Here is a 111816-nt window from a genome sequence, read left to right on the forward strand (position 1 = left end):
AGCGGGCGAAGCGCCAGCGTCGGTCGGAGTTGCCATCCCGTATCGATCTTCTTTTTTGCCATCCTGGCCGCCATCAATGCGTCTCCCGGGCCGGGAAACTCATGACTACGGACAATCCGGGATTGGCGGGCAGAAGATCAAGCCTGCCGTTATGGAAAGTCATGATCGCCTTGGCGAGGCTAAGGCCCAGACCCGATCCCGGCTGCGAACGGCTCTTCTCCAGCCGCACGAAACGCTCGGTGACCCTGGCGCGGTCGGCATCGTCGGGAATGCCAAGGCCATTGTCGGAAACGGCGAGCTTGACCTCGCCGCCGATGCGCTCCAGCGTGACGCGCACTTTCGGGCTCTCGGCGGCGCCGGTCGAGTATTTGATGGCGTTGTCGACGATGTTCGACAGTGCCTGGCCGATCAGCTCGCGATTGCCGTTGATGGTAACCGCCTCCGGCACCGAGGTTTCCAGCACGACGCCCGCCTCTTCCGCCACCGGCTCGTAGAGCTCGACGACATCGCTCACCGTGGCGGCGAGGTCGACCGGGCCGGTTGTTTCGGAGGAATAGCCGGCCTCCAGCCGCGAGATCATCAGGATGGCGTTGAAGGTCTTGATGAGCTGGTCGGACTCGGCGATCGTTCCCTCCAGCGCCTGACGGTAGTCCGTCGTCTTGCGCTTGCCGGCAAGGGTGGCTTCGGCGCGGTTGCGCAGCCTGGTCAGCGGCGTCTTCAGATCGTGAGCGATGTTGTCGGAGACCTGCTTCAGCCCCTCGTTCAGCATGGCGATACGGGCAAGCATCGTGTTGAGGTTTTCGGACAGGCGGTCGAATTCGTCACCGGCGCCGGTCACCGGCAGCCGTCCGCTGAGGTCGCCGCCCATGATGCGGCGACTTGCGTCGGAGACGCTGTCGATGCGTTTCAGCGCGGCGCGCCCGACGAAGAACCAGATCAAGAGGCCGCCGAGCCCCATCATGCCCAGCGCCAGCATCAGCGCGCGGCGGATGACGGCGCGGAAGCGCTCGGGCTCGCCAAGATCGCGGCCGACCAGCAAGATCATCTGATTGGGCAGTCGCAGCACCAGCGCGATAGCGTTGTGGCCTTCTTCGCCTTCCGACCGAGCGCTGCTGTCGCCCGGGGACGGCGCGCTCTGATCGGTGCCACCACCACGCAACCGGTCGAGTTCGCCCTCACCGAAGCGATGGTACGAAAAGGGCTCCGTCGTCCAGCCCTCGGTTTCGATGATTCCCGGCTCCAGGCTCTGCACATTGCCGGTCAGGATCTGGCCGTTGGCGTCGGCGATCAGATAGAGGTTGGCGCCAGGCTGGCGCGAGCGGGCTTCAACCACGCGCACCAGCAACGGCAGGCCGCCATTTTTGTATGCGCGAGCCAAGCCGAGGATCTCGTCATTGATCGTGTCCTGGGTCTGCGCCGTCAGCATGCGCGCCGAGAGCGACGTCATGTAAAAGACGAGCAGCACGGCGCAGATCGCGAAAAGCAGAAGGTAAAGCGCCGAGAGCCGGGCCGCCGTCGTCTTCATGATGGCCGGCAGGGAAAGAGCCATGTGCGCCTAGATCAGGATGACGATTGGCTGCATGGTAACCCCTTGTCGTAGCATAATCTTTTCCAAAACCGGTTTCCCCTTTTTGCGTTGGCTCTTCGGTTCGGGATCATGCTCTAGCCGCCTTTCAGCATGTAGCCGGCGCCGCGGATGGTGTGCAGGATCGGTTTGTCGAAACCCTTTTCGATCTTGCCGCGCAGGCGCGAGACATGAACGTCGATGACGTTGGTCTGCGGATCGAAATGATAGTCCCAGACATTTTCCAGCAGCATGGTGCGCGTCACCACCTGGCCGGCGTGGCGCATCAGATATTCCAGCAGGCGGAACTCGCGCGGCTGCAGCGTGATCTCGCGGCCGGCGCGCTTCACCGAATGCGACAGACGGTCGAGCTCGAGATCGCCGACGCGGTAGACGGTCTCGGTTTCCCGGGCGCCGGCGCGACGGTTCAACACCTCGACGCGGGCAAGCAATTCGGAAAAAGCGTAGGGTTTGGTGAGATAATCGTCGCCGCCGGCGCGCAGCCCGGTGACGCGGTCGTCGACCTCGCCCAGCGCCGACAGGATCAGCACCGGCGTGGTGTTGCCGCGCGAGCGGAGCGCTGCGATCACCGACAGCCCGTCGCGGCGCGGCATCATGCGGTCGACCACCATCACGTCATAGTCGCCGGCGTCGGCAAGCGCGAAGCCGGTCTCGCCGTCCCCGGCGACATGGGCGGTGTGGCCCGCCTCGGCGAAGGCTTTCTGCAGGTAGTCCGCAGCCTCGCGGTCGTCTTCCATGACGAGAATCTTCATGGAGCCGTTATACGCGATTTCACTGGAAGGTTGAGGGGCAGCCATGACTCAGCGCCTTTGCGTTCGCCAGCCGCATGTCGTGATCCCAGACCGGTACCCACTTGCGGGCACCGTGCTTGGCAAGCGGCAGCGGGTGATGGGAAACCCGCTGCCGCAGGAGCGAAACACGGTGACTGACTGACGTGCTCGGCCCCATGTTTTCCCGGCGGCGGCTCGGGGGTGTTGAAACCGCCGCAAGGAAAAGTCGCTGAGCAATTCCAGGAAAGGCGTGAAGCGGGTTTCCGTCCGGAATTGCGTCAAACAGAGAGTTAGAGCGGTTCTGCGTTCTCGAGGAGCGATTGAACCGCTCTCTCAGATCAGCCCTTTCCGACCGGCAGCGCGACGAAGCGGTTGCTATCGTCGCGGGTGATCTGCATCAGCACGGCCTTGCGGCCCGACTTGGAGGCATCGGTCATGGCCTTGGAAACGTCGTCGGTAGTGTTCACCTCGTTCGAATTGATCGAGGTGATGACGTCGCCGGGCTGGATGCCGCGGTCGGCCGCATCGCTGTCCGGATCGACATCGGTGACCACCAGGCCCTTGCCGTTTTCCGACTTGGTGACGGTGAGGCCGAGATCGGCAAGCGTATCGGCCTTGGCGGGAGCCGCCTGCTTGTTGCCGCCTTCGTTCGAGGCCTGCTTGTCGCTCGAAGGCAGTGTGCCGAGGTCCACCTTGACCGTCTCGTTCTTGCCGTTGCGCCAGACAGTGACATCAACCGACTTGCCCGGCGCATAAGCGCCGATCATGCGGGCGAGTTCCTTCGGCGAGGCGACGTCCTTGCCGTCGACCTGGGTGATGACATCGCCGGCGACGATGCCTGCCTTCTTGCCGGGACCAGCGTCCTGCGCGCTCGAAACCAGCGCGCCCTTGTCCGACTTCAGGCCGAGCGACTCGGCGATGTCGGAGGTGACCGGCTGGATCTCGACGCCGAGCCAGCCGCGCTGGACGGAGCCGTTCTTCATCAGGTCTTCGACCACCTGCTTGGCGGTCGAGGCCGGGATGTCGAAGGCGATGCCGACGCTGCCGCCCGACGGCGAGAAGATGGCGGTGTTGATGCCGATCACCTGGCCGTTGAGGTTGAAGGTCGGACCGCCCGAATTGCCGCGGTTGACCGAGGCGTCGATCTGGATGAAGTCGTCATAGGGGCCGGCGCCGATGTCGCGGCCGCGGGCCGAAACGATGCCTGCGGTGACGGTGCCGCCGAGGCCGAACGGGTTACCGACCGCCACGACCCAATCGCCGATGCGGATCTTGGAGTCGTCGGCGAAGTCGACATAGGTGAACTTGCCGCCGCCATCGACCTTCAGCACGGCGAGGTCGGTGCGCGGATCGGTGCCGATCAGCTTGGCGTCGAGCTCCTTGCCGTCATTGGTGACGACGGTGAAGTCGGAGCCTTCCGAAACCACGTGATTGTTGGTGACGAGGTAGCCGTCCTCGGAAATGAAGAAGCCCGAACCTTGAGCGACAGGGCGCGGCTCGCCATTGCCGTGGTTGCGGTGGTTGAACCGGGGCATGCCGAACTGGCCGCCCTGATCGCCGAAGCCGCGGAACTCCCTGAAGAAGCGGCGCAGCTGCGGATTGTCCGGCAGGTTGTCGAAGCCGTTCTGATCGTCGGAGCCGTCATCGGCCGTCGGCTGGATCTTGGCCTTCACCTTGACGCTGACCACCGCCGGCGAGACGCGCTCGACGACGTCGGCGAAGCTCGGAACCTGTGGAGCCTCGACACGCACAGCATCGGCCAGCACGGGCGCAGTGCCGGTGGCAAGCGCGCCTGCGCCGACCGCACCAATCACGGCCAGGGACGCGACAGCCGCTATCAGGCGCTTGCGGGTGCTTGAATATGAATCGGGGGCAATATTCATGGGTCTCGTTTCCTCTTTCGAAGTGGATGCGCTCAGGAGAGCATCCTCGGAAAGAGACTTAGTGAGGCGCACATTACGGCGCCATTTCCGATATATGAAAATTTTGTAATGTTGGCGCTTTAATCGCGCAGCAGCTTGTCCAGCGCCGCCTGTTCCTCGGCGCTGAGCGTGCTGTCCGGCGCCGGGCGGCGCGAACGGGTGCTGAGCACGATGAAGATGCCGCCGGCCAGAAGCAGAAGCGCCGGGGTGCCCCACAAAAGCGCGTTGCGCAGGCTGAAGCGCGGCTTCAAGAGCACGAACTCGCCGTAGCGTGAGACGATGTAATCCATCACCTGCTGGTCGGTATCGCCGGCGACGAGGCGCTGGCGCACGAGGATGCGCAGGTCGCGGGCCAGATCGGCGTCGGATTCGTCGATCGACTGGTTCTGGCAGACCATGCAGCGCAAGCCTTCGGAAAGCGCGCGTGCGCGAGCCTCCAGCGCCGGATCGGGCAGCACCTCATCGGGCTTCACCGCCTGTACCGCGCCGGCGAAGACCAACGCCAGCAGGAGGATCAGCGAGGCGAGCGAAAACTTCGCTTTCATGTCGGGCTCGCGGGTAAGGCAGCGGCAGCCGGCTTGCGGCGCCTCGCGGGCGCGCCAACGCGCAGGCGGCGGTCGAGCAGCGACATGGCGGCGCCCGCCATCATCACCAGTCCGCCGCCCCAGATCAGCGTCACCAACGGCTTCCACCACAGGCGCACGACGACCGAGCCGTCCTTGCCCTCATCGCCGAGCGACAGATAGAGCTGGCTCACACCCAGCGTCCTGATGCCGGACTCGGTCGTTACCGTCTGCCGCACCGGATAGAAGCGTTTTGCAGAGGTGATCTCGCCATCGGCATTGTCATCGGCGCCAATCAGCAGGAAGCGGCCGCGCTCCTCGGTGAAGTTTGGGCCTTTCTGGGGAAACAGTCCTTCGAAGCGCAGCGTGTGGCCGGAAAGTTCCACCGTCTCGCCGACGCGCATGGTGAGAATCTTCTCCGTGCCGAACGAAAGCGTGCCGACGATGCCGAGCAAGGTGAGCCCGAGGCCGAGATGGGCAAGCGCGGTGCCGAAGACCGAGCGCGGCAGGCCGGCAAAGCGTCTCAGCATGTCGGCCGGCGCCACCGAGCCGATGCCCGACTTGACGGCAAGGTCGGTCAGCGCGCCGGCGACAAGCCAGACGGCGAGGCCGACGCCAAGCGCAGCGAAGACCGAGGCGCCATCGATGAACAGGCCGGTGACCAGCATCGCGGCGATCGCCAGCCCGAAGGCCGCCATCAGGCGCTGCGAGGCGGCAAGGACGTCGCCGCGCTTCCAGGCAAGCAGCGGACCAAACGGCACGATGGCGAGCAGCGGCAGCATCAGCGGGCCGAAGGTCAGGTCGAAGAAGGGCGCGCCGACCGAGATCTTGCCGCCGGTGATGGCCTCAAGCGCCAGCGGGTAGAGCGTGCCGACGAGCACCGTCGCGGTCGCCGTGGTCAGGAACAGATTGTTGAGCACGAGCGCGCCTTCGCGCGAGATCGGCTGGAACAGGCCACCTGCGGTCAGGGTGGAAGCGCGCAGCGCAAACAGCGCCAGCGAGCCGCCGATGAACAGCGTCAGGATGCAGAGGATAAAGACGCCGCGCGCCGGATCGGTGGCGAAGGCATGCACGGAAGTCAGCACGCCAGAGCGGACAAGAAAGGTGCCGAGCAGCGACAGCGAGAAGGTGAGGATGGCAAGCAGCAGCGTCCAGATCTTCAGCGCCGAGCGCTTTTCCATGACGATTGCCGAATGGAGGAGCGCCGTGCCGGCGAGCCAGGGCATGAAGGAAGCGTTCTCGACCGGGTCCCAGAACCAGAAGCCGCCCCAGCCAAGCTCGTAATAGGCCCAATAGGAGCCCATGGCGATGCCGCCGGTCAAAAACATCCAGGCGACCAGCGTCCAGGGCCGCACCCAGCGCGCCCAGGAGGCGTCGATGCGGCCTTCGATCAGGGCTGCGACCGAGAAGGAGAAGCAGATCGAGAAACCGACATAGCCGAGATAGAGCAGCGGCGGATGGATGGCGAGGCCGAGGTCCTGCAGGATCGGGTTGAGATCGCGGCCCTCGATCGGCGCCGGGTTCAGCCGGATGAAGGGATTGGACGTCGCCAGGATAAACAGGAAGAAGGCGGCGCCGATCATGCCCTGCACGGCCAGAACATTGGCTTTGAGCGTCGCTGGCAAGTTGGAACCGAAGACAGCGACGAGCGCGCCGAAGAAGGTCAGGATCAGCACCCAGAGCAGCATCGAGCCTTCGTGGTTTCCCCAGGTGCCGGTGATCTTGTAGATCATCGGCTGCAGCGAATGGGAGTTTTCCCAGACGCTCGCCACCGAGAAATCGGAGCCGGCATAGGCGGTGGCAAGAGCGGTGAAGGACAGCGCGGTCAGCGCAAAGCCGGTGACCGAGACCGGGCCGCCGACCGCCATCAGCCGCTGGTTGCCGGTGCGGGCGCCGACCAACGGCACCAGCATCTGCACCAGCGACAGCGCGAAGGCGAGGACGAGCGCGAAATGTCCGGTCTCAACCATTATTGGCTCTTGCTCTCCTGCCACACGCCCTTGGCTTTCAAGCGGTCGGCGACTTCCTTGGGCATATAGCGCTCGTCGTGCTTGGCTAAAACGCTATCGGCAACGAAGACGCCGTCCGGGCCGAAAGCGCCTTCGGTGATGACCCCCTGCTCCTCGCGGAAGAGGTCGGGCAGGATGCCGGTATAAGTGACCTTGACCGATTTCTGCATGTCGGTGACCGAAAAGGCGACGGTCGCGCCCTGACCGCGAACGATGGTGCCTTTTTCGACGAGCCCGCCAAGGCGAATGCGCTGTCCGGGCTGGACGGTTGCGGCGGCGAGGTCGGCGGGCATGTAGAAATACGAAGCCTTCTGGCCGAGCGCGTAGAAGGTAAGACCGGCAGCAGCGCCGAGGAAGGCCAACCCTGCGAGGATCACCGACAATCGCTTCTGCTTGCGCGTCATGGCCTACTCCGTCGCCGTCACGCCGAGGGAGGCGGCAAAGGCGGTGAATTTCTTGGCCTGCTCGCTGTCGGCGCCGAAGACGGCAACCGCGCGGCCGAGCGCGTCGCGCGCCCGGTCGGCCTTGCCGAGCACGACATAGGAACGAATGAGCCGCATCCACCCTTCCTCGTCGCGCGGATTTTGTTTCAGCCGGTCGTCGAGGCTGGCGACCATGGTCTCGATCATTGCCTGCCGGTCCTGCGGCGCCATCTGCCGCGCCGCCTCGACCTGCCCGGCATCCGGGCCGGTCGCCGGCTTGCCTGCCGCCGCCGGCGGCTCGGCCGTTTCGGCGAGCGCCTGCTGGACGGCGCTGCGCCAGGGCGAATCGGGCGCAAGCTGACCGAGCATCTTTTGCCAAGCGGCGGCGGCTTCCGCCTTCCTGCCTTCCTGGGCCAGGCCCATCGCCAGATAGAAATTGGCCTTGGCGTTGGCGGGATCGAGCTTCAAGGCCGCGTCGAAGGCGCCCTGAGCCTCGGCCGTGACGATCCCGCCGGCAGCGTTGGCGATCGCCTCGCCAAGGCCGGCCTGGCGCACGGCGCTGTCGCCGTCGAGGCGGATGGCGTTGCGATAGGCGGTCACCGCGTCGGCGTAGCGCTGCAGGCGCAGATAAACCGGCGCCAGCACGTCCCAGCCCTTGCCGTCCGACGGATTGGCGGCGAGATGCGCCTCGGCGCGGGCAACCAGCTCGTCGACCGAGGACTCGGCAGGGTTCTTGGCCAGCCGCTCGGCCAGCGGCTGCGAGGGCAGATCCGGCGAGCCGAGTGAGCCGTAAAGTCCCCAGCTAACCAGCGGCACCGCCAGCACGGCGGCGGTGGCGACCAGCTTCGCGGCGCGCGCAGGGCGCGGCGCTCGCGCGCTTGCCTGGCTGTGCGAGCCGAGACGCAGAATGCGGCGGCCGATCTCGGCGCGCGCTTCCTCCGCCTCGCCCGGCTGGATGAGACCGCGCGCCATGTCGCGGTCGAGTTCCGAAAGCTGGTCGCGATAGACTTCGAGATCGTGATCGCCGGCGGTCGATGCGGCTTTCGTGCCGCCGGCCAGCGGCAAAAGCACCGCCAGGCTGGCGCCCAGCGTAAGGATTGCAGCTATGACCCAGAACAGCATGGCTATTCCAATAAAGGCAGAGCCCTGCCCTGCCAACACGGACGCCCTGCGACGCTTTGGCGGCAGACGCGCCGGCCGTCCTTGATCAATGTCAAATTGCGCCGATCGTTGCTAATTCAGGTCAGCGGCGTCCAGCTGCCGTCGGCATTGCGGCAGGCGGTGCCGCGCGCCGTGACGCCCGAACCGCTCGTGTAAACGGTGTGGGTGTATTGGCGGCAGTCCTGCGAGCCGACCCGGTAGGGCTGGGCGGCAACGACCTCGCCATAATGGGTCGAGCTGTCGCCCTTCCACGTCACCTTCTGGCCGCTGGCGTTGTATTCCAGCGCCTTGTACTCGGCCTCGAGGCCTTTGCGCTTTTCAGCATCGCTCAGACCCGAACCGATCGAGCCGCCGATGAGCCCGCCATTCATGGCCGCGACGATGCCGGCTCCCACCTTACCGGCGGCCGGCGGCGTGGCGACGGGCGTGACCGGAGAGGTCGGGCCGGTCCTGCCCAGCGTGGTGCAGCCCGACACGGCCATCAGGGCGGAAACGAGCGCAACGCGAATCTTCATACCAGCAACCGGTTCTCTTGAGCGGGATGGGCTTCTTGGGCGAAAAGCACTTCTGGAGCGAGATGGATCGGGAACCGCGCCAGCGGGAAGGATAGCGAGCCCATAGTATTGATATTTGTCGGAAATTTGGCCGCAAGCGGCCGCACGGAAATCGATAAAAACATTATTGAAGGCTCCGCAATCTTACCACTGCCCTCAAGCCGCCCATGCTGGACCGTTCCAGCGCAAGGGCGCCTCCATACTCGTTGACGAGGTCGGCGACAATGGCCAATCCAAGCCCCGTTCCCGGCTTCGTCTCGTCGAGTCTCTTGCCGCGTTTCAACACTTCCCGCGCGCTGTCCTCGGGAATGCCGGGGCCGTCGTCCTCTATAACGATTTCAAAAAGGTTGGGGCTTCCCGCAACGGTGGCGACCGAGACGGCAACGGCGCTTTTCGCCCATTTCATGGCATTGTCGAGGAGATTGCCGAGCAATTCCTCAAGATCCTCGCGCTCGCCGGCAAAGACGATCCCGGCGGCAGGCTGCGACAGCGAAAGCTGTGTCTGCGGGTTGAGCTTGCGCAGCACGCGCACCATGCGCTCGACCAGCGGCGCCACCGGCGTGCGGAAGACGACGCTGTCGCGCTGGGCGGCGACGCGGGCGCGCTGCAGATAATGGTCGACCTGCTTTTGCATCGAGGCAGCCTGCTCGGCGATGAGCTCGCCCTTGGCGCCGCCGAGCGCGCGGCCCTCGTTGATCAGCACGGCAAGCGGCGTCTTCAGGGAATGGGCGAGGTTGCCGACCTGGGTGCGCGAACGCTCGACGATGCGCCTGTTGTTCTCGATCAGCGCATTGGTCTCGCTGGCCAGAGGCTCGATCTCGGCCGGGAAGCGCCCGTCGAGCCGCTGCGCCGTGCCCTCGCGCACCATCGCCAAAGCATTGCGCACGCGGCGCAAAGGCTGCAAGCCGAAAAGGATGGCGATGGCGTTGATGGCGATCATGCCGACGCCGAACAGCGACAGATAGGTGAGCAGCCGGCGCTGGAAGCTCGCGATCTCCTGCTCGAGCTCGCTGTGATTGCCCATGACGCGGAAGCGCGCGGCGCGGTTCTTGGCATCGAGCACGAACTCGCTCTCGAAAACCTCTAACTCCTCGCCCTTGATGCCCTCGGTCGAATAGCTGCGCTGGAAGTTCGCGTTGAACGGCACCTCGGCGACGCTCGGCGACAGGATCGAGGAGGTCATCGAGGAGGAATGGAGTTCGCCGTGAACGTCTTCGGAGGCCGGCTCGACCGACCAGTACCAGCCGGAATTCGGCTCCGAGAAGCGCAGATCGCCAAGGTCGGGCGAGCCGATGAGCGCGCCATTGTCGGAAATGCCGACGGAGCCGATCAGGTTGAACAGATGCGCCGAAAGCAGACTGTCGAAGCCGCGCTCGCTGGCCTGGCGGTAGAGCGTGGTTATGAGCGTGAAGATGACGACGAGCGTCAGGATCGCCCAAATCGTGGAAAAGGCGATGACGCGGAAGGTCAGCGAGCGCGGCCAGAGCCGCAGCTTTGAAAGCCACGTTCTCATCGTCGGCTTCAGCGGTTCCGCGTCACGCCTCCGGCTCTCGCATGCGATAGCCCATGCCTCGCACGGTTTCGATCATGTCGATGCCCATCTTCTTGCGAAGCCGTCCGACGAACACCTCGATGGTGTTGGAGTCGCGGTCGAAGTCCTGGTCGTAGAGATGTTCGACCAATTCGGTGCGCGATACCACCTCGCCCATATGATGCATCAGATAGGCAAGCAGCCGAAACTCGTGGGAAGTGAGCTTCAGCGGCACGCCGTTGACGTCGGCCTTGGAGGCCTTGGTGTCGAGCCTCAGCGGCCCGCAGGTGAGCTCGGACGAGGCATGGCCGGCGGCGCGGCGGATCAGCGCCCTCACTCTGGCCAGCACCTCCTCGATGTGAAAAGGCTTGGTGACGTAGTCGTCGGCGCCCGCGTCGATGCCGGCAACCTTGTCGCTCCAGCGGTCGCGGGCGGTCAGGATCAGCACAGGCATCTTGCGCCCGCCGCGGCGCCAGCGCTCGACGACGCTGATGCCGTCCATCTGCGGCAGGCCGATGTCGAGGACGACGGCGTCGTAAGGCTCGGTGTCGCCGAGGAAATGCCCCTCTTCGCCGTCATAGGCGCGGTCGACCACATAGCCGGCATCTACCAGCGCATCCGTAAGCTGCCGGTTGAGATCCTTGTCATCCTCGACGACGAGCACGCGCATGGTTCGTAGCCTGTTGAAGGGTGGAGGTATAGGCCGATTCCGCCGGCCAGGAAACTTAAGCCTGTTAAAGGGAATTGGGCGTCAGTCCAGCGGCACCACGATCTCGGTACGGCGCGGCCGCTGGCCCTCCTTGCCCGGGACCAGTACCACGATCACGCAGACCTGCTGTCCGCCGCGCGTGGCCTGCGAGGCCTTGGCGAGCGTGCCGCCGTTCTGCGCGGCGATCTGCTGGCCGATTGCATAGCAGTCGCTGGCAGCAAGCACGAGCGGCTGATCGACCGATGGCTCGACGGGCGGCATCGCCGTCGCCTGCGACGCAAAAATCCCGGCTGCGGCAAGCGCCAGCGTCGCGGCGCGAGTAAGGGAGCGGAACGTTTTCATGATCACGGTACTAACGCATTTGTGCTGAACATGAAATGAACGGTGAACGGCCGAAAATCCATGCCCGCCATACCCCCTGCCCGCGAGACGAACAAATGCGAGTCCAACTGCCTGGGCCCATCAGGACCAGCATGGATTGATAGCCGGAAAATCACGGGCGCGGCTACGGTTTTCGCGGCTAGCATATGCTCTAATTTGCGCCGTGAAGCAGTTGAGGACGGGGAGAATGCCATGAGCCATGACGACCTTGCCAGTCTTTACAAGGGCTACATTGCCTGCCTCAACGAACAGGATTGGGACAATCTCGGCCAGTTTGTCGGCGAGGAGGTGCAGTATAATGGCGAGACGGTGGGGCTTTCGGGCTATCGCCGCATGCTGGAAGGCGATTTTCAGGCCATTCCCGATCTGCGTTTCAACATCGAGCTTCTGGTTTCAGAGCCACCACGCGTGGCGGCCCGTCTGCATTTCGACTGCAGGCCCAAGGGCATGCTGTTCGGCCTGGCGGTGAACGGCAGGCGAGTCACCTTCGCGGAGAACGTCTTTTATGAAATCCAGGACGGGCGGATACGCGAGGTCTGGTCCGTCATCGACAAGGCCGCCATCCAGGCCCAGCTCTAGAGAAGTCCATCGTTTCAAGGAAACGCGGAATTGCTCTAACTCCTTTTTTTGTACTTCCGGACGGAAAACCGCTGCGCACCTTTCCTGGAATTGCTGAAGGAAAAGCTGGTCTCTCAGGCACTTTCTTGCGTCAGCGCGCGGAAGCGCAGCAGCCCGTGGTGCACCGCGAGGTCGTCGTCATAGCGCGCCTCGGCGAATTCCAGCGACAGCCGCGTCTGGCCACGCGGGCCGATCGAGAGGGCCGCGCCGTCGAGGCGCGCCTTGATGCTGTCCATGATGAGCCGCGTCTCGGCCTCGCCCTGCGCCTTCGACCAGATGTGGAGCGTGATGAGTTGGTCGTCGTTGTCGTCGGCGCCGGTGTCCAGGTCGAAGGCGCTGGTGCGGCCGTAGGTGACGTGCGGAAATGCGGCTTTGGCGTCGGCGCGCTCGAGCAGGCCGGCGCCGCCCAGCAGCGCCGACAGCGACGCATCGGTCTTCAATCGCAGGAACAAGGCCTGCATCAAATCGCCAGGCGCCGTCATATGTGGTTCCTCTCGCCTGCCTTGTCCTCATCGCAGCGTAGCCGCCTTGCACCCGTTTCGCCAGATCGTCGGACGGCGTCTTGAGGCAATGCCATCAAGCCTTGCCGCTGATCACCGTTGCCTGATCCCTGATCACCACAGTTACGAAACGGATGACGGCGCACAGGCGCCTCATCACCGATCTCGCGGCGATAGACAAGCAAAACCGGGCGGCTGCCGAGAGTTTCGGGGGCGAGCCGCACCATGCGCGGTTCCGGTTCGGCGGGCATGCAGGGCATCACGCGTGTCACGATGTGGGGCGACACGGTTTTTGAGGGAGGCGCCGCGCAGGGTCTGGTGGAGCAATGCGACTACGTCTACACAAGGCTGCTGCCCGGCTGGGGCGCCGGTCGCTTTCGCCGCAGGGCGCAAGCCTGGCTGACGAGCGGGGCAGACTGGCCAGGGAGGCCGGAGATGAAACTTCTGATCTTTGGCGCCTCGGGCGCGACCGGCCGCGCCCTCGTCTCGGCGGCGCTGGCGGAAGGCCATCTGGTCACCGCCTTCGTCCGCACCCCGCGCAAGCTCGCCATCAGCCACGACCGTCTGAGCGTGATCGTCGGAGACGTCGCCGACTGCAAGGCGGTGGAGGGCGCGATTGCCGGTCACGACGCGGTGTTGAGCTGCCTCGGTGTCGGCGTGCCACTGAAGCACGACGCGGCGGTGATTGCCGGTATCGGCTTCATCGTCGAGGCGATGCAACGGAGCGGGCCAACCCGGCTCATTTATCAGTCCTTCCTCGGCGTCCGCGACAGCCGGCGGCAATTGGGGCCACTGCTCGGCGGCATCGTCGTGCCGCTCGTGCTGCGCCATGAAGCGGCGGATCACGAAGCGAAGGAAAGGCTCATCGCGCAGTCCGGCCTCGACTGGACGATCGTGCGACCGCCAAAGCTCGGCAACGGTCCAGCCATCGGCCGGTTCCGCCACGGCCACGGCATCCGGGCCAGGTCCTTGTTGCCGACGCTGGCGCGCGCCGACGTGGCGGCCTTCATGCTCGATCAAGTCAGCGACAAAACCTATTCGCGTACAGCGGTTGCCCTGCTGCCTTGACCTCACGACACCGGTGCCGCGCCGCCCTCTTCGGTGCGGCGTGCGATGAAATCGTCGAGCACGCCGGCGGTGGCGGCAGCGGATGCGGGCGGCTGGAAATCGGAAAGAATCCGCTTCCAGATGCCGGTGGCGCGCTCCGTCGCGGTCTTGCCGCCGGATTGCGTCCAGTTGCCGAAATTCGACCAGTCGGCCACCAACGGTTCGTAAAAGGCGGTACGGTAGCGGGCCATGGTGTGGGCGGCCGAGAAGAAATGGCCGCCGGGCTGCACCTCGGCAACAGCGTCGAAACCGATGGCGTCGGCATCACCCGGTGTCGTGGCGCAAAGCTCGGCGACCGTCTGCAGCGCCTCGATGTCGGTAATCAGCTTTTCGAACGAGACGCTCAAGCCGCCCTCCAGCCAGCCTGCCGCATGGATGCAGACGGTGGCGCCGGCAAGCACCGAGCCCCATAGCGCGAACTGCGTCTCATGCGCCGCCTGCGCGTCGGAGACATTGGCGGCGCTGCCGCCGCCGGAACGCCAAGGCAAGCCGGTGAAGCGCGCGAGCTGGCCGGCGCCCAAGGTCGCCTTGATGTGCTCCGGCGTGCCGAAGGCCGGCGCGCCCGACTTCATGTCGACATTGGAGGAAAACGAGCCATAGACCACCGGAGCGCCGGGGCGCACGATCTGGGCGAGCGTCAGCCCCGCCAGCGCCTCCGCATGCTGCAGGGTCAGCGCGCCGGCGACCGTGATCGGCGCCATGGCGCCCGCCAGGCAGAAGGGCGTGATGATCGACACCTGGCCGAACCTGGCGAAGTCGATGATGCCTTGCGCCATCGGGATATCGAGCTGGCGCGGCGAATTGGTGTTGATGACGGTGTAGCAGAAGGCGCCGTTGCGAAATTCGTCCTCCGAGAGGCCGCGCGCCAGCCGGACCATCTCAAAACTGTCCTCGACCTGCGGCGTGCCGCGCGCGAAGACGAAGGGAAACTTGTCGGACAAGGTGAGCTGCGCGCGGCCGGTGGCAAAGTGGCGAAAGCGCGTGTCGACGTCCTGCGGCTCGATGCAAGGGCCGAGCATATGCAGCACGTCGAAATGCTGCAGGAGCTTCATGAATTCCTCGAAGGCGGCGAGCGTGCCCGGCCGCCTTCCGCGCTCGAGATCGGTGACGTTGGGCGCGCCGGAGCCGGCGAGGAATGTCATGGACCCAAGCTCGAGGATAAGGTCACGGGAGCGGGCGCCGCTATAGGCGGGGATCGAGCGCGGCGCGGACGCCAAGGCTGCCTCGACCATGTCGCGGCCGATCCGCACCATCTGGCTGTCCTCGTCGACCAGGGCGCCGGCCTTGGCAAGAATGGCGCGCGCCTCCGGCAGCAGCACCTTGATGCCGAGTTCTTCCAGCACGCGCAGCGCCGTGTCGTGGATTGCGGCGACCTGATCGTCGGAAAAGACCGGCTGCGGCAGGAAGGGGTTCTTCAGCGAACGATAGTTCGGGCGGCGGCTGGACTCGCTGCCGGCCTCGCCGGTGCGTCCGCGCCGGCGTTCGCGCCTCTGATCGCGTGCGGCCTCATCAATCATGCCCAATCCTCCCTATTGCCGCATTGCCTCGCCCTTGGGGTCATAGGGCGAGGCCGCGATGACGCGCGCCGGCCGTTCGACGCCGACAATGTGTACGGAAAGTTGCGTCCCCTCCCCGGCGAAATCGTCATCGAGCAACGCCAGGGCGACGCTCTTGCCAACCGTGTAGCCGTAGCCGCCGGAAGTGACGAAGCCGACGCGCCGGCCCTTGTGCCAGACAGGCTCGAAACCGCTGGCGTCGGCGTCGACGGCATCGACTTCCAGGGTCACGATCCGCCGGGCGACGCCCGCCTTGCGCTCCTTGAGAGCTGCTTCGCGGCCGACAAAATCGCCCTTGTCGAAGGCGACGAACCGGTCAAGGCCGGTCAGGCCGGGCGTGTAGCCCTGCGTGAACTCGCGCGACCAGATGCCGAAACTCTTCTCCAGCCGCAGCGCGTTGAGCGCGTAGTAGCCGATCTCGGCGAGACCAAGATCTTCGCCGGCGACGAGCAGCGTCTCGCGCAGCGTCCCGTGCAGGGTGGCCGGGCAATTGATTTCGAAGCCGAGCTCGCCGGCGATCGACAGCCGGGCGACCCGGGCGCGAACCATGCCGATGTCGAACTCGGCGCAGGCCATGAACGGCAGGGTTTTGGCGGAGACGTCCTGGTGCGTGGTGCGTTCGACGACCTTCCTTGCATTCGGCCCGGTCACCAGGAAGCCGGACATCGCGTCCGAGATGTCGTTAACCGAGACGCCGTCCGCCATGTGCGCCTCGAACCAGCGCATGTGGAATTCGCGCAGGTAATAGGAGCCCATGATCCAGTAGTCGCCGCCGCCCCAGTTGAGCACGGTAAGGTCGCCCTTCAGCCTGCCGTCATGGCCGAGCATCGGGGCAAGCTTCGCGCGCCGAGGCTTCGGCAGTTTGCAGGCAAGCAGCCGGTCGAGCCAGGCCTCGGCGCCGGGACCGGACACGGCGTAGCGCGAGAAGGCCGTGGTGTCGACGAGGCCGGCGGCGCGGCGCACCTGCAGCACCTCATCGCCAACGATGTCGAAGGCGTTGGAGCGCTTCAGCGTCGTCTCCTCGCGAAAACCCATCGGAGCGAAATAGGCCGGGATTTCCAGCCCCCATGAGGCCATCCACTCGGCGCCGGCCGCGCTCATGCCGTCATAGGCGCCGGGCCGCTTCAGCGGCCGGCCCGCCGGCAGCCGCTCGTTGGGGAAGGTCATGACGAAGCGACGGGCGTAGAACTGGCGCGTGGTTTGCCTGAGATACTCGCGGTTGGCGGCGAAGGCGCCGTAGCGGGCGATGTCCATGCCGAAGATGTCGGCCTGCGGCTCGCCGTAGATCATCCATTCGGCCAGCGACTTGCCGACGCCGCCACCCTGGCTGAAGCCGGCCATGACGCCGCAGGCGACCCAGTAGTTCTTCAAGCCACGCACCGGGCCAACCAGTGGATTGCCGTCGGGGGTGAAGGTGAAGGCGCCATTGACCCATTTGCGGATGCCCGCCTTGGCCAGGCAGGGGAAGCGCTGATACGCCTTCGAAAGCTCCGGGCTGATGCGGTCGATGTCCTCGGGGATCAGCTCGATGCCGTAGTCCCAGGGCGCACCGTCCATGTTCCAATGTTTTGGGTTCTGCTCGTAGACACCGAGCAGCACGCCTTTGCGCTCCTGCCGAAGATAGGAGAAGCCGTCGAGATCGACGGCAAGGCCGAGCTCGTTGTCCAGGGCAGTGACCTCCGGAATGTCCTCGGTGACGAAATAATGGTGTTCCATCGGCGTCACCGGCAGGTCGACGCCTGCCATGAGGCCGACCTGCTTGGCCCACAGGCCGCCGGCGTTGACGACATGCTCGGCGACAATCGCGCCCTTCTCTGTAACCACATCCCAGCCGCCGTCCGCGCGCTGCCTGAGCTCGATTACGCGGTTGCGCAGGATCACATCGGCGCCGCGCTTCTTTGCGGCGCCCGCATAGGCGTGCGTCGTGCCGTAAGGGTCGAGATGGCCTTCGTTGGAATCGTAAAGGCCACCCAGCACATCGCTGACATCGACGATCGGGCAGATCTCCTTGATCTCCTCGGGCGTCACCAGGCGGGCCGTCTCGATGCCCACCGACTGGAACACCGCCCAGGCCGATTTCAGCCATTCCCAGCGCTGCGGATCGCTTGCCATGTTGACGCCACCGGTCATGTGCAACCCGGCATCCTGGCCGGACTCGGCCTCGATCTCGCGGTAGAGCTTGATCGTGTAGTCCTGCAGCGCCGCGACATTGGGATCGGCGTTCAGCGCATGGAAGCCGGCCGCCGCGTGCCAGGTCGATCCGGCCGTCAACTCGGCGCGCTCGATAAGCGCCACGTCGCTCCAGCCGAAGCGCGTCAGGTGATAGAGCACCGAGGCGCCGACCACGCCTCCCCCGATGACGACTGCCCGGTAATGCGATTTCACGAGCCTCTCCCTCTCGTTGGAGAGCCTTACGATACACGTCCTGTACAGGAGTGTCTAGACACAAGTGTACAGATCGCTTGCGCGCCGCTTCCCGCCATGCCTATTGTGCGGCCATGATCATGACCGCCCCGCAGGCCGAACCGGTTCTCGGCAACATCAAGGTCACGCGCTCGGACTGGATCAATCTGGCGCTTGAGACGCTGGTTTCAGACGGTATCGAGAGCGTGCGCGTGCTCACCCTCGGCCAGAAGCTCGGCGTGTCGCGCTCAAGCTTCTACTGGTATTTCGAAAGCCGGCAGGATCTGCTCGACCAGTTGCTCAAGCATTGGCACGACACCAACACCACTGCGATCGTCGAGCGCGCCCGGCGCCCCGCCGAAACCATCATCATGGGCGTGATGAACGTATTCGAATGCTGGGCCGACGAGCGCCTCTTCGACCCGAGGCTCGATTTCGCCGTGCGCGAATGGGCGAGGCGCTCGGCAGACGTGCGGCAGATGATCGACCAGGCCGACGACGAGCGCCTCAGCGCCATCCGCGACATGTACCGCCGGCACGGCTACGACGACGAGGACGCCTTCATCCGAGCGCGTGTGCTCTACTACATGCAGATCGGCTATTACGTGCTCGACCTCAAGGAACCGGTCGAGGCCCGCGTCAGCCATCTCGCCCCCTATCTGCGCTCCTTCACCGGCCAGGAGCCGACCGAAGCGGATGTGGCGCATTTCATGCGCTTCATCGCGGCGCGCTGATGACTACCCGCCGTTCACGGCCGATTGACCTCCATTCAACAAAGCTTGTGCTGTGGCTTCGCTGCCCTTGTGAGCAGTGATAAAATGGTCGAATAGTTTGGCAGGGTGCCACCTGAAACTGCCCGCATGCTGTTTTCGGGCGAAAGCGCATTGGGGCGGAAGTCTGGAATGCCAACTCCTTCGAAACCACGCAAGAGAAGAGGCCGGATCGCCTCGGCGGCTCTTGCCGTCGATGCGTGGCTCGATTCCTCGCTCTACGAGATCAGCTTCAAAGCGCGCGAATTCTGGGAGGCCGCAACCATCTTTTCCCGCCGCTTCCGCCTGCATGGCTGGCGGCGCGCCATCATCGAGGTGCTGAGTGAAGGGTTCACCATGGGAGCCGGCGGCTTCGTGGTGCTGTTGGCGCTGGCCATGCCGGCGTTTGAGATCACCGCCGGCGATTGGCGCAACCAGGGCGATTTCGCCGTCACCTTCCTCGACCGCTACGGCAACGAGATCGGCCAGCGCGGCATCATTCAGCGCGATTCCGTGCCGGTCGACGAGATGCCGGATATCGTCATCAAGGCGGTGCTGGCGACCGAGGACCGCCGCTTCTTCGATCACTACGGCATCGACGTTCTCGGCCTGTCGCGCGCGATCTTCGAGAATGTGCGCGCCAATTCGGTGGTCCAGGGCGGCTCCAGCATCACCCAGCAGCTGGCCAAGAACCTGTTCCTGTCCAACGAGCGCACCTTGGAGCGCAAGATCAAGGAAGCTTTCCTGTCGCTCTGGCTGGAGGCCAATCTCTCCAAGAAGGAGATCCTCCAGCTCTATCTCGACCGCGCCTATATGGGCGGCGGCACGTTCGGCATCGAGGCGGCGGCGGATTTCTATTTCGGCAAGAGCGTCAAGGACCTGAACCTCGCCGAGGCGGCAATGCTGGCCGGCCTGTTCAAGGCGCCCACCAAATACGCCCCGCACATCAACCTGCCGGCCGCCCGTGCGCGCGCCAATGTGGTGCTCTCCAACCTTGTCGACGCCGGCTTCATGACCGAGGGCCAGGTGCTGCAGGCGCGGCTGCATCCGGCAGATGTCGTCGACCGCGGCGAGCAGAAGAGCCCCGACTATTTCCTCGACTGGGCCTTCGACGAGGTCAAGAAGATCGCCAAGCCCGGCCAACACTCGCTGGTCGCCCATACGACCTTCGACGCCAATATCCAGAAAGCGGCCGAAGAGTCGGTCGAATTCCATCTCCGCCAGTTCGGCAAGGAATACAACGTTACCGAGGGCGCGGTGGTGGTGATCGAGACCAACGGCGCGGTGCGCGCCATTGTCGGCGGCCGCGATTATGGCGCCAGCCAGTTCAACCGCGCCACCAAGGCGCTGCGGCAGACCGGGTCGTCGTTCAAGCCTTATGTCTATGCCACCGCGATGGAGCACGGCTTCACGCCGGACTCGGTGGTTTCCGGCGGCGCCGTCAGTTGGGGCAGTTGGTCGCCACACAATTACAATGGCGGCTCGGCCGGCAACGTCACGCTGCTCACGGCTATCGCCAAGTCGATCAACACCGTGCCGGTGCGGCTCGCCAAGGACTATCTCGGTATCGGGCCGATCAAGGCGATGGCCGAATCCATGGGTGTCGAATCGCCGCTGGAATCGCACAAGACCATGGTGCTCGGCACGTCCCTCATGACGGTGATGGACCAGGCGACAGGCTACAGCGTCTTCGCGCAGAACGGCTTCGTCGGTTCCCGGCACGGCATCACGCAGCTCGTTACCCGCACCGGCGACGTCGTCTATGACTGGGCCAAGGACGCGCCGCCGCCGCACCGTGTGCTGTCGGAAAAAGCTCTGAAATACATGAACACCATGCTGGCCGCGGTGCCGGCGATCGGCACGGCGCGGCGCGCGCAGCTTCCCAACATCGTCGTCGCGGGCAAGACCGGCACCACGCAGTCCTACCGAGACGCCTGGTTCGTCGGTTTCACCGGCAACTACACGGCCGCCGTCTGGCTCGGCAATGACGATTTCACGCCGACCAACAACATGACCGGCGGGTCGCTGCCGGCGATGGTCTGGCAGCGGCTGATGGCCTATGCACACCAGAACATCGATCTGAAGCCGATCCCTGGCCTCGATCATCCCTGGGTCGACCCGGAGGTCGCGGCCAAGGCCGAGGAAGAGGCGAAGAAGGAGGCCGCTGATGCCGCGGCGCAGGCAGAGGCCGAGCGCCCGCCAGTGCTTTCCAGCCGCACCACGCAGACGCTGAGGGCAATGACCAAAGCCTTCCAGGCGGCGCCGGTTCTCAACGCACCTACCCTGCCGGAGACGCTGTCCGCGCTTTGAACCTTCGTTCGACGCATGCGCTTGCCCCGAAACCGGTCCCACTTTCGAGTGAAATACTTAGCGGAGACTAGGCAATCTCAGCCCGGCCCATTCGCCGGGTGGGATCTCAGCCCCGACACGGAAGTTGAACGACAAGACCCTTGTCGCATCGGCGTCGACCTCGCACCGGAAGCTTAGGCGGTACCATGTGGTTGCCGTGCTGAAGGCGGCCACCGGAGGGTTAAGAACATTGCCCACCTTCAGCGGAATGGATGGCAGCCATTTGGGAGAATAGGAGGCGCCCTGCAATTCCTCGTTCAAAACGCTGCCGCAAAGGTTGGCAACCCGCTGGTCGCGAGGCACCTCGCTCATAGAGCTTGTGGCCAGCGCATCGCCGGTAGCGCCCTGCGAATAGAGCTTTCGAACACCCGGAAGGCCGGAATAGATCGGCGACGCAGCAACGGCGGCGTTGGTGGAACCTGGCGTCCCGGCGCTCTTGCTTCGGGACTTCGAGACCTTTGCGGGCCTGAACTTCAGCGCATTTGCTTGCTTGGGCTTTTGCTTTTCGGCCGGCGCCGGAAGATCGACTTTACCACCCCTCTTGGCATCCAACGGCGCCGGCGCCACTCCTGCTTGCTTTTCGGCGGTTGGCGCTCCTGCCTCTTGCTTGGCTGCCTGCTGTTTATCCGTGTCCTGGGCTGCCTTCTCGTCACTTTGGGCGGGCTCGGTGTCCGTCGCGGCGATTACCGGCTTCTCGTCAGCCGTGCTGTGATCTGCCGGCTGATCGGCATCGGCCGGCGCGGCAGTTTGCTTCTGTGCAGGCTTCGCCACGGCGGGCGGCTTCGTATCGTTATCCTTCGCCGGCGACGGCGTGTTGTCCCGGTTGCTGGCTCCACCCAGGGATGTCCTGGGGCCGGTGTCCTTGTTGCCGTACTGGAAAACGGGCTTTAGCACCGCGATCGGCGGTGGCTTCGGCGGCTGCTTTTCCGGCACTGGAGGCTTTTCGACTTTCTGCTCGGGCGGCTTTTCAGCCTTGGGTTCCGGGGGCTTCTCGGCCTTGAGTTGCTTCGGCTGCGGTGCGGGCGGAGGCTTCGGCTTAGGTTGCTCGGGTGGAGGCACAAGCGCGACATTGACCGGCTGCTCCTGATCCGGCTGTTGGGCGCGCTTGGGCAAGGTATAGACCAGAAACGCTGCGATCAGCGCATGCAGCATCAGCGATGCGGGCAAAGCCCACGCCAAATTCCGACGCCGCTCTTCTGTCTCGCCCTTCATCCCGACCGATGTGGAACGAAATGGCGGCGGCTTCAAGCACAGGCATCGGATCGGCGCCTGACAAGTCAGTGATTGGATGGCCACGTGCAGCGCCGCCGAGAATCAGAAGGGGCGCAGTCCGGACTTGTCCGTGACAGGCGTTCGCTGACATGGGAACGTCATGCTGCTTGCAGGCCGGACCACCTGAATATCGCCACGCCCGGGGCAAGCCGGCTTGCCACGAGGCCCCACGCCGCGATATCCCGGGCAACCTCCTCAGTTCCGGCCTTCCATGCTCAAGACCGTCTCCCTCACGCTGCTTTCGCTTGTCATGGCCATCGGCCTTGGCGGCGGCAGCGTCTGGTACGCGCTCAACGCGCAGGACGGCGTCGGCGCGATCCGCATCGGCCAATGGACAGCTTTTCCTGAAATCGGCACGGAAGGCTCCGACCCCTACTCCAAGGCGCGCGTGGCGCGTGAGGGCGTGCTGGCGCTCGGCCGGGCGGAAGGGTTGTCCTTCGTCGCCGAGCGCGATGAAGCTGGCCAACCGCTGAAGCGGGAATGCGCCTATACAATCGAAGGCGGTTACCCGACGGCCCGGTTCTGGACGCTTTATGCCGCCGACCAGTCGCTCGGCGTCATTGACACCGGCAAAGCGAGACAGGCGGCCCTGCAATCCTACGAAGTGCTGCGCCGGCCCGACAATTCGGTCGTCATCTCCGTCGGCGACCGCCCTGCCCCGGGCAACTGGCTCCTGACGGCTGGCTTCGGCAAGATGTATTTCGTGCTGACCTTCTACGACACGCCGATCGCGAGCAGCACTGGGCTTTCCGACGTGGCGCTGCCGCGCATTTTGAAGGCGGGCTGCCATGCGTAGCCTGCTGCACGCCCTGGTCCTCGGCCTGCTCGGCGCCGGCATCGTGCATATCGCGGTGCTGTTTCTGGTGCCGGAATTTTCCGAGCGCGATGCCTGGTCGCGGCTGGCAATGGCCTCCGACCTCTATAAGATGACGCGCCTCGACGCGGAGGCCGGCGGTGCGCCTGTGGTGAAGTCGGTCGACCCCATGTTCTACGCGGCCGCCTGCCGCTTCAATCTCGCCGACGGGCTGGTACGGATCCGGGCGCCGGGCGACGTGCCGTTCTGGTCGGCCTCGGTCTATGACCGCAGCGGCCATAACATCTATTCCTTCAACGACCACAATGCGAACAGCGAAAAGCTCGATGCCGTGGTGCTGACACCGGCGCAGATGATCGACGTGCGGCGCGATCTTCCCGAGGACTTGCAGGGCGCGATCTTTGTCGAGGCGCCGATCGAAGAGGGAATCTTTGTCGTCCGCGCCTTCGTGCCGGACGATAGCTGGAAGCCGATCGTGTCGCGCTTTCTCGAACAGAGTGCCTGCGAGCTGCAGGAATACTGAAGAGTCAGCTCAGTGATGCGGCACCAGTGGCCGTGGCGACCCAGGCTTGTCCGGGCCGTCCGGACGCGCCGCGCCGACCTGCGGCTGTGGCTCATAGCGGACGCCGGGGAAGATGATGACAGCCGCTGCCGTGTCGGTGTCGTGGGTTACTCGATTGACGGATGCCGCTCGCGGCACGAAAGACAAGACCATGCCCATGGTTCGCGTATTCCTCTCGGTTTGACCGGAGCACAACGCAACGCCTCCAAAGTCGATTAAGGCGGGCAGAGGGTTAACGGAGCGCTAACGGATCGCGGCTAATTTGATGTTTGTTCCCTGGAGACGCGAAACCGGCCCGGCCGGAGGCGCGGGGCCGGGTCTGTGTCGAGTATCGGGCGTATCCTCCGTGTCTTCTTCGGATTTCAGGCACATCGCTATCCGGACCGAAGCGGGAAAAGCCGAAAGGCTGTTCCGCGCCGCCGTGTCGGCCTTCTGCTCGCTGACGCGCCCGTCGCGGCGCGAAATCGCCCAACTCGAGGATCTGACGCTGCCGCTGTTCGACGAAGTGTCGGTCGAATCGCGCCGCTATGTCGCCGCCGCCCTTTCCGAATGCGAATATGCGCCGGCCGCGTTGGTGCGGCGGCTGGCCGAGGAGCCGGTCGAGATCGCGGCGCCGCTGCTTACCCGCTCGAACGCGCTGAGCGACATCGACCTCATCGCGCTGATCGGCCGCCATGGCCTGCCGCACGCGCGCGCAATCGCTCGCCGCAAGGAACTCAACGCAACCATCGCCCACCTGATCCGCGCGCTGGAGAAGCCGACGCTGGTCAACACGCGGCCGCCGGAGACGGTCACGAAGATCGCGCCGGTGAAACCGGCCGCTTCCGCAACAGAAGACAACCGCCCGGATCCCGGCGTGCCTGAGGAAAACGCGCGGCGACGCCTGCGCTCGATGATGCGGCCCGCCGGCGAAAGTGCCGCTGTCAACCTGTTCCTCGGACAGCCGACTTATCTGAAGCTGCGCGAGACGGCGCTGACGGGCAACCTTGCTTTCTTCCAGACAGCGCTTGCCGATGCGCTCGACATCGATTTTGCCACAGCCCGCTCGATCACAGAGCAATCGGGCTACGCAGCGCTGCTTGCGGCGCTCAAGGCGCTCGACCTAAGCGAAGACAGGGCCTTCCTGATCGCGGTCGCGGTCCATCCCGGCGAGTTTCCGCATCCCCAGGCAATCCGTCTGTTCCTCGACCGCTATCGGCTGCTGCATCGCGAGGCAGCGCTCGACAAGGTGCGGGCCTGGAAAGCCGAAACGCTGTCTCGGGCGATCCGCGGCAATGCCATCGAGACAGGGCGCCACGCATCGAACAGCGATGACAAGGCCGCCGGCCGCAAAGCGTCCTGAACCAATTCCAGGGAAGGTGCTCAGCGGTTTTCCGTGGCTGGACGCGACGCTGGGCCGCCGCCTCTATTCCGCCTTCACGGAAACAAGCTCCTCGACCGGAACGGAGCCGGCCTCGATCTCGACCACCCAGATGTCGGGATCGAATCTCTTTTCCTTTTCCAGCCTTGCATCGAATGCCGAGCTATCGTCGCCAGAATCGAGCAAGGTGAAGAAGCGCTCGTCGGGCTTGGCCGAATCGTAGCTCGTTTGCGGCGCCGGTCCGTACAGAGCCACTTCGCCGAGCCGGTCGCGCGACAACACGAAGACGGCGCCGGCCTCGGTCGCGCCGCGCTTGACCACGGCAGCAAAACCGCCGGCGGTGAAGACACGGCGCAGAAGGGCCGATACCCACAGATCGGTAGTCACGCGCATGGCAGGGTTCCGGATGGCATGCCGACCTTTTTAGCGAGATTCCCGCGTGTTCGCGAGCGGCCAGGATGTCAAGAACGGAACATCCGCTTCTAACAAATCTTGTTGAAATTTATTAGAGGCGTTAAAAACAATAACCATGAAAACTCAAGCCATGCGTACTCTCACCATATCCCTCACACCGAAGCAGGCCGCGCGTCTGCAGGACGCGGTGGACAGCGGCAGCTATGCTTCGAATAGCGAAATCGTCAGGGAAGCCCTCAGGCTGTGGGAACACCGCGAGGAACTTCGCGCCCTGGAACTGGCACAGCTAAAGCAAGCTTATGAAGAAGGCATGGCGAGCGGTAAGGGCCAAGAGGTTGACCGCGCCGCCTTTCTGCGTGCTCTGAAGGCCGAGCGCGCCGGACGTGGCTAACTATCGACTTACTCCTCGCGCGCAACGGGATCTAAGCGAGATTTGGGAACATATCGCGGCTGACAGCGAAAGAGCTGCTGACAGGCTCGTAGGACGCATTTTCGACAAGCTGGAACTCGCTTGCAGCCATGCCAGTATAGGTGTCGCTCGGCCCGAGTTGAGCGACACAGCCCGTGTTCTGGTGGAAGGCCGATATATCGTTATTTACGAACCGACGAGCTACGGCATTCTAGTTGTGGCAATAGTCCACGGGATGCGAAACCCCGAACATTGGCTCGAATGAACCGACGCCCGATGCCGCCGCTCCCTCAGTTTGTCAGGCCGATCTCGCGCATCTTGGCATAGACCACTTCGTCCGGCTCACCGGTTTCGGGCAGGCCGAACAGCGCCTGGAACTCCTTGATCGCAGACTTGGTCCGGGCGCCTACGACGCCGTCGAGCTGCATATCGTCATTGCCGAAGGCCTTCAGGCCAGCCTGGATCTTGACGATGCGGGCGTCGGGGGCCTGCGCTGCGCCGTTGGCCGGAGAGGAGACCGGAATGGCCGCCGGTCCGGCGGCCTGGGCCGCAGCCCTGTCGGCCGGTCTCGGGGCCGGACGCGGAATGGCCGCAGTCGTTTGCCTGGCGCCAAGCTGATCGAGCAGCGCGCCGTCGACATCGCCGGAGGCGGGCAGCCCGACCTTGAGCTGATAGGCCTGGATAGCCTTGCGCGTGGCTGGGCCCGTGAGGCCGTCGACGGTGCCGTCGTAGAAATTGAGGTCCTTCAATATGCCTTGCACCTGCTGGACGACCGGATCGGGCTTGGGAGCGGGCTGCGCCTGCCGCACGATGTTGATGGTGGTCTCCGGCTCATCCGAGACGGCATGCGGGAAATTCTCGATGCTCCTGGTGGCGAAGAAGGCGCCCGTGTGCGGAAAAGGCTGGTACCAGAGCGCGTTGGCCGAAACGTAGAAGAGCGTCACCAGGAAGGCGGTCGAGCCGCCGACCAGAACCGGATTGCGCGAGATCATCTGGCCGACCGCCGCAGCGCTCTCGGCAAGCAAGCCGCGCTCGGGTTCGACCACTTTAGGCCGTCTTGCGGAGCGAGCCATTGCTGTCCCCATTTGCATCCCCCTTCGGCTTTGCAATCGGCACGGGCAGCACGTCGGCCGGCGCGCCCGAGCGCCGCTTCGGTCCGTTCACCGGCAGGCTGATCGTGACCGTCGTGCCTTCGCCCGGGGCGCTCTCGATCGACATCGTGCCCTCATGCAGCGCCACCAGCCCCTTGACCAGCGACAGGCCGAGCCCGGTTCCCTCGAAGCGGCGCGTATAGTCGTTCTGGATCTGCATGAACGGCTTGCCGAGGTTGGCCATATCCTCGTCCGCGATGCCGATGCCGGTGTCACTCACCCAGAAATGCAGCCGCGAGCCGACCCGCTTGGCGCCGATCACCACGCTGCCGCCGTCAGGTGTGAACTTCACGGCGTTCGAAACGAGATTGATCAGAATCTGCTGCACGGCGCGGCGATCGGCATTGATCTCGCCGGCGTCAGGCGCGATCTGCGCGCCGAGCGCGATGCTCTTGGCCTCCGCCAGCGGCCGCATCATCGAGCGGCACATGTCGGCGGCATCGGCGAAGCGGAACGGCTCGAGCTCGGTGGCATAGGCGCCTGCCTCTACGCGCGAGACATCGAGGATCGAGGTGACGACGGACAAAAGATGCTGGCCGGACTCCCTGACCAGGGCGACATATTCCTTCTGGCGCGGATCGCGGAAGGCGCCGAACATCTCGTGCAGCAGCATGTCGGAGAAGCCGATGATGGCATTGAGCGGCGTGCGCAACTCGTGGCTGACCACCGCCAGGAAACGCCCCTTAGCCACTTCGGCGGCAGCCGCAGCCTCCCTCGCCGTGGCAAGCTCTTCGCGGAGCGCAGCGACCTCGTCGTTCTCACGAAGGACGAAGGTCAAGATGTCCTGCTCCCGCGCGCCGCGCAGCAATTCAAGGCGGAACGGGCGGAAATTGTCGGCCGAGCAGCCACCGTCGCGCGGCAAGCGGATGCGCAGGTCGAGCCGGCGCTTCGGCGCGCCCTCGCGCATGTCCGCGAGCGCGGTGAGATAGGCGACGCGATCGGAAAGATGGACGCGCTCGAACAAGCCAGTACCGAGCAGGAGCTCCGGCGCAAGCTTCAGAATGGAACGCGCCTTGGCCGAAGCGTCGAGCACCTCGCCCTGGCGGCCGACGCGCAGCACGACGGCATCGATCGTCTCTTCGAGACGGTCCACCGCAGGCTCCGCCTGACGCGCATCGGCGGGATTGGCGAAGGCCGCCGCGCGCGGCAGGAGCGTAAGCGCCCAGGCAAGCGGCAGCAGCCAGTGCCAACCGGCGATCGCAGCCTCGCCGAGCGGCAGGAACTGGTTTGCGAAAGGCTGCAGCAGGATGGCGCCGAATGCCGCCAGCGCGCCCGAAATTGCTGCGCGGCGCGACCCGGCGATCCAGCAAGACTCGACCGGCAAAGCCACTGCAAGCAGCGCGACCGGCGACGCCAGACCACCCGCCGCGGCAATTGCGCCGGCAAGCGCGAGGCCACCCGTCGCCACCGAGGCACGGCCGGCGAGCGTCATGCGGCCGGTGGCGGCAACCAGAAGCGCTGCGAACCAGCACAGACCGAAAGCGCCGAAGATCGCAGCCACTGTAACGGCGGCGCCCAGGCTTGAGGTGACCAGCGTCACCGCCGCACCCGCGGCGAGGAAGGGAGCGGCGAGCATGACGCCGATGAAGCGGCGCTGGCGCTGGCGCTCAGCCTCGTCCGTGACGGTCGGATGAACCATGCGTTCGCAGCCGGCGGCAACCGCGCCAGGCAGAGGAACGTATCTGGCCGTAATCGAACTCAACGCACTCGGACCCGGTCGTGAATTGCCCTGCTTCTGCAGGTGACTCTTGATTGGACTGAAAGTCGCATCCAGCGTTTAAGGAATGGATAAGGCAGGGAAGGCGAGCGCCCCGCCCGCGGCAAATATCGGGACGCCGGCACCCCAAAGCCCGTCGATCTGCCGCCATGGTAAATGGAGCGTTAGCCACAGCGCGGCTCGCCTGGCCTCCCGAAAACCCAGTGCCGATGCTCGCCCCTTCCAAAATTTTTCTTTTGAAACAGCCACATAGATGGTTGTTCTGAAGTTAATTACAGTCGATGAGATTTGAGTTAAATCGGTTGCGAAAATCAATCCTTTCGAATTTATCTAAAATTTGAAGAAAATTCGCGGCTTCGGCGCAAGCCACGCTTCGCGCCTTCGTGCCATTGTCATGTCCATAAAAAGAGATCATGCCGATGGATGCATGATCCGATCACGACGAGGCATCGAGATGGGCTTTCTGATCAGGATGGCTTTCTGGTTTTCGCTGGTGCTCTTGGCGCTGCCGCTCAGCGTCGGCCCCGACGAGGATGGCCGCGAGGCGGTCGGGCCGATCCAGGCGTTGTTTGCGGCGCGCGAGGCGGTCGGCGACATTGCCGGCATCTGCGAGCGCAAGCCGGATGTTTGCGAGACCGGCAAATCGGCCATGCACACCATCACCGTGCGCGCCAAGGAGACAGCCAAGATCGCCGCCGCCATGCTTGATGACCAGCAGTCGGAAAAGACGGCCGCGCCCGCTGCGAAGGTAGCGCAGACGTCTGGCGAGACCACCGGCAGCGTCGCCGAGGGCATCGTGCTGCCCGCCAAGGTCAACATTCCGGCGATGCTGACGGCGAAGAACTGAGATTGCTTTTTCTGGAAATGCTCTAACGCCGCGGGCCCGCCCGACCTCTCGACGCCCGCGGCGTCTTTCTTTTTCCGTGACGTGGCGGCGCCGGGTCACTATATGCGGGCAATGACGACCTCGATCGAAACGATCCGCGACGATTTCTCCCTGCTCGACGAGTGGGAGGACCGCTACCGCTATGTCATCGAGCTCGGCGAGGCGCTGCCTCCGTTTCCCGAGGCGGAACGCACACCGGCCAACAAGGTGCCGGGCTGCGTCAGCCAGGTGTGGCTGACCACCGAGCAGGGAGAAGGCGTCGATCCGGTGGTCAGCTTTCGCGGCGATTCCGACGCCCACATCGTGCGCGGCCTTGTCGCCATCATGCTGGCGCTGTTCTCGGGCCGGCCGGCCAGTGAAATCCAGAACACCGATGCGGAAGTGACGCTGAAAGAGCTCGGCCTCGACGAGCATCTGTCGCCGCAGCGCGCCAACGGCCTTCGCTCGATGGTCAAGCGCATCAAGCGCGACGCCGAAGCCGCCTTGAAGCAAACCGCCTGACTCTGCCCCAAGCCCGGCAACAAGCCGCACTGCGGCGGGTTCACCCGTTCGCAGCAAGACATCCCTGAAATACCTCAAAAGCAAAACGGCGCCCCGCGGGCGCCGTCGCTTTTGCCGACTTGCGGAAGCTGCTACCGGCGACCCTTGGGCTTGCGGCCGAGGCCCATCTTCTTGGCCAACTGCGAACGGGCGGCTGCGTAGTTGGGAGCAACCATCGGATAGTTGGCGTCCAGGCCCCACTTCTCGCGGTATTCTTCCGGGGTGAGATTGTAATGTGTCATAAGGTGGCGCTTCAGCGACTTGAACTTCTTGCCGTCTTCGAGACAGACGATGTAGTCGTCATGGACGGAGCGCTTCGGGTTGACGGCCGGCTTCTGCTTCTCGGCCGAAGGCTGCTCCGTCGTGCCGCCGACGCGGCCGAGCGCGGCATGAACGTCGGCAATTAGGTTCGGCAGTTCGCCGACCGGCACCGGGTTGTTGCTGACATAGGCCGCGACGACATCGGCAGTCAGCTCGATTAGCGCGTCCCCATTCCTTGAAGGTGTTTCGACGATATCCATTGTGCTCAGGCCCCAACGAGAGTTTGTTTTCTAGACTGCGCCCTTTTTCTGGATCGGGCATCGCGCGAAATTCATGCAGGCAAGCCCTGCGATTCGCGTCGCGTCATCTTAATGACCCTGTGCTGCAAGTAAGTCAATTCACCTACTGAATTATATTCGGCGATATTCATCAAATATTGCCGATTCAGCTTCAAAAATTCGTGTGCCGTGTAACTTAGCGAGATTTTTCTGGCCGGACCAGTGCAGCCTGACGTGGCGCCAAGCACGCTTTTACACCTCTGGTCGCGTCAAAACAGGTTCTTTATGCTTGGCTAAACTAATGTTTGGCCGCCCGGTGAGCGAAGAATCCTATGGATCATGGCGCGGACATTCATCCTCGCGTCGAACAGCCAAGTCGCCTCGACGAACCTCTCAGTGGGGTTTGATGTACTTGCCGTAGACCCAGCTGGTAACAAAATGACCGTTCTGCGCTGGATCGTGCCAGACCTCGCACCAGCGGTAGCGGATCGCCTGCCGCTGCTTCCAGTGCGGTTGGCCGGCAATGTCGAGCAGATCTATCCCGCCCGTGCAACGGCCGGTCATCTGCAAGACGGTGCCATTCGGATAGGCCGCCTGTCTTTGCGATGTGTTTGACGGATACTTGCGCGCGTTGAGCGTGTCGCCGAACGGCACGCCAGCCACTTGCCAGGCCGCGAACACGGTTGCATGAGACTGGCCGGAAAAGGCCAGGACCGCCGAAGCGACAGCGAAAGCCACGGCGGCTCGAACATAGGATTTCATCTTTTCCCCTTTCGACTTACTTTGTGTAGACCACCTTGAACCCCGCCCTTTGAACCGCTGCTGAGCGACACGTTCATTCGCCATTCAAGCAGATTTCAGGCAATTCCACAGCGAGACGCAATGACCAGAACCTCCGTCTTCCCGACCGCCATCCCGCCGCGGCCCGAGAAACGCCCCATCTTCGACGTTCATCACGGCATCACCCGCACCGACGACTACGCCTGGATGCGGGCCGCCAACTGGCAGGCGATGTTCAGGGACCCTGCACTGCTCGACGGCGCGATCCGCGCTCATCTCGAGGCCGAGAATGCCTACCAGGCAACGCTGATGGCCGACACGGCCGAGCTGCGCCGCAAGCTGTTCGCCGAGATGAAGGGGCGCATCAAGGAGGACGACTCCACCGTGCCGATGAAGGACGGTCCCTACGCCTATGGCTCGTCGTTCAAGCTCGGCGGCGAGCAACCGCGCTACTTCCGCACGCCGCGTGATGGCGGCATTGAGGAGATCCTGCTCGACGGCGATGCGGAAGCCGAAGGCAAGCCCTATTTCCGTCTTGGCGGATTCGACCATTCGGCCGACCATCGCAAGCTGCTCTGGGCTTTCGACGACAAGGGCTCGGAGTTCTTCGCGCTGCGCGTGCGGGACATCGCCAGCGGCAAGGAACTCACCGATCAGATCCCGGACACAGGTGGCGGCGGCGTGTGGAATGCCGGAGACGACGGCTTTTTTTACACCCGCCTCGACGACAGCCACCGCCCGTCAAAAGTGTTCTTCCACGCGCTTGGCGACAATCCGGAGAACGATCGGCTGATTTACGAAGAGACGGATGCCGGCTTCTTCATGGACGTCAGCGGCACGCGTTCCAACGACTGGATCATGATCGGCATCAACGATCATGAAACCTCCGAATACCGGCTTCTGCGCGCCGACGAGCCGTTCGCCGAGCCGAAGCTGGTGGCGGCGCGCGAGACCGGCCTGCAATATGACCTGGAGGAAGGTGGTGACGTCTTTTTCATCCTCACCAATGCCGACGGCGCCAAGGACTTCAAGATCATGACCGCGCCGGTCGAAGATCCGGTGCAGGCCAACTGGAAGGAACTGGTGCCGCACGAGCCCGGCCGGCTGATCCTGTCGGTGCTCGGCTTCAGGCACCACATGGTCAGGCTGGAACGCAAGGAGGGCCTGCCGCGCATCGTGGTGCGCGATCGGGCAAACGGCGAGGAGCACCTCATTGCCTTCGACGAGGAGGCCTTCTCGCTCGGCCTTTCCGGCTCCTACGAATACGACACCGAAGTCATGCGCTTCACCTATTCGTCGATGACGACACCGGCACAGGTGTTCGACTACAACATGCGCAGCCGCGAGCGCGTTCTCTTGAAGACGCAGGAGGTGCCATCGGGTCACGATCCGGAGCATTATGTCACGCGCCGGCTGATGGCGCCGGCTGCCGAGGGCGAGTTGGTGCCGATCTCGCTGATCCACCATCGCGACACGCCGCTTGATGGCTCGGCGCCCTGCCTGCTCTACGGCTACGGCTCCTATGGCATCACGGTTCCCGCCGCCTTCAACACCAATTGCCTGTCGCTGGTCGACCGCGGCTTCGTCTACGCCATTGCCCATGTGCGCGGCGGCAAGGACAAGGGCTATGGCTGGTATGACGACGGCAAGCGTCGGCACAAGATGAACACCTTCACCGATTTCATCGCCTCAGCGCGCCATCTCGTGACCGAGCGCTACACGTCGCACGATCGCATCGTCGCGCAGGGCGGCTCGGCCGGCGGCATGCTGATGGGGGCGATCGCCAACATGGCACCCGAAAGCTTCGGCGGCATCGTCGCCGAGGTGCCGTTCGTCGACGTGCTCACCACCATGCTCGACGCCAGCCTGCCGCTGACGCCGCCGGAATGGCCCGAATGGGGCAATCCGATCGCCTCGGCCGAGGACTACACGACGATCGCAGCCTATTCGCCCTACGATAATGTCGCGGCGCTCGACTATCCGCCGATCCTGGCGCTGGCAGGTCTGACCGACCCACGCGTCACCTATTGGGAGCCGGCCAAATGGGTGGCGCGGCTGCGCGACCGCAAGGCGGGCGACAATCCGGTGCTGTTCAAGATCAACATGGAGTCCGGCCATGCCGGCGCCTCGGGCCGGTTCTCGCGCCTGGAGGAGATCGCGTATATCTACGCCTTTGCGTTGAAAGTGACCAGCAAGGCCTGATTTTTCCCTCGCAATCGCGAGCACCTCGCGCTACGCAATGCGCCTCGTTTTTGGTCGCGGCCGGTTCGGGCCGCGCCAGCCGTCATTCGCAGGGTTCGTCATGCTGCTCGTCGACGTCTATCTCGACAAATCGCCCATCCAGGGCATCGGTGTCTTCGCCAAACACCGCATTCCAAAGGGCACGTTGATCTGGAAGCTCGATCCAAGATTCGACCGCCGCATTTCGGTCGACACTTATGAGAACGAAAGCGGCCCGGTGAAGTCCTACCTCGATCGGTACTCCTATCCGGACAGGCGCGACCGGAATTATATCGTCTTCGAGGCGGACGATGCGCGCTACATGAACCATGCCGACGAGCCGAACTGCGACGTCTCCTCGCCGGAGGAAACCTACGCGCTGCGCGACATCGCGCCCGGCGAGGAACTGACCTGCGACTACAACCACTTCTTCGAAAACGGCTTCGATTTTTTGGGCGACCGCCACGCGTAGTGGGAGCGACCGCGGTCGAAGCGTCTCACGCCGAGAGCAATTCCGGCAAGCGCTCCATGGCCAATCTGCCGCGCAGGTGTCGGATGGCGACCAAGGCTTTGCCGGCGATGACGCCTAAAGCGACGCCGCCGGCGATCGCAAGCAGTTGGAAGCCTGGAGCCGGGAGCCAGCCTGCGACAGGTGCCATCAAAAGCTCAGGGACGAAGCGATGGACCAAGTAGATCGGGAAAGCCGCGACGGCGACCTGCGTAACCGCCCGCCCCACCCCAGCAGGCAGGCGAACACGCGGCAGGTAAAGAAGAGCCGAGAGCGCCGCGAAGATCGTCAAATACTTGACCGTCGTCCCCAGCCAGACCGACTCCCAAAAGGCTAGATACCCCAATACGGCAGTGGCAAATGCGGTCACGAGGAGTTTTCTGGCGGGAGTGTCGGCCAAACCGGCGCACCAGCCGAAGACCGCAAGGTGGAAGACCCAGTAGATCGCGAAGATCTGGCGGCTGCCTAAGTCCACGAACAATGGGACTGCAAAGCGCGCAGCGGCGGCAAACGCCAATAGTCCGATCGAGAAGGCAAAGGGTCGAGCCTGGGCGAGCTTGCGTAGAACCGGAACGGCAAAGGCGAGGGCGAAGACCAACAGCGTCTGCGCATAGGCCTCGATGAACCAGTAGAGATACGGGATCATCTCGTGACGTTCCGGTTCGGCATAGCCGAAGTTGCCGGTAAGGGTCATCGAGGCCCAAGGGATCGCCTGCCAGGCGAGGGAGTAAGCGGCGACTATGAGAAAATAAGGGATCAGGACGCTAATCGCAGGTTTCAGCGCGTGCCGGATCCGACCGGCAAGCAAATGGACCGACTGAAAACGCGCAAGGCTGTAGCCGACAAGCAGCATCATGATGCCGGAGCCGCCCGGGATAGGCCACAGCGTCTCGTGATGCACGACCACCAGCAGGATGGCGAAGGCCCTCAGCACGATATCGACAGGCGTCTCGTTTGCCTGGTCCCGCATGAAAGACCGTTTCGCCGAATAAAGATTTGTCAGGTCTCCAACGCTTAGTCGTTCCCAGCCGTGCGGCAGTTCCAAGCCGAGCCGTTCGAGTTCCAGAGCCAATTGCAAAAAGCGAAGAGAATCTCCGCCGAGCGACACAAAGCTGTCAGCGCGGCCGACCGGAAGCGGATAGAACACGCGGGCATAGGCTCCGGGCACGCCGCCACGTTCGCGGATTTCCGCCCGTCCCAGCAACATCTCGCGTTGCAGGCAGCCATAGTCGATCTTGCCCGAGGCTAGCCTGGGAAGGTCGACACGCGTCGAAACTCGAACCAGATTGGCGGGCAAGCGGCTGACTTCGGCCAGGATACGCTGTGCCCGGCCTGCCGAGCCGGCGCCGGTCACATAGGCTTCTAGGCCTCGATCGTCGCCGAGCACCGCGGCCGCAATGCCCGCCCGCTCCAGGGCCCGCTCCATGATATCGAAGCCGATCCTGAGGCCGGCAATCTTGGCAAAGCGGCTCTTGCGCCCGACGATGCGGAAGAAACCTTGCTCGTCCTGGACGGCAATATCGCCGGTGTTCAGGATCTCGACCTCAGCCCCGCGCGCCAGATCACAACGCTGCTCGGCGTAACCCATCATGACGTTCGGGCCGCGATAGACAAGTTCTCCCGGGATGCCCGAGCGGTTGACCGGCTCCCCCTTGTCGTCGACAAGGCCGAGGCTGCCGCCTGGGATGGCGACGCCGATCCGCTCCTCCCAGTCGGACAGGCTCTCCGGCGGCACGAAGGCGATACGCGCTGTCGCCTCGGTTTGACCATACATGACGAAGAAACGCCCACCCGCGGCGCGCAAATGATCCCTGTACAGGCGGATGACGTCGGGGCTGAGCTGTCCACCCGCCACCGTCATCATGCGCAAACCCTTGAGCTTATTGTCGCGGAAACGCATCCGTTCCAGGAGTTCGTAGGAATACGGGACGCCGGACAGATTGGTGCAGCCACCGTCGGCGATTATCTGCAGGAAATCGCCGTCCATGGCCGAAACACCGGGGAAGAGGATGCTGCCGCCGGCAATCAGATGCGAATTGAGAACCGACAGTCCGTAGGAATAATGCAGCGGCAGCATGAGAGCGGCCCTGTCGGCGGACGAGAGTTCGAGATAGGTCGTTATCGCGCGCGCATTGGCTTCGAGATTGGCATAGGAGAGCCTGACCGCCTTGGCGGCGCCCGAGCTGCCGGACGTCATCAGCAGCAGCGCGAGATCGGGATGCAGCGGCTCAATGTCCCTCGCGGGCCAGGCTTCCTTCACGAGACGCCAGCGGCCATCGGCTCGGCGATAGGTGAAATCCGGCTGGAAGGCCGCCAGGAAATCGTCCCAGACCCTTTTGTCGCAAGGCGGCAGCATGGCCACCGCATGACCCACCCGCAGGGCTCCAAGATAGGCGACGACCGCATGCTCGGAGGGTTCCGCTGAGATAGCGACGAGCTGCTTTCCCTTATCCCCCAGCCGCGTGGCGAAGTGCTGCGCAAGGTCGTCAAGCTCCGCATAAGACAGGCTGCGCCCGTCGGCGAAGAGAAGTGCTGCGCGCTGCTCGCCACAGGCGAATTCAGACACAAGGTCGAGAGAGGGCATGTGCAAGGCTTCGGTCCGCCTGGAAACTGGCCGAAGCGCGTATGATACATGACTATTAGAGTCAACTAATATGGACTTGAGACATCACAGGCAGATCGCATCGATGGTGTCGCGCAGCCGATATGCATCGGTCAGCTCGCCGGCTTGCGCGCCGGATAGCTGTTGCGATGCGGCGGGACGGCCTTCAGATAGGCCGCGATCGCGGCGCGGTCATCGGCCGTCAACTGAGCTATGTTGCGCTGCACGTCGACCATGGCACCGCCGACGGAATCGAAATCCGGCGTGAAGCCGGTTTCGAGATAGTTGGCGATGTCGGCCTCCGACCAGTCCTTCGTGCCGCCCTGCGGGGTGATATTGGGCACCACGCCCGAGCCCTCGGCGGCCACGGCTCCCGCCAGCCATTCGGCCTTCTTGACGCCGCCGGCAAAGTCGCGCGGCGTGTGGCATTCGCCGCAATGCCCGGGGCCCTCGACCAGATAGCGGCCGGCCAGCACCTTGTCGGGCGCGCCCCCGGGCAAGGCAATGACCGGTTCAGGGCTGACATAGAGCCGCTTCCAAAGACCAATGCCGCGACGGATGTTGAAGGGGAAGGAGAGTTTGTGGCCGGGCGCCTTGCCGGCGACCGCCGGCAGCGTCTTCATAAAAGCATAGAGGTCGGCGATATCGGCCGGCTTCATGCGAGCATAAGAGGCATAAGGGAAGGCCGGATAAAAATGCTCGCCGGAGGGCGAAACGCCTTTCAGCATCGCATTGGCGAAGTCCTCCTCGCTCCAGGCGCCGATGCCGTCCTTTTGATCCTGCGAGATGTTGGGCGGTACGAAGGTGCCGAACGGCGTCTTCAGCTCCAGCCCGCCGGCAAGCTCCAGGCGGGCATCACCCTTGGATCCCGGTTTGGCGTGGCAGGATGTGCAGCCGCCAGCAAAGAAGATGCGCTTGCCTTTCGCAGCATCACCGGGGCCAAGCTGCGCGACCGTCGCGGCATCAAGCCTGACGGGCGCTGACAACGCCCAGCCGGCGACCGCGCCGGCGCCGCCCAGCACGATGACAGCGCCGACGAGCTTCTTCAGCCACGCCATATCAGGCGATCAGCCCTTCTTGATCCTGTAGGTCTCATGACAGGTGCCGCAGTCGCCGCCGATGGTGTTGAGCTGCGCCTTGAGCGCATCGACATCGGCCGGCGGCGAAGCCACTGCCGCCTTGACGTCGGCCAGGAACTTGTCCCCGGCCGCCTTGAAGCCTGGCATGTCTTCCCAGATCTTCGGCGCCGCCGTGGTGTCGCCCTTGTCGCTGCCGGCCGGGAAAAGTTTCTCGGCATCGAATTTTTCGGCGTTCGCCTCCAGCGCCTTTAGCGCCGTCAGCACAGCGGCGGCGTCGAAAGCCTCCTCGCCTTTGACGACCTTGGACAACTGGCCGGCGAGCTTGCCGCGTTCCTTCATCAGGGCCTGGCGATCCTTGATCGGGTCGGCATAAGCGGCCGAGCCGGCAAAAGCGAGCAAAGAGATGGCGATGACAAGCTTTCTCATTCAATTGGCTCCATGGTGAAGAGAGTTCGCGACTAGACGTTAACGGGCGATGCAGTGGAATTATTCCCTCCGCGCCGCAACGATTTTCTTGACTGGAATTGCCCTCCTGCGCCGGCAAAAGAAAAGCCCCGGTCATGCCGGGGCTTTTCGGAAGGGTCGATCAAGCTTTCGCCTTCTCGTAGAGTTCCAGGACATAATCCCAGTTGATCAGGCTGTCGACGAAGGCTTCGAGATATTTCGGCCGCGCGTTGCGGTAGTCGATGTAATAGGAGTGCTCCCACACGTCGACGCCGAGGATCGGCGAAGCGCCATGAACCAGCGGGTTCTCGCCATTGGGGGTCTTCGAGATCGCGAGCTTGCCGTCCTTGACCGAAAGCCATGCCCAGCCGGAGCCGAACTGGGTGGTGCCGGCGGCGACGAAGTCCGCCTTGAACTTGTCGTAGCCGCCGAGATCGGCATCGACGGCCTTCTGCAGCGCGCCCGGCAGCTTGTTGCCGCCGCCGCCCTTCTTCATCCATTTCCAGAAATGGATATGGTTGTAGTGCTGGGCGGCATTGTTGAAGAGCCCGGCATTCTTGCCGAAGGACTGTTTCACGACCTCTTCGACCGACAGGTCGCCCATTCCGGCCTCGGCGGCCAGCTTGTTGCCGTTGTCGACATAGGCCTTGTGGTGCTTGTCGTGGTGGTACTCCAGCGTCTCCTTCGACATGTAAGGCTGCAAGGCCTCGTAGTCGTAGGGCAAAGCGGGCAACTCAAAAGCCATGGATGGTACTCCCTCAGGAAAAGTCCGGTGAAACTACCGGACTAAGATAGGTCTGGAATGGGTTGGGACAACTCCGGAACGAAGCGCCGAACGACTTTTTATCCGCTCAGGCGGCGGAAGTCGAATGCGCCCAATCCCAATAGAGCTCGCGCGCCTTCTTGGCGACCGGTCCAGGCTGAATGCTACGGTCCTCGATGCGCGTGATCGGCACCACCTTCGAATGGTTGCCGGTCGAGAAGATCTCGTCCGCCTCGAGGAAATCGCGGATCGACAGCGTCTTCTCGGTGGTCCTGAAACCATAGTCGCCGAGCAGGTTGATCGTGCGCGAGCGGGTGATGCCGGAGAGGAAGGTGCCGTTCGCGGCGGGCGTCATCACATGGCCGTCCTTGACCAGGAAGATGTTGGAGGTGCCGGTCTCGGCGACATTGCCCAGCATATCGAGCACCAGCGCGTTGTCGAAGCCGCGCATCTTGGCCTCGAGGATGGCGCGGCCATTGTTGGGATAGAGGCAGCCGGCCTTGGCGTTGGTCGGCATGGTCTCGATGGTCGGCCGCCGGAACGGCGAGACGCCGATCGAAAAGCCCGAAGGCGGAATCATCGGCGCTTCGTAGAGGCAGAGACAGAAGCGGGTCGAGGACGGGTCGGCCGGCACGCCCATATAGCCGCCATGCTCGGCCCAGTACATCGGCCTGATATAGACGGCGGTCTTGCCGTCGAATTTCTTCAGGCCGTCCCATGTTAGCCCGACGATCTGCTCCGTCGTCATGGAAGGCTTCAGGCCGAGCGCAATCGCCGAGGCGTTGACGCGCGCGGCGTGACGGTCGAGATCGGGCGCCACGCCTTCGAACCAGCGGGCGCCGTCGAAGACGCTGGTGCCCAGCCACATGGCGTGGCTGCGCGGTCCCAGAATGGCAACATTGCCCTCGTACCAGTCGCCGTCCACATAGGTCCATGTCGCGGACTGCGCCGCCGCCGCCAGTGTCATCGTTTGCCGTCCGTATGGATGAGTTCCGGCCTCCATAGGACGACGCTTTGACGGCCGGCGTCAACCGACATCGGAAAAAATCCTTGAGGCCAGAGGCACTTAAAGCACGGCGCACGGAAAGGGATGGGCCATGTGTGTTGGGTTTTTGTGTTATGCGATCCTTTCCGAAAACCGCTGCCCACTTTTGGGCGACATGCATTAACCGCAATCAGCGCTTGCGCGGCAGGGCCGGGCGCCGCAAAACTCTTCCTATGCACCATGCAGCCTATGTCTTCGACGCCTATGGCACGTTGTTCGACGTGCACGCCGCGGTGCGCCGCCATGCGGGCGAGATCGGGCCGGACGGCCAGCTTCTCTCCGAAATCTGGCGCGCCAAGCAGCTCGAATATTCCTGGGTGCGGACGCTGATGGGCGCCTATGCCGATTTCTGGCAACTGACCGAGCAGGCGCTGGACTTCGCGCTGCGCAAGGTGCCGTCGGCCGATCCGGCGCTCAGGGCAAGGCTGCTGGAAGCCTATTGGCGGCTCGACTGCTATCCGGAAGTGCCGGCGGTATTGAAGGCACTGAAAGCAGCGGGAGCGAAGCTCGCGATCCTGTCCAACGGCTCGCCGGAAATGCTGCGGGCGGCGGTGAAATCGGCCGCCCTCGACCAGATCCTGGACGACGTCTTCTCGGTCGACGAGATCAAGCGCTTCAAGACCGATCCTTCGGTCTACGACATGGTGGTCACTGGCTGGCGGCTCTATCCGGGGGCGGTGTCGTTCCAGTCCTCCAACCGCTGGGACGTCGCGGGCGCCGCCAGGTTCGGCTTCCGCACCGTCTGGATCAATCGCGCCAATCAGCCCGACGAATACCGGGATTTTCCGCCGGGGCTGATCCTGCCCTCGCTCGAAGGCCTTCTGGCAGGCGTTTGAGGGTGCTGTTGCTGCAGCGCAACAGATGTGTCGCGGTCACAGCTTCGCCTTTGTTTGTCCACCCTGAGGCCAGAATTGGAACCGCCTATCACCGCCGACTGTTATTGCAGCTGTCGGCGCCGGCCAGCGGATTCATGCATTCTTGCGAATTCAAGACCTAGAAAAGGCAACCATGTCAGACGCTTCCTTCCGCATCAGCCGCCGTGGCTTCCTCAATCTCACGGCCCTTGGCGCTGCTTCGGCGATTTCCGCCTGCTCCACCACCGGTCCTCGCCCGGCAGCCGTGCAGCCGCCACCGCCGGCCTCCGTCGAGCCGCCGCTCGGCGACTACGCCACCATGTATGGGCCGATGTCCGACAACGGCTTCGACCTGCCGGCCATCCCGGTAAACAAGATCGATCACAGATATTTGCGCCAGATCGTTCCAGATCCGACCGGACAGCGCCCGGGCACCATCGTCGTCGATACCACCAACCACTTCCTCTATCTGGTGCGTGAGGGTGGCCAGGCGATCCGCTACGGCGTCGGTCTCGGCCGCGCCGGCTTCGAATGGTCGGGCGATGCGGTGGTGCAATGGAAGCAGAAGTGGCCGAAATGGACGCCGCCGGACGAGATGGTCGCGCGCCAGCCGGAACTGACGGAATACAGCGCCAAGAACGGCGGTATGCCCGGCGGGCTCAAGAACCCGCTCGGGGCGCGTGCGCTCTACCTCTTCAAAGGCAACCAGGATACGCTCTATCGTCTGCACGGGTCGCCGGAGTGGTGGTCGATCGGCAAGTCGGTCTCGTCGGGCTGCGTGCGCCTGATCAATCAGGACATCATCGACCTCTATGACCGCGTGCCCAACAAGACGCCGGTCGTGGTCACAGCAGATGTTGGCCAGCCGATGGCCGATATGCCCGAGCGCCGGGCCATTCCGATCGACAACGGCGTGCCGGACGACTCTGTCCTGCTGGGGCCGGTGCCGCAGGAGAGTGACGAGATCTTTTGATCCGGCGTTCGTCAGCGGTGCTTGGCGAGGATGTCCGCCAGCACCGCAACGCCGCGGCGCAACGCCTCCGCGTCGAGACCAGCATATCCCATGATGAAGCCCGCCGTTTCGGGCCGCGGCTCGGCCGGATCATAGAGCGGCGATACCGGATAGAGGCCGATCCCCGCAGCACGTGCGTCGGCGATGATCGCCGGCTCGCATCCAGAATCGATGCCGTTCAACCAGGCCACGACGTGCAGGCCCGTGTCGGCCCCAGCAACAGTCACCTTTGGCCCGATATGATCGGCGAGCGCCCGCAGCAGGACTTTTCGGCGCTCGGCATTTTTCCTGCGGATGCTGCGGACGTGGCGCTCGTAAGCGCCGCTCGTCAGCAGGTCGGCCAACACGTCCTGCTCCAGCATCGGAGCATGCCGGTCGGTCAGGCGCTTTGCCTCGCTGAAGGCCCGACGCAGGCCGGCGGGGACGACCAGATAACCGAGCCGCAAGGTGGGCGAGAGCGTTTTGGACAGCGTACCGACATAAATGACGGAGCCTGGATCGAGCGTCTGCAGAGGCGGGATGGGGGCGATGTCGTGGCGGTATTCGCCGTCGTAATCGTCTTCGACGACATAGGCGCCTGATGCCGTGGCCCAGGCCAGGAGGGAATGCCGCCGCGTCGCCGAAAGCACGCCGCCGAGCGGAAACTGGTGCGATGGCGTGACGTAAGCCAGACGGGCCGGCGGCAGCGCATCCGTCCTCAACCCGTCAGCGTCGACTGCAACTGGCACGGCGACGCCGCCCGCGGCCGTGAAGGCATGGCGGGCCAGCATATAGCCCGGATTCTCGATCACGAACGGATCGCCGGGGTCGAGGAGCAGCCGCGCGCAGAGGTCGAGCCCTTGCTGGGAGCCGTTGACGATGGCGATCTGGTCCGGCGCGCAGTTGATGCCGCGTGCGCGCCAGAGATAGGTTTGAAGGGCGCTGCGAAGAACAAGCGATCCCTGCGGGTCGCCATAGCGCAACCGTGCGCCGCGCCGCAGAATGGCTTTGTTCGAGGCCCGTCGCCAAGCCAGGACCGGGAAGTCCGCCCCGGACAGGTCGCCATAGCGGAAATCCGCAACCTTGGCCGGCTGCTGTTCCACCGGCGAAGGCAGAGCCAGCAGCCTGCGCGCGAACGTCGAGAGGTTGCGTGGCGAGGCAGCCGCGATGGAAGCCGCCCCTGACGGCCTCTCCAGTCCCGGAGCCACGATGGCACGCGCGCCCTGCCGGATGATCAGATAGCCTTCGGCGTCGAGCTGGTTGTAGGCCGCCGTCACCGTGGTTCGCGACGCGCCCCATTCGGCGGCAAAGGCCCGCGACGACGGCAGCCGATCGCCGGGCCGGTAAACGCCGCTATGGATCTGCGCCTTGATCGCCGCGATGATCCGGCGCGCCACGCCTTCCTGTTCCAACTGGACCACCGAAAACCTTCAAAACTGGATGTTCCAAGCAAACCAGCTTGCCGGCATCTTTAAATGCAATGCAAGGAGTTTTCGCCATGTACATTCCGCCCGCCTTCCGCGATGACGACAGGGAGAGCCTCATGGCGACGATCCGCGCGGCACGGCTGGCGACGCTGGTCACCGCCACGGCGGAAGGACCGCAGGCGACGCCATTGCCGCTCTTGCTCAACGAGAGCGAGGGCGAGCATGGCACGATCTACGGCCATGTCGCGAAGGCAAATCCGCAGTGGCGCGCACCGGTGCTGGGCGATGGCCTGGCGATCTTCATGGGCCCCGACGCCTACGTGACGCCGGCCTGGTACCAGACCAAGCAGGAGACCGGAAAGGTAGTGCCGACTTGGAACTACCTGGCCGTTCATGCCTATGGGCCGATCGACTTCTTCGAGGACGCCGACAGGCTGCTCGAGATCGTCACGCGCCTGACCAATCTCCATGAAGGCGGACGCCCCTCGCCTTGGTCCGTATCGGATGCGCCGCCGGATTTCATCCAGGCGCAACTCAAAGGCATTGTCGGCTTGCGCATGCCGATCACGCGTCTCCAAGGCAAGCGCAAGATGAGCCAGAACCGCAACGCGGCCGATCGCGCCGGTGTCGCCACTGGTCTAGCAGCGAGCGACCGGCCTTCGGATCGCGACGTCGCCCAACTGATCCCGTCTTGACATCCGACCCAGTCCAATTGCCAGCGAGCCGATCATGCCGGACCTGACACAATTCGCCTTGTACTTCGCCGCGGCGCTGCTGCTCGCCATCACGCCCGGACCGGGCATCTTCTATGTCGCCGCGCGCACCCTGGCCGGAGGCCGCGCTGAAGGCATCGCCTCCAGTTTCGGGACAGGCCTGGGCGGCATGGTTCATGTGCTTGCCGGAAGCCTGGGCGTTTCCGCCCTCGTGCTCGCGAGCGCCGAACTCTTTACGGCGCTGAAGCTGATCGGCGCCGTCTACCTCGTCTGGCTCGGCTTGCGCACCTTCCAGTCCGCCCGCCGCGAGGCAAAGACAATGCTGGAAGGTGGCGCGCCGACGCCTGCGGTCGGCGCTGGCCGAGCGTTTCGCGAAGGGGTGCTGGTCGAGGCGTTGAACCCGAAGACGGCCGCCTTCTTCCTGGCCTTCATTCCGCAATTCCTGGATCTCGGCGCCGGCCACGTCGCCTTGCAGTTCATGGTGCTCGGCTTCGTGTCGGTGACGCTCAACACGCTGGCCGATATCGTGGTCGCCTTCGCGGCCGGCCGCATCAGGGATGGAGCGGCAGGCCGGTCCGGCATGATACGTCGGCTCCGGGAGGCGTCCGGCGGCGCGATGATCGCGCTGGGCATCGGCCTTGCCGTAGCCAAGCGCCCTGCCCTCTGATTGCCGCGCCTCAGTTGGGCGCTACCGCCCGCGCGCCAGGCTGCCTAGTATCCCGCGCACTATCGCGCGGCCGACGGAAGAGCCCACCGAACGCACCACCGACTTGATCGCGGCTTCGGCCACTGTCTGACGGTTGGAGGACCGGCGGCCCGACCCTCCCAACACATCGTCGAAGCCCGGAATTGTCCAGCGCGAGCCGCCGGTGCCCGCCTGCTGCGCCTGCGCTTCGGCTTCCTGCGCCTCCCTGGTCTTCTTCTGCAGTATCTCGAAGGCCGAGTCGCGATCGACCGCTTGATCGTACTGCCCGGCGACCGGGCTCTCGGCAAGGACCTTGCGGCGCTCGTCGGGTGTGATCGGCCCGAGCCGCGACGACGGCGGGCGAATCAATGTGCGCTGTACCATGGCCGGCACGCCCTTATCCTCCAGCATCGAGACCAGCGCCTCGCCGGTGGCGAGCTGGGTAATCGCGGTGGCGCAGTCGAAATCCGGGTTGGGCCGGAAGGTGTCGGCCGCCGTCCGCACCGCCTGCTTCTCGCGCGGCGTATAGGCGCGCAACGCGTGCTGCACGCGGTTGCCGAGCTGGGCCAAAACCTTTTCCGGAATGTCGAGCGGGTTCTGGGTGACGAAATAGACGCCGACACCCTTGGAGCGGATCAGCCGCACCACCTGCTCGACGCGATCAACCAGCACCTTCGGCGCGTCCTCGAACAAAAGATGCGCCTCGTCGAAGAAGAAGACCAGCTTCGGCCGCTCGAGATCGCCGACCTCGGGCAGTTCCTCAAACAGCTCCGACATCAGCCAGAGCAGGAAAGTGGCGTAGAGCCTGGGATTCATCATCAGCTTGTCGGCGGCCAGAACACTGATCGCGCCGCGGCCGTCGCGGGTGGTGCGCATCAAATCGGCGATGCGCAGCGCCGGCTCGCCGAAGAAGTTCGCGGCGCCCTGCTGCTCAAGCACCAGAAGCGTGCGCTGGATGGCGCCGACGGAAGGCTTGGTGACATTGCCGTAGCGTGCGCTGAGCTCGTCGGCTCGCTCGGCGATGTTGGCGAGCAGCGCCTGCAGGTCTTTGAGATCAAGCAGCAGCAGGCCCTCTTCGTCAGCGATGCGGAAGGCGATGTTCATGACACCTTCCTGCGCTTCGGTGAGGTTCATCAGCCGCGACAAAAGCAGCGGCCCCATTTCCGAGATGGTGGCACGGATTGGGTGACCCTGCTCGCCGAACAGATCCCAGAAGATGACCGGGTATTCCTGAAACTGATAGGGATCGAGCTTCACCTGCTCTGCACGCTTGACCAGGAAATCCTTGGCCTCGCCCATCATGGCGATGCCGGAAAGGTCGCCCTTGATGTCGGCGCAGAAGACCGGGACGCCGGCATTTGAAAAGCCCTCGGCCAAGACCTGCAGGCTGACCGTCTTGCCGGTGCCTGTGGCGCCGGTAATCAGGCCGTGGCGGTTGCCGTAGCGCAGCAGGAGTTCCTCGGCGCGCTGGTAGGAATCATCAGGCTTGCGGCTGGCGCCGATGAAGATGCTGGTGTGGTCAGCCATATGTCCGGTCTCCGCAATCTCTTCCGCCAAAAACGCCCGGTCTCATGGAGGATAATAACGCGATCGGCGGGCGACAATGCCCACCATCAAATTTGGCGCTATTCGAATTTGACCCTGGCAGCGAAACCACCTTACTTAGCTTGCGGATTTTGCGCATGTTTGGCAATCGGTTAGCGGCTGCCGGAACAACCGCGACGGATGTCGCATTGTGATATGCGGCGGGGGACCATAGACTGGTGGCTGATGCGGCCGATAGACGAGGAGTGCGATGGGCGCCGGCGCCTTGACTAGGGATGTCGACCTTCCAGACCCGGACGCCAAGCGCTGGCTGGCGCTGGCGGAAAAAGCGCTTGCCGGCGGCTCTTTCGAACAGAAGCTTGTTTCGCACACCGATGACGGCATCCGCATCGAGCCACTCAGCGAGCGTTCGACGACAGCCGAGCCGCTGGTGCGCACCAATCCGAAGTCGCCATGGATCGTCAGCCAGCGCATCGACGATCCCGATATCGCCCGCGCCAGCGCCCAGGCGCTGCAGGACATCGCTGAGGGCGCGACCGGCCTGTCGCTGGTTTTCGAGGGTGCGCCGAATGCCTTCGGCTTTGGCCTGCCGCGAACCGCGGAGGCGCTGGAAACGGTGCTCGACGGCGTGCCGCTCAACCGGGTCCAGGTGCGCATCGATGCGCATCCGTGGAGCCGCGCCGTGGCGGATTGGCTGCTCGCCTTCCTGACCCGGCGCCGCTCCGATCCGGCGAAGCTCAACCTTTCCTTCGGCATCGACCCGGCGGCGATCTTCGCCGGTACCGGACGGCTGCGCACCTCGATCGAGGCGCTGCAGGAGTCAATGCCGCAATCGCTGGCGCATTTCTTCTCGATGGGCGTGCCCGGCGTGCTGCTCGAAGCGGACGGCCGCGTCCTCCACAATGCCGGCGCCACCGAGGCGCAGGAGCTCGGCACGATGATGGCTTCCGCCGTGTCCTATCTCAGGATGTTCGAGAAGGCGCGCCAGCCGCTGGTCTATGCCGCGCCCTATATCGGCTTTGCCCTCAGCGTCGACCAGGACCAGTTCCTGTCGATGGCCAAGGTGCGGGCGTTGCGCAAGCTCTGGGCGCGGATCCAGGAAGCCTGCTCGATCCCGGCCTCGACGGCGAACGTCCACGCCGAGACCTCCTATCGCATGATGGCGATGGCGGATCCGGAAACCAACATCCTGCGCACCACGATTGCCGCTTTTGCCGCGGCGACCGGCGGGGCTGATTCCGTCTCGATCCTGCCGCACACCATCGCGCATGGACTGCCGGCCGGTTTTGCGCGCCGCGTCGCCCGCAACGCGCAGCTGATCCTGGCGCATGAGAGCCATCTCCATCACGTGGCCGATCCGGCCAGCGGCTCCGGAGCGGTCGAGGCGCTGACCGACGGTCTTTGCGCGGCGGCCTGGGAAGAATTTCAGCGCATCGAGGCCGAGGGCGGCGTGCTCAACAGCCTGCAGCAGGGCTCTATCCAGAGCCGTGTGCAGACGGCCGCCGCGAAGCGCAATGCCGCCTATCGGGCCGGCGAACGCGGCATCATCGGCACCACCTTGTTCCGCACCGGCAGCGAGCGCCCCGTCGAGACATTGAAAGCCGAACGCCGGCCCGCGCTGACAGAAGGCGTGGCGACCTGCGAGCCGCTGTTTCCAGTGCGCATCGATCAGTCGATCGGAGCCGGCTCATGATCCCGGATTTCAGCCAGATCGGCTGGTCGGCGCCGCGCCGCCCGCCGGTCGAGCTCAAGGGCCAGCGGATGACGCCGGAAGGCATCGCCGTGAAACACCTCTACACGCAGGGCGACCTCAAGGGCCTGGCCAATCTCGACAGCTACCCGGGCCTGCCGCCCTTCGTGCGCGGCCCCTACCCGACCATGTATGTCCAGCAGCCCTGGACGATCCGGCAATATGCCGGCTTCTCGACGGCGGAGGAATCCAACGCTTTCTACCGGCGCAACCTCGCGGCCGGCCAGAAGGGCCTGTCGGTTGCCTTCGACCTTGCGACCCATCGCGGCTATGACAGCGACCATCCGCGCGTCGCCGGCGATGTCGGCATGGCGGGCGTGGCGATCGATTCCATCCTCGACATGCGCCAGTTGTTCGACGGCATTCCGCTCAACGAGATGACGGTGTCGATGACCATGAACGGCGCCGTGCTGCCGATCATGGCGCTCTATATCGTGGCGGCGGAGGAACAGGGTGTCGCGCAGAAGGACCTCGCCGGGACCATTCAGAACGACATTCTGAAGGAGTTCATGGTCCGCAACACCTACATCTATCCGCCGAAGCCTTCGATGCGGATCGTGTCGGACATCTTCGCCTATACCTCGCGGCACATGCCGAAATTCAATTCGATCTCGATCTCCGGCTATCATATGCAGGAGGCGGGCGCGACGGCCGACCTCGAACTCGCCTATACGATTGCCGACGGCATCGAATATGCGCGCGCCGGCGTCGCCGCGGGTCTCGACATCGACCGGTTCGCGCCGCGCCTTTCCTTCTTCTGGGCGATCGGTATGAACTTCTTCATGGAGGTCGCCAAGCTCAGGGCCGCGCGGCTGCTCTGGTCGAGCCTGATGAAGAAGAATTTTGCGCCGAAGGACGAGCGCTCGCTGTCGCTGCGCACCCATTGCCAGACATCGGGCTGGTCGCTGACGGCGCAGGATCCCTACAACAACATCACCCGCACGATGATCGAGGCGATGGCGGCAACGCAGGGACATACCCAGTCGCTGCACACCAATTCCTTCGACGAGGCGATGGCGCTGCCGACCGACCATTCGGCCCGCATTGCCCGCAACACGCAGCTCATCCTGCAACAGGAATCCGGCACCACGCGCATGATCGATCCGTGGGGCGGCTCGGCCTATGTCGAGCGGCTGACGCATGATCTGGCGGCCCGCGCGCTCGCTCATATCGAAGAGGTCGAAAACCTCGGCGGCATGGCGGCGGCGATCGAGAAAGGCATTCCGAAGCTGCGCATCGAGGAAGCGGCGGCGCGCACCCAGGCACGCATCGATTCCGGCGAGCAGGTGCTGGTCGGCGTCAATGCGCATCGCCCGGAAGCCGACATCGAGGTCGATGTGCTGAAGATCGATAATGCCGAGGTCAAGGCCCGGCAATTGGCGAAGCTGCAGCGGCTCAAAGGCACGCGCGACGTCGCGGCCCTGGAGGATGCGCTAACCGCCCTCACCCGCGCGGCTGAAAGCGGCGAGAACCTGCTCGAATTCGCGATCCGCGCGGCGCGGGCCAATGCGACCGTCGGCGAGATCTCGCTGGCGCTGGAGAAGGTGTTCGGGCGCCATGCAGCCACCGTGCAGACCATCTCCGGCGTCTATCGCGACGCGCTCGGCGACAATCCGGCGGTCGATCGGCTCAAGGACAAGCTCGAAGCCTTCGAAAAGAAGTCCGGTGCAAAGCCGCGCATCCTGGTCGCCAAGATGGGCCAGGACGGCCATGATCGCGGCCAGAAAGTGATCGCCAGCGCCTTTGCCGATCTCGGCTTCGAGGTCACCGTCGGACCGATGTTCCAGACGCCGGAGGAGATCGCAAAGCTGGCGGTGCAGCATGATGTCGACATCATCGGCGCGTCCTCGCTCGCGGCCGGACATCTGACGCTGATCCCCGAGCTCAAGGAGGCGCTGAGGAAGCTCGGCCATGGCGACATGCTGATCGTCGCCGGCGGCGTCATCCCGCCACAGGACTACGATGCGGTGCTGAAGGCGGGAGCGGCCGAAATCTTCCCGCCGGGCACCGTCATCCCGCAAGCGGCGGACAGGCTGATGGACAGGCTGCTGTCGGTCGAGTGAATAGCCTGTGTCGGGAACTGGTCAAACGCAACTCGTTGCTAAGGCTTATCGGCACAGCTAATGCGCCAATCGAGAGAGGAAGAGGATCCCGTCCTCAACCCGCTTCTTGCTGGCGACCATGTCAGTAGTTCCCAATCGGTTGTTATAATTTCCGTTGCAACAACAGGCCCTCCAGTTATAATTGCCGTTGCAGCAGGACGACCTACCATGAACATCACCATTCGAAAGATTGGCAACTCCGAAGGTCTGATTTTGCCGAAAGAGCTTCTCGACCGACTAAACCTGAAGGCGGGCGACAACGTCATCGTCGTTCAGGAGGGCCAGGAGCTGCGCTTGCGCCGCCTTGAAGACTCTGCCGAAGAATTCGAGCGTAAGATGAAGATCGCGCGCGAACGGATGAAGAAATACGAGGTTGCCTACCGCGCGCTCGCTAAATGACCGAGCATCATTCGCGAGAATTCGTGGAGGCGATGCACGCTGAGCAGTTGCGCCTCCACGGCGGAGCCTCCGGTATACGCGACCAGGGCATGCTGGAATCTGCCCTCGCCCGCCCCCAACAGAAGGAAGCGTGCGGTGAGCCCGATCTTTGTGAACTCGCGGCGGCCTACCTCTTCGGCAGTGCGAAGAACCACCCCTTCGTTGACGGGAACAAGCGCACGGCTTTTGCCGCGGCCGATTTGTTTCTCTATTTCAACGGGTTAAGCGTAGAAGCCGAACAGCAGGATGTTATCCAGTTGGTGATGATGGTCGCCGCAGGTGAAATCGATGAGATCGGAGCCGCGGCGTTTTTCCGCGACCATACGGTCAAGCCTAAGGCCTAGTTCTCGGCCTTGTCCGAAAGCTTGACGATCTCCCACTCCTTGCCGTTGACGGCAACGACCTCGCCGACCTTCTTGCCGAACAGGGCCATCGCCATCGGCGAGACATGGGAGATGCTGCCTTTCGAGGGGTTGGCCTCGTCCTCGCCGACGATGCGCCAGTGGACCTTCTTGCCGTCGCCGTTTTCCAGCGTGACGCCCATGCCGAAGCGGACCACATTGCTGCCGGACTCCGGCACCGAAAGCTCCGCGCTCTCGCGCCGCGCGGTCCAGTAGCGCAGGTCGCGGGACACTATTGCGAGGCGCTCGCGATCGCCGCGTCTTTCGGCCTTGGCCATCTGATCTCGCAATTCGGAGAGATTCTCTTCGATCATCGCGAGTCCCCGCTCCGTTACCAGATTGCGGTGCGGACTGATCGGCCGTTCGCCGACACCGGCAATGGCGTTTTCGCTGTCTTCCTCGCGGGTGAAAGCTCTACTCATAACATGAACTTAAGCTTGGTGAGGCAACTGCACAAGCTGTTTGCCTGCGAGCCTGCCTTGGCACGAATCCTGCGATGGAGCGGTTGAAACGCCAGGATCTGTGCCGATGTTGAACAGACGAACGCTGCTTGCCCGCACCACCGGCCTCGCCGCTGCCGGCCTCCTTGCCGGCAAGGCGTCGGCGAAGATGCTGCCCGGCATCGAGAAGGCCACGATGCGCGGCTCGATCAACGCCATCGAAATCGGCGTGCAGCCGGGCGCGCTGGACGACCAGAGCAAGGCCTTCGCCAAGATGCTCAGCGACGCCAGCGACCGCGATGCGCCGGTGTTTCTGCCGCCCGGCACCTATCTTGTCTCCAACCTGAAACTGCCTGCCCGCGTGCGCCTTTCGGGCGTCCCGGGGGCGACCCGCATCGTCTATGGCGGCAACGGCCACCTGATGATGGCGGAACAGGCCGAGCATATCGAACTCAGCGGGCTGGTGCTGGACGGCAGCAACCGCTGGCTGGCCGACTATACGCAAGGGCTGCTCGATCTGCGCCGCGTCGCGCATCTCGCCATCGACAATTGCCAGGTCACAGGCAGCGGCAAGAACGGGCTGGCGCTGGAACATGTTTCAGGCCGCATCGGGCGCTGCGATTTTTCGGGTGCGGCAGACGCCGGCATCTATTCGGTCGAGGCCGGCGGGCTGGAGATCTCGGGCAATACCATCTCAGATTGCGCCAATGGCGGCATTCTGGTGCATCGCTGGCAACAGGCGGAGGACGGCACCATCGTCAGCGGCAACCGCGTGCAGCGCATCGGCGCGAGGAGCGGCGGCACCGGCCAGAACGGCAACGGTATCAACGCCTTCCGCGCCGGCAATGTCATTATCTCCGCCAACGTCGTGTCGGACTGCGCCTTCTCGGCGATCCGCGCCAACAGCTCCAGCAATTTGCAGATCACCGGCAACACCTGCTCGCGCTCGGGCGAGACGGGGATTTATTCGGAATTCTCCTTCGAGGGCGCGATCCTCAGCAACAATCTGGTCGACGGTGCCGCCAACGGCATCTCGATCGTAAACTTCAACGAAGGCGGCCGCATGGCCGTGTGCTCGAACAATATCGTGCGCAACCTCTCGACGGTCGGCCCCTACACCGCCGACCCGCCGGGCTTCGGCGTCGGCATCAGCGCCGAGGCCGAAACCTCCGTCTGCGGCAATGTCGTGGAGAACGCGCCCCTCTACGGCATGCAGCTCGGCTGGGGACCTTATCTGCGCAATGTGGTTGCAACGGGCAACATCATCCGCAAGTCCGGCACGGGCATCGTCGTCAGCGTCGTCGAGGGTTCCGGCAGCGCCGTCATTTCGGACAATATCATCGACGCCGCGCAGAACGGCGCCATCATCGGCCAGCGCTGGGCCAATCCGGTGACGGGCGATCTGGCAAGATCAACCTTTACCGGCTACGCGCATCTGACCGTCGAGCGGAACAAGGTCAGTTAGGCCAGCGCCGCCGTCGGCCGCAGCAAGCCCACCTTGGCGCCGATACGGCTTTCGACCGGCGGATTGGCGAGTTCGGCAAGCTTTGCCGCGAGCGCTTCGTCGCTGCGAAGCAGCTTGGCCAGCACGGCGGCGATCATCACCTCGGAGGCGCGGCTGGCGCCGTCATCGCATTTCAAGGCGATGCCGAGACCGAGCTCGGGCAAGGCCGCGCAATAGACGCCCTCGGCGCCGGTCTTGGCGAAGATGCGGCCGGGCGCGGCCCGCATCAGCGCGAGGTCCGCCTTACCGGTGCCGGCCACCAGGAACGGTTCGGCCATGCAGGCCGAGAGCAGGCGCTTCGCCGCCTTGGCGCGTTCGGGCGCAAAGCCCCTGCCCGTCGCCATACGCGCAAAGCCCAGCGCAAAGCTCTTCAGCGGCACGGCATAGGTCGGGATCGAGCAGCCGTCGGTGCCGCAATGGTCGACATCATGCGCGGCGCCGGTCACCGATTGCATCGCGTCGCGCACCATCTCCTGCAGCGCATGGCCGGCCTTGACGTAGCCGCCATGGGCAATGCCGGAATGCACGCAGGTACAGAGGAAACCGGCATGCTTGCCGGAGCAATTGTTGTGGAGCGGGTTGGGCGCGCTGCCGGCGCGGGCCAGCGCGATCGTCGCAACGTGGCTCGACGGCCAGTGCGCGCCGCATTCGAGCGCCGTCTTATCGAGACCGGCCTTGGCGAGCATTGCTTGCGCCAGTTCGACATGCGCCGGCTCGCCTGAATGCGAGGCGCAGGCCAGCGCCAATTCGCGATCGCCGAAGCCGTAGGCGTCGGCAGCACCGGATTCGAGCAGCGGCAGCGCCTGGATCGCCTTCAACGCCGAGCGTGGAAACACCGGTCGCGCCGTATCGCCGATCTCCCAGACAGGCTTGCCGTCGGCGTCGAAGACAGAAACCGCGCCGCGATGAGCGCTTTCGACCACCGCGCCCCGCGTGACTTCGACCAGAACCGGATTTGCCATGCTGCCTCCCGCACGCGCGCGCCGGGCGCCGCTTCAATGCGGGCCGCTTCTACCTGATCCGATCGAGGATGGAAACGTAGTTGGCCACCGCAGCACCGCCCATGTTGAAGATGCCGCCGAGTTTTGCCCCAGGCACCTGAATGCCGCCGGCCTCGCCGGTCAGCTGCATGGCGGTGAGCACATGCATGGAGACGCCGGTGGCTCCGATCGGATGGCCCTTGGCCTTCAGCCCGCCGGACGGATTGACCGGCAGCCGGCCGTCCTTGGCCGTGACGCCCTCCAGGGCGAGCTTCGCGCCCTCGCCGGGCTCCGCCAGGCCCATCGCCTCGTATTCGATAAGCTCGGCGATGGTGAAGCAGTCATGCGTCTCGACGAAGGAGAGGTCGTCGAGCGTGACGCCGGCCTTCTTCAGCGCCTGGCCCCAAGCCCGCTCGCAGCCCTCGAAGGAAAGGATGTCGCGCTTCGACATCGGCAGGAAATCCTGGACGTGCTCATTGGCGCGGAAGGTCACGGCGCGGCGCATCTTCAGCGCCGTCGCGGTGTCGGTGAGCACGAGCGCGGCGGCGCCATCCGAGACCAGCGAGCAGTCGGTGCGCTTCAGCGGACCGGCGACGAAGGGATTCTTCTCACTTTCCTGACGGCAGAACTCGTAGCCGAAATCCTTGCGCATTTGGGCATAGGGATTGTCGACGCCGTTTTTGTGGTTCTTGGCGGCAATCATGGCGAGCGCATCCGACTGGTCCCCATAGCGCTGAAAATAGGCCTGCGCGATCTTGCCGAAGACGCCGGCAAAGCCGGCCGGCGTTTCGCCATCCTCGGGCAGATAGGAGGCTTTCAGCAGGTTCTTGCCGATCTCGGGCCCAGGCGTGGTGGTCATCTGCTCGGCGCCGACCACCAAAACGACGCGGGCGGCGTTGGAATCGATGGCGCGGACGCCTTGTCTCACCGCAGCCGAACCGGTGGCGCAGGCATTCTCCACGCGCGTCGCCGGCTTGAAGCGCAGCCGGTCGTCGGCCTGCAGCACCAGGCTCGCGGTGAAATCCTGCGGTGAGAAGCCGGCGTTGAAATGGCCGAGCACGATCTCGTCGACATCGTCAGGGCCGATGCCGGCATGATCGAGCGCGTCCACGGCGACCTTGGTGATCAAGCCCTCCAGCGTCTCGCCTTCGAGCTTGCCGAAACGCGAATGCGCCCAGCCGACGATGCATGCGGTCATGACAGCCTCCATCTGCCGCGCAGCCTAGCACGTCCGGTCGCGGCATGACATTCAATATTGTTCAATAGTGAACCGTTTTCCAGCCGAAGGGATGGGGCCAGAGCGATACGATCGATTGATCCGATGCCGATTTTTTATTGATTGATGCGTCAATAAAAAATAATCTCGCTTCGAACCGGACCCCTCGCATGCCGAAAATCGGAATGGAACCGCTGCGCCGCAAGGCGCTGATCGACGCGACGATCTCGGCAATCGGCGAGCGCGGTTCGCTGGACGTCACCATGTCGGAGATCGCCGGCCGCGCCGGCGTGTCGTCGGCGCTCGCCCATCACTATTTCGGCGCCAAGGACGAGCTGCTCTTCGCCACGATGCGGCACATCCTTGCCGAGCTCAACATCGATACAAGACGAGCGCTTCGCGTCGCCGCGACACCGCGCCAGCGCGTCTCGGCGGTCGTTGCGGTCAGTTTCTCCGACGAGCAGTTCCAGCCGGAGATCATCGCGGCCTGGCTCGCCTTCTATGTCGAGGCGCAGAAATCGACCGAGTTGCGGCGGCTGCTTCGTATCTATGCGCGGCGGCTCAATTCCAACCTGATGAGCGGGCTGACCGGCATTCTGCCGAGGGCCGAAGCGGACCGCGCTGCGGAAGCGACGGCGGCGCTGATCGACGGACTCTACATTCGGCGCGCGCTGAAGGACGGCGTGCCCGATGCGCAGACAGCGATCGCGCTCGTCGAAGATTATCTCGAAACCAAGCTCAGCGGACGGAGCCTGCCTTGACCACCGAACGACCCAATTTCCTGATCGTCATGGTCGATCAGCTCAACGGCACGCTCTTCCCCGACGGCCCGGCGGATTTCCTGCACGTGCCGCATCTCAAGGCGCTCGCCGCTCGCTCGGCGCGTTTCGCCAACAACTACACCGCCTCGCCGCTTTGCGCGCCCGGCCGGGCCTCGTTCATGAGCGGCCAGCTGCCGTCGCGCACCGGGGTCTATGACAACGCCGCCGAATTCTCCTCCTCGATCCCGACCTTCGCGCATCATCTGCGCTCCGCCGGCTATTACACCTGCCTGTCCGGCAAGATGCATTTCGTCGGACCGGACCAGTTGCACGGCTTCGAGGAGCGGCTGACCACCGATATCTATCCGGCCGATTTCGGCTGGACGCCGGATTACCGCAAGCCCGGCGAGCGCATCGACTGGTGGTATCACAATCTCGGCTCGGTCACCGGCGCCGGCGTTGCCGAGACCACCAACCAGATGGAGTATGACGACGAGGTGGTGTTTCTGGCCGAGCAAAAGCTGTACCAGCTTTCGCGCGAGCAGGACGATGCGGGACATCGGCCCTGGTGTCTCACCGTTTCGCTATCGCACCCGCACGATCCCTATGTCGCGCGCAGGCAGTACTGGGATCTTTACGAGAACTGCCAGACGCTCGATCCCGAAACGCCGTTCATCCCGCATGACGAACAGGACACGCATTCGCAGCGCCTTTACCGGGCAAGCGACTATCAGTCCTTCGAAATCACGCTCGAGCAGGTGCGCCGTTCCCGGCGCGGCTATTTCGCCAACATTTCCTATGTCGACGATAAGCTCGGCGAGCTTCTGGACGTCCTCAAGCGCACTCGCATGCTTGACGACACCATCATCCTGTTCTGCTCGGATCACGGCGACATGCTGGGCGAGCGCGGCCTGTGGTTCAAAATGAGCTTCTTCGAGGGCTCGGCGCGCGTGCCGCTGATGATCGCCGGCAACGGCGTGCCAGCCGGCCTCATCGAGGCGCCCGTCTCCAATCTCGACGTCACGCCGACGCTCTGTGACCTCGCCGGCATTGATATCGCTGCAATCGCGCCGTGGACCGACGGCCAGTCGCTGCTGCCGCTGCTCGGCGGCAAGCCGCGCACCGCACCCGTTCTCATGGAATATGCCGCCGAAGGCTCCTATGCGCCGCTGGCCGCGATCCGCGACGGCAAATACAAATTCGTCCATTGCGAGCTCGACGCGCCGCAGCTGTTCGACCTGGAGGCCGACCCGCTCGAACGGAACAACCTCGCTGACGAGCCGGCGAACGCTGCCCTGGTGGCGGCGTTCATGGAAAAGGTCCGGGCGCGCTGGGACATGGCCGCGTTCGATGCCGCGGTGCGCGAAAGCCAGGCACGCCGCTGGGTCGTCTACCCGGCGCTGCGCAACGGCGCCTATTACCCCTGGGATTTCCAGCCGCTGCAGAAAGCCTCGGAGCGCTACATGCGCAATCACATGAATCTCGACAACCTCGAAGAGAGCAAACGGTATCCGCGAGGCGAATGATGGAAGACGTTCTGGTTCCCACCCTCGACCGCCTGAAGCAGGCCTATGCGGTGACCTCGACGGCGACGCAAGTCACGCCGCTGTTGGACTCGGCCGCACTTGCCCGGGAAGCCGGCGCCGCGCGGGTGTTCGTCAAGCCGGAATCGCTGCAATGGGCGGGGTCCTTCAAGGTGCGCGGCGCCTATTGGCGCCTTAAGCGGCTGTCACCGGACGAAGCGAGGAAGGGCGTGGTCGCCTATTCCTCCGGCAATTTCGCGCAAGGGCTTGCGGCTGCCGGCCAGGCGCTCGGCATTCCCGTCACCATCGTCATGCCGATCGACGCGCCTGCCGCCAAGCGCGACGCGACCGCCGGCTATGGCGCGCGCGTGGTGCTGACCGATCATGGCGAGCGTGCCCGCGAGGAAGTCGCCGCCGCCAAGGCGCGCGAGATCGCCGAGACCGAGCAGCTCACCTTGCTGCATCCCTTCGACGATCCCGAGATCGTCGCCGGCCAGGCAGGGGCCGGGCTGGAAGCGCTCGACCAGTTGGCGGCGAAGAAGGCCCACGCCGATCTGGTGTTCTGCTCGGTTGGCGGCGGCGGGCTGATCGGCGGCGTTTCGCTCGCCTTCCATTATCTGTCACCGAACACCGAGATCATCGCCGTCGAACCGGAAGGCTTCAACGGCATGGGAGCGTCGCTGGCGCATGGCGCGATCGAGACGATGCCGATCGGGCCGAGATCGATCTGCGACGGGCTGATGGCGCGCAAGCCAGGCGAGGCGCCCTTCGCGGCGGTGAGTGCTGCCGGGGTTCGCGGCGTCACCGTCGAGGATGCCGCGGTGAGGGGTGCAATGAAGATCGCGTTCGAGCGGCTGAAGCTGGTGCTGGAGCCTTCGGGCGCGGCCTCGCTTGCCGCGCTGCTCGGCGGCAAGGTGGATGTGGCGGGCAAAACCGTCCTTGTGGTGGCTACCGGCGGCAATGTCTCGCTCGCCGACTTTATGGCGCATATGAACAATGCTTGAAGCGGATTTCGTCATCATCGGATCCGGCTCCGCCGGCTCGGCCATGGCCTACCGGCTGTCGGAAGACGGCAAGCATTCGGTGATCGTCATCGAGTTCGGCGGCACCGATATGGGGCCGCTGATCCAGATGCCGTCGGCGCTGTCGATCCCGCTCAATATGAGCCTTTACGACTGGGGCTTCGCCAGCGAGCCGGAGCCGCATCTCGGCGGCCGCGTGCTCGCCACCCCGCGCGGCAAGGTGATCGGCGGTTCGTCCTCCATCAACGGCATGGTCTATGTTCGCGGCCATGCGCGCGACTTCGACCATTGGGCCGAACAGGGTGCTGCCGGATGGGGCTTCGCCGACGTGCTTCCCTATTTCAAGCGCATGGAGGATTCCGACGGCGGCGAGGACGGCTGGCGCGGTCAGGGCGGCCCGCTGCATGTGCAGCGCGGCACGCGCAAGAACCCGCTTTACGGCGCCTTCCTCGAGGCGGGCCGGCAGGCCGGCTTCGAGCTCACCGACGACTACAACGGATCGAAGCAGGAAGGCTTCGGGGCGATGGAGCAGACCATCTGGCGCGGCCGCCGCTGGTCCGCGGCCAATGCCTATCTGAAGCCGGCGCTCAAACGAAAAAATGTTAGCCTGCTCAAAGGTTTCGCGCGGCGCGTGGTGATCGAGAATCAACGTGCCGTCGGCGTCGAGATCGAAGCTCACAAACAGATTCAGGTCGTTAAGGCGCGACGTGAGGTGATTGTGGCGGCGTCGTCGATCAATTCGCCGAAGATCCTTATGCTGTCCGGCATCGGTCCGGGCGCACATCTGCAGGAAAACGGCATAGAGGTCATTGCCGACCGGCAGGGCGTCGGCCGCAATCTGCAGGACCATCTGGAGCTTTATATCCAGCAGGAAGCGACCAGACCGATCACGCTGAATTCGGTGCTCAACCCGTTCTCAAAGGCAATGATCGGCGTGCAGTGGCTGTTCTTCAAGACCGGCCTCGGCGCCACCAACCATTTCGAGGCGGCGGCCTTCGTGCGTTCGCAGGCCGGTGTCGACTACCCCGATATCCAGTATCACTTCATCCCAGCGGCGGTGCGCTATGACGGCAAGGCGGCGGCGAAGTCGCATGGCTTCCAGGCGCATGTCGGGCCGATGCGGTCGAAGTCGCGCGGCTCGGTGAGCCTGCGCTCCCCCGATCCGAAAGCGAAACCGGTGATCCGCTTCAACTACATGTCGCATCCCGACGACTGGAGCGAGTTCCGCCACTGCATCCGGCTGACGCGCGAGATTTTTGGCCAGAAGGCCTTCGACGGCTTCCGCGGCAAGGAGATTTCGCCGGGCGCCCATGTGCGGACCGACGACGAGCTCGACGCCTTCATCCGCGATCACGCCGAGAGCGCCTATCACCCTTGCGGCACCTGCAGGATGGGCCGCGCCGACGACCTGACCAGCGTCGTCGATCCGGAATGCCGGGTGATCGGCGTCGAGGGGCTGCGCGTTGCCGATTCCTCGATCTTCCCGCGGGTGACCAACGGCAACCTGAACGCGCCGTCGATCATGACCGGCGAGAAGGCGTCCGACCACATCCTTGGCCGCACGCCGCTCGCGCCATCCAACCAGGAACCCTGGATCAATCCGCGCTGGCAGGTGGCAGACAGATAGCGCATGATCCGGCGGGCGCCCTCCCCCGCCCCGGCGATTACGAACGGAGAACACCATGCGCGCCCAGCCAACGGCATCGCAGTACGTCAACGGCCGCTACATCGAGGACGAAGGCGGCGCGCCACTGCCGGTGATCTATCCGGCGACGGGCGAGACCATCGCCACGCTGCATTCGGCGACGCCGAACGTGCTGGAGTTGGCGATCGAGGCCGCGCGCGCGGCGCAGCCGGCCTGGGCACGGATGAAGCCGGTCGAGCGCGGCCGCGTCCTGCGCCGCGCCGCTGATATCCTGCGCGCCCGCAATGCCGACCTGGCGCGCATCGAGACCCTGGACACCGGCAAGGCGATCCAGGAGACGCTGGTGGCGGACGCGCCTTCGGCCGCCGATTGCCTCGAATATTTCGCCGGCGCAGTGTCGGCCTTCAACGGCGAGATGATCGATCTCGGCGGACCGTTTGCTTACACAAGGCGCGAGCCACTTGGTGTGTGCGTCGGCATCGGCGCCTGGAACTATCCGATCCAGATCGCCGGCTGGAAGTCGGCGCCGGCTTTAGCCATGGGCAACGCCATGGTGTTCAAGCCGTCGGAGAACACGCCGCTCTCGGCACTGGCGCTGGCCGAAATCTACAGCGAGGCGGGCCTGCCCGACGGGCTGTTCAACGTCGTGCAGGGCTATGGCGATGTCGGCGCCGGCCTCGTCGGCCATGATGTCGTGGCAAAGGTTTCGGTGACCGGCTCGGTACCGACCGGCCGCAAGGTGCTGTCGCTTGCCGGCTCGAAGATGAAGCACGCCACGATGGAGCTCGGCGGCAAGTCGCCGCTGATCGTCTTCGACGATGCCGATCTCGAAAATGCCATCGGCGGCGCCATGCTCGGGAATTTCTATTCGACCGGCCAGATCTGCTCCAACGGCACGCGCGTCTTCGTGCAGAGGGGCCTGCATGACCGCTTCGTCGAGCGGCTGGTCGAGCGCACCAAAAAGATCCGCATCGGCGATCCGCTCGATCCGGAAACGCAGATGGGGCCGCTGGTCAACAAGGCGCAGCAGGACAAGGTCGTTTCCTACATCGCCGCCGGCAGAGAGGAAGGGGCGACGCTCGCCAGCGGCGGCAATGTGCCCTCGCTGCAAGGCTTCGAAGGCGGCTTCTTCATCGAGCCGACGGTGTTCACCGGCGTGACCGACGGCATGCGGATCGCGCGCGAGGAGATCTTCGGGCCGGTGATGAGCGTGCTCAAATTCGACAGCGAGGACGAGGTGATCGAACGCGCCAACGACACCGACCTCGGCCTGGCGGCGGGCGTGTTCACCCGCGACCTGCCGCGCGCGCATCGTGTGATCGCCGAGCTGCAAGCCGGCACCTGCTGGATCAACGCCTACAATCTGACGCCGGTGGAAATGCCCTTCGGCGGCGTCAAGCAGTCCGGCATCGGCCGCGAGAACTCGCTGGCGGCGCTGGCGCACTATTCGCAGCTGAAGGCGGTCTATGTCGAGACGGGGGATGTGGCGAGCCCGTATTGACTTGGCGATTGGCCAAAAGCCCGCAGTGACAGCAATCTCCTCCGCAAGGGTAGAGATTGGCAGCTTCTGCGTTGCCGCCAGTTGCCCCCTCACCCCTTCTCCGCCGTTCCGTCCAGATACTGCGTCAGCGCGCAAACCAGATGGTAGAAGATGCTGGCCGGCACGTCGCTCGCCAATGACCGGCCGCGCTCGTCGATGCGGTCAATCCAGAGGCCGAGCGGCGCCGGGTCGATGTGCCAGCGGAACAGGTGGCCGACGCGCGCCTCGATCTCCGGCTTGAGGTCCGGCCCACCCGAGCCGTCGAGCGCGATCGCAGCCTTGATCGCCTCGGCCTGGGGCCAGCTGCGCGAGACCGTGTCGAGCGGCAGGCCCTGGCGCGAGACGGCGCCATAGGCAAGGCCGGTGGCGCGGTTGAGGCCGTTGGCGACAGCCGAGGCATAGAGCTTGCGGGCGAAGCCGGTGAGTTCGGCTTGGCCGCTGCGGGCGGCGAAATCGACGAGCAGCGAGGCCCATTCGAAATGGTGGCCGGGTTCGGTCCATGTTCCTTTCTCGCCCGCTACGGGCTTCCAGCCGTCGTCGAAATACTCGCCCAGCGTCCAGCTTTCGGCATCGAAGAAATGACTGCGGAAGAGATCTATGACGCGCGCCGCGCGGCGCAGGTAGGCGCGCTCGCCAGTGGCTCTGTGCCAAGCGAGAAAGGCTTCGAGCAGATGCATGTGCGGGTTGGAGCGACGCTCGCCCTCGCCGTCGGAGGTTTCGAGGAAACCTGTCATGCGGCTGTCCTCGAGATGAGCATCGAGGAAAGCAAAGGTTTCCTCGGCGAGCCGCAACGCATCAGGATGACCCGACATATGCGCGTGCGCCAGCGCCAACAGCACGCAGGAATGGTCGTAGGCATCCTCGACCGGATCGGCGACCGAGCCGTCGATATTGAGCGTGCGCACCCAGCCGCCTTTGTCGGTGCGGCCCCGGCCTGCCATGAAGTCAAGGCCATGAGCGATCAGCCGATCCGCCGGGCCGTCCCAGCCGCGCTCCTTGGCGACGGCGAAGGCATAGATCTGGCGCGCCTGCGTGCGCATGCGTTTCGGCTTCATCAACGGCGCGGTGTCGAAGCCCAGCGCCTCATGGAAGCCGCCATGGCGCTCATCGACGCCTGACCTCGACCACAGCGGCAGCGTCTCCTCGAACAGCCAGTGCCGAACGCGGCGCCGCCAGGCGCCGCTCTCGATGACGCGGTCATGCGCCGGCGTGAACCTCGTCTCCAGCCGGCCGGATTTCTCCAGCTGCTCGACGATCTTCTTGACGTGCTGGCTGTGGCTGACCGGCGCCACGAAGGTGGCGTCTGCCGTCGAGACGATGGCCACGTCCTTCATGCCGATGGCCGACAGCAGCCGGCCGTCGCCGCGGATGTAGGAGTTCTCGCAATCGATGGCGACGACATCGCCGAGGATGACGTTACCGTGGCTGTCGGACGGGCCGACATCGAGCAGCGACTGCCACGAACCGAGATCGTTCCAGCGGAATCCGGCCGCCACCATGGCGATGTCCTTTGCCCGCTCCATGATAGCGTAGTCGATCGAGGTCGACGGGATCGCCGAGTAAAGTTCCAGCGGCATGTAGAGCCCGGAAAGATCGTTGGTCGCCGCGTGATAAGCGGCTTCCGTCGCCTGCCAGATCCTGGGCTCGAAGGCGGCGAAGGCATCTCGCATGGCGCCGGCGCGAAACAGGAAAATGCCGGTATTCCAATAAAAGCTGCCGGCGTCGAGATAAGCCCGCGCGGTGGCGAGGTCGGGCTTCTCGACGAAGCGCGAGACGTCGAACACGCCGTCGCGATCGGCCGCGACCTCGATGTAACCATAGCCGGTTTCGGGCTGCGTCGGCTTAATCCCGAACACCACCAAGCGACCGGTTCTCGCCGCCGCAGCACCCGCTTCAACGCTCCGCCAGAACTGCCGCGCGGTGGAGATTTCGTGGTCGGAGGGCACCACGAGAATAAGCTCATCGCCAAATTCGGAGAGGGTGCGCAGGCTGGCAAGCGCCACGGCAGCGGCGGTGTTGCGCCCCGTGGGCTCGAACAATGGGCCGCCGCCAGCGAGATCAATGCCGGCAAGATCGGCATGGACGCGGTCGGCATGGCGCTCCGATGCGATGAGAAAGATCGGCGTCTGCCCTTCAGGCCGCGCGGCCAGCCGGCGCAAGGTCTTGGCCAGCATCGAACCGTCGCCGGAAAGGTCGTGGAATTGCTTGGGATTGTCCTCGCGCGACAGGGGCCATAACCGCGAGCCGACGCCGCCGCTCATGACGAAACTGACGATGCGCTGGCTCATGGCTGCCCTGTCAGAAGGTCTGGTTGTAGGCGCCGACTTCGGGACTGCGGCGCAGCACGGCGTCGACGGCTTCGAACATCTGCCGGCGCCGCTCGGACGATACCGGGCTCTCCACCACCACGACAAGTTCGGGCTTGTTCGAGGAGGCGCGCACAAGGCCCCAGGTGCCGTCCTCCGCAACGACGCGCACACCGTTGACGGTGATGAGCGTTACGATCTTCTGGCCGGCAAAGTCAGCACCTTCGCGGTGCATCGTCTGAAAATCCGCCACGACGCGGTCGACCACGCCGTACTTCACCTCGTCGGGGCATTGCGATGACATGGTCGGCGTACCGTAGGTCAGCGGCAACGCGCGGCAGAGATCGGCCATCGAGCTCCGCGGATTGCGGTCGAGCATCTGGCAGACGACGATCGCAGTGATCAGCCCGTCGTCATAGCCGCGGCCGATAGGCGGGTTGAAGAAGAAATGCCCGGATTTCTCGAAGCCGGCGACGGCACCGAGCTCGGCAACGCGGCGCTTCATGTAGGAATGGCCGCTCTTCCAATAGTCAGTTGTGGCGCCGTTCGCCTTGAGCACATGATCGGTGGCGAAGAGCCCCGTCGACTTGACGTCGACGACGAAGGCCGAGCCCGGACGGAGCGATGAAGTATCGCGGGCGAGCATAAGCCCGACCTTGTCGGCGAAGATCTCGTTCCCCTCGTTGTCGACGACGCCGCAGCGGTCGCCGTCGCCATCGAAGCCCAGTCCGACATCTGCGCCCGTCTCCAGCACCTTCTCGCTGATGGCACGCAGCATCTGCATGTCCTCGGGATTGGGATTGTAGCGCGGGAACGCATGGTCGAGCTCGACGTCGAGCGGGATCACCTCGCAGCCGACACGCGCCAGCGCTTCCGGCGCGAAGGCGCCAGCCGTGCCGTTGCCGCAGGCGCAAACGACCTTGAGCTTTCTCGAGATGTGTTTGCCCTTGGTAAGATCATCGACATAGAGCTCCCGGAAACCGGAGATGAACTCGTAGGCACCGTCGCCGCGGAGGTCGAAGTCGGCTTCGAGCACGATCTTCTTCAACGCGCCCATCTCTTCCGGACCGAAGGTGAGCGGCCGCGCCGCCCCCATCTTGACGCCGGTCCAGCCATTCTCGTTATGCGAGGCGGTGACCATGGCGACCGAGGGTGTATCGAGCGCGAACTGCGCGAAATAGGCCATGGGGGACAAAGCCAGGCCGATATCCTTCACCCGGGCGCCCGCCGCCATCAGGCCGGAGACCAGCGCCAGCTTGATCGACAGCGAATAGGAGCGGAAATCATGGCCGGTGACGATATCCGGCCCAACGCCCAGGCGCCGGATCAGCGTGCCCAGACCCATACCGAGCGCCTGGACGCCGATCAAATTGAGCTCCGGCGCCTTGGTCGAGCCGGGATGGCCGACCCACCAGCGCGCGTCGTACTCGCGAAAGCCCGACGCCTTGATCAGCGCCGAGGTCTCGAATTCGAAGCTGTTGGGCCGGGCTTCGCCAACAATCGTGAAGGTCAATGGTCGAAACTCCAGAGAGCCGGAATGCCGATTTATAGAGGGCGCGGCTTATCACGAAAGCCTTTAAGCCGGGCTTTATCCGACGGCTAAATCGCATGCCATCCGGGCAAGATTGGTGAAAGCCGAGAAATGCGACACAAGTGCAGCCATTGACGCTTGCAGGATCGGAAAGTGGCGGCTATAAGCCCGCCGTCTGGTCACGGAGTGTAGCGCAGTCTGGTAGCGCACATCGTTCGGGACGATGGGGTCGCAGGTTCAAATCCTGCCACTCCGACCAGAAAAAACAATCGGTTAGCTTCCTCCCGATTTTACCTCCCACCTGATATCCCACCTGAAACTCAGGGTCAGGCCGATGACGGTCGTCGCCCTGCTGGCTTCAGAGGTCAAAGCGTATCGCCCTGCGGCGCTCGGCCGCGAACGTTCCGACCAGCGACTGCAGCTCGCCATCCGGCTCCTCGCTCCCGATCGCGCGCAGCGCGGCTACGCCGGCCTTGATCGACACCGGCCCGGGATCGGCCGCGAGCAGAGCCTCAAGCGCGCGTTCGAATTGGTCGTTCGTCATTTCGGACCTTCCTCCTTCCAAACCGGCACCCGGTTGATCTTGATCGCCACCAGGCGCCGGATGCGCAAGCCGACGCCTTCGCGGCCGGTCGGGACGAAGGCCTCGACATCGAGCATGCCGTGATCGCCGCCGTTCTCGCATCTCATGCGGTAGGCGAGCGAGTCGACGTCGACATCACCGAAGATCTGGATCAGATCCGACGGGTGGTAATTGTGCTGCCGCTTGCAATACCGGCACCGCACCCGAACCAGGCGCATGGTGTCGTTCAGGTTCGACAACGGATAGTCGCGCCGCTTCGGGCCATAGGTCTCGGGCATGAGAACAAAAGAGGAACATTTTCCTTGATCGTCAAGACCGCCGTGGAATCTTTTAGGTCTGTCCCATAGATCACACAGACCAGCAGGCCATGCGAAGGAGTTGTAGCGAGCCGGCTTTGTGTCCGCGAGGCGCCAACCCGCTCGATCGTTTGCAGCGCCCGAGTAGGCTTGCTGCGGGCTGATTCGTTCGTGATGTAGGATTGCTCTTCGGGTCGCCCGGAAATCTCCGGGCGGGCTCTCGCCGCGCCTTTCGCCGAGCGTCTCATCACATCTTGAAACGCAATTTTGCCTCACCTAACTCATTTTTGCCGGATGCCGCTATCGGGTCCTGGCACGGGAACGACGGTCCTATCATGGATCGAGTTCGGTTCATGTCGCTCGCATAGAGGATGTGTTCCGGTGTTTGCCCGAACCCCCCTCCTCGCGATTGCGAGTTGGCGCTCTCGGCCGTCTCGGTCATGCCTGATCGCGCCCCGATTGCCTTCGATCCAGTTCGCTCCGGTGCACGCGTGCTTCGTGCGTTGCAACGTCTGGTTCAATCGAAGGAGGATACCCATGCTGCTATCGGATTTGGGCCGCGTCGGATTCGATCCGTTTCTGGAAATGCGGCGCATGCAACAGGAAGTGAATCAGCGCCTGGCCGGCCTGACCAGTGCGGCCCAGGAGTTTCCCCCGGTCAATCTTTGGGTCGGAGAGGATAGCGTAGCGCTGACAGCCGAACTGCCTGGGATCGCGCCCGATGAGGTCGATCTTACGGTGCGCGAGAACACACTCACATTGAAGGGCGAATGCCAAGCGGGGGCGGAGGACGAGAAATCCGTGTGGCACCGTCGCGAGCGCCCCTATGGAAGCTTCGCGCGGACGGTGCAATTGCCGTTCCGCGTCGATCCGGAACAGGTCGAGGCACGTTTTGCCAATGGGCTGCTCGAGGTCGAGCTGCGTCGACCCGAAGCCGATCGGCCGAAGAAGATCGAGATCAAGGGATGAGAGGAGGAAAACATGGCTCAGGAACTGAAGACCACCGAACGCCAGGTCCCCAGCAAGCTTGACGGAGGGGAGCGGACCCGCTCGCGGCCCATGTTCATACCGCGCGCCGACATCTATGAGACGCAGGACAACGTGGTCCTTCTCGTCGATATGCCAGGCGTCGCCTCGGATGGGGTCGATATCACCCTTGAGAAACGGACACTGGCGATCCGCGGCTACGCGGCCGATCAACAGCATGAGAATTATCGTCAGGTCTATGCGGAATATAGCGCCGGCGATTATGAGCGCGTCTTCACCTTATCCGAGGACATCGACCGCGATGGCATCGAGGCGTCGCAGAAGAACGGCGTCCTGCGACTGGTGTTGCCCAAGGCGGCGCCGGCCAAGGCTCGCAAAATCCAACTCAAGATGGCTTAAGCAATGGAGGGTAAAAGGAGGTTGACGATGCAAATCAGAGACCTGATTCCATGGAGCAACAATAAGGGCGGCGAAATTGCGAAGCGGGAGGAGGACAACCCCGTCTTTTCCCTGCAGCGCGACGTGAACCGCATCTTCGAGGATTTCTGGAGACGGTTCGATCAACCCTTCGGCGCGCTCGGCCGCCGGGAAGTCGGGGGCCCACGAACCGACATCGACGAAACCGACAGCACGCTGGAGGTTTCGGTCGAGCTTCCCGGCATTGACCGGCAGGACGTCGATGTCTCGCTGACGGACAACACCCTCACCATCAAGGGCGAGAAGAAGAGCGAGCGTGAGGAGAGCAAGAAGGGCTACCACCTGTCGGAGCGCTCATACGGTTCGTTTTATCGCTCGATCCCGCTGCCCTCCGTCGTGGACACGGACAAGGCGAACGCCGAATTCAAGAATGGCGTCCTGACGGTGACGCTTCCAAAGACCCAAGAAGCACTTTCGCGGGTGAAGAAGATCGAGGTGAAAACCGACTGAAGCCGCGAAGGGCAAAGAGGTCGATGCGGCGGACGCCCCCGCCGCATCTTCAATACTACGCCAAGCGGAACGACCGCCGGGCTCCGAAGATGGCGCGGTCGGAGCACGTCCGTCCGGATCGGGCTCAGAGTTGGCGCTAGGGCTTTCTGGCGTATGGCTGTACCTGGCATGACCGATGATGCCATTGGCAGTCGAGGTAGCCCCCGGTGACGGACATGCCCGCGTCGATCAGCCCTTGGAGAGTCCAGCCGGTCATGCTGGGCGATATAGGAGGCTTGCCAAGGGGTTGGAACAAAAGCCAGGCCCGACGCTTTATTAGCCCAGCGTCATGTTCCGCTACTGTGTCCATTCCATAGCTCGTCGCCAAATCCTCCCGGCGGCGGGCTTTGGTATTGCATTTTCGCCTGGAGGCTGCATGTCCAAGACAATCGAACTTTGGAAAGACACTTACGATCCCGAGACACTCGCTGAGAAGTACGGTTTGACCGTAGCGCAAGCCAAGATCGTCATCAGCTCGAACGGCCCCTCCAAGCACGGTTGCGATGTGGGTGCTATTGCGTTCCGGCGCGCACTTGAAATGAGATCGAAAACTCCGACGCGCAACGACTCAACGCGGCCTGGATAGCAAAGCAGGTCCGTCGCCCGGCTTTGGTAAGCTAGCCCGCCAGGCCGCCCTCAGCGCGGCATTACTGTCCCATTATGGAACGAAAACCCGGATCAGTGGTTAACAAGTAAGCGGTCGAGTGTTCCCCCGACTCTGTAGCCGCTGTAATCGCAGGAAGCCCGTCGCTTACGCTCATTAGCTGCGACGGGCTTTTTATTAGCTTCGACTAAAGTCCTACTGTCAGGCCGTCGAAAGGTGGTGCATAGTACGGACATGCCCTCCTTTCCTCACACAGGGCAAACGGCCCGGCCTGTTAGCTCAAGCGTCCCCCGACTCCTCGCAGGCCGGGCGCCCATTCGCGTCAGTCTTTGAGCGTTCGCGAGAGCACGCTCCCATATTCAGCTAAGAACTATTTTGCGGTGAAGCTCTTTTGGGCTGGTGTCTGGCGAATAGGTCAGCGTGATCCGCTTGCCGCCGCACACGCCGCATTTCATCCTCGGCCGCAAGTCCCATTCCATAGCCGGAGCATCGGCGCCGAAGCGGTCGCGCAGCGCCGGCAGATCGAGCTTGTGGTGACGACGGCAATCGAGGCAGCCGCCAGTGACCGACATGCCCGCCTCGATAAGTTCCTGAAAGGTCCAGCCGTCGCTCATCCGCACGAAATAGGTTTCCGAGTCAGAAGACCAGGAGTCCGCTCGTGAGGGGCGAGCGGGCTCCATACCGGCCCGTTGTCGCCGCTTCGCGGCAATCTCCTCGTGCAACCGGGAATATTAGCGACCGGGAACATGGTTTGCTACGCCGCGTTTAACCGATGATCAGCCTTCAGGAGGAGGTTGCCATGAAAAAACTGCTACTTGCTTCAGTGATCGCCGTTGCCACCGCGGCAGCCACGGTCGCGCCTGCGGATGCGCAGGGGTTCTTCGGTCTCGGTTTCGGTCCATTCGGCGGCTTCAGCCCGTTCTACGGTGGCCCATTCAACGGTGGTCCTTTCTACGGCGGCGGTCCGTTTTACGACTATGGCGGCCGCTACTACGGCCCGCGCTATTACGGCGATTACTATCCCGGCTACGTGGCCCGCTATCCGCATCGCTACCACTACCGGCACCGCCACTATCGCCACTGCCACGTCAAGTGGGTGAGGCATTGGCATCATCACCGCCGGGTGCTGGAACGCGTGCGGGTGTGCCGTTACTGACGAGGCCGGATTATTTGCTGCGGCTGCGCCGCCTTGCAAATTCCCGCCAGAATGCCATCTAGAAGCCGGCATTCATAAGGGAAAGCAAACGCCGCACGCGCACGTGCTGCGTTGAGCGATCCCAGCGAAAGCCAAAGCCCACTGGTGAGGGGACGAGCGGGCTCCGCGGTCTGTGCAACCCAGCGGCGCGACCTCGGCAGAAATCGGGTTGCCAAACCCAACCTGCCGACTGGTGGAATGTTCCGGCCCATGCAAGCGCCATGAAACCGGCCCTCCGTTTGCCCGACGTATTAGTAAATGTTAATCTGGATGAGTTCCGTTGACGTGGTCACGCGAGGGGCGCCCCGATGCATCAGGTCGGCACGGGAGAACGCGCAGGGCTGGCGAGCATTGTGGTCACAGCTGCAGTCCTCTATGGTAGTCTGGCCTTGGCGCACAGCTCCAGAAGCTGGACGTATCCACCTGCCTGTTGCCACGGCGATTCCGCCACCGGGGAATGCGGCAAAATCCCCGCCAGTACGGTGACGCCGCGGCCAGATGGCTATGTAATCATCCTTCGACCGGGCGATCACGGCAGAGTCACTCATCAAAACCGTTATTTCGTTCCCTACGACGTGGTCATTCCATCTGGCGACGACAATTTTCACATCTGCCTGCATCCGACCGAAGAAGACGAGAATTGCTTCTTCGCGCCGGCCGACACGATGTGAACCCTGCACCTAACCAAAGGCAGGCGAGGGCCTCCTATTGCTCGCGAAAATCCTGCAGCGTCGCATGACGAAGCGTGTGCTCGCCGCGAAGGAATCTTACCCGGCCGGTGATGCCGGGCCGTGCTTGAAGGCGCGATCCTGGTCGATACCATCCGCAAGAACGTCCAAAACTACCTTCGCCGCTATAATCGCGAATATGACCTGTTCAAGGTCCTGTCAGTGGAGACGCCGATTGTTGGCACGGAGCTTCGGCGGATGGGCACTCCTGACCGAAAGGGACTCGATATTCAGTCTATAGCACTCCGTTGCACAACCGCGGCCATTGCGCCGCTCACTTTCCTCAAATAGAGAGGCTTTGTCAGACAAAAGAGATTTCGCATGTCACTAGTGGACCTCACCGCCGACATCGTCTCCGCTTATGTTAGCAATAATCTCGTCTCGGTAACCGACTTGGCGGATTTGATCGCGTCGGTGTATTACTCGCTCACTGGCGCAGCCCTGCTGCCAAAGCAGGAGCCTGCCGTCGACCCGGAGCGCTCGGTCTTCCCCGATCACATCATCTGCCTGGAGGACGGCAAGGAGTTCAAGTCGCTCAAGCGGCACCTGAGGACCGATCACGGTCTTACACCTAAGCAGTATCGCGCGAAATGGAACCTGCCGGCAGACCATCCGATGGTGGCGCCGAACTATGCGGAGCGGCGATCGGAATTGGCGAAGGCGTTGGGCTTTCAGCGGAAGCCTGCAGACCTCCGAAAATGAGGTCGCCGCACCAGCGAGGATGCGCATCACGTGTCGATCAGCGCCCTTTGGCTGAATTTCCCTTTATTAGCAGACGCGCATATGCTGCCTCGCCGGCACTTACCCCTGCCGGCTAAGGCCCGGTGGCCGGCCCCCAAAGCCACACCCAAAGGCTACCGGGCCACCTATCTGTCATATGGCGCGAAATGTGAGACCCGCCAAGAGCCCGCTCGCTGAGGGGACAAGCGGCGCTCCATGGGTCTCTGCTACCCAACCGCGCGATCTCCGCTGGCATCGCAGCGCGAGCCCGAATGAAGTCGGAGCAGTTGCCGCTCTGGGTAACGTCTCAGCTTGAATCTCTCGGCCACCACGACCGCACCTGTGTGGTTGCCAGAAGATGACGGGAACGCGCTATGCACTCTTGCGATTGAGAGCGCGCGTTCTCCACACCCTGCCTGAACTCCAAGCGCAAAGCCCTCGCCCGCTCCGCGATGGCGATCGATTTTGACAGCATGGCACGATGAGCTTCAAAGGGAGACATATTTTGCGCTCCGGTCTTGTTCAGACGGGAGCGCTGGGTGGCTGTCTCTCAGCCGCCGATGTCCGTTGGGTCGTTACCGGCGATAGTGGTTAACATACAGGAACTCGGTTCGGTTCCCTAACTATTTCGCGGCTCACTCAACCGGCCGCTTCTTGCGCACGACACGTATCGCGTTGCCGCTCGTTTCGTCTGGTCGCTTTTTGCCGTTAAATCCGGTCACTTTCGCAGTCTTGTGCTTTGCGGTTCTTTCGAGCAGTTCGCGCGACCGCCGAACGGCCAACGCTGATTGCTGCAACAATTCGAGCACGTCCCTGTCAGGCATTCTCAGCGTCTCAACGCAATATGGTTCCGGCTAGGGAATGTTGAAGAGCCCGGCAGCCGAAAATTTCAATGCACGAGCCCGCCGCCTTGAGGGATGGCGCTCCGGGGTCTGCGCAACCCCAACGGCGCGACGTCGGGCAGACCGCGCCGCGAAACCTGACCTGCCGACTTGTGGAAATGTTCCCTTCGATGCGACCGAAGTCGGATACGCTGGCGCTTTGGTCCCTATGCTGAAACCTTCGCCTCGCTACATCATTTGATAGAGCCGGCGAACATGTGTCCCTTCGTTCGGCGGCATGAGAGAGAGTGAATAGATGCCCGCCATCCCGTTGCCTGGGGTGGCGGGCATCGTCCTATCGGGACGACGCGCCGTTCGCGAGCGAGACGACGATGTTGGCTGTGACGGCCGACAGGCGGTCACGCTTGACCAGGGTAGGTTTTTCATAGGTGCGCTTCATGGCGAATCCCCTTGTTGAAGTTGGCCATGATCTGGCGGGGCAGCAGCGCGCCGTCATTCAAAAATGATGTAGGTCCAGCGGGCATCTGTCTGTTTGCCGACGAGTGCTGATATAGCGACAGCCCGCCGCCAGGCTATGGGGGAACAGGCGACGGGCTGAGCGGCAAATCCCCAGTGACCTGGATATGGACTGCCTGCAGCCACAAAGTAACACCGAGAGCGTCCGTTCCGTTGAACCCTTGCAAATATACGAAGGAGGGAACCGGGGAATACGTTAGCCTTAACTGATTATAGACCGCGCTGTCCTATTTTGAGACAGCGCGGCCTGTCCCATCGGCCGCGCAGGCGGCTTCGGCTTTCAGGCAACCCTACCCCTGGCCGGAGCCGCCACCACCTACCGATACTAGCAAGGGTTGAATCAACTCTTACTAAGCATCCTTACCGGTGCATTTACCGTTACAATTTTGGGATGGAAGCGAACGGACGTCGAGGGGCATGCTTCGCCGATAAGACCAATGCGAATGAGAATTGGACTTCGGTCGCAGGGCCAGAATCGAACTAGAGCCCGCTCGTGACGGCCGAGCGGGCTCCGTCTTGCTTTCAGACGGCCGGCAAATCGGAGGACAAAACCATGCCGCCCAGTCTATAACCGCTCGTGTGTCGCGATGTTCCCTGTTCAGAGCTTAGAGCTCTAGGTCATCTCTGTGCACATCCAATCGACCAATTTGGGATCGACGGTCTGAGAGCCGGTATATGCCCGGATTATTTTCGCGGCCAGCTCTCGCCGCTCGGCTTCGGGCGTCTTGTTATAGCGAACTTCGTTTAGGAAGGCCTTCTTCAGGATTTCGGCGTCCAACGCCGTCAAGTGTGATTTCGCCATTTTTCCCTCACAGGCGGGGGCGAAAACAATTCCCCGCGCGGCGGTGAATCATATCTCGTGGAGTGTAGCGTGCGAATCATGAGTTTGTGACGAAAGTCCGCCGCAGCTCATGAGCGTGAAGCCGACGGGCCTTACTTGGAAAACTGTTTCAGGTAAGCGATCACGTTGGCCACGTCCTGATCGTTCTTGAGGCCGGGAAACGCCATCTTCGTTCCTTTGACCATCCCCCTGGGGTCATGAAGATACTTTGTCAGCGTGGGCTCATCCCATTTGATGCCGGATTTTCCGGCCTCGGTCATGGCCATGGAATAAGTGAAACCGGGATGCGTGCCCGCGGTGCGCCCGATGACGCCGAGCAGAGACGGGCCGACCTTGTTCTGGTCTTGGTCGGCAATATGGCAGACCTTGCACTTGGTGAAGACCTTCTCGCCTGCGGCGGCATCCTGCGCCCGCGAAGGGCTTGCAAGGAAGATCGTGGCCGACGCGGCGATGAAAAGTGCGATTGCGCGCATGGCATTCCTCCCTGATCGATCGTCATTTGCGCAGGACGATCCGCACCACGCCAGTTGGAGCAGAATATCCGTGGTCCCATCAATGGAATTGCGGGGTCTACATACCACAGTATTAAGCCGAGGTAGAAACGCCAGTTGTGCGAAGCTGATGAGGTTCCACAAACCCGTGGAGAGGCCGAGCGGCAGCTAAAGTCTCGTCGCCGCTTTGCCCAGGAACAAAGCGTGCTCGATCTCTGTTCAGATAAGGAATGGAGGGAGCGGGGTCGCACATGAAGGCCTGTCGGGTCGAAGAGATGGATGGTGATAGTGTTGTTGCCCGTCGTACCATCAAGGCAAATACGCCGTGGGTGGCAGCGGAGACGGCCACCGGCAGTGAAGTGACGAATACACGCGGGGACGAACAACGCTGGGTCCGGGTGACGGATGAGGCCGCCATGGTTGTTTACAGGTATGCCTTCAAGTGACCCATGGCGGTGACCTCCTATCCTTCGCGAAAGTCCTGCAGGCTCGCATGGCGTAGAGTGTGCTCGCCGCGAAGGAATTTCACGCGGCCAATGATGCCTGGCTTCAGCCATTCGACATCATCGGCGAAGGCGCTGGGGACACGCCGGGAAGGCTTCGAGGCCTTGGCCGCTTCGACACGCTTCCAAAGCCGTTCCCTGAGGCCGCTGGGCAGCGTTATGAACGCCGTGCCGGCATATCGGCCACCGCGCGCCATGATCGCTGCGGCGGGCTTCCCTGGCTCGCGCTTGATGCCGAGAAGTTCGAAGTCGCCGACATCCCAACATTTGGTTTTCACCCAGGAATCGACCTTCCCGCTTCGATAAGGGCTCTCGCGTCGTTTCGAGACCATGCCTTCGAGGCCCATCTTCTCGACCTGCTCGAAGAAAGCAGCGCCATTGCCTTCGACGTGATCGCTGTATTGGATGATCCCCTTCGCCGGCTTCACCAGTTCCCAGAGCTTGGCCTTGCGCTCGATCAGCGGCACGGAACGGAGATCCTGGCCGTCGAGGTCGAGCAGATCGAACGCGACGAAAGCGAGCTGCTCGGCATTCCAGACCATGCGGGAGTGCATCCTGTGAAAATTCGGCCGGCCATCCGGCTCCGGCGCGATAATCTCACCATCTAGGATGAAGGACTTCGCCGGCAGCTTCTCGGCCGCAGCGACGATCGGCCAATATCGTTTGCTCCAGTCATGGCCGTTTCTAGAGAAAGCACGGGCACCGGCCCAGTCGAGGATGAGCTGGGTTCGGTAGCCATCATATTTGATCTCATGAATCCAATCATCGCTGACAGGCGGTGTTTCGACTTGGACAGGATCCAGCGGCTTAATGAACGACAGCCGGGCTTCCCCAGCAGGCTTACGCATACGAACCCCAACGCAAAACTCGAATTTGACTCAATATCGAATGGCGGCTTCGGTTCCGTTAGCAGTTACTGAAATACCTTGCCGCGATTTGGCATTCCAACTAGACTCTGCGCTTCTCGAAGCGTGCCAACGTCCTCCGGTTGCACAGGGGATGCCGAATGCGCGACGTTTTGCTTTTCATTCTGTTACTGCTTCTGCCCGTTCCGACGGCATCGTATGCCGCCGCCATCCACGACGCCGCCATGAACGGCGATGTCGGGGCGATCACGGCAGCTCTCGACGCAGGTGCCGGCGTCGATGAGAGTGACGGGAAAGCGACGCCACTCTATCTTGCGGTCAAGGGTGGGCATTTCGCAGCGGCAAAACTGCTCATTGAACGCGGTGCGGACGTCAACGCCGCCCCGACACAGGTTTTGGGTCCTGCCCTCATGCCAGCTTTGGCAAAACGCAGGATCGACCTGATCAATCTGTTGCTGGACGGCGGCGCGAATCCAAATTCGAAGCGCAGCCGCGAAAACGCTATCCACATCGCGGTCAATCTCGGTTGCATCGATTGCGTTAAGGCACTGGTCGAGGCCGGCGCGGACGTGAATGCGAGGACAAAGGACGGCAAGACACCGATCCATCTCGCAAAACGCAAGGGGCAACGCGAAATCGCTGACTATCTCATGTCGCACGGCGTCGTCTTGCCCACACCGGCTCCGATCTCGATGAAGTTGGCTGCTGCCGACGTCGAGAATGGCCGAACCTACTTCACCCATGTGTGTCACGGTTGCCACAATGGCGAGCCCCAGGCAGGGAGCAAAACGGGACCGAACTTGTGGGGGGTCGTCGGCCGCGACAAGGCTTCCACGGGAAATATGGATTATTCCGACGCCTTGCTAAGCTGGGAAGGTGTGTGGACATATGAGGACCTGAACAGATATCTTTTCGGGCCCATGCTCACCACGCCGGGCGTTAAGATGGAGACGCCTGGCGTTCCGGACGAGACTGAACGGGTCAACCTGATTGCCTACTTGCGCACACTCAGCGACAAGCCGATCCCGCTCCCCTGATTGCTCGCCAAGGGAGCTGTATGCCGATCATGAAAGCATGTGCGCAGCACGCCTTGGCCGGCTGAGACCAAACACATCTGTGTCGTTTTAGGACGGGAATGCTGGCGCCAGTCTTGCATCGAAGAGATTGCCGGTTCCTCCACCGGACTCCTGATGGGGATCAGGATGAGTGCGCCGGGCTTGAGGATTTGGGGTTCCTCGCCCGGCGATCTTTCTTTCAGGAGTAGCTAGCTGCTTCTTTCAGGAGTAGCTAGCTGCTGTTGGCGTCGCGCCGCTGCGGCAGCCATTGGGTTGCCCTTGGCACGAAGCCTCGCCACCGGCGTTGCCATCTGCATAGGCGAGCTGACTCATCTCTGTTCCACTTGAGCACGGAAAAGCTGACACCAGCGTTGATGCCGGTCAACCCCGGTCGGCACACTCGTCGGGCTTAGGGCTAGGCTATTGGGCGACAACCCGGCGGGTTCTCCGGCCATATTTGAGTCCTGCTTTAACCGTCAGTTAATATATGAGCCACTACTAATGTTATTGTGATCAACATCGTCATACGCATTCGGCAACTAGCGCGCGCGACAGGTCGGGACGCGGGTGGAAACGTTGCGATTATCTTCGCGCTCACCCTGCCAATCGTGGTCGGCGGAGCGGGGCTCGGCGTCGAGACGTCCTACTGGTACTATTCGAGCCTGAAGCTGCAGGCGACGGCGGATGCCGCCGCCTATGCCGGCGCGCTGGAGAAGATTCAGGGATCCTCCACCGCGACGATCACTGCTGCCGTGACCCAGTCGGCGACCGACAACGGGCTGGGCAATGGCACCATCACCGTCCATACACCGCCCACCTCGGGGCCGAACACGGCCAAGAAGGCGGTCGAGGTCATCCTCAATCAGAACCTCGATCGCATCTTCACCTCGATCTTCTCCGAGAGCAAAGTGCCGGAGCGAGCCAGGGCGGTAGCGCTCATCACCGACGCCTCCAAGGCCTGCGTGCTGGCGCTCAACCAGTCGGCCTATCAGGCAGCGCTCTTCTCGGGCAACACCAGCGTCAAGCTGACCGGCTGCTCGGTCATGTCGAATTCGGCTCAGGCCGATGCCGTCAAGGTGCAGGGGTCGGCAGGGCTTCAGGCCGACTGCCTGATCGCGGTCGGCGGCGTCTCGCTCGGCAACCCGGTGACCACCGTCTGCAAGTCTCCGATCACCCAGGCTTTGCCGGCGTCGGACCCCTTCTCCAGCCTACCAGCGCCAGCGGCTGGCAACCCGTGCAAGACCGTCAACGGCAGCAAAACGTCGCAAACACTCCAGCCGGGAACTTACTGCAGCGGCATGGACCTCAAGGGCAATGTGACGCTCCAGCCCGGCACCTATGTCGTCCAGGGCAGTCTGAAGGTCAACGCCGGCGCGGTCGTCTCCGGAACCGGCGTGACCCTCTTCATGTCCGGCAGCCACACCGTCAGCATGAACGGCAATGCCACGGTGACGCTGAGCGCGCCGACCTCAGGCACCTATTCCGGCGTGCTGTTCTACGGCGACCGGACCGGCAGCAGCGCATCGAGCACCTTCAACGGCACGGCGAGTTCGCTGTTGACCGGCGCCATCTATTTCCCCAAGCAGCAGGTCAACTATCTCGGCAACTTCTCAGGGAGCGGCGGCTGCACCCAGGTCGTGGCCGACACCATCCAGTGGTCCGGCAGCACGACCATCAAACAGAACTGCTCGAGCCTCGGGATGAAAGACATCCCGTCGGCCCAGTCGGTTGCAGTTGTCGAGTAAGGCGCCCAAGGGGGAACATTCGGGCCCGATAGCGGTTCGGCCTTATGTCGATCAGCTCAGTGTTGCCAGGTTCTTCCTCTGACCTGATTATCCGCAAGCTCCAGGTCATCTCCGATCTTTCACGAGCCGACATCGCGATTCTGGAGGGCATCGGCGTTCAGGAGCGCGACTACCGGGCGAGCCAGGATATTGTGGCCGAGGGCGACCGACCGTCCCATTCCTTCGCCGTTCTGGACGGGCTGGTGGCGTCTGCGAAGTTCACCGGCGAAGGAAAGCGGCAGATCACATCGATCTTTGTGCCGGGAGACCTCCCTGATCTCCACGGAATTCATCTTTCCGTCATGGATTGCACCTTCGCGCCACTAACGCCCGCCAGAGTGGGGTTCATGCGCCACGATGTGCTGCGCGCGATCTGTGCCAGACACCCGTCCATCGCCAACGTATTCTGGCGCTCGACGCTGATCGACGCAGCGATCTACAGAGAATGGGTCACCAATGTCGGAAGGCGGGATGCCTATGTCCGCATGGCTCACATCCTGTGTGAGCTCATCGTGCGTCTCCATGCAGTCGGCCAGATTCAGGACCATGTGGCGGAATTGCCGATAAGCCAAGCTGTGCTAGGCGACGCATTGGGGCTGTCCGCCGTTCACGTCAACCGAATGCTTCAAGAACTTCGCCGCGATGGTCTGATCTCCACCTCGGGCTCGAGGCTCAAGGCGGTCGACTGGAAAGGACTGGTCCGGGCAGGAGATTTTTACACGACCTACCTGCACCAAAAGCACGTGACGCCGCTATAGATGCGTCAGTCTGCCGACGAGCGGAGCCGGCCGATCTTATCGCCCGCTTAGGCGGCAATGATCGCTTCACGCCGGAGAATGGCGCATCAAGCGTCCAGACAATTCCATGCGGGCCATATTCGAGATTGCTCGTACCCCCCACCGCCTCAGGCGCCACGCGCTTCAACACCACGCTTCCGAAACCGCTTTGGCCGATGGTCTGGACCTTCGGCCCGTCTGTTTCGGCCCAGGTTAGGCGAAAGGTTCGTGACGGCCCGGAGCCGGCCACCTCCCAGCTGGCCGCGATGGACCCTTCGTCTCCGGAGAGTACGCCATATTTCGCGGAGTTGGTCGCTAACTCGTGGAAGGCAATCCCGAGATACTGGACCGCGATCGGGTTGAGATTAATAGACGGTCCGGACATGTTTATCCGTTCCTCGTTGCCGAACGGTTTGGCCTGAGACAGGAGCAGTTCGAAAACGCTCCACCTTTCCAATCACCCGTCACGAGGAGATCGTGAGAACGTGCCAGAGCCATGATCCGTTCACGTTTGGTTCCCAAGTTGCGGCTATGGTTCCTGTGTTCGCTTCCCGACCATCCTGTCGCCCTCGATGAAGCGATCCATGCGCTCGTGCAGCGTCGAGACGCTGCCTTTGAGGTCGCGCACGCCGGTCATCACCTCGTCGCGGAATTCGCGAAGGCCAACCTTGGTGATGTAGGTCTCCGCAACGTGTAGCTTGTGGGCGGCAAGCTGCTCGGTCAGCAAGGAGATCGAGGCCATCGCCGTGTCGGCGCGGACGTGCGCGTCGCGCGCATCCTTTTTGACCTCGTCGCGCGCCGACTTGATCGCGGCCTCGATGCGCCACCAAAGCCCGCCAACGGCGCCGATGACAGTGATCAGGAACCCGACGTTCGAATTGAAGTCCGTCATCTGCATTATCCGATGCCCGCTATTTCAGTTCGCTGCGACGCGCGGCGCTGGCCCTGGTGTGACGGTCGCATTCCGCCGGCGTGTAGAGGCCGAGCGCGCAGCCCGGCGCCATCGTCTTGTCGATCTTGTTCTGATCGGCGACCGTCTTGCCCTGTGCCCCGGCGAGGCTGTTACCGATGGCCGAGCGCAGCGCCGGCACACCGTTGACGCCGGAAGTCGTACACGCCGCCAGCGTCGATGCACTCGTCAAGAGACATGCGAGCATTCAATGCCCTTTCGGATCGCATCCTGGTTTTCCTTTTCGATCTTGGCGCGGATCTCTTCGGCGAAGCGGTGCTTGACGACTTCGCAGACGGTGAAAGCGGCGCCCGAGACGAGCGCCGCACTGGCCGCCCAGGCGATAGCGCCGGCGACTAGTCGCGAGACGCCGAGGCGCCCGAGAAGCAGGGTGATCAGGAGGGTCAAACCAGGCACCAGATGAGGAAGCCGGCAATAGCAGCCAGGCTAACGGCAGCGGCCGTGCGCAGGGCGCGAGAGAGGATCACGGCAAAGACGGAAGCGAGGTTTTCCATCACGTCGCCTCCGCCCCGAGAGCCGTGGCGAGCCGCTTCGCCTTGCGCTTCGCACACCAGCGCCAGGCGAGACCGCCGATTGCGAGCAGCGCGCTTGCGATTGCCAGGACGACGACGACCTTGCCGATCCATTCGCTGTTGTCGGAGAACGGCGAAAGCTGGTTCTGCAGATCGTAGAGGTAGCCGGAAAGGCCAAGCCCGCTGGCACCGGCGCCGGTGGCCGCATCGGCCGGTGTGGTCGATGGGGCGATCTTGGCGTCCTCGATAAAGGCTTTCGCCTGGCCGCCTTCGACGAAGCTCGCCATCTCCGGCGTGAGGCCGGTCGCCCAAGCTTGGCCGATCGAGCGAACCTCCGCGACGCGAGAAGACCAGCCGCGACCGAACGCCGGCCACGTCTTCAGGTGCTGAAGAAAGATCAGGCGCTGATCGCAGATCCGGTCGATCAGGGCATCGTGGTCGTTGCAGGCCTGGACGGCCGCGATGGTGCCCACCCCCATGACGCCGTCGAGCCGGCCCTTGTAAAGCGGCCCGAGCGCGCGTTGCAGCCAGATGATCGACTGCTTCGGGCCGGAGTTCACCGCGCCATCGAACACGACATGGTCGACCCCGGCCGGCAATAGATCGCCCTTCACCGCGTCCCAGTATTGACGATCGTAGATCTCGAAGAGTTCCTGGCCGGTGATGCGCTTCACCGACCGAAGCGCCAGCCCCTTGCTCTTGCGATAGGCGTCGTAGACACGCTGGGTCACACCCTTCATCGTGGCGCCGCCCGGATCGGCCGAGTGGTTGCTGTAGCCGCCCTCGTGCGCGAGCACGCGGGCGAGCGATTCCTGCTCGCGAGATCCGGTCATGACTTTTCCTGAGGGTTGGGAACTTTCCTGCCCGTCGGCGATTGAGGGGCTCGGCGGCAGGGGGATTGCGGATGGAATGTTTCAGGAAGCTCGAAACGCTGATCGACGCCGGCGGCGCCAACGCCGCCGGAGAAGCGCGCGCGCTGCTCGCTCACCTCAAGGCCAAGTCGCAGGTACTGGCCGAGGCGGTCGACGAGTTCCTGCTCGATATGATGACGCTCGATTTCCTGCTCGAAGCCGAGCGAGAGGCATTTCAAGACTCGGCACGCCGACTGGCGCATCGGCGGCTGACGATGGTGAAGCTGCTCTCGACCTAGCGGCTGTCCGTCCCGGCCGAGCCCTGCGGGTTGCCTAGCGAGATCTGCGTGGTGTAGCCGCTGCCGCGGTCGAGCGTGTCGGTGATCGAGGCGATCGTGTAGCTGCCGTCGACGCCGGCGCGCAGCTGGATGATGGCAATGCCTTCCGGCTCGGCCGTCGGCTCGCCCTCAATCGTGATCGACCCCGAGCCCTTCTGCCGGGCGGCGTCGACACGGTCGGAATCGGCGCGGGTCTGCGCTGCGGTGGCGTCCGGCTCCATGAAGCGCAGCACGTCCTCCGGCTCGACATCGTCGCCAGTCTCGACCTCTTCGATCACCTGCCTGGCTCTATGCAAGTCGTACCAGCGGCCTTTCTTCTTCTTGAAGCGCGGCCGGTCGGTCGCCGGCGTCAGGCCGCTTGCCGAAATCACGGTGCCGCGGGTGATGACGATGGTCGGCAGCGGCTGGCCTGTCGCCGAGACGCCCTGGTTACGCGGCACGAAGCCAGCCTGCGATCCCTTGATGGCAAACGTCGCGCCGTGCTCGCGCGCAAGCCGGTCGGCGAAGGCGAAAAAGCTTTCGTTGTCCTGCGCTTCATATTCCAGCTGCCGGCTGGCAAGCGAGGAATGCACCTTGATCGACAGATCGGCGTCGCCGGCAGCGTCCTCGAGGACCCGGCCGAGCGTTGTCCTTTCCCAATGGCGGTCGGTCGGCTGCTTGACCTTGCCTTTGAGGCTGGCCGAGCGCGCAGTGACCGTCAGAACGCTGCCGGAGCCGCGGTCGAGCGACCAGTCGCAGGTATCGACCTCGCCCTCGAAGGCGCGCATTGCGCCGCCCTGCCAGCCGAGCTCTATTCGTACCGGCGTGCCTGTCTTCGGAAACCGCACCGTCGCGTCCTTGTCGTCGAGCGTGAAGGTCGCGGACTGCGTCGCCTCGGTGCTTGACTTGGTGATCGACAGCGAGATCAGCAGCGGCACGAAACGGGAGGTGACATCCTGCCCACCGATCACGACGCGGAAATGACCTTTTCTCATTTTGCCTCACGCGCCGCAGGCGCTCCGGCGGGGCGCGGCATGGGCCGCGACGCCCGGTCGGGCTCGCGGGCTTTTGCCCGCTGTCATTCGAAGAGATCGATCACTGGCCTGGAAGCCGCGCCTTCGGCTGCCATTTCCGCCGGCGTCATCACGGTCACGGTTCGACCCACGGGGAGATAGGGACCGGACCGGGCGAGATCCTGGTTTAGAGCGAAGGTCTTCGCCACCATGCCGGCGAAGACCATGCGATAGTGGCGTGCCAGCAACGTCGACAGAGTGGTGCCCTCCGTCTTGACGGTGACGGTCTCTGTCATGACGATATCTTCCAAGATTGGTAGTTGCTCTAGTTCTTGGCTACCGGCGGCTGCTCATTAAGCAACGTAGCCAGAGCGGTTATGACCTGCGGCATGAAAAATGGTTTAGCAATCATAATGCTGTTGGGAACGCCTTCTGCAGGCCAGTGAATGGCGCTGTCACCGCTCACATAAATTACTGGCATGGTTGGACTGGCTTCGCGAACGAGTCGGGCCAAATCCCACCCCGATTTGCCCGGTCCCAGCCGAATATCGGTGATGAGCGCCTTGAACTTTTCGGGCTTGGCATCGAAGGCGCTGAGAGCTTCTTCAGCATTCCTGCTGCTAAGCACGGTGAAGCCCGCTTCCTCCAATGCGGTTTCGATTTCCAAGAGGATGAGAGGTTCGTCCTCAACGACCAGAATCGTGCCGCCGCCCATAAGGTCCCTTCCCTCATTTGGTCTACTACGCTCTCGACAGCTGTTCGGTTCCAAGGAAAGTAATCGTTTTCGCGCGCCTTTAGCCGAGCAGCGAAAACAGCGATGCGAAGAAATCGCTCGCGGCCGGCGCCGCCGATTTCTGCATCTTGACTGTGGTATCGACGATCTGGCCGACCCCATCGCGATCGAGGAATGCGTGCTCGTCGCTGATCGACTGGACGACATAGAAGCCGAACACGCTGCCGTCGCCACGTGTGACCAGTTGGGGCGTGCCGGCGAGCTGCGCATTGCGCAGGATGTTCAAGGTACCAAGGCCGCCGAGCTTCGAGGGGATCAGGCGGCCGGAGACGGTGAGCGTCTCCGACCCCACGCCGACATCTTCCAGAGGCGGCATCGCGCCGACCACCGGCTTCTCGGCATAGGCGTGCGTCGTCTCACGCGCATGCGTGTCGATGTTGAAGGCAAGATCGCATTCGACCAGCCCGATCTTCATCAGCATCAGCGCGGTCCTCCAAAATCGATCGCTTGGCCGCGCGTGGCGGACTGCACCTGCTGGCCGGTGGTCCTGCCACCGAGCGACCCAACGGGCCGCATCAGGTCCGCCTTGGCGGAAGAGAGTAAGCCGCTGACGCCGGCGATGAAGGCCGCGGCGGCGCTGGAGCCGAAGGATTGGCCGGCCCCAGCGACACCGGAGGTGAAGGTCTGCGCGGCGTTCTGACCGGCCTGCGTGCCGCCGTCAGCGATCTTGCTGCCGGCGTCGGCGCCGCCGGATTGCAGCCGACGCTCGAATTCGTCGGCATCGAAGCCGGCGACGTTCGGGCCGATGCCCGGGAGACCCGGTGCCGGCGGCACATAGGCCTGGCCACCCCTGGCAGCCGCATGACGCCCTTCGGCGTACACCTGGTACTGTCGCTCGGCAGGGGTCATCTCTGCCCAGTTCCTCGGACCTGGCGTGGGGATCGGCGTGCTCGAGCCCGGCATGCCGGTGTTCGGCTCGCGCGTCTGGCGATCTTCGAGGATCTTCGTCTGCAGCGCATCGAAGACACTCTTGATCTCGCCGCGGCCCAGCTGCGCCAGCGCATCGCGGAACGCCTTCTCGGCCGGCGCGCCGGTGAAGCGATCGAAGAACCCAAGCTCGGGATGCTGCTTGTTGTAGCGATCCTTGAACTCGCCCATATAGGCCAGCGGATCGCGGCCGCTTGCCCGCAGCGTCTCATAGCCCTTGTCGACGGCCATCAAGTCGGACAGACGGCTGTTGAACTTTTCGAGGACCGGGTTGAGTGCCCTGCCGGAGAGGTCGCCAAGCGCCCTCCCCGTTTGCTGAATGTTGTTGATCAGCTGCTGCCAGTTGCCTTCGGCATCGCCGGTGATCTGAGCGAAATCCTTCGCCACGGTGCCGGCCGAGCTGCCGAGCGCGTCGAGGTGCTTCTGCAGCTCCGGCATCTGCGTCAGCAGCGCGCGCATGCCTTGCTGCATCTGGATGTCGGTGAAGATCAGCGGCAGCTTCGACAGGTCGCCCTTGAGCGCCTTCTGCGTCTGCTCGACCAGCGTCTGGATGACGTCGCCGCCTTCCTTGAGCGTCCTGTCCAGCTCCCTGCGAATGTCGATGTTATACTTCTTGAAGTTCTTGGCGACCTCGTTGCCATAGGCCTTCTGCAGGATGTTGGAGAAGTTGGTTGCGGCCTCGGCCGAAGATCCGGTCTGGTTGCGCACGATCTCCAGCATGGCGGCCAGGCGCTTCAGGCCCTCGGTACCCTTGTAGCCGAGCGCCGCGAAGGCAGGCGCGATCGCCGGCAGCTCCGCCGCCATGTCCTTCAACTCGAACTTGCCGGCCTTGCCCTCGAAGGCGAGGATGTCGAAGGCCTCCTGCATCCTCTCGGCGGTGATGCCGAGCGAGTTGGCCAGCGCATCGGCTGTGAGCGCGATGTCCGAGATCTCGGCCCCGGAGGCCTGCGCGGTACGCGCTACGGCCGGCAGAAATGCGAGGCCGTCCTCAAGCGACCGGCCGGATGCGATAAGCGTCTCCAGTCCCTGCACGACGCTGTCGAAAGGCATCTTCGACTTGTCGGCGAGCTCCTGCAATACAGCGATCGTCGGCTTGATCGCCGTCGCCGGCTTGTCGGCATTGATGATGATGCGGCCGATCGTGCGCTCAAGCTGCGCATAGTCGCGCGCCGTACGGATCGCGACATAACCGGCAGCGGCGGTCGCGACACCGGCTGCCTTGCCGAAGGTGGCCCATTGCGCAAGCCGCTTCTGCCGTTCGGCATCCTGCACAGCCAGAAGCCGCTCCTCGGCCACCTGCGTGCGGGCCAGGCGCGTGTTGTTGCGCGCCAGGTAGACATCGCGTTCGGCGCGCTGCAGCGCGGTCAGGCTGGTCCGCGCCTTTGCAGCCGGGCCCGAGACGCGATCGAGCAGGCTGACGATCAGCTCCGCCGACATCCTCGTCATCAGGCATCATCCTTCGCAGCGGCGAAAACGAACTCCGGCACGAGCTGATGGAAGATTTCCATCAAGGCCTCCGCGTCATTCCAGACGAGCTTCTTGAGCGCCGCCGCCGGCAGGCCGCAGAGCCGGGCGAGCAGATCGCGGTTGCTGATCTCGGCATTCGACCAGTCGTCGATGTCTTCGAGAAACGGCGGCCGCATCCGGATGCGCATGAGGCGTTCACCATTGAGCGTGATCGGGAGCCGCAATGTCAGGGACCGGTAGTCAGCGTCCGCGAGTTCGGTCTCCACCTGTGCCTCGACGTGCGCGCCCGCACCGATTGCGACGGGCGCAGCTTCGTCGATCCCGGTCATGAATTGCTCGATCGCGTTCTTGTCGACCATTATTCGATCCCGAGCAGCACGCGGGCCTTGCCCAGTTCATCGACGCCGAACTGGCGGCGGCGGGTGGTGAAATAGTCCCAGTAGAACCATTCCTCGTTGTCGACCGAGAGCTCGTAGTGGGTCACCTCTCCGATCTGGTGGTCGTGGCCGAAGGCCGAGGCGCGGTCGAACGCGTCCGGCGCGATGCGGCTGACGATGCCGCGGATGACCGTCTTGGCCTGGAAGGCGTCGCCGGTCTGCTTGTTCTTCAGCACGCCATAGCCGGTGAAATTCAGCGGCTGGTTGGTGCCGACCCCCATGGCGCGATAACTCGACCTGGCGAAGCCGGCGAGCTTGAAGGTCGGCTGCAGCGCCTTGATGGCGTTCATACCGAACTCGACCTCGCCCGGCGCGCCGCCGCCGAGATGGGCGACGGTCACCTGCTCCAGCGTCGGCAGGCCAAGCGACTGGAGCTTGATGTGGTTCGAATCTTCCGGGTCCTGGTCGCCCACGAAGAGGTTGACCTGTTCGAGCAGCAGCAGTTTCTCGGCCATGACTGGCGTTCCTTTTGAGAGGTTTCAGAGTGTACGGGCGAAGCCCGCAAGCCCGACTGGGCGTCGCGGCTCGTGCCGCGCCCCGCCGGAGCCCCAGGCGGCGAAGCCGCCGGTGCGCGGCGTGAGGCAGATCAAGAAACGAGATTTTGGCGAGCCAAAAGCTCGTCGATCGTCGCCTGGAGCGCAGGTGCATAGGGACGGCTGGTCATGGTCAGGCGGCGGAACACCGGCGCTTCCTCGAATTGCGCGTCGATATAGATATGGCCGGAGCGCAGATCCTGCGCGTTGTTCAATTCCGGATCGAAGCGGCACTTGAAGCCGAGGATGTCGCCGTTCGCCTCGGCCTTGACGAGGATGTCGTGCACGGTGTTGACCACCGACTGGATCGTCTGCGTGGTCAGGTTGAACTTGCCCAGGAACTGCCGCAGCGTGCGCAGGCAGGTCAGCTCGATGAAGTCGCGGCCGCGCACCTTGTGATATTGCTGCCAGATCGTCTGGTCCGACAGGTTGTCGGTGCCGATATAGACGAAGCCGCCATCGGCGATGGCGAAGTCGTCGCCGCTGTCGCCGCGCACGATGAGGCCGCCCTGTGCAGCAAGGATTTCCTGTCCTTCCGTCGAGCCGTCGGTGAGCGAGAAGCGATAGTTCTGCTCCGGCCCCAAAATGCCGTAGAGCGCCTGGTTGGCCCAGGAGCGGAACGGCCGGCCGTCATTCTCATAGTCGCGGCGCACGGCAACGCCGGCGATCCGAGGCGCGGCGGGGCGGGTGACGACATCGCCGGACGCGTCGAGGCGCTTGATGCCGGGCGTCACCGGGATCAGCCGGTCGGAGGACAGGGTCTCGCGCCACTGGGTGAAGTTCGTCAGGCCGTTGGGGCCGTCGACGATCGCCACGGCGAGGATCTTGTTCAGCACCTCCGGCAGGGCCGCGCAGACGGCGTTGGCGAGTTCCTCGACGGACGCCGTCGCGGTCGGCAGCACCTTGCCGGCGTCGACGCCGCCGCCGCTGAAGGAGACGTTGAGCGGCGCGGACAGATAGGCGCCCGGCGTGTCGATGACGAGCCAAGCCACCTTTTGAGCTTCCGGGCCGGTGCCCATGACGGCGTGCGCGGTCGGCAGCACCTTGTTCGGATCGGCGCCGCCGCCGGTGAACTCCACGGCCGGGGCGGCGGTCATGTTGGTGCCTTGCGTGGTCAGCGTCAGGCCGGTCAGCGCGCCGAACTGCTGGGTCGTGTAGCCGGGGGCCAGGATGAGACGCGGATAGACGCCGAGATCGGCGCCGGCATTGACGAAGGCATGGATACCGGCCCCGGCGACCGACGAGCCGACGATGTTGGCGATGGTGGCGGCGATGTCCTCGCCCTCGGCGACGCGGTTGACCACGAGCTGGGCGGCCACCTGGTAGGGGCCGAGCTGTGCATTGATGCCCTCAACGGCGTCGACGAACAGCGAATCGGGATCGCAGAGCGCCAGCTTGGTCGTGTCGTTCGAATTCAGACGGACAGCGACATCTACCGGGAACGCCGCGTCGAAAGCCGCCTGCAGAGCCGTCGGCGCCTTGGCGAAGGGCATGCAGATGCCAACGACGCTCATCAGCGCATTCGACGGCACGGCCGCCTCGTTGGCGTCGCGCCGGATTGTGATCCCGAAGACCGGGTCGGTCATGACAGTCTCTCCTGTGGATGCGGGAAAAAGTGTTGGGAAGCAGGAGCGGTTGGACGCTCGGCCGTTTTCAGATAAGAACGAGCCATGTGGACGTGGCTCTTTGCAGCGCTGTTGGTGGCCGTGATCGGATGGAAGTTCGCCGCCAGATTTCTACGTCGTCGGCCTGTGGTAACGGCCGACGATTTGGCAAAGCTCCGCCTCTTGCCACGATATCCCAAGGCAAACGAGGACTGGGCAGTGTGGCGCCCTCTTCTCGACTCCGATCTTGCCCAGATTACTCAGGGCGAAGGCGACTTCGGTGAAAACTATGTTCTCGAGATCACCAAAGCCGGCGAGCGCGCCTTGAGATCGGCTAAAGCTTAGATGGCAAGGCCAGTTTTTACCGCAAAGCCATCAGGACCATGATCTGGCCGCTCCCAGTATTCAGCGGATTCGCTGTGATGCTGCGGTTAGTCTGTGCAGTCGCGAAGACATCAGAAGCGCCGCTGAGCACAGCAACGCTCTCCGGGCGAACGTCGAATTTCTCGGTCAAGTTAGTCCACGATATGCTGTCCGAGGTCGAACCATTGTAGGCGAGACCGCCGATCCACCCGCCAGCTTCGCAACTGATCGTCACGTTCATAGGATCGCTTAGATTTACTGCGACCGCAGTGGGGGTCGTTGCGCTTTTCAGATTGAAGACCGGTGTGAGGCACGCCGCACCGCGGACCATCGTCGCGCTAGACGTTACGACGAGATTTCCGGTCGCGCCCCTCGGCGCAGAGAAGAAGGCCAAAGCCGTTGTCCCATTGAACTGCTTGTACAATTCGATACAAGGCTGGGCGCCGAGCGTGACAGAGGTGATGTCGAACGACGAGGCCGATCGCGCCATCAGCCCAATGATCGGATAGGCATCGGCAGTCACGCCAGCGGTAAGCGTGGTAAAGGTAAAAGACGTGCTGTCTGCGGTTACAATTTCATTGAGGCTCGACCCTTGGGTCGCAGCGGCCACGACCGCTGCAGGACAAAAGCCGGGCATTGGAAATGTCATTGCAGGGCCTGCACATGGAGATGAGTTCCGGCCTGGCCCTTCGAAATGAAGAGACGGAACTTCGATCCACTGGTTGTGGTGAAGGCATCTCCGGTGACCTTCGTGAAGCCGGACACCGTGAGCACTCCCGCCGTGGCCCCATTGGTATAGTCGATGATAATCGAATACGAACCTGCGACGGTGGGTGCCGCCAAGGTGTGTGCGCCGTTGTTGGTAGCCGACCGGAAATTGCCGCCGGCCGGCGTAGGCGTGTATGTTCCTGACGATTTCGTTCCGTCCGGAACGTCTGTTCCGAGGTAACCTGCGGTCAAGGTCTTATCCGCGTCCGATTTCAGAGTGTTGGCGTCGAACGCCTGCACGTTGGTGCCTATCACAAGCCCGAGAAGGCTGCGCATTGCGTCATAGCCGGCGGCCGTAATCAGCGATCGGCCGTTGGCCGACGCGTTGGTGATGTCAGCGGCGGTGATGGCGAGCAGCGTTTTCATCGCCGCGTAGTTCGCTGCCTGGATAAGAGACCGGCCGTTGGCAGATGCGTCGGTGATATCGGTCGCCGCGATCGCGAGCGCGGCCTTCAGCGCGGCGGCCGTGATCACGCCCACAAGCCCGGCCACGGTAGAAACTTGGTCAGTGTTGTCGATCTTGTCCCAACCGATGCCATTGGAAACGATCCAGTCGCCAACTTGCCAATCCGTGATACCGCTGACAATTGTCGCGCCGGCCGTGGCGACCTTGTAATACTGGCCCTTGTTCGCAGCCGACGCCGCCGGGATGGTTGGCGTGTTGGTGTTCGCGTTCCAAGTTCCTTGATAGGAGAGCGAGCCGAAGATCGTCGACGGAAGCTGAGCTGCCGGAACCTTTCCGGTCCCGTCGAGAGCGGCATAGCCGTTCGCGTTGCCCTTTTCGGATGCGTCCTGCTTGCTGTCGAGAGCGGCCTGCAGCCCCGTCGTGTCTGCAATCGTGTGTTGATGCAACAGGAGCGCCCGGTTCGCGACTGAGACCAGGATCCCCGCAACATCGACGTCGATCGCAGAGAAGGCCGCGACCAGCCGAAGAACGTCATTCGCAAGCTCGTTGCTGCCGAAGGGAAGCTGGTACCCCCGGTTCGGCGTCGTGTTTTCTACTGGCATGGCGATCCTCGGCGAAGGTTACGGGGCGGAGATCGCCCGGAAGTCGTAGGCCATCGGCCGCGCCGCCGGCGTGCCGGTCAGCGTGATGCGGATGCGGCCGACGGGATTGGCGTTGAAGCCAATGACGCTGTATTTGCGCTCGACCCAGCCGGCATCCTGAAGCGGCGTCTGCGTCACCTGAGGAACCGCTGTCCAGACGTCGTTCGCGGCATCGGCGTGCATTACGATCGTCGCGCCGGTCGGGATCTTGGTCTTCAGATAGGACAGGATGTCGACGCCGGTGCCCATGTCGAAGGCGCGGGTGACATAGGTGCCCGTCGTCTGCAGCTCACCCTCGATCGCCAGGATCACCGGGAACACCACCGGCGAGACCTTGGCCGAGCCGGTGAGCACGGCGCGGACCTCGACATTGCCGGTGTAGAAGGCTTGCAGTTCCCAGGCCTGGTCCGGGTTGAGCAGGGTGACCGAACCGTCGTCGAGCTCGACCTCGAAATGCATCGCGGCCGCGGCGGTCGGCAGCTCGACCTCGGCTCGAATAAGCAGGTCGCTCATGTTGGCGGCGGCGAAGGTGCCGACATCGACCATCTTCGTCGCCGGCGCGAATTTAGCCGCGACCAGCTGGAAGCAGATGTCCTCGTCCTGATGCGGCGTCCAGGTGACGGCATTCGACGACGACAACATGACGCCGACCGAATAAGGCTGCGCCGCGACTGGCTGCTGCAGGTCGGCGTCGAAGTCGCCGAGCTTGGCGGTCTTGATTGAATGATTGCCGTCGTTTGTCTTCACGACAAAGGCGTATTCGATGCCGCCGGCCAGCCAGATGGGGTAAGGGAAGCGGATTTCGGTCCACTGCCCGATCACCGCGTCGTTCATGTCGTAGAACGCCTGGGCGATCACGTTGACGGTCGGGATGCCGTTGGCGACCTCGACCAGCTCGAGCACGATCGGGCTGTCCGGGTCGCCGACCAGGCAGACCTTGAGGTTGACGCCGGCGATGTGCCGGCCTTCGGTCAATGTGAAGGTCTGGGCCAGCGGATCCGAACGGCTGCCGCCGTTCCCGCCACCGCCGGTCTGGCCGCCCGTTTCGCGCGGCGCGGTGACAGAGGTCTGCTGCACCGTGGTGGTGACGACGCGACGCAGCGTCTCGACGTCGATCGTGCCCTGGCCGACAAAGATGGCGGCGGCTTTCGAGCCGCCGGCGCCCTGCGCGACCAGTCCCTTTGAGCCCGCCGGCACATTGGCCGGGATGGTGAAGCTGCTGGCGATCTGGCCGGAGCCGTCGGCGCCGAGGCCGCCAGGGTTGACGTCGATGCCGTCGAATTCGAGCTTGGTCAGGTTCTCGCCCGCACCGAAGCCTTTGATCGTGAACTGCAGCGGTATCTGGCGCAGATAGGCCAGCGTCTCCTCGCGGGTCGAGCTCTCGATGGTCTCCTTCTGCGTGGTCGTCGTGGTTGTCGTGGTGCGGCCGGCGGTCGACCTCGACGTGGTGATGACAACCGGCGACGACAGAGCCGCCGCGCTGTCGGAGGCCCATTCGGTGGCGCTCTCCGTCCAGTAGTCGACCGGCGGATTGATTGTCATCGACGCCGGCAGCGGCGTGAAATTCTGATAGGGATTGATCTTGGTGCAGCGGGTGGCCAGCGCCTGCTCGACCGCCACTTCTTCCGTCCAGCCGAGCAGCGTCACGCCCGCCAGGTTGATCGAATGGAAGCTGGGGTCGATCGCCAGCCGCAGCAGGCCGCCGAACACAGCCGCGGTCTGCGGCTCGCCCTCGTCACGGTAGCGATCGGAGGTGAAGGGATCGACGAAGACGCCGTTCTTCGAGATCGGCTCGCGGCTGTCGATGTCGCGTTGCAGGCGCTCGAGGGCGATCAGATCAAGCGCGTCGACCAGGCTGTTATACATCCGGTCGATCTTGGCCATGGTATAGGCGCGCACACCGATGTTGGTGACGTTCGGCGTGCCAGTCCAGATGTTCTCGACCAAAGCGAGCGGCAGCACGTCGGCGGGCACCGTCGGCGGCAGCGCGTTGGTGCGGCTCGAAACGCCCTTCAGGTAGACTGAATTGCCGTCGCTATCCAAGCCGAGCACGTCGACGCGCGGCAGCTTGAAGTCATAGTCGACCTGGATTTGCCCGCCATTGACGCCGCCGGCGACGGTGATGGTGGTTGCGGTGATATCCGTTGCCGAGACGATGCCGAGATAGCGGTATTTGACGGTGTAGCTCGACCCGGTCGCGGGCTCGGCGCCGCCGGCCGCCCAGGACACCAGGTCGCCGGCCTTGGTATAGTCGGCCGGCGTCGCATAGGTCGTCGCGCCTTGCTTCACTTCCAGGATCGCGGTGACGCCGGTGTTGGTGAGCGCGTCCGAGCCGTTCGGCGTGCCGCCGCGCACGACTGTCTCGGTGACTTCCTTCTCGACCAGGACTTCGCGGATCGTGGCGATCGGCCCGTGATTGAGCGTGACGATCGTCGGGTTCGCGCCGAATGTATGCACCTCGGTCGGGATGCGGAACAGATCGAAGCTTTCCGTCTCGCGGTGCCGCAGCGCCGCATAGCGGGTCCGCTTCTGGCCCTTGATGTTGGCGACGCCCTCGGCGATCGAGAAGACCTGGTCCGTTCCATCTTTGCCAAGCGCGGAGACCGAGCAGCCCGAGACGATATAGTTGCCGTTGGCGTCGAAGTCGTAGATCGCGAGCTGCGCGTTGATGCCCGTCAGGTTCGGCGGCGGCGTCTGGTCTATCGCGACGCCATCCGTGAGCAGGTAGACCGAGTAGAGGTCGCCCACGCCGCCGTCACCGGAGAAGCCCCAGGCGAGCGCGTACACGACTCGCGCGGCGCCGGCTTCCCCCTCGGAGAGCGAGCCAGGCATCAGGCCCAGCAGAGCGGGCTCCTCCAGTTCGGTCACATAGGTTTTGAGCAGGCGCACCCCGATGTGCACGGCACCTGTCATCGGCACGTCTGTCAGCACCGCCGCCGGCGCGTCGAGAACGCGGCCCGCCACATAGAGCTTGCCGGCGATCAGCGTGACGGTTTGCGCCTCAACGTCGATGATGATGTCGGCGCCTTCGACGCGGTCGCCGTCGCGCGCGACCAGATTGCCGATCGAACGGATCTTCCGCTGAAGGATGGTCTGGGCCTCGACCATCTCGGCCGCCTGACCAATCTTGCCTTCACGGTTGAGCACGCTGTCCCACAGCGGAAACTGCGGTGCGCGGTCATAGGCGCCGGTCAGGTTCGACTCGTGCTCGTAAGCCATTTTGCCTCAGCTGATTTTCAAGAGCGCACGAAAGCGTTCGCGCGAGGTTTTGCCGAGAAGCGCCGGCGCGATATCGAAGCCGCCGACCATGGCGCCACCCGCGATTGCGGCGCCGGGCAGCCACCGGATACCGGCGGGGTGTGCGCCGACGGGCGCGCCGCCGAGCGTGACGCTCCAGGATTGGATGGTCTCGCCCTCGCCTTCGCCGAAATCCATCATGGCTTCGACATAAAGGTTCGGACCGGCGCCACTTGCCACGACCCAGCTTTGCCCGGCGGCATGGTAGTAGCCGCCGAAGGAAGCGCTGACCGGCCTATAGACTCGCGCCCTGCGGAAACCGATCGGCGAGCCGTCCTCACGATAGACGCCGATCCAGCACGACTTGGCGAGCAGCGCGGTGGCGATGATCTGCGCCCGCGACAGAGCGGCGTCCGAGACCCATTTCAGGCCGGGCGTGTTCCAGGGGAACGGTCCCCAGCCGATCGACCCGCCCTCGACCGGCTCGATCCAGGCGCCAAGCGCGGTCAGCTCGGCTTCCGTCAGATCGTGCTGGCCGGCATCGAAGGTGCGGCCGAAGGACCATTTGACGCCGCCGGCGTGGAGGAACACGCCGGAGTTGTCGCCCCAGATGCCGTCGCCCCACCTGGTGTAGGCCCAGTCGTGCTCGCGCACATTGTAGCCGTTCCAGGCGCGGTAGAACTCGGAGCGGACCGGGTCCGACAGGCGCACCACGGCCTCGATCGTGCCGAGATCGTCCTCGTTGTCGCGAAAACGGTCGAGCTCGAGCTCATAGAGGTGCCAGCGCGTGCGGCGCACCGGCGCCTCGTAGAAGGTCGAGAAGGCGTAGCCGACCCATGTCAGGCTTTCGGCCACACCCTGCGGCGTGCCTTTCACGCGCTGCCAGCGGAGACCGTATTCGATAACCGAGGCGAGATCGGGAAGATATTGCGTAATCGCGCCGAGCCCGTATTCCACGAGGAGCCAGGGCAGGATCGAGGGCTGCACCGGCGCGAATTTGAAGCCGCGCAGCTCGTCGAAACCGGGCTCAAGCTCCGGCAGCCGGTCGAGCGATTCCGCGAGCGCGCGCTCGAAGGCCGTCGCGTTCTGCGGCAGCAGGTTCTGCCGTTCGCTCACCGGTCGCGGCCCTTGAAGGTGAGCGTCACCGTGCCAAGCTTCACCGCGGCGCCGTCATCCACGGTCGTGTCGGTCACCGGAACGGTCAGCGACACTCTCTGCACGCCCGGCGCCTGCAGCTTGGCTGTCAGCCAGGAGCGCGTGACGTTGAAGCCGAGACCGCCCTCCTCGGCCATCGCCTGCCGAAGCAGGGTTTCGAGACTGTCGAACACTGTGATCGGCGTCGTCGGCAGAAGCCAGATGTCGGCCGCCACATTGACCGTGGCGCTGGTGGCGGAAACCACGGTGACGCGGTCAGAAATGACGCGGACGCTGTTCTTCTGCACCTCGTTGTTCACGCCCGCCAGAAGCGCTGCGTCGGGCTCGCCGAAATTGTCGGTCGCAAGCACGGCGATGCGGATGTCCGGTCCGGTGCCGACGCGATAGACGGCGACATCCTTGACCCGGATGCTGGCCCGGAAGGCGGCGCTTTTGTACCAGTCTTCGGAGCCGGCTGTTGAGCGGCCGGAAATGGCGACCACAGTGCGGGCGCGCAGCCTGGCATCAGTTTCGCCGGTCAGGCGGATGACGTCATAGAACGCAGCCAGGTGATCGAGATCGGCGCCGGCCGCGAAGGCCAGCAGGTTGGCTTTGACCGCGTCGTTGATCGCCGCCCTGTAGAGCACCTCGCGAAAGGCGCCGACCTGCAGCTGGATGTTGCCGGGCTCTCCCTCGAGATCGATGATGCCGGTGACGTCTAGCCCGTAGCTGGTCGCCAGGTCGATGAAGACGGCCTTGATCGCGGCGAGAGCGTCGGCCTCCGACGTGACGGTGATCGCCTGCGGTGTCGGCAATCCCTCGAGCGTGGACAGATCGAGCATGGCGGTTCCTGTTTCCGGGCGAAGCCCGCAAGGCCGACTGGCCGTCGCGGCTGATGCCGCGCCCCACCGGAGCCGCAGGCGGCGAAGCCGTGCGCGGCGTGAGGCTATGAAGAAGTTACGATCAGTTGGCCGCCGGCCTGACCGAGGCGCAGCGAGACGGTGCCGGCCGGCGTGAAGTCGCCGAGATGGGCGCGCGGCCGGTAAATGCCTTCGATGACCCAGGCGGAAGCGCCGGCGCGGTCGAGTGTCAGCGGCGAGATGCGCGTCGGCGTGAGGCGCGGCTCGAAAAGCAGGATCACGGCCGCGACCGACCACTGGAAGCGGATGACGGTCTGGACGTTGGCGAGCTCGCCGAGCAGCGCCGGGACCGGACTGCCGACATATTCACGCAAGACGCGCTCGAAATAGCGTGTCGTCAGCAGGATCTCGATCGCCTGGATGACGTTGTCCCAGCCGCTCTGCCGCAGCCCGGTCGAGCGGTCCATGCCGAATTGCGTCACTTGCGCTTCCCGCGTCTGCCCTTCGCCGGAGCGTCGGCCGATCCATCAGCCTTCGGCTGCGCCGGCTCGACGACATGGCCGCGCAGCCGCTCATAAGCCGCCTGCGACGGCGTCATTTCGACGGCGGTGCCGGCCACGCCAAGGTGCGGCGCGCGCTTGGTGACAACGAGTTTCATGGGGGCCTCCTAGTCGGCGGCGAATACTTTCGAGGAGCCCTCGACGATCGGCCAAAGGCCGGTCGAAGATCCCGACATGACATGGACGCGATCGCCGATGCGGGCGACCTTCTTGCCCTCGGCCGCGCCGAGGTCGACGCGGGATGCCGACAGTTCCGCGCGGTAGCCGCCGCCGTCGAACAGCATCGTCGCCCCGCCGAAGGTCGACAGGATCCGCGTCCTCGGATCGGACGACGGGGATGCGTTCTGGTCCGAATAGGTCATCGGCAGCGCGACCGCCTGGCGCATGTCGCCATGCGGCGCGACCAGCATCATCTGCTGGCCTTGCGTCGGCGGCCGCCAGGACTTTTCGGTGCCGGCGATCTCGCCCCACGGCCGCAGCGGCGACAGGAATTCGCGGCCATTGGCGTCCGACAGCAAGAGCTGCACGCGCTTGGCGTCGTGATCGACCTTCTTCACCGTGCCGAACCGCAGGTTGCCGGCGACCATGCGCTTTAGCGCGGCGATATCGGCCTGCAGGCCGAGGATGACCTTCACCAGTTCCGTGTCATGCATCAGGCGGACCCGCCGAGATCGGGATCGGGCAGGATATCGTCCGTCAGTTCGGTCTGCTCGCCGTTGATGACGGTGCCGACCTGGTCGAACCCGACGACTTCGCCGGCATCGGGCGGTGCGACGCCCAGCATGGCCGGCACCGCGGCCGTGGTCATCAGGGTCGACTGGATCTTCTGCCAGCTCATCAGGTCGAAGCCCTTGGCGAACTCGCCGCGCATGATGACGACCGCAGACTGGTAGTCCGGGACCGTCGCCAGTTGGGTCAGTGCCGCGTCAATGACGGGAGGCAGCTCGGCGCCCGGAGCGGGATCGCAGACCGGCTCGATCTCAATCTCGACCATGCGGATGGCGTGCTTGCGGCCGCCTTCCGGATCGACGCCGCGAGCGGCCTTCACCGGCCCGATCGCGGCGACAAGCGAGCGGAAGCATTCCGCGAAGGCATTGTTGGGATCGGACAGCACGCGCCGCCACTGCCGGTCGAGCATGTCGAGCGAGAATTCAAGACCGGCATCGGTCGGCGCGATCTCGATCTGGTTGACCGCCTGGCCGTCGGTCGTCTGATAGGTGACGCTCGAGGCAACGATCAGGTCGAGCGCGAAGGTCACGGTGCCGGAGGTGACGAAGAAACCCTCGTTCTGGCCGGCATACTTGCTCTCGTCGATGCGAACGAGGATGACCGGCGCCTGTCGGTCGCTCATGATCGAAGACAGCGCCTCGATCGAGGAATCGGTGACGCCGTCGGCGGCGATGGTGTTGCCACGCAGCGCCTGCACTGCAAGCATGCGCAGCATGGCGTTGACCAGGCTCATCCGTTCTGTTCTTGGCTCGCCGCGGCTTCGCCGCTCGCTGCGGACGGCCGGGCAAACGTGCCCGACGCGCGGTTGCCGCCTTCGGCGGAGATCACGGCGCCGCCTTCAGGTTCGACAGATAGAACACGATCACCTCGGGCAGGTCATCGACGACGCGCTCGATCGAATAGATCGGCTCGGCCGGGCGGCTGGTGACCTCGCACTGATCGCCGGTCTTCGGCAGCCAGGCCATATCGGCGCGCGGGATCGAAGCGGTGCACAGCCGGCCGGCGTAGCGGGTCGGGGCCATGCCGCGATCGCGGCCGCCGAGGAATTCCAGGTCCGGATCGATGTCGAACCGGCCTTTCAGGCCGAGCATGGCCGGGCGCGACGGATCGTCGGCTACCGACATCTCGCCACGCAGCTTGGCGCGGATGGTGATGAGGTCGCCCATGCGGGAGCGCGTCTCATGGACAAGGCGCGATCGGGCTGCACGAATATCCATGAAAGGCTCCGAAAAGGTGAGGCCTCAGGCCTGGCCGAGGTCCATCTGGCTGGCCTCGTCCGCCTTCACGAGGTCAACCTTGCTGGCTGGGCGCGCGGCACCCTTTGCGACAAGATCGTCGAGCTGCTTCTTGTCGACGTCGATGATTGATCCAGGCGCCTTCACCTCGATTTCTGCGCGCTTGATTGTCTTGCCTTCCAGGCTCTTCTCCCCTGGCGACCTGCACAGGTGAACGGTGCTCAAAGCAACGGCTTTGACCATGATGCTTTCTCCAATTGTGTTGAATTGCCGAGAAAAGATGTCGGACCGGGGCAATCAGCCGAGGACGGTCGCCTTCAGGGTCGCGTTCGGATTGACGGGCACCATCAGCGGCGCCGACTGGGTGAGGATCTGCTCGATCGCCACATCGCCTTCGGCGATGTAGTTGCGCGGGAAGATCGGCAGCGCCTCGAACTGCGCATGCACGTCGACGATCGTGCCGAAGCAGCGATAGCCCTGCACGTTCGGCCCGGTCAGCACGACATCCTTGGGCGACATGAACGGAGTGACCGAGCCGTTGACGGTGTAATAGTCCTTATAGACCCAGACTTCGATGCCGCCACCGAGCGTGCCGCCATAGCGGACCTCGCCGGTGGTCATGAGGCCGGTCTTGATCGTCAGGTCGGCATTGCCGCGCCTGGTCAAGTCCATCTCGGCGAGGATCTCGCTGTCGCGCCGCATGACGCCCCAGGCATCCGTGCCGACGGTGATGCGGTTCGGCGCGCCGCCGAACTCGGCCGAATGCATCATGTCGGCCCAGCCCTGAATATTGTCCAGGATGGACACGCCGGGATCGCCCCAGCGCGCGCCGGCGCCGAGCACCACGGTGTGTCCGGCTGCTCGACCGAAGTCGACCAGCCGCTGCGGCATGTCCTTGCCTTCGATGACGACCTTGCCGTCGATGACGGCCTTGGCGGCCATCCATTCCCAGAGCCTTTCGACCGCGACGCGATGGAACTGCAGGATGTCGGCTTTGACCGCATCGTAGCGCGCCGCGGGGCTCTGCGCATTGGGACCGAGCAAGGTGCCCGGGCGGCGGGTGAGAGCCCGCAGCGGCGAGACAGGATCGCTGGCCTTGACATAACCCGGCTTGAAGCGCTCGACGCGCGCGCCTTCCTCGTAGATCGCCCGGCCTTGCGCCATCGGGGTGACAAAGGGCGCGAGCTTGCGACCCGAACGCGGAATCTTCTCCAGGTCGATATATTCGTCGGTCGATGACATCTGGTGGGGGAAGAGAAGATCGAGCCAGTAGCTCGGCACGATGTCGAGTTCGCGGAACACACCGAGCAGGGTGTGCGTATCCCAAAGTTCGTAGTTGTCGAAATCCGCCATGGTCGTGGCCCTTTGAAAGAGGCGGCCGGGGCCGCGATTGCATTGAGGGTTTGCGCCTTGCGCTCAGAGCCGCTTGCGGACGAGGATGTTTGTGGGCGCCGGCGCGCCCCGGAAAGCGGCCTCGCGCTTGTCATCCGTGTTGAACGAGGCATCCCAATTGAGCGCATCCGGATTGAAATTGCCGGCCCGGTAGATCGCGACGCGCTGCGCGACATCGGTGTCGACCACCGGGGCAGTCGTGATGCCGAGCGGCGCCACACCGAGCTGATCCGCCCCGCCGACGAGGGTGGTGTTCGAAAATGCGATGGCCGCGCCGGTCTCGGTGGTTGCGATCGCGTTGCCGGGCGCTCCCGCGGTCTTGGCGACGATACCGACGATGCCGGCGGCATCGGACTGAGCGCTGACATCGGGATGGGGCGTGGTGAGCGAACCGTATGCGGTGCCGGCACCAGCTCCGCCATTGATCGCCGCGATCAAATTGCTGGCGGTCTCCGCCGCCGTCGCACCGATCTTGATCTGACCGGCGACAGTCGTCGGCGCAGCCTTCAAGGTATAGACGGTCGCGCCGAGGGTGATGGTGTCGTCGACAGCCCCGGCACCGGAGAGCACCAGCCGGCCGGTCGCCTTGCTGCCGGGCGCATGGACAAAAGTCGCCATGGCCAGGGTGTCCGTGGCCGCGAGGCCGACAACCGAGAAAGCCGGCAGCGCTACATCCGCTGCCACGGGAAAGTCCTCGGTGACAGGGTGCGGTATGGCCGAATTGAAGATTTCGGCGGAGGTGAACGTCTCGGAAACGTCCCGTGCCGCCATGCCCGGCTGCGCAAAGGGAATGCTGGTCATGATCGACCCTTTCAGGTGAGGAGTTGCGATTGGATGGTGCGAGGCATCAGCCCTGCCTGGCCGGCGCTCCCGTCGAGGCGCGGTAATTGGCCAGGATCCGGTTGGCCGCTTCCTGCGATGCCGCCGCGGACTTTCCAGCGCCGGGCTGTGCGAGGCCGGCCGCGGCAAGGCGCGATTTCTCATAGACCTCGGCGCCTGCGTCTACCGGCTTGAACGCCGCGACGTTGGCGACTACGAACGCGGCGACATCTTCACCGGTCATGGCAGGCGACTTGGTCGCCAGGTCGAGCGCCGCCGCCATGCGGCCGCCGTCTCCCTTGACGCCCTCGGCGCCAAGGGCGGTCGTCAGGCGCTTGTTCTCGGCCGCCACGCCGCAGGCATGGCCTTTAATCTCGGCAGCCGCGACGGCCGCGTCGTGATTGGCTTTCGGAATGCCGGCAACTTCAATGGCGGCGGCCGCGCCGGTGGTCTCGCTCATGGATGTGCTCCCTTTCTGCGGGGTTGAGCGCCCGCCGTTCGGCGTGGAGGCGCGGGAAAGTTCGGCAAGCACGCTTTCGAACGAACCGACCCGGTCGGCGATGCCGGCGTCGACCGCAGCCTTGCCAATGAAAGTGCGTGCTTCCGTCTTGCGCGCGGCGGCTGCGGTGAGCCTGGAGCCCCGGCCTTTGGCTACCGTGCCGAGGAAGGCGCCGTAGAAGGCGTCGACTTCGGCCTGCAGATCCGCGCGGACGGCGTCGGTAAGCGGCTCGAAAGGGTTGGCGTCGACCTTGTGGGCGCCGGCGTGGATGAGTGTCGGCGTGATGCCGTCGCGGTCCAGCTGCCGGCTGAAGTCGGCGTGCAGAAGAACGACGCCGATCGAGCCCGCTATGCCGGTTTCCGTGGTGACGATCTCGTTGGCGCCGGACGCGATGGCGTACATGGCCGAAGCCGCCATGCCGTTGACGACCGCGACGGTCCGCTTCCTTGCGGCAAGATCGCGCACGAGGGCCGCGGTTTCGAAGGCGCCCACGGCTTCGCCGCCTGGCGAATGCATGTCAAGGATGACAGACCTGACAGCCGGGTCGGCAGCTGCCGATTTTAGCTGGAAGCCGATCCCTTCGTAGGAGGTCAGACCGGAGCTGGCACCGACCCAGGCGCCGCGGTTGACCAGGGAGCCGGTGACCGTGATGATGCCAACCCCGTCGCCGGTGACGCGATAAGGCACGGCGCGACGGGCGCCGTTCTCGTCCTCGACGACCGATCCCCCCTCGAATCGCGAACTCTCGGGCACATTGACGCCGAGCCTGCCGGCAAGGACGGAAAGCACCACCTCGGCCTTGTCACGCGTGATCAGCAGCGGCCGGTTCAGCACCCGGTCGGCGATATGGATCAGCGATGTCATGGAAGCTCCTAGCGGATGAACCGCATCGTCTTGGCGTAGCGCGAACGCTTTCCGTTCTTTGCCGAGCAGGCGGCCGCAAGGCGCATCAGTTCGGCGTCGAGCGCTTTGATGTCGGCGCCGGAAAAACGAAGCTGCTCCCGGGTCACCGGGGACTGGATGGAAAGTTCCTCGACATGCTCGCCGGCGAGCGCGCGCAGCTTGACCGCATAGAGCGCCTGATAGAGCGCGCAGGGATCATCCTGGTCGACGGCAACGCCGTTGATGGTGACGAGGGCCGGCATCAGGCATCTTCCTTTTTCTTCGATGCCTTCTCGTCCTGGATGACGTCGTCCTTCGCGTCGCCCGGCCCCTGACCGAACGGCGACGGCATGCCCGCCTCGACATAGCGCTTGTGCCAGTAGAGCCGGCGCTCGAAGACCTCCTCCGCGTCGGCCCCGATCTCCGCGCATTCCATGTCAAGCGTCGAGGTCCCGTTGAGCAACCGCTCGCTCGCCGCCTTGGCGCTCTTCTGGTCGTCGGCAGTGGCCTTGGCCGGGCCTTGCCAGATTGCCCAAAGCACCCTGTCCCGGTTTGCGGAGAAAGCCGCGTAGCCACCCTTGAACGGCAGCCGGCCGGTGCCGATCAGCTCGTCCACCAGATGCTCGAAGCCGATCTGGCAGATCGGAGAAGCGATGCGATCGCGACGGCGGGTGACAACCGGGTGCAGGGACGCCCCTTCCATCCGGGTCGAGGAATAGGTCGCGCCCTCGTAGTTCATCGTGTAGCTGGCAACGCTGATGCCGATCGCGCGCGCCATGCCGCGCTGCAGCTCGTTGGACACGGGCAGGAATTGCGGCCCCGGAATGCCGGTCGACATCAGGTCGAGTTTCTCTCCCGGCGCCAGATGCGAGATTTTCGGATCGCTGCCGACCGAGATTTCGCTTTCGGCCGCCTTGTCCATGACGGCAAGGAAATAGTCGCGGAACTGGGCGCGCAGCTCCTTGCCGTCCTGGCTCTCGCCGAGCGCCTCAAGAGCCTCGAATGCCTCTGCCGAAGGCTTTTCGCTGGTCAGCACCTGGGCAAAGACGGTCTGCAGGATACCGGTCTGGATCGTCACGTCGACCAGCGTCTCCCATTGCAGGTATTCCCGAAAGGCCGCGACGAGCCGAGAAATGCCGCGCACGTCGTTGCCGTCCACCGGGTCGAACACATGAGCGACCATCTGGCGCCCTTGCGCGTCAAAGGCCCGATGGTCGCGCTTGACGACGATGCCGGTTTCTTTCTCGGCGAGACGGTAGGCGACAGGACGGCCGTTCGGATCGTGGATAACGCCCTGATACAGCCCCTCGAACTCACTGGTGTCCTGCACCAAAGCGGTAGGCGTCGTCAGGCACATCTTGGTTCCGGACGTGATGCCGTAGCGGCGGCGGACGCCGGCGGACATATAGTCCATCAGCATCAGCGCCTCGCCAAAGACGACGTCATGGCGCAGAGCGATGTCCACCTTTTGCGGCACGATGAATTTGCCCTTGAGGTCGCATTCGCGCGCGTTCCATGCCCAGCGTTTCCACTCGGCCTTCAACAGCTTGATGAAATCGTCCGTCTCCTTCCTGTCATAACCAAGCTTTGCCAGGTCCGGCATCGGATTGAGGATGAGCTCGACCCCGACGGTGTCCGCGATGACCTGGTCGACCGCACCTCTCAGACGGCCGGAATTCTGGATGATGTCCATGGCAAGGCCGGCCGCGCGGCGCCAGGCGGTGCGGACCTGGTCGCGATGATCGCGCAGCGCGGTGCCGCGCGTCGACAGGATCCGGGAATGGCTGTCGCGCAGATACCCGGCATTTGCAGGCGGGCGCGGAGCGGACGCGCCTTCCCTGCCGAATATCCGCTCCAGCAACTTCATGCGCGCCTTTTCCATTTCTCGCGACGGGCTTGCGAGGCCTCGTCCGTCGTCGGTTCTGTCGGGTCCGTGGGCTCCTGCCTCGGGGCATGGCGAAGGCCGTGAAGGAGGTCCGGCTCCGAAGCCGGTCTCAGCCGCTCGCGCAGCGCCGCCCAGTCGTCTGCCCTGTTGGTCGACAGCCCGAGCATTTCCGCCATCGCCATGGCGTAAACCTGCGCATCCAGGCAGTGATTGTCCGGCCGCAGGCGTTTCCATTCCTCATGGAACTTGCCGCGCACGACCTCGGCGACGAAGGCCTCCGCCGTGAGCTGCAGGAAATATTCCTTCGGCAGGAAGTCGCCGAAATGCACATAGCCCGGCGGATCAGCCGGCTCGCCGGAACGGAGGCCGGGCTTGTGCAGGTTGGCGAACAGTTCCGACTTGAGGCCCCATGTGCCGACCGGCCATAGCATGGCGCTGCCGAAACGCTTGCGCTTGCCGCGCTTGGTGACCGATTTCTTTGCCGGGACGCTGATTGCCGGCACACCGCGCCCGCCGACGCCCTTGACGGCATAGGCATTGGGGCGCCGCCGGCACCATTCGAGAACCTGGTTGGTGCGGCCGCCGTCGCCGCCGTCCACCGCCATCGCCTCGATACGGCGCCAGCTACCGAAAGCGTCGTCGAGCGGCTTGGCGAGGAACTCACCGAGCTTCGTCCAGGCGCCTTCGCCGGCGTTGTCCGTCGCGCCCTCGAAGAAGCGGACCCCCAGCACCCAGCACTGCCGGTCTTCGCCAAAGGCGACGACGACGGTCCAGATGCCATTGTGCTGCACGTCGGCGCCGGCGACGAGAATAAGCCCCTCGGCAGGGATCTCCATTTCCGCGAAGGGTTCGCGGCGCTCCATCAGCCGCTCGTATTCCGGCGCGTTGCCCTTCACCTTTGCGGGAAGGCCGTACACCAGATTGAAGATGCCCTTGTCGCCGAGACCGCCGGGCTTCGAGTGGTTGAGAATGTCCTCGGCGATCGCTTCGTAGCTCATCATCAGCGAAATGAAGGCATCGACATGGAACCCGGGGTGCCGGTCAGGACCGGTCAGGGTGGCGATGTAGCGGCCATTGCGGACGCCGATGACCCGCTCGGTTTCGCTGATGATGTGCCCGCAATGCGGGCAGACATAGAAGCTCTTGTGCGGATGCAGTCGATCGAGATGAAAGCCCTCGTGGGCTTGGACGAACTCTTCGCCACATTCAACGCAGGCAATGTTCCAGAAACGCTGGTCCGAGCGCTTGAAGGAACGGTCGATCCGGCAGTGCCCCGGCAAGTCGCCCAGGTCGTCGCCGGTGTCGATCTCCGGCGTCGACAGCTCGAAGATCTTGAAGGCCTTTGTGCGCCGGAAGGCGGTAAAGCGACCGAAAAAGAGCGTTTCCGGATCGTCGCCGCTGACATGGGTCTGCCACTTGGAGACCTCGTCCTTGACGCCGTAGCGCGTGGTCTTGCCCGAGAGATCGGTCGCCACGTTGGCGTTGGCGAGCATCAGGGATCCGCCGGCGAACCGCTTCTCGTAGATGGTCGAGCCCGAGCCGGACCGGCTCACGGCCGGAAAGATCACCTGCTTGCCAGTCTTCGCCTGCCACGCCTCGATAAGCGGCTGCAGCTTCTGGCTGTTCAGGTCCTGCAGGAAGTCGATCGACGGCAGGCCATAGATGGTGTTGTCCGGCGCCGTGTCGGCGATGTAGAGCGACCAGGCAAGGGCGAGGATCGAGACGCCGGTCTGTTGCGATTTGCGCACCGTCACCAGATTGCAGGGATGCTCGAGCGACAGGCAGTCGGCGATCTCGCCGAGATATGGCGCATCTTCAAGCGCCCAGAGTTCTCCCTTCTTAGGCCCGTCGACGAGCACGATGTTGTCGGGCAGCCAGTCACGAAAGCGCGCCGGCGGGCGCGGCCTGATCGCCTCCGCCAGTGCTACGCCGGCCAGGCGGAGCGCCCCCGGATGGCCAGGCCCGACATGGATGCTCAAATCTCTTCGTCCTCGAGCACGTCGTCATGCTCGGCAGCTTTCTCGACGATGGCGCCGAGCCGATCGGCGATTTCGGTGTTCAACTCGAAAGCGATGCTCCGCAACAGCACGCGCAGGCCATGAGCGCCTTCTCGCGAAACTGCCAAAGCCATGTCGTCGGCTTTGTTCTGCAGGCGGGCGATGCTCGACTGGATTTCCCGGCCGCAGACCGTCAGGGCTTCACGCATCCGGTCGGCGCGGACCAGCTGGCCGATATGCTCCTGCCGACGCAGCTTCTCGCGTCCGACTTTGAGCCAGGCTTCCTGCCGAAGCGCTTCGTCGCGCGACGTGCTGGAGTTGGCCGACGGAGCTGACGGCGCGTCCTTGCGAGCGGCCGCAATCTTCTCGGAGCTAGCGAACTCGCCGCGGTAGTGATCGTAGTGCGCCAGCGAAAACCGCATGATCCGGTCGCGAGCGTCGCGCTCGACCGGAAGGTCATGCTCCTCGACCAGTCGCCGCACCAGTTTGGTGACGGCCTGCTTTGTAACGCCGTCGCGCGCCGCGATCTCGGCGGGCGTCGCCATCACGGTTTCTTCAGACGGCATCCAGACAACTTCCTTCGAGCCGCTGACAACCCTGACAACCCAACTTCTTCGATGGTGCGACTGGCAAAAATTCAGGGGCCGGTCTGCCCGTCCTAGGTCGAGGCTCGGGATACGGTCCCTATAACCTTGGGCGCGGCGCGGCTGCCTTGCTCGGTCAGTCGAAGAAGCCGGGGAGCATGAAGCTGATCTCGTGCATGACCCTCGGCGGCAGCTCGCGGTTGGCGAAGGCCGTGAACGCTTGCGCCGTGTCGCCCTTGACCATCTCGGCGGGAATGATGACACCCGAGTCCACGAAGGATACCGGCCTGCCCCACCTGGTCGAGGAGCGGTCCGGCGCGTAGACGTGGCCGCCCAAGCGCTTGGCGGTGACGCGATTTGGAAACCGGCCTGCCTTGGTGAAGTCTCCGGCAAACAGCCGCCGCATGCCGAAAGGCGAAGCGGTCACGCCAGCCCGCGTCTCGCGCGGCTTGAAGTATTTGAGCGAGACGTCGCCGCCCTGCGTGCGCATGGCATAGGCGAGCTCGCCATAGTTGGCCCGCTCGACCTTGATCGCCCTGCGGATCGTCCGGTACGGCAGGCCCGTCTGGTTCGCGAGCGTCCGCGTCAGCTTGGTGCGCAACCGATCGCCGACATGATTTACGGCTCGCGCAAGCAGCAAGCTGCGCTGCATCTCGCTCAAGCGGCCCAGCGCATTGTCCAGCCGCTTGAGACCAGACAGATCGGCCCACCTGATCGTCAGCAGGCCGTTCACGCTCGTACTCCCAAAATGAAAAACCCCGGTCGCGAGGAGCGCCGGGGCGAGTTCTTTCTTACCGTGATCAGGTCTATGTCAAGTTTCTGCCGCGCGTCAACGGACGGAGGCGGTTTTTTTCGCGCGTTGATCCGCATCGTTGTGTGCCAACCAAACCCCAGGTCTGTCCTCCTCGAGCCATGGCGTCATTGTGCGATCAGAGGACACTAGCCGATGCGCGATCAGCTGCGGCGCGAGCTCGGCCTCGAGCCAACGCAACGCCGCGACCCAAATCTGGTAATCGAGCCGTCCCATGATGTCGCCGCTCGGATCGGTCGCGAACTCGTACTTCCGGTAAGCGCCCTTCGTCGGCCGCTTGAGGCGCTCGTCATAGCCATGCACCTCGATGTCGTAGGCCTGGCCGTTGTCGTCGATGACGCGCTTCATGACGAACCAGGCCGGCTTGCCGGCGCGCTCGGCCAGCCGAACCCTGGCAGGCTCGGCGCTCCAGTCCGGCTCTCGCCCGAGGATCGCGGTTCCGACGACCAGGCTGACAATGCCTTCGCCGCGTTGCTCGTGCGAACGGGCGCGATAGCGCTCAACTGCGCGCGCAACGTACAGTTCGGCCAAACCGTGCGTATCCGGCCAATTCGCCAAGGAATTCCAGCCCTGCGGGATGACGACCTCGCAAGCGGCCAGCGCCGCGACCGCCCGCCCCACTGTCACCGCATCCTCGTGCGGCTCGCCCTGCTCGATCCAGAAATTGTCGTAGTCCTTGCGGCCTCCATCGATCAGCGCGCCAAGCTCGCCAAAGCTGGTGATCTTGCCCCAGGAAGAAGCCTGCAACATGCGCCAGGCCGAATGCGGATTTTCCAGACCTTCCACGCCACCGCCCTTCGGCAGCTCATGGACGAAGGCCCAGGTCAACAGCTCTTCTATGTTCACCGTCTTCATGTGCTTTCACTCCTTCGTCCCAATTTTTCTCTTATCGACCCACCTCGCTGCTCTTCGTCCCAAATCGAAAAGGCAACAAAGCGAACAAAAGCAGCAGGATAGCCGGGATGTCGGGACGGGAGGGTCGAAAGGGACGATGAAATCCGCGCCATACATGAAACACCCGCCATCCCTCTTTGTCCTTCGTTTGATCTCACCCGCGCACGGACGAACCGAGAAAAATCGACCCCAGCGTCCCTTGCTTCCTAACCTGCTGCTTTCCCAAACCCTTTCAGTCCGGCTCCCTTCCCCAACTCGCAATCTACCGTCCCTCGCGACCTTCGCGCCAAAATGGGGAAAGGGTCAGCCCTCAAAGCCGTATGCCTCCGGCGAAGGGCCTGGATCGCGGCCGGGCGGCCTGACGAACTCGTCCTTGACCCTGATGCCCCGGTAAATCGTCGTGCCGCTTTTCGCCTTCCAGAAGCGCTTCATCGCGCCGTCAGGCGATCGCCATGTCAGCCGGGTGTAGTCGGGAAGCTTGCGCGAGAACGTAGAGGCTTTGAACTCGGCCGCACCCTCGCGGACTGCCCAGTTGGCGTAGCCGAGATGCAAATCGCCGGGCGAGATCTCGTCATCCTCCTTGCCAGTCACGATGCAGGTGTTGCGCAGGAAGGCGCCGATCGGATCGCTCTCCTCCCGATATTCGCGGGTCGCGGCGAGCACGCTTTCCGGTGGTCGCAACCCATAGTTCAGGTAGTCCAGCGTTCCCCGTACCAGCCAGGCGAAGACGCCGTCGGCTTCGGCGCGCAGCTTCTTGGGCAAATCACGATCGATCCTGTCCTTCGAGATCTGGACTTCCCACGGCACGAGGTAGACGCGGCGCCAGATGCCGTCGGAGGTATCGTCGATGCGCGGCTTGTGGTTGCCCGAAAGCAGGATCTTGAACTGCGGCACCACTTCGAAGAAATCCTGGTGCAGCCGCCGCACCGCGATCTTCTCGCCGCCGGTCAGCGTCTTTATCAGCGCGTCCTTGAGCTTTACGCCCATTTCGGGTTCCGATGCCGCGACCAGCCGTGCCCCCGGCAGGCGCGCGAGGTCTGGCGTGGCCTCATTGCCCCCTCGCCTGGTGTCGCCGGCGAAACTGTCGATCGACAGCGTCACGGCGAAATCGCCGAAGATCGAGCAGAGCAAGTCGACGAAGGTCGACTTGCCGTTCGAACCGGCGCCGTAGAAGAACACCAGGCATTGCTCGACGGTGAGGCCGAGAAGGCAATAGCCGGCAAAGCGTTGCAGAAAGCCCCTGATCTCGGGATCCGGCTGCACTTCATTCAGGAAGGCGTCGAACACCGGAGCCGCAGCTTGCGGCCGATACTCGGCTTCGCCGCTCTTCGAAATCAGGTCGACGGGATTGTGAACATCGAGGCGCGCCTGCCACTCATAAACAGGGTCCTGCGGATCCGACTCCTCATGCTCCATCCGCACAAACCGGAGCGTGCCGGAGCGGCAGTTGAAGGCGTAGACATCCCTGTTGAGGTCGCCCACCATTCGGGCCACATGCGGCAGCGCCTCCTTCATCATGTTGTCCAGCTTCGACGAACCGGCCGAGCTCTTCGCATGACGATGCCGTGACGATTTCCTCGCATTGGCACTCTTCCGCGCCTCATCGGCCGCGTCGATGATGTCTTCCAACTCCATCAACCGGCCGAGCTTCCGGGCGTCCCAGTCCTTCTTCGGCGCGCCCAAGCGCTTGCGCTCCAGGCGAGCGTTCCGGCCGGCCTCCAGGGCCCTCTCCTCATCTTCGGTCGCGCTCAGCAGCGCGGCCTCGGCCGAGATCAATTCGGCGGTTTTCTGCGCCAGCGGCCGGACCACCGACCCATCTTCATCCTCTTTCCACCGCGTGCCATCGAAGCCATGCCAGCCGACGCGCGCCACATGCAGCACGCGCGAGCCGTGGCGGATCAGAAAACGGCGCCCATTGCCGATATCCGTTTCCGGTTCCGAGGCGCAGTCGCTCAGCACCGACTGCTCGTCGGGCTGTTCGGGAAGCTGCCGCCGCGTTTCACCCGCGCCAGGCAAGGGGGATCGGGGCTCATTGGCATAGGCGGCCGCCTGGCGCTGAGCTTCCTCAAGCACGGCGGCCACCTGGTCCGGCATAACGGGCTTCTTGCTGCTCACGCCACCCTCTTCGCGGCTTCGGCAGCCATGGAGGCGAAATCGCAGCCAGGCCGCGGCCATACGATCGGGATCGCCCTGCCTGGCCGCGCATGCCGGGCACGGGCGCGCGCCATCGCCGCCGCGGTCATAACGCGCTCGGAGTCGCCATCGGCGAGCAGCACCAGCTCAGTGACCTGTTCGCCCACCCACATGGCGTCCTCGGGGTCCTGACCAGGTCGAGGAATCGGGCCGGCAATCATCAGCGGTCGCGGCACGCCTTTCGAATCCGGCTTCTTCAATTCCGGATGGGCGAACCGCGAGGCGGGAACGGCCGGGCCGGCAAGATTGCCGAGATCGCCCGCGGCGAAATAGAACGTGTCCTCGCGCCAGTTCTCCCAGCAGGCGAATGCCGCCCCGTTCTCGATCCCCTCCCCACCGACCCACCGTGCGGCGGAAGGATCGCCGAAAAGCGGGATCAACCCGCCCTTCTTCGTGCCGCGCATTTTCTTGGTCGGCAGGGGCTCGCCGGTCGCCAGATCGGTGAGCAGCGGCCGGAACTTCGGCGGCCGCGCCAGATCGATCCAGGTGATGTGGCAACCGATCGCATCCAGGTCGGCATTGATGAAGGGCGCGACCATCGCCGGCCCAGAATGGAGCTTACTCGGCCGACCGCGCTGATCGTTGCCGTGCCAGTAGGCCAGCTCCGATGCGTAGCGCAGCCATTGCGAGGCGCCAATGCGGCCGCAGCCGCGTGCCTCGAGATAGTCGAGGACCAGCCTCCCAAATCGGCCGACGCGTGCCGCGGCTTCGTAGATGGACCTGGCCTTTTGCCGCTCCCTTTCGCGATAGTCGAGCTGCCGCCCGACACGTTCAGCCGCCTGCGCTTCATTCAGCCGCCGGCGCTCTTCAAGGCGGCTGCGGCGAGCGGTGGCTTCGGCCGCGTGTTCCTGGCTCACGTCGCAGGGGATCGGCTGCTGGAGCACAATGGAGCACGCCTCCAGCAAGGCCGCGCGACCATGCAGGTCGAGGCCTTCGCAATGGGCAGCCATGCCGATGCCGTCATTTCCGCCAGCACCGCCGGCCCGGCAGTTCCATTTGTTCTTGGCGGTGTTGAACGCAAAGGTGTCCGTGCCGCCGCAATGCGGGCAAGGCTGCGGGTGCTCGTGCCGGCGGCCGGTGAATTTCAGGCCGAGCCGTTTGGCGGCGGCGTCGATCGAGACGGCGCGCGCCTCCTCGACGAACTGTTCAATGACGAAGCCACCAGACTGCATGCTCAAAACAGCGGCTCCTGTTACTCTTTTCCGATCCCCTCGCCGCCACGCGAGAACGTGCCTTCCTCCGCGGCAAGCGCCCGCAACTGCCGCGCGGATAGCCCCAGCCGCGCCCGCACCTGCTCGAGGCTCTGGCCCATTTCGAACAGCAGCCGCACGCCCTCGGCCTGCATCGGCACAGGCAGCTTGAAGAGCGTCGCCGCGTCGATG

General features: G+C 63.9%; 118 protein-coding genes and 1 tRNA gene (2 of these 119 running past the window's edge). 41 read left to right on the forward strand and 78 right to left on the reverse strand.

Features of this window, described 5'->3' with window-relative positions; translation table 11 throughout:
* The 13 genes from P9228_RS19550 to P9228_RS19610 form a co-directional block, all read right to left on the reverse strand.
* A protein-coding gene (locus tag P9228_RS19550; protein ID WP_278055024.1) for a bifunctional [glutamine synthetase] adenylyltransferase/[glutamine synthetase]-adenylyl-L-tyrosine phosphorylase crosses the window boundary here: on the reverse strand, window positions 1–74 show its 5' portion. It extends 2905 nt beyond the left edge of the window; the window shows 74 of its 2979 coding nt (coding positions 1–74); the start codon lies at window positions 72–74; its stop codon lies off the left edge, out of view.
* Window positions 74–1549, reverse strand: coding sequence for a HAMP domain-containing sensor histidine kinase (locus P9228_RS19555; protein ID WP_278055026.1), 1476 nt, complete (start codon window positions 1547–1549; stop codon window positions 74–76). The genes P9228_RS19550 and P9228_RS19555 overlap by 1 nt, the downstream gene beginning before the upstream one ends.
* 113 nt (window positions 1550–1662) lie before the next feature.
* Window positions 1663–2337 (reverse strand): response regulator transcription factor, encoded by a 675-nt coding sequence (locus P9228_RS19560; protein ID WP_066997584.1) that lies wholly within the window; start codon window positions 2335–2337, stop codon window positions 1663–1665.
* A 356-nt stretch (window positions 2338–2693) separates the two neighbouring features.
* Window positions 2694–4238 carry a Do family serine endopeptidase gene (locus P9228_RS19565; RefSeq protein WP_095800149.1) on the reverse strand — a complete coding sequence of 515 codons (1545 nt, stop codon included), beginning with the start codon at window positions 4236–4238 and terminating at the stop codon, window positions 2694–2696.
* Between the two features lie 119 nt (window positions 4239–4357).
* Window positions 4358–4822: a cytochrome c-type biogenesis protein gene (locus tag P9228_RS19570; RefSeq protein WP_278055030.1), complete on the reverse strand. Its 465-nt coding sequence runs from the start codon at window positions 4820–4822 to the stop codon at window positions 4358–4360.
* Window positions 4819–6810 (reverse strand): heme lyase CcmF/NrfE family subunit, encoded by a 1992-nt coding sequence (locus tag P9228_RS19575; protein ID WP_278055032.1) that lies wholly within the window; start codon window positions 6808–6810, stop codon window positions 4819–4821. Before P9228_RS19575 ends, P9228_RS19570 begins: the two co-directional genes overlap by 4 nt.
* Window positions 6810–7253, reverse strand: coding sequence for a cytochrome c maturation protein CcmE (gene ccmE / locus P9228_RS19580; RefSeq protein WP_127326081.1), 444 nt, complete (start codon window positions 7251–7253; stop codon window positions 6810–6812). The genes P9228_RS19575 and ccmE overlap by 1 nt, the downstream gene beginning before the upstream one ends.
* A gap of 3 nt (window positions 7254–7256) precedes the next feature.
* Window positions 7257–8393: a c-type cytochrome biogenesis protein CcmI gene (gene ccmI, locus P9228_RS19585; RefSeq protein WP_127241378.1), complete on the reverse strand. Its 1137-nt coding sequence runs from the start codon at window positions 8391–8393 to the stop codon at window positions 7257–7259.
* Window positions 8394–8509: 116 nt separating this feature from the next.
* On the reverse strand, window positions 8510–8947 hold the full coding sequence (locus P9228_RS19590) for a hypothetical protein (protein ID WP_066997605.1): 438 nt from the start codon (window positions 8945–8947) through the stop codon (window positions 8510–8512).
* On the reverse strand, window positions 8944–9111 hold the full coding sequence (locus P9228_RS19595) for a hypothetical protein (RefSeq protein WP_179293607.1): 168 nt from the start codon (window positions 9109–9111) through the stop codon (window positions 8944–8946). The genes P9228_RS19590 and P9228_RS19595 overlap by 4 nt, the downstream gene beginning before the upstream one ends.
* Complete coding sequence (locus P9228_RS19600; RefSeq protein ID WP_067320967.1) at window positions 9111–10499, reverse strand: ATP-binding protein; 1389 nt, start codon at window positions 10497–10499, stop codon at window positions 9111–9113. The genes P9228_RS19595 and P9228_RS19600 overlap by 1 nt, the downstream gene beginning before the upstream one ends.
* Before the next feature lie 22 nt (window positions 10500–10521).
* Window positions 10522–11187 carry a response regulator transcription factor gene (locus P9228_RS19605; RefSeq protein ID WP_067320964.1) on the reverse strand — a complete coding sequence of 222 codons (666 nt, stop codon included), beginning with the start codon at window positions 11185–11187 and terminating at the stop codon, window positions 10522–10524.
* Window positions 11188–11268: 81 nt separating this feature from the next.
* Window positions 11269–11568, reverse strand: coding sequence for a hypothetical protein (locus P9228_RS19610; RefSeq protein WP_067320960.1), 300 nt, complete (start codon window positions 11566–11568; stop codon window positions 11269–11271).
* Between the two features lie 231 nt (window positions 11569–11799).
* Between P9228_RS19610 and P9228_RS19615 the strand changes: the two genes are divergently transcribed.
* Window positions 11800–12186 (forward strand): ester cyclase, encoded by a 387-nt coding sequence (locus P9228_RS19615; RefSeq protein ID WP_067320956.1) that lies wholly within the window; start codon window positions 11800–11802, stop codon window positions 12184–12186.
* A 113-nt stretch (window positions 12187–12299) separates the two neighbouring features.
* Here the strand turns inward: P9228_RS19615 and P9228_RS19620 are convergent, their stop codons facing one another.
* Window positions 12300–12707 carry a DUF3168 domain-containing protein gene (locus P9228_RS19620; RefSeq protein ID WP_067320953.1) on the reverse strand — a complete coding sequence of 136 codons (408 nt, stop codon included), beginning with the start codon at window positions 12705–12707 and terminating at the stop codon, window positions 12300–12302.
* 243 nt (window positions 12708–12950) lie between these two features.
* Between P9228_RS19620 and P9228_RS19625 the strand changes: the two genes are divergently transcribed.
* On the forward strand, window positions 12951–13793 hold the full coding sequence (locus tag P9228_RS19625; protein ID WP_127241375.1) for an NAD(P)H-binding protein: 843 nt from the start codon (window positions 12951–12953) through the stop codon (window positions 13791–13793).
* A gap of 2 nt (window positions 13794–13795) precedes the next feature.
* Here P9228_RS19625 and P9228_RS19630 read toward each other — a convergent pair whose 3' ends face one another.
* Together P9228_RS19630 and P9228_RS19635 are read right to left on the reverse strand one after the other, a co-directional pair.
* Window positions 13796–15349, reverse strand: coding sequence for a trimethylamine methyltransferase family protein (locus P9228_RS19630; RefSeq protein ID WP_278055041.1), 1554 nt, complete (start codon window positions 15347–15349; stop codon window positions 13796–13798).
* 12 nt (window positions 15350–15361) lie between these two features.
* Complete coding sequence (locus tag P9228_RS19635) at window positions 15362–17773, reverse strand: FAD-dependent oxidoreductase (protein WP_278055043.1); 2412 nt, start codon at window positions 17771–17773, stop codon at window positions 15362–15364.
* A gap of 113 nt (window positions 17774–17886) precedes the next feature.
* Here P9228_RS19635 and P9228_RS19640 point away from each other — a divergent pair, with 113 nt between their 5' ends.
* A complete protein-coding gene (locus P9228_RS19640) occupies window positions 17887–18525 on the forward strand; it encodes a TetR/AcrR family transcriptional regulator (protein WP_278055045.1) in 639 nt (212 codons plus the stop codon).
* A gap of 168 nt (window positions 18526–18693) precedes the next feature.
* Window positions 18694–20850 carry a penicillin-binding protein 1A gene (locus P9228_RS19645; protein ID WP_095827184.1) on the forward strand — a complete coding sequence of 719 codons (2157 nt, stop codon included), beginning with the start codon at window positions 18694–18696 and terminating at the stop codon, window positions 20848–20850.
* A gap of 57 nt (window positions 20851–20907) precedes the next feature.
* On the opposite strand, the gene P9228_RS19650 is transcribed toward P9228_RS19645, so the two are convergent.
* The gene (locus tag P9228_RS19650; protein WP_278055465.1) at window positions 20908–22101 is read right to left on the reverse strand and encodes a DUF930 domain-containing protein; all 1194 of its coding nucleotides are present in this window, start codon (window positions 22099–22101) and stop codon (window positions 20908–20910) included.
* 271 nt (window positions 22102–22372) lie between these two features.
* Here P9228_RS19650 and P9228_RS19655 point away from each other — a divergent pair, with 271 nt between their 5' ends.
* Both P9228_RS19655 and P9228_RS19660 read left to right on the forward strand, forming a co-directional pair.
* A complete protein-coding gene (locus P9228_RS19655) occupies window positions 22373–22957 on the forward strand; it encodes a DUF1214 domain-containing protein (RefSeq protein ID WP_278055046.1) in 585 nt (194 codons plus the stop codon).
* Window positions 22950–23498 carry a DUF1254 domain-containing protein gene (locus P9228_RS19660; RefSeq protein ID WP_127241679.1) on the forward strand — a complete coding sequence of 183 codons (549 nt, stop codon included), beginning with the start codon at window positions 22950–22952 and terminating at the stop codon, window positions 23496–23498. The genes P9228_RS19655 and P9228_RS19660 overlap by 8 nt, the downstream gene beginning before the upstream one ends.
* Before the next feature lie 9 nt (window positions 23499–23507).
* Here the strand turns inward: P9228_RS19660 and P9228_RS19665 are convergent, their stop codons facing one another.
* Window positions 23508–23696, reverse strand: coding sequence for a hypothetical protein (locus P9228_RS19665; protein WP_127241678.1), 189 nt, complete (start codon window positions 23694–23696; stop codon window positions 23508–23510).
* A 187-nt stretch (window positions 23697–23883) separates the two neighbouring features.
* On the opposite strand from P9228_RS19665, the gene P9228_RS19670 reads away from it, so the two are divergent.
* Complete coding sequence (locus P9228_RS19670; protein ID WP_095823724.1) at window positions 23884–24879, forward strand: DUF2336 domain-containing protein; 996 nt, start codon at window positions 23884–23886, stop codon at window positions 24877–24879.
* A 63-nt stretch (window positions 24880–24942) separates the two neighbouring features.
* Here P9228_RS19670 and P9228_RS19675 read toward each other — a convergent pair whose 3' ends face one another.
* Entirely contained in the window at window positions 24943–25290 is a 348-nt protein-coding gene (locus tag P9228_RS19675; RefSeq protein ID WP_067320924.1) for a DUF1491 family protein, read from the reverse strand.
* Between the two features lie 151 nt (window positions 25291–25441).
* Here P9228_RS19675 and P9228_RS19680 point away from each other — a divergent pair, with 151 nt between their 5' ends.
* Both P9228_RS19680 and P9228_RS19685 read left to right on the forward strand, forming a co-directional pair.
* Window positions 25442–25702: a type II toxin-antitoxin system ParD family antitoxin gene (locus tag P9228_RS19680; RefSeq protein WP_176477604.1), complete on the forward strand. Its 261-nt coding sequence runs from the start codon at window positions 25442–25444 to the stop codon at window positions 25700–25702.
* Window positions 25695–25985, forward strand: coding sequence for a type II toxin-antitoxin system RelE/ParE family toxin (locus P9228_RS19685; RefSeq protein WP_095800167.1), 291 nt, complete (start codon window positions 25695–25697; stop codon window positions 25983–25985). Before P9228_RS19680 ends, P9228_RS19685 begins: the two co-directional genes overlap by 8 nt.
* 25 nt (window positions 25986–26010) lie before the next feature.
* On the opposite strand, the gene P9228_RS19690 is transcribed toward P9228_RS19685, so the two are convergent.
* Together P9228_RS19690 and P9228_RS19695 are read right to left on the reverse strand one after the other, a co-directional pair.
* A complete protein-coding gene (locus P9228_RS19690; RefSeq protein ID WP_278055052.1) occupies window positions 26011–26793 on the reverse strand; it encodes a peptidoglycan-binding protein in 783 nt (260 codons plus the stop codon).
* A complete protein-coding gene (locus P9228_RS19695) occupies window positions 26768–28510 on the reverse strand; it encodes a PAS domain-containing sensor histidine kinase (protein WP_278055054.1) in 1743 nt (580 codons plus the stop codon). Before P9228_RS19695 ends, P9228_RS19690 begins: the two co-directional genes overlap by 26 nt.
* Before the next feature lie 532 nt (window positions 28511–29042).
* Between P9228_RS19695 and P9228_RS19700 the strand changes: the two genes are divergently transcribed.
* Together P9228_RS19700 and P9228_RS19705 are read left to right on the forward strand one after the other, a co-directional pair.
* On the forward strand, window positions 29043–29435 hold the full coding sequence (locus tag P9228_RS19700) for a DUF5330 domain-containing protein (RefSeq protein ID WP_278055466.1): 393 nt from the start codon (window positions 29043–29045) through the stop codon (window positions 29433–29435).
* Window positions 29436–29546: 111 nt separating this feature from the next.
* Window positions 29547–29975 carry a SufE family protein gene (locus tag P9228_RS19705; RefSeq protein ID WP_066997661.1) on the forward strand — a complete coding sequence of 143 codons (429 nt, stop codon included), beginning with the start codon at window positions 29547–29549 and terminating at the stop codon, window positions 29973–29975.
* A 131-nt stretch (window positions 29976–30106) separates the two neighbouring features.
* Here P9228_RS19705 and P9228_RS19710 read toward each other — a convergent pair whose 3' ends face one another.
* The gene (locus P9228_RS19710; protein WP_067320912.1) at window positions 30107–30535 is read right to left on the reverse strand and encodes a MucR family transcriptional regulator; all 429 of its coding nucleotides are present in this window, start codon (window positions 30533–30535) and stop codon (window positions 30107–30109) included.
* 411 nt (window positions 30536–30946) lie between these two features.
* Window positions 30947–31315 (reverse strand): hypothetical protein, encoded by a 369-nt coding sequence (locus P9228_RS19715; protein ID WP_067320909.1) that lies wholly within the window; start codon window positions 31313–31315, stop codon window positions 30947–30949.
* A gap of 120 nt (window positions 31316–31435) precedes the next feature.
* Between P9228_RS19715 and P9228_RS19720 the strand changes: the two genes are divergently transcribed.
* Entirely contained in the window at window positions 31436–33535 is a 2100-nt protein-coding gene (locus tag P9228_RS19720; protein ID WP_278055058.1) for a S9 family peptidase, read from the forward strand.
* A gap of 100 nt (window positions 33536–33635) precedes the next feature.
* Window positions 33636–34025: an SET domain-containing protein-lysine N-methyltransferase gene (locus P9228_RS19725; protein WP_066998147.1), complete on the forward strand. Its 390-nt coding sequence runs from the start codon at window positions 33636–33638 to the stop codon at window positions 34023–34025.
* A gap of 25 nt (window positions 34026–34050) precedes the next feature.
* On the opposite strand, the gene P9228_RS19730 is transcribed toward P9228_RS19725, so the two are convergent.
* The 5 genes from P9228_RS19730 to P9228_RS19750 all read right to left on the reverse strand — a co-directional run bounded on the left by P9228_RS19730 (window position 34051) and on the right by P9228_RS19750 (window position 39916).
* The gene (locus P9228_RS19730) at window positions 34051–36645 is read right to left on the reverse strand and encodes an AMP-binding protein (protein ID WP_278055061.1); all 2595 of its coding nucleotides are present in this window, start codon (window positions 36643–36645) and stop codon (window positions 34051–34053) included.
* Between the two features lie 131 nt (window positions 36646–36776).
* Window positions 36777–37721, reverse strand: a complete 945-nt coding sequence (locus P9228_RS19735) for a cytochrome c (RefSeq protein ID WP_278055063.1) — start codon at window positions 37719–37721, stop codon at window positions 36777–36779.
* 9 nt (window positions 37722–37730) lie between these two features.
* Complete coding sequence (locus tag P9228_RS19740; RefSeq protein WP_067320896.1) at window positions 37731–38168, reverse strand: cytochrome c; 438 nt, start codon at window positions 38166–38168, stop codon at window positions 37731–37733.
* 160 nt (window positions 38169–38328) lie between these two features.
* Window positions 38329–38931, reverse strand: coding sequence for a superoxide dismutase (locus P9228_RS19745; RefSeq protein ID WP_066997682.1), 603 nt, complete (start codon window positions 38929–38931; stop codon window positions 38329–38331).
* 106 nt (window positions 38932–39037) lie between these two features.
* A complete protein-coding gene (locus tag P9228_RS19750; RefSeq protein WP_095800175.1) occupies window positions 39038–39916 on the reverse strand; it encodes a branched-chain amino acid aminotransferase in 879 nt (292 codons plus the stop codon).
* 251 nt (window positions 39917–40167) lie between these two features.
* Here P9228_RS19750 and P9228_RS19755 point away from each other — a divergent pair, with 251 nt between their 5' ends.
* Together P9228_RS19755 and P9228_RS19760 are read left to right on the forward strand one after the other, a co-directional pair.
* Window positions 40168–40830 carry a haloacid dehalogenase type II gene (locus tag P9228_RS19755; protein WP_067320889.1) on the forward strand — a complete coding sequence of 221 codons (663 nt, stop codon included), beginning with the start codon at window positions 40168–40170 and terminating at the stop codon, window positions 40828–40830.
* A gap of 172 nt (window positions 40831–41002) precedes the next feature.
* Window positions 41003–41821 carry a L,D-transpeptidase gene (locus P9228_RS19760; RefSeq protein ID WP_127215443.1) on the forward strand — a complete coding sequence of 273 codons (819 nt, stop codon included), beginning with the start codon at window positions 41003–41005 and terminating at the stop codon, window positions 41819–41821.
* A gap of 11 nt (window positions 41822–41832) precedes the next feature.
* Here P9228_RS19760 and P9228_RS19765 read toward each other — a convergent pair whose 3' ends face one another.
* Window positions 41833–43236, reverse strand: a complete 1404-nt coding sequence (locus tag P9228_RS19765) for a PLP-dependent aminotransferase family protein (protein WP_278055067.1) — start codon at window positions 43234–43236, stop codon at window positions 41833–41835.
* 101 nt (window positions 43237–43337) lie between these two features.
* On the opposite strand from P9228_RS19765, the gene P9228_RS19770 reads away from it, so the two are divergent.
* A complete protein-coding gene (locus P9228_RS19770; RefSeq protein WP_095800178.1) occupies window positions 43338–43961 on the forward strand; it encodes an FMN-binding negative transcriptional regulator in 624 nt (207 codons plus the stop codon).
* A 34-nt stretch (window positions 43962–43995) separates the two neighbouring features.
* On the forward strand, window positions 43996–44646 hold the full coding sequence (locus P9228_RS19775) for a LysE family translocator (protein ID WP_278055069.1): 651 nt from the start codon (window positions 43996–43998) through the stop codon (window positions 44644–44646).
* 21 nt (window positions 44647–44667) lie between these two features.
* On the opposite strand, the gene P9228_RS19780 is transcribed toward P9228_RS19775, so the two are convergent.
* On the reverse strand, window positions 44668–46191 hold the full coding sequence (locus P9228_RS19780; protein WP_278055071.1) for a helicase HerA-like C-terminal domain-containing protein: 1524 nt from the start codon (window positions 46189–46191) through the stop codon (window positions 44668–44670).
* Window positions 46192–46459: 268 nt separating this feature from the next.
* Between P9228_RS19780 and P9228_RS19785 the strand changes: the two genes are divergently transcribed.
* The 4 genes from P9228_RS19785 to P9228_RS19800 all read left to right on the forward strand — a co-directional run bounded on the left by P9228_RS19785 (window position 46460) and on the right by P9228_RS19800 (window position 50843).
* Complete coding sequence (locus P9228_RS19785) at window positions 46460–47902, forward strand: methylmalonyl-CoA mutase subunit beta (RefSeq protein WP_278055073.1); 1443 nt, start codon at window positions 46460–46462, stop codon at window positions 47900–47902.
* On the forward strand, window positions 47899–50022 hold the full coding sequence (gene scpA, locus P9228_RS19790) for a methylmalonyl-CoA mutase (protein WP_278055075.1): 2124 nt from the start codon (window positions 47899–47901) through the stop codon (window positions 50020–50022). The genes P9228_RS19785 and scpA overlap by 4 nt, the downstream gene beginning before the upstream one ends.
* Window positions 50023–50229: 207 nt before the next feature.
* Window positions 50230–50460 (forward strand): AbrB/MazE/SpoVT family DNA-binding domain-containing protein, encoded by a 231-nt coding sequence (locus P9228_RS19795; RefSeq protein ID WP_067320863.1) that lies wholly within the window; start codon window positions 50230–50232, stop codon window positions 50458–50460.
* The gene (locus tag P9228_RS19800) at window positions 50457–50843 is read left to right on the forward strand and encodes a type II toxin-antitoxin system death-on-curing family toxin (protein WP_127240178.1); all 387 of its coding nucleotides are present in this window, start codon (window positions 50457–50459) and stop codon (window positions 50841–50843) included. Before P9228_RS19795 ends, P9228_RS19800 begins: the two co-directional genes overlap by 4 nt.
* Here the strand turns inward: P9228_RS19800 and greA are convergent.
* Entirely contained in the window at window positions 50840–51322 is a 483-nt protein-coding gene (greA, locus tag P9228_RS19805; protein WP_066997710.1) for a transcription elongation factor GreA, read from the reverse strand. The two genes, P9228_RS19800 and greA, sit on opposite strands and share 4 nt — an antisense overlap.
* Window positions 51323–51428: 106 nt before the next feature.
* Here greA and P9228_RS19810 point away from each other — a divergent pair, with 106 nt between their 5' ends.
* A complete protein-coding gene (locus P9228_RS19810; protein WP_127240179.1) occupies window positions 51429–52805 on the forward strand; it encodes a TIGR03808 family TAT-translocated repetitive protein in 1377 nt (458 codons plus the stop codon).
* Here P9228_RS19810 and P9228_RS19815 read toward each other — a convergent pair.
* Both P9228_RS19815 and P9228_RS19820 read right to left on the reverse strand, forming a co-directional pair.
* Complete coding sequence (locus P9228_RS19815; protein WP_278055079.1) at window positions 52802–53806, reverse strand: asparaginase; 1005 nt, start codon at window positions 53804–53806, stop codon at window positions 52802–52804. The two genes, P9228_RS19810 and P9228_RS19815, sit on opposite strands and share 4 nt — an antisense overlap.
* 49 nt (window positions 53807–53855) lie before the next feature.
* Window positions 53856–55022, reverse strand: coding sequence for an acetyl-CoA acetyltransferase (locus P9228_RS19820; RefSeq protein WP_095781573.1), 1167 nt, complete (start codon window positions 55020–55022; stop codon window positions 53856–53858).
* A 188-nt stretch (window positions 55023–55210) separates the two neighbouring features.
* Here P9228_RS19820 and betI point away from each other — a divergent pair, with 188 nt between their 5' ends.
* The 5 genes from betI to betB are packed head-to-tail and all read left to right on the forward strand — an operon-like array spanning window position 55211 to window position 61492.
* Window positions 55211–55801 carry a transcriptional regulator BetI gene (betI, locus tag P9228_RS19825; protein WP_067320854.1) on the forward strand — a complete coding sequence of 197 codons (591 nt, stop codon included), beginning with the start codon at window positions 55211–55213 and terminating at the stop codon, window positions 55799–55801.
* Window positions 55798–57327, forward strand: a complete 1530-nt coding sequence (betC, locus tag P9228_RS19830; RefSeq protein ID WP_127240181.1) for a choline-sulfatase — start codon at window positions 55798–55800, stop codon at window positions 57325–57327. Before betI ends, betC begins: the two co-directional genes overlap by 4 nt.
* A complete protein-coding gene (locus P9228_RS19835) occupies window positions 57324–58328 on the forward strand; it encodes a threonine/serine dehydratase (RefSeq protein ID WP_278055082.1) in 1005 nt (334 codons plus the stop codon). The genes betC and P9228_RS19835 overlap by 4 nt, the downstream gene beginning before the upstream one ends.
* Entirely contained in the window at window positions 58321–59973 is a 1653-nt protein-coding gene (betA, locus tag P9228_RS19840) for a choline dehydrogenase (RefSeq protein WP_278055083.1), read from the forward strand. Before P9228_RS19835 ends, betA begins: the two co-directional genes overlap by 8 nt.
* A 55-nt stretch (window positions 59974–60028) precedes the next feature.
* Complete coding sequence (betB, locus tag P9228_RS19845; protein ID WP_278055084.1) at window positions 60029–61492, forward strand: betaine-aldehyde dehydrogenase; 1464 nt, start codon at window positions 60029–60031, stop codon at window positions 61490–61492.
* Window positions 61493–61581: 89 nt separating this feature from the next.
* On the opposite strand, the gene P9228_RS19850 is transcribed toward betB, so the two are convergent.
* Both P9228_RS19850 and P9228_RS19855 read right to left on the reverse strand, forming a co-directional pair.
* Window positions 61582–63819 (reverse strand): AGE family epimerase/isomerase, encoded by a 2238-nt coding sequence (locus P9228_RS19850; RefSeq protein WP_278055086.1) that lies wholly within the window; start codon window positions 63817–63819, stop codon window positions 61582–61584.
* Between the two features lie 10 nt (window positions 63820–63829).
* Window positions 63830–65350, reverse strand: a complete 1521-nt coding sequence (locus P9228_RS19855; protein ID WP_278055088.1) for a phosphomannomutase/phosphoglucomutase — start codon at window positions 65348–65350, stop codon at window positions 63830–63832.
* Window positions 65351–65550: 200 nt separating this feature from the next.
* Here P9228_RS19855 and P9228_RS19860 point away from each other — a divergent pair.
* Window positions 65551–65627 (forward strand) — tRNA-Pro (locus P9228_RS19860).
* Window positions 65628–65726: 99 nt separating this feature from the next.
* Here P9228_RS19860 and P9228_RS19865 read toward each other — a convergent pair.
* Together P9228_RS19865 and P9228_RS19870 are read right to left on the reverse strand one after the other, a co-directional pair.
* Window positions 65727–65912: a hypothetical protein gene (locus P9228_RS19865; RefSeq protein WP_127335513.1), complete on the reverse strand. Its 186-nt coding sequence runs from the start codon at window positions 65910–65912 to the stop codon at window positions 65727–65729.
* Window positions 65909–66229 carry a hypothetical protein gene (locus P9228_RS19870; RefSeq protein ID WP_278055090.1) on the reverse strand — a complete coding sequence of 107 codons (321 nt, stop codon included), beginning with the start codon at window positions 66227–66229 and terminating at the stop codon, window positions 65909–65911. The genes P9228_RS19865 and P9228_RS19870 overlap by 4 nt, the downstream gene beginning before the upstream one ends.
* Before the next feature lie 477 nt (window positions 66230–66706).
* Here P9228_RS19870 and P9228_RS19875 point away from each other — a divergent pair, with 477 nt between their 5' ends.
* The 4 genes from P9228_RS19875 (at window position 66707) to P9228_RS19890 (ending at window position 68786) form a co-directional block, all read left to right on the forward strand.
* A complete protein-coding gene (locus P9228_RS19875; protein WP_278055091.1) occupies window positions 66707–67216 on the forward strand; it encodes an Hsp20/alpha crystallin family protein in 510 nt (169 codons plus the stop codon).
* A 12-nt stretch (window positions 67217–67228) separates the two neighbouring features.
* Complete coding sequence (locus P9228_RS19880; RefSeq protein WP_127246295.1) at window positions 67229–67633, forward strand: Hsp20/alpha crystallin family protein; 405 nt, start codon at window positions 67229–67231, stop codon at window positions 67631–67633.
* Window positions 67634–67660: 27 nt separating this feature from the next.
* The gene (locus P9228_RS19885; RefSeq protein ID WP_278055092.1) at window positions 67661–68161 is read left to right on the forward strand and encodes an Hsp20/alpha crystallin family protein; all 501 of its coding nucleotides are present in this window, start codon (window positions 67661–67663) and stop codon (window positions 68159–68161) included.
* A gap of 415 nt (window positions 68162–68576) precedes the next feature.
* The gene (locus P9228_RS19890; protein ID WP_127246297.1) at window positions 68577–68786 is read left to right on the forward strand and encodes a hypothetical protein; all 210 of its coding nucleotides are present in this window, start codon (window positions 68577–68579) and stop codon (window positions 68784–68786) included.
* A 377-nt stretch (window positions 68787–69163) separates the two neighbouring features.
* Here the strand turns inward: P9228_RS19890 and P9228_RS19895 are convergent, their stop codons facing one another.
* Window positions 69164–69526 (reverse strand): hypothetical protein, encoded by a 363-nt coding sequence (locus tag P9228_RS19895; protein ID WP_278055094.1) that lies wholly within the window; start codon window positions 69524–69526, stop codon window positions 69164–69166.
* A gap of 77 nt (window positions 69527–69603) precedes the next feature.
* On the opposite strand from P9228_RS19895, the gene P9228_RS19900 reads away from it, so the two are divergent.
* The 4 genes from P9228_RS19900 to P9228_RS19915 all read left to right on the forward strand — a co-directional run bounded on the left by P9228_RS19900 (window position 69604) and on the right by P9228_RS19915 (window position 71429).
* Window positions 69604–69960, forward strand: a complete 357-nt coding sequence (locus tag P9228_RS19900; RefSeq protein WP_127246298.1) for a hypothetical protein — start codon at window positions 69604–69606, stop codon at window positions 69958–69960.
* Between the two features lie 347 nt (window positions 69961–70307).
* On the forward strand, window positions 70308–70670 hold the full coding sequence (locus tag P9228_RS19905; protein WP_278055097.1) for a hypothetical protein: 363 nt from the start codon (window positions 70308–70310) through the stop codon (window positions 70668–70670).
* Window positions 70671–70790: 120 nt separating this feature from the next.
* The gene (locus P9228_RS19910; protein WP_278055099.1) at window positions 70791–71018 is read left to right on the forward strand and encodes a hypothetical protein; all 228 of its coding nucleotides are present in this window, start codon (window positions 70791–70793) and stop codon (window positions 71016–71018) included.
* A 30-nt stretch (window positions 71019–71048) separates the two neighbouring features.
* On the forward strand, window positions 71049–71429 hold the full coding sequence (locus P9228_RS19915; RefSeq protein ID WP_278055101.1) for a MucR family transcriptional regulator: 381 nt from the start codon (window positions 71049–71051) through the stop codon (window positions 71427–71429).
* A gap of 653 nt (window positions 71430–72082) precedes the next feature.
* On the opposite strand, the gene P9228_RS19920 is transcribed toward P9228_RS19915, so the two are convergent.
* From P9228_RS19920 to P9228_RS19940, 5 genes are all read right to left on the reverse strand, one after another.
* Window positions 72083–72271, reverse strand: coding sequence for a hypothetical protein (locus P9228_RS19920; protein ID WP_278055103.1), 189 nt, complete (start codon window positions 72269–72271; stop codon window positions 72083–72085).
* 352 nt (window positions 72272–72623) lie between these two features.
* Window positions 72624–72728, reverse strand: coding sequence for a putative RiPP precursor (locus tag P9228_RS19925; protein ID WP_127246299.1), 105 nt, complete (start codon window positions 72726–72728; stop codon window positions 72624–72626).
* A 690-nt stretch (window positions 72729–73418) separates the two neighbouring features.
* Window positions 73419–73607, reverse strand: a complete 189-nt coding sequence (locus P9228_RS19930) for a hypothetical protein (protein WP_278055105.1) — start codon at window positions 73605–73607, stop codon at window positions 73419–73421.
* A gap of 131 nt (window positions 73608–73738) precedes the next feature.
* The gene (locus P9228_RS19935) at window positions 73739–74119 is read right to left on the reverse strand and encodes a cytochrome c family protein (protein WP_278055106.1); all 381 of its coding nucleotides are present in this window, start codon (window positions 74117–74119) and stop codon (window positions 73739–73741) included.
* A 481-nt stretch (window positions 74120–74600) separates the two neighbouring features.
* The gene (locus P9228_RS19940; RefSeq protein ID WP_278055107.1) at window positions 74601–75488 is read right to left on the reverse strand and encodes an RNA ligase family protein; all 888 of its coding nucleotides are present in this window, start codon (window positions 75486–75488) and stop codon (window positions 74601–74603) included.
* Window positions 75489–75646: 158 nt separating this feature from the next.
* Here P9228_RS19940 and P9228_RS19945 point away from each other — a divergent pair, with 158 nt between their 5' ends.
* The 3 genes from P9228_RS19945 to P9228_RS19955 all read left to right on the forward strand — a co-directional run bounded on the left by P9228_RS19945 (window position 75647) and on the right by P9228_RS19955 (window position 79103).
* A complete protein-coding gene (locus tag P9228_RS19945; RefSeq protein ID WP_278055109.1) occupies window positions 75647–76543 on the forward strand; it encodes an ankyrin repeat domain-containing protein in 897 nt (298 codons plus the stop codon).
* Window positions 76544–77070: 527 nt separating this feature from the next.
* The gene (locus tag P9228_RS19950; protein ID WP_278055110.1) at window positions 77071–78306 is read left to right on the forward strand and encodes a pilus assembly protein TadG-related protein; all 1236 of its coding nucleotides are present in this window, start codon (window positions 77071–77073) and stop codon (window positions 78304–78306) included.
* A gap of 44 nt (window positions 78307–78350) precedes the next feature.
* Window positions 78351–79103 carry a Crp/Fnr family transcriptional regulator gene (locus tag P9228_RS19955; protein ID WP_278055112.1) on the forward strand — a complete coding sequence of 251 codons (753 nt, stop codon included), beginning with the start codon at window positions 78351–78353 and terminating at the stop codon, window positions 79101–79103.
* 547 nt (window positions 79104–79650) lie between these two features.
* Here P9228_RS19955 and P9228_RS19960 read toward each other — a convergent pair.
* The 4 genes from P9228_RS19960 to P9228_RS19975 form a co-directional block, all read right to left on the reverse strand.
* A complete protein-coding gene (locus tag P9228_RS19960) occupies window positions 79651–80013 on the reverse strand; it encodes a hypothetical protein (protein WP_278055113.1) in 363 nt (120 codons plus the stop codon).
* Window positions 80014–80032: 19 nt separating this feature from the next.
* Entirely contained in the window at window positions 80033–80263 is a 231-nt protein-coding gene (locus P9228_RS19965; RefSeq protein ID WP_278055115.1) for a hypothetical protein, read from the reverse strand.
* Window positions 80260–80478, reverse strand: a complete 219-nt coding sequence (locus P9228_RS19970; RefSeq protein ID WP_278055116.1) for a hypothetical protein — start codon at window positions 80476–80478, stop codon at window positions 80260–80262. The genes P9228_RS19965 and P9228_RS19970 overlap by 4 nt, the downstream gene beginning before the upstream one ends.
* 106 nt (window positions 80479–80584) lie before the next feature.
* The gene (locus P9228_RS19975) at window positions 80585–81436 is read right to left on the reverse strand and encodes a glycoside hydrolase family 108 protein (RefSeq protein WP_278055118.1); all 852 of its coding nucleotides are present in this window, start codon (window positions 81434–81436) and stop codon (window positions 80585–80587) included.
* Window positions 81437–81507: 71 nt separating this feature from the next.
* Here P9228_RS19975 and P9228_RS19980 point away from each other — a divergent pair, with 71 nt between their 5' ends.
* On the forward strand, window positions 81508–81753 hold the full coding sequence (locus P9228_RS19980; protein WP_278055120.1) for a hypothetical protein: 246 nt from the start codon (window positions 81508–81510) through the stop codon (window positions 81751–81753).
* Here P9228_RS19980 and P9228_RS19985 read toward each other — a convergent pair.
* The 8 genes from P9228_RS19985 to P9228_RS20020 all read right to left on the reverse strand — a co-directional run bounded on the left by P9228_RS19985 (window position 81750) and on the right by P9228_RS20020 (window position 88527).
* On the reverse strand, window positions 81750–82766 hold the full coding sequence (locus tag P9228_RS19985; RefSeq protein WP_278055121.1) for a contractile injection system protein, VgrG/Pvc8 family: 1017 nt from the start codon (window positions 82764–82766) through the stop codon (window positions 81750–81752). The two genes, P9228_RS19980 and P9228_RS19985, sit on opposite strands and share 4 nt — an antisense overlap.
* A gap of 83 nt (window positions 82767–82849) precedes the next feature.
* Window positions 82850–83080: a tail protein X gene (locus P9228_RS19990; RefSeq protein WP_278055122.1), complete on the reverse strand. Its 231-nt coding sequence runs from the start codon at window positions 83078–83080 to the stop codon at window positions 82850–82852.
* A gap of 29 nt (window positions 83081–83109) precedes the next feature.
* A complete protein-coding gene (locus tag P9228_RS19995) occupies window positions 83110–83499 on the reverse strand; it encodes a response regulator (protein ID WP_127246311.1) in 390 nt (129 codons plus the stop codon).
* 79 nt (window positions 83500–83578) lie between these two features.
* The gene (locus P9228_RS20000; RefSeq protein WP_278055124.1) at window positions 83579–83998 is read right to left on the reverse strand and encodes a phage tail protein; all 420 of its coding nucleotides are present in this window, start codon (window positions 83996–83998) and stop codon (window positions 83579–83581) included.
* Window positions 83998–85950: a phage tail tape measure protein gene (locus P9228_RS20005; protein WP_278055125.1), complete on the reverse strand. Its 1953-nt coding sequence runs from the start codon at window positions 85948–85950 to the stop codon at window positions 83998–84000. The genes P9228_RS20000 and P9228_RS20005 overlap by 1 nt, the downstream gene beginning before the upstream one ends.
* Window positions 85950–86330 carry a phage tail assembly protein gene (locus P9228_RS20010; protein WP_278055127.1) on the reverse strand — a complete coding sequence of 127 codons (381 nt, stop codon included), beginning with the start codon at window positions 86328–86330 and terminating at the stop codon, window positions 85950–85952. Before P9228_RS20010 ends, P9228_RS20005 begins: the two co-directional genes overlap by 1 nt.
* Window positions 86330–86863: a phage major tail tube protein gene (locus P9228_RS20015; RefSeq protein ID WP_278055129.1), complete on the reverse strand. Its 534-nt coding sequence runs from the start codon at window positions 86861–86863 to the stop codon at window positions 86330–86332. Before P9228_RS20015 ends, P9228_RS20010 begins: the two co-directional genes overlap by 1 nt.
* A gap of 131 nt (window positions 86864–86994) precedes the next feature.
* The gene (locus P9228_RS20020; RefSeq protein WP_278055130.1) at window positions 86995–88527 is read right to left on the reverse strand and encodes a phage tail protein; all 1533 of its coding nucleotides are present in this window, start codon (window positions 88525–88527) and stop codon (window positions 86995–86997) included.
* 84 nt (window positions 88528–88611) lie between these two features.
* Here P9228_RS20020 and P9228_RS20025 point away from each other — a divergent pair, with 84 nt between their 5' ends.
* Entirely contained in the window at window positions 88612–88890 is a 279-nt protein-coding gene (locus tag P9228_RS20025) for a hypothetical protein (RefSeq protein ID WP_127246317.1), read from the forward strand.
* Between the two features lie 16 nt (window positions 88891–88906).
* Here P9228_RS20025 and P9228_RS20030 read toward each other — a convergent pair whose 3' ends face one another.
* The 23 genes from P9228_RS20030 to P9228_RS20140 form a co-directional block, all read right to left on the reverse strand.
* Complete coding sequence (locus P9228_RS20030; protein ID WP_278055132.1) at window positions 88907–89557, reverse strand: hypothetical protein; 651 nt, start codon at window positions 89555–89557, stop codon at window positions 88907–88909.
* Window positions 89554–90684 (reverse strand): hypothetical protein, encoded by a 1131-nt coding sequence (locus P9228_RS20035; RefSeq protein WP_278055134.1) that lies wholly within the window; start codon window positions 90682–90684, stop codon window positions 89554–89556. The genes P9228_RS20030 and P9228_RS20035 overlap by 4 nt, the downstream gene beginning before the upstream one ends.
* Before the next feature lie 18 nt (window positions 90685–90702).
* A complete protein-coding gene (locus P9228_RS20040) occupies window positions 90703–93942 on the reverse strand; it encodes a DUF4815 domain-containing protein (RefSeq protein ID WP_278055137.1) in 3240 nt (1079 codons plus the stop codon).
* A 6-nt stretch (window positions 93943–93948) separates the two neighbouring features.
* Complete coding sequence (locus P9228_RS20045) at window positions 93949–95076, reverse strand: phage tail protein (protein WP_278055139.1); 1128 nt, start codon at window positions 95074–95076, stop codon at window positions 93949–93951.
* Complete coding sequence (locus tag P9228_RS20050) at window positions 95073–95936, reverse strand: baseplate J/gp47 family protein (RefSeq protein ID WP_208721114.1); 864 nt, start codon at window positions 95934–95936, stop codon at window positions 95073–95075. Before P9228_RS20050 ends, P9228_RS20045 begins: the two co-directional genes overlap by 4 nt.
* A gap of 104 nt (window positions 95937–96040) precedes the next feature.
* A complete protein-coding gene (locus P9228_RS20055) occupies window positions 96041–96436 on the reverse strand; it encodes a GPW/gp25 family protein (RefSeq protein ID WP_127215576.1) in 396 nt (131 codons plus the stop codon).
* Entirely contained in the window at window positions 96433–96612 is a 180-nt protein-coding gene (locus P9228_RS20060; protein ID WP_127215575.1) for a hypothetical protein, read from the reverse strand. Before P9228_RS20060 ends, P9228_RS20055 begins: the two co-directional genes overlap by 4 nt.
* Before the next feature lie 9 nt (window positions 96613–96621).
* Window positions 96622–97167, reverse strand: a complete 546-nt coding sequence (locus P9228_RS20065) for a phage baseplate assembly protein V (RefSeq protein WP_278055142.1) — start codon at window positions 97165–97167, stop codon at window positions 96622–96624.
* Window positions 97167–97976, reverse strand: coding sequence for a hypothetical protein (locus tag P9228_RS20070; RefSeq protein WP_278055144.1), 810 nt, complete (start codon window positions 97974–97976; stop codon window positions 97167–97169). The genes P9228_RS20065 and P9228_RS20070 overlap by 1 nt, the downstream gene beginning before the upstream one ends.
* A 91-nt stretch (window positions 97977–98067) precedes the next feature.
* A complete protein-coding gene (locus tag P9228_RS20075) occupies window positions 98068–98460 on the reverse strand; it encodes a hypothetical protein (RefSeq protein ID WP_208721125.1) in 393 nt (130 codons plus the stop codon).
* 24 nt (window positions 98461–98484) lie between these two features.
* Window positions 98485–98721, reverse strand: a complete 237-nt coding sequence (locus tag P9228_RS20080; RefSeq protein WP_278055147.1) for a hypothetical protein — start codon at window positions 98719–98721, stop codon at window positions 98485–98487.
* 54 nt (window positions 98722–98775) lie between these two features.
* A complete protein-coding gene (locus P9228_RS20085; protein WP_278055149.1) occupies window positions 98776–99831 on the reverse strand; it encodes a major capsid protein in 1056 nt (351 codons plus the stop codon).
* Between the two features lie 63 nt (window positions 99832–99894).
* Window positions 99895–100671, reverse strand: coding sequence for a hypothetical protein (locus P9228_RS20090; protein WP_127403746.1), 777 nt, complete (start codon window positions 100669–100671; stop codon window positions 99895–99897).
* Window positions 100672–100717: 46 nt separating this feature from the next.
* On the reverse strand, window positions 100718–102052 hold the full coding sequence (locus P9228_RS20095; protein WP_278055151.1) for a S49 family peptidase: 1335 nt from the start codon (window positions 102050–102052) through the stop codon (window positions 100718–100720).
* An 8-nt stretch (window positions 102053–102060) separates the two neighbouring features.
* Window positions 102061–102333 (reverse strand): hypothetical protein, encoded by a 273-nt coding sequence (locus P9228_RS20100; RefSeq protein WP_067327962.1) that lies wholly within the window; start codon window positions 102331–102333, stop codon window positions 102061–102063.
* A complete protein-coding gene (locus P9228_RS20105) occupies window positions 102333–103937 on the reverse strand; it encodes a phage portal protein (RefSeq protein WP_278055154.1) in 1605 nt (534 codons plus the stop codon). The genes P9228_RS20100 and P9228_RS20105 overlap by 1 nt, the downstream gene beginning before the upstream one ends.
* Window positions 103934–105934: a terminase gpA endonuclease subunit gene (locus P9228_RS20110; RefSeq protein ID WP_278055155.1), complete on the reverse strand. Its 2001-nt coding sequence runs from the start codon at window positions 105932–105934 to the stop codon at window positions 103934–103936. The genes P9228_RS20105 and P9228_RS20110 overlap by 4 nt, the downstream gene beginning before the upstream one ends.
* A complete protein-coding gene (locus P9228_RS20115; RefSeq protein WP_278055156.1) occupies window positions 105931–106518 on the reverse strand; it encodes a hypothetical protein in 588 nt (195 codons plus the stop codon). Before P9228_RS20115 ends, P9228_RS20110 begins: the two co-directional genes overlap by 4 nt.
* Before the next feature lie 154 nt (window positions 106519–106672).
* Window positions 106673–107269, reverse strand: coding sequence for a phage tail protein (locus P9228_RS20120; RefSeq protein WP_278055158.1), 597 nt, complete (start codon window positions 107267–107269; stop codon window positions 106673–106675).
* Window positions 107270–107365: 96 nt separating this feature from the next.
* Window positions 107366–108202 (reverse strand): hypothetical protein, encoded by an 837-nt coding sequence (locus P9228_RS20125; RefSeq protein WP_278055160.1) that lies wholly within the window; start codon window positions 108200–108202, stop codon window positions 107366–107368.
* Window positions 108203–108544: 342 nt separating this feature from the next.
* A complete protein-coding gene (locus tag P9228_RS20130) occupies window positions 108545–110356 on the reverse strand; it encodes a phage/plasmid primase, P4 family (RefSeq protein ID WP_278055161.1) in 1812 nt (603 codons plus the stop codon).
* Window positions 110353–111606 (reverse strand): P4 alpha zinc-binding domain-containing protein, encoded by a 1254-nt coding sequence (locus tag P9228_RS20135; protein ID WP_278055469.1) that lies wholly within the window; start codon window positions 111604–111606, stop codon window positions 110353–110355. Before P9228_RS20135 ends, P9228_RS20130 begins: the two co-directional genes overlap by 4 nt.
* A gap of 20 nt (window positions 111607–111626) precedes the next feature.
* Window positions 111627–111816, reverse strand: the 3' portion of a protein-coding gene (locus tag P9228_RS20140) for a hypothetical protein (protein WP_278055163.1). 44 nt of this gene lie beyond the right edge of the window; only the last 190 of its 234 coding nucleotides appear in the window; the start codon falls outside the window, past its right edge — the gene reads right to left on this strand; the stop codon is at window positions 111627–111629.

The organism is Mesorhizobium sp. WSM4898, from assembly GCF_029625845.1.
Lineage (GTDB): Bacteria > Pseudomonadota > Alphaproteobacteria > Rhizobiales > Rhizobiaceae > Mesorhizobium.

Coding starts and splice junctions, on each gene's coding strand:
- P9228_RS19565 (WP_095800149.1), bottom strand. CDS start 4,238: ATGAATATTGCCCCCGATTCATATTCAAGCACCCGCAAGCGCCTGATA.
- P9228_RS19730 (WP_278055061.1), bottom strand. CDS start 36,645: ATGCCCTCTCTCGACCTTGTGTCTGAATTCGCCTGTGGCGAGCAGCGC.
- betA (WP_278055083.1), top strand. CDS start 58,321: ATGCTTGAAGCGGATTTCGTCATCATCGGATCCGGCTCCGCCGGCTCG.
- P9228_RS19920 (WP_278055103.1), bottom strand. CDS start 72,271: ATGCCTGACAGGGACGTGCTCGAATTGTTGCAGCAATCAGCGTTGGCC.
- P9228_RS20040 (WP_278055137.1), bottom strand. CDS start 93,942: ATGGCTTACGAGCACGAGTCGAACCTGACCGGCGCCTATGACCGCGCA.
- P9228_RS19650 (WP_278055465.1), bottom strand. CDS start 22,101: ATGAAGGGCGAGACAGAAGAGCGGCGTCGGAATTTGGCGTGGGCTTTG.
- P9228_RS19865 (WP_127335513.1), bottom strand. CDS start 65,912: ATGACGAACGACCAATTCGAACGCGCGCTTGAGGCTCTGCTCGCGGCC.
- P9228_RS19740 (WP_067320896.1), bottom strand. CDS start 38,168: ATGAGAAAGCTTGTCATCGCCATCTCTTTGCTCGCTTTTGCCGGCTCG.
- P9228_RS19625 (WP_127241375.1), top strand. CDS start 12,951: ATGCGCGGTTCCGGTTCGGCGGGCATGCAGGGCATCACGCGTGTCACG.
- P9228_RS19715 (WP_067320909.1), bottom strand. CDS start 31,315: ATGAAATCCTATGTTCGAGCCGCCGTGGCTTTCGCTGTCGCTTCGGCG.
- P9228_RS19820 (WP_095781573.1), bottom strand. CDS start 55,022: ATGACCGCATGCATCGTCGGCTGGGCGCATTCGCGTTTCGGCAAGCTC.
- P9228_RS20025 (WP_127246317.1), top strand. CDS start 88,612: ATGTGGACGTGGCTCTTTGCAGCGCTGTTGGTGGCCGTGATCGGATGG.
- ccmE (WP_127326081.1), bottom strand. CDS start 7,253: ATGACGCGCAAGCAGAAGCGATTGTCGGTGATCCTCGCAGGGTTGGCC.
- P9228_RS19940 (WP_278055107.1), bottom strand. CDS start 75,488: ATGCGTAAGCCTGCTGGGGAAGCCCGGCTGTCGTTCATTAAGCCGCTG.
- P9228_RS19605 (WP_067320964.1), bottom strand. CDS start 11,187: ATGCGCGTGCTCGTCGTCGAGGATGACAAGGATCTCAACCGGCAGCTT.
- P9228_RS19595 (WP_179293607.1), bottom strand. CDS start 9,111: ATGTTTTTATCGATTTCCGTGCGGCCGCTTGCGGCCAAATTTCCGACA.
- P9228_RS19690 (WP_278055052.1), bottom strand. CDS start 26,793: ATGGCTCGCTCCGCAAGACGGCCTAAAGTGGTCGAACCCGAGCGCGGC.
- P9228_RS19615 (WP_067320956.1), top strand. CDS start 11,800: ATGAGCCATGACGACCTTGCCAGTCTTTACAAGGGCTACATTGCCTGC.
- P9228_RS20135 (WP_278055469.1), bottom strand. CDS start 111,606: ATGCAGTCTGGTGGCTTCGTCATTGAACAGTTCGTCGAGGAGGCGCGC.
- P9228_RS19680 (WP_176477604.1), top strand. CDS start 25,442: ATGCGTACTCTCACCATATCCCTCACACCGAAGCAGGCCGCGCGTCTG.
- P9228_RS19575 (WP_278055032.1), bottom strand. CDS start 6,810: ATGGTTGAGACCGGACATTTCGCGCTCGTCCTCGCCTTCGCGCTGTCG.
- P9228_RS19785 (WP_278055073.1), top strand. CDS start 46,460: ATGGGCGCCGGCGCCTTGACTAGGGATGTCGACCTTCCAGACCCGGAC.
- P9228_RS19780 (WP_278055071.1), bottom strand. CDS start 46,191: ATGGCTGACCACACCAGCATCTTCATCGGCGCCAGCCGCAAGCCTGAT.
- P9228_RS19915 (WP_278055101.1), top strand. CDS start 71,049: ATGTCACTAGTGGACCTCACCGCCGACATCGTCTCCGCTTATGTTAGC.
- P9228_RS20050 (WP_208721114.1), bottom strand. CDS start 95,936: ATGCTCGATCTGTCCACGCTCGAGGGATTGCCGACACCGCAGGCGATC.
- ccmI (WP_127241378.1), bottom strand. CDS start 8,393: ATGCTGTTCTGGGTCATAGCTGCAATCCTTACGCTGGGCGCCAGCCTG.
- P9228_RS19885 (WP_278055092.1), top strand. CDS start 67,661: ATGCAAATCAGAGACCTGATTCCATGGAGCAACAATAAGGGCGGCGAA.
- P9228_RS19600 (WP_067320967.1), bottom strand. CDS start 10,499: ATGAGAACGTGGCTTTCAAAGCTGCGGCTCTGGCCGCGCTCGCTGACC.
- P9228_RS19720 (WP_278055058.1), top strand. CDS start 31,436: ATGACCAGAACCTCCGTCTTCCCGACCGCCATCCCGCCGCGGCCCGAG.
- P9228_RS20030 (WP_278055132.1), bottom strand. CDS start 89,557: ATGACATTTCCAATGCCCGGCTTTTGTCCTGCAGCGGTCGTGGCCGCT.
- P9228_RS19555 (WP_278055026.1), bottom strand. CDS start 1,549: ATGGCTCTTTCCCTGCCGGCCATCATGAAGACGACGGCGGCCCGGCTC.
- P9228_RS19725 (WP_066998147.1), top strand. CDS start 33,636: ATGCTGCTCGTCGACGTCTATCTCGACAAATCGCCCATCCAGGGCATC.
- P9228_RS19760 (WP_127215443.1), top strand. CDS start 41,003: ATGTCAGACGCTTCCTTCCGCATCAGCCGCCGTGGCTTCCTCAATCTC.
- P9228_RS19755 (WP_067320889.1), top strand. CDS start 40,168: ATGCACCATGCAGCCTATGTCTTCGACGCCTATGGCACGTTGTTCGAC.
- P9228_RS20115 (WP_278055156.1), bottom strand. CDS start 106,518: ATGCCGTCTGAAGAAACCGTGATGGCGACGCCCGCCGAGATCGCGGCG.
- P9228_RS19995 (WP_127246311.1), bottom strand. CDS start 83,499: ATGGGCGGCGGCACGATTCTGGTCGTTGAGGACGAACCTCTCATCCTC.
- greA (WP_066997710.1), bottom strand. CDS start 51,322: ATGAGTAGAGCTTTCACCCGCGAGGAAGACAGCGAAAACGCCATTGCC.
- P9228_RS19905 (WP_278055097.1), top strand. CDS start 70,308: ATGCATCAGGTCGGCACGGGAGAACGCGCAGGGCTGGCGAGCATTGTG.
- P9228_RS19800 (WP_127240178.1), top strand. CDS start 50,457: ATGACCGAGCATCATTCGCGAGAATTCGTGGAGGCGATGCACGCTGAG.
- scpA (WP_278055075.1), top strand. CDS start 47,899: ATGATCCCGGATTTCAGCCAGATCGGCTGGTCGGCGCCGCGCCGCCCG.
- P9228_RS19675 (WP_067320924.1), bottom strand. CDS start 25,290: ATGCGCGTGACTACCGATCTGTGGGTATCGGCCCTTCTGCGCCGTGTC.
- P9228_RS19990 (WP_278055122.1), bottom strand. CDS start 83,080: ATGACAGAGACCGTCACCGTCAAGACGGAGGGCACCACTCTGTCGACG.
- P9228_RS19815 (WP_278055079.1), bottom strand. CDS start 53,806: ATGGCAAATCCGGTTCTGGTCGAAGTCACGCGGGGCGCGGTGGTCGAA.
- P9228_RS19735 (WP_278055063.1), bottom strand. CDS start 37,721: ATGGCGTGGCTGAAGAAGCTCGTCGGCGCTGTCATCGTGCTGGGCGGC.
- P9228_RS19975 (WP_278055118.1), bottom strand. CDS start 81,436: ATGACCGGATCTCGCGAGCAGGAATCGCTCGCCCGCGTGCTCGCGCAC.
- P9228_RS19710 (WP_067320912.1), bottom strand. CDS start 30,535: ATGGATATCGTCGAAACACCTTCAAGGAATGGGGACGCGCTAATCGAG.
- P9228_RS19630 (WP_278055041.1), bottom strand. CDS start 15,349: ATGATTGATGAGGCCGCACGCGATCAGAGGCGCGAACGCCGGCGCGGA.
- P9228_RS19660 (WP_127241679.1), top strand. CDS start 22,950: ATGCGTAGCCTGCTGCACGCCCTGGTCCTCGGCCTGCTCGGCGCCGGC.
- P9228_RS19960 (WP_278055113.1), bottom strand. CDS start 80,013: ATGACGGACTTCAATTCGAACGTCGGGTTCCTGATCACTGTCATCGGC.
- P9228_RS20060 (WP_127215575.1), bottom strand. CDS start 96,612: ATGAAACTCGTTGTCACCAAGCGCGCGCCGCACCTTGGCGTGGCCGGC.
- P9228_RS20095 (WP_278055151.1), bottom strand. CDS start 102,052: ATGACATCGCTGATCCATATCGCCGACCGGGTGCTGAACCGGCCGCTG.
- P9228_RS20000 (WP_278055124.1), bottom strand. CDS start 83,998: ATGCTGATGAAGATCGGGCTGGTCGAATGCGATCTTGCCTTCAACATC.
- P9228_RS20010 (WP_278055127.1), bottom strand. CDS start 86,330: ATGGTCGACAAGAACGCGATCGAGCAATTCATGACCGGGATCGACGAA.
- P9228_RS19750 (WP_095800175.1), bottom strand. CDS start 39,916: ATGACACTGGCGGCGGCGGCGCAGTCCGCGACATGGACCTATGTGGAC.
- P9228_RS19745 (WP_066997682.1), bottom strand. CDS start 38,931: ATGGCTTTTGAGTTGCCCGCTTTGCCCTACGACTACGAGGCCTTGCAG.
- P9228_RS20085 (WP_278055149.1), bottom strand. CDS start 99,831: ATGGCGGATTTCGACAACTACGAACTTTGGGATACGCACACCCTGCTC.
- P9228_RS19945 (WP_278055109.1), top strand. CDS start 75,647: ATGCGCGACGTTTTGCTTTTCATTCTGTTACTGCTTCTGCCCGTTCCG.
- P9228_RS19890 (WP_127246297.1), top strand. CDS start 68,577: ATGTCCAAGACAATCGAACTTTGGAAAGACACTTACGATCCCGAGACA.
- P9228_RS20125 (WP_278055160.1), bottom strand. CDS start 108,202: ATGAAGACGGTGAACATAGAAGAGCTGTTGACCTGGGCCTTCGTCCAT.
- P9228_RS20075 (WP_208721125.1), bottom strand. CDS start 98,460: ATGGATATTCGTGCAGCCCGATCGCGCCTTGTCCATGAGACGCGCTCC.
- P9228_RS20070 (WP_278055144.1), bottom strand. CDS start 97,976: ATGAGCCTGGTCAACGCCATGCTGCGCATGCTTGCAGTGCAGGCGCTG.
- P9228_RS19665 (WP_127241678.1), bottom strand. CDS start 23,696: ATGGGCATGGTCTTGTCTTTCGTGCCGCGAGCGGCATCCGTCAATCGA.
- P9228_RS19560 (WP_066997584.1), bottom strand. CDS start 2,337: ATGAAGATTCTCGTCATGGAAGACGACCGCGAGGCTGCGGACTACCTG.
- P9228_RS19880 (WP_127246295.1), top strand. CDS start 67,229: ATGGCTCAGGAACTGAAGACCACCGAACGCCAGGTCCCCAGCAAGCTT.
- P9228_RS19775 (WP_278055069.1), top strand. CDS start 43,996: ATGCCGGACCTGACACAATTCGCCTTGTACTTCGCCGCGGCGCTGCTG.
- P9228_RS19620 (WP_067320953.1), bottom strand. CDS start 12,707: ATGACGGCGCCTGGCGATTTGATGCAGGCCTTGTTCCTGCGATTGAAG.
- P9228_RS20035 (WP_278055134.1), bottom strand. CDS start 90,684: ATGCCAGTAGAAAACACGACGCCGAACCGGGGGTACCAGCTTCCCTTC.
- P9228_RS19770 (WP_095800178.1), top strand. CDS start 43,338: ATGTACATTCCGCCCGCCTTCCGCGATGACGACAGGGAGAGCCTCATG.
- P9228_RS20090 (WP_127403746.1), bottom strand. CDS start 100,671: ATGACCAGCATTCCCTTTGCGCAGCCGGGCATGGCGGCACGGGACGTT.
- P9228_RS19700 (WP_278055466.1), top strand. CDS start 29,043: ATGGGCTTTCTGATCAGGATGGCTTTCTGGTTTTCGCTGGTGCTCTTG.
- P9228_RS19795 (WP_067320863.1), top strand. CDS start 50,230: ATGAACATCACCATTCGAAAGATTGGCAACTCCGAAGGTCTGATTTTG.
- P9228_RS19705 (WP_066997661.1), top strand. CDS start 29,547: ATGACGACCTCGATCGAAACGATCCGCGACGATTTCTCCCTGCTCGAC.
- P9228_RS20020 (WP_278055130.1), bottom strand. CDS start 88,527: ATGACCGACCCGGTCTTCGGGATCACAATCCGGCGCGACGCCAACGAG.
- P9228_RS19870 (WP_278055090.1), bottom strand. CDS start 66,229: ATGCCCGAGACCTATGGCCCGAAGCGGCGCGACTATCCGTTGTCGAAC.
- P9228_RS19835 (WP_278055082.1), top strand. CDS start 57,324: ATGATGGAAGACGTTCTGGTTCCCACCCTCGACCGCCTGAAGCAGGCC.
- P9228_RS20080 (WP_278055147.1), bottom strand. CDS start 98,721: ATGGTCAAAGCCGTTGCTTTGAGCACCGTTCACCTGTGCAGGTCGCCA.
- P9228_RS20015 (WP_278055129.1), bottom strand. CDS start 86,863: ATGGCCGAGAAACTGCTGCTGCTCGAACAGGTCAACCTCTTCGTGGGC.
- P9228_RS19925 (WP_127246299.1), bottom strand. CDS start 72,728: ATGAAGCGCACCTATGAAAAACCTACCCTGGTCAAGCGTGACCGCCTG.
- P9228_RS20005 (WP_278055125.1), bottom strand. CDS start 85,950: ATGACGAGGATGTCGGCGGAGCTGATCGTCAGCCTGCTCGATCGCGTC.
- P9228_RS19570 (WP_278055030.1), bottom strand. CDS start 4,822: ATGAAAGCGAAGTTTTCGCTCGCCTCGCTGATCCTCCTGCTGGCGTTG.
- betB (WP_278055084.1), top strand. CDS start 60,029: ATGCGCGCCCAGCCAACGGCATCGCAGTACGTCAACGGCCGCTACATC.
- P9228_RS19640 (WP_278055045.1), top strand. CDS start 17,887: ATGATCATGACCGCCCCGCAGGCCGAACCGGTTCTCGGCAACATCAAG.
- betI (WP_067320854.1), top strand. CDS start 55,211: ATGCCGAAAATCGGAATGGAACCGCTGCGCCGCAAGGCGCTGATCGAC.
- P9228_RS19810 (WP_127240179.1), top strand. CDS start 51,429: ATGTTGAACAGACGAACGCTGCTTGCCCGCACCACCGGCCTCGCCGCT.
- P9228_RS20065 (WP_278055142.1), bottom strand. CDS start 97,167: ATGCATGACACGGAACTGGTGAAGGTCATCCTCGGCCTGCAGGCCGAT.
- P9228_RS19980 (WP_278055120.1), top strand. CDS start 81,508: ATGGAATGTTTCAGGAAGCTCGAAACGCTGATCGACGCCGGCGGCGCC.
- P9228_RS19655 (WP_278055046.1), top strand. CDS start 22,373: ATGCTCAAGACCGTCTCCCTCACGCTGCTTTCGCTTGTCATGGCCATC.
- P9228_RS19930 (WP_278055105.1), bottom strand. CDS start 73,607: ATGGCGAAATCACACTTGACGGCGTTGGACGCCGAAATCCTGAAGAAG.
- P9228_RS19850 (WP_278055086.1), bottom strand. CDS start 63,819: ATGAGCCAGCGCATCGTCAGTTTCGTCATGAGCGGCGGCGTCGGCTCG.
- P9228_RS19985 (WP_278055121.1), bottom strand. CDS start 82,766: ATGAGAAAAGGTCATTTCCGCGTCGTGATCGGTGGGCAGGATGTCACC.
- P9228_RS19645 (WP_095827184.1), top strand. CDS start 18,694: ATGCCAACTCCTTCGAAACCACGCAAGAGAAGAGGCCGGATCGCCTCG.
- P9228_RS19935 (WP_278055106.1), bottom strand. CDS start 74,119: ATGCGCGCAATCGCACTTTTCATCGCCGCGTCGGCCACGATCTTCCTT.
- P9228_RS19610 (WP_067320960.1), bottom strand. CDS start 11,568: ATGAAAACGTTCCGCTCCCTTACTCGCGCCGCGACGCTGGCGCTTGCC.
- P9228_RS19590 (WP_066997605.1), bottom strand. CDS start 8,947: ATGAAGATTCGCGTTGCGCTCGTTTCCGCCCTGATGGCCGTGTCGGGC.
- P9228_RS19695 (WP_278055054.1), bottom strand. CDS start 28,510: ATGGTTCATCCGACCGTCACGGACGAGGCTGAGCGCCAGCGCCAGCGC.
- P9228_RS19955 (WP_278055112.1), top strand. CDS start 78,351: ATGTCGATCAGCTCAGTGTTGCCAGGTTCTTCCTCTGACCTGATTATC.
- P9228_RS20100 (WP_067327962.1), bottom strand. CDS start 102,333: ATGCCGGCCCTCGTCACCATCAACGGCGTTGCCGTCGACCAGGATGAT.
- P9228_RS19900 (WP_127246298.1), top strand. CDS start 69,604: ATGAAAAAACTGCTACTTGCTTCAGTGATCGCCGTTGCCACCGCGGCA.
- P9228_RS20105 (WP_278055154.1), bottom strand. CDS start 103,937: ATGAAGTTGCTGGAGCGGATATTCGGCAGGGAAGGCGCGTCCGCTCCG.